The sequence below is a fragment of the Trichocoleus sp. FACHB-90 genome (assembly GCF_014695505.1).
Lineage (GTDB): Bacteria > Cyanobacteriota > Cyanobacteriia > Cyanobacteriales > FACHB-T130 > Funiculus > Funiculus sociatus.
Window position 1 is genome coordinate 1 of the sequence record NZ_JACJOK010000038.1, and the last position, 91,832, is coordinate 91,832.

The 91,832-nt window shown below is 45.9% G+C and carries 77 protein-coding genes; 30 read left to right on the forward strand and 47 right to left on the reverse strand.

The window, feature by feature from the left end:
- Positions 1 to 215: 215 nt before the first annotated feature.
- From H6F74_RS11025 to H6F74_RS11060, 8 genes are all read right to left on the reverse strand, one after another.
- Positions 216 to 1,520: a DUF58 domain-containing protein gene (locus tag H6F74_RS11025; RefSeq protein ID WP_190440624.1), complete on the reverse strand. Its 1,305-nt coding sequence runs from the start codon at positions 1,518 to 1,520 to the stop codon at positions 216 to 218.
- Positions 1,521 to 1,574: 54 nt separating this feature from the next.
- On the reverse strand, positions 1,575 to 2,522 hold the full coding sequence (locus H6F74_RS11030; RefSeq protein ID WP_190440625.1) for a MoxR family ATPase: 948 nt from the start codon (positions 2,520 to 2,522) through the stop codon (positions 1,575 to 1,577).
- A gap of 267 nt (positions 2,523 to 2,789) precedes the next feature.
- The gene (locus H6F74_RS11035; protein WP_199301095.1) at positions 2,790 to 3,902 is read right to left on the reverse strand and encodes a DUF4350 domain-containing protein; all 1,113 of its coding nucleotides are present in this window, start codon (positions 3,900 to 3,902) and stop codon (positions 2,790 to 2,792) included.
- Entirely contained in the window at positions 3,899 to 4,498 is a 600-nt protein-coding gene (locus tag H6F74_RS11040; RefSeq protein ID WP_190440627.1) for a DUF4129 domain-containing protein, read from the reverse strand. Before H6F74_RS11040 ends, H6F74_RS11035 begins: the two co-directional genes overlap by 4 nt.
- A 63-nt stretch (positions 4,499 to 4,561) precedes the next feature.
- Positions 4,562 to 7,066, reverse strand: a complete 2,505-nt coding sequence (locus H6F74_RS11045; RefSeq protein WP_190440629.1) for an EAL domain-containing protein — start codon at positions 7,064 to 7,066, stop codon at positions 4,562 to 4,564.
- Between the two features lie 186 nt (positions 7,067 to 7,252).
- A complete protein-coding gene (locus H6F74_RS11050; protein WP_199301097.1) occupies positions 7,253 to 8,059 on the reverse strand; it encodes a FecR family protein in 807 nt (268 codons plus the stop codon).
- 157 nt (positions 8,060 to 8,216) lie between these two features.
- Positions 8,217 to 8,600 (reverse strand): hypothetical protein, encoded by a 384-nt coding sequence (locus H6F74_RS11055; RefSeq protein WP_190440633.1) that lies wholly within the window; start codon positions 8,598 to 8,600, stop codon positions 8,217 to 8,219.
- A 66-nt stretch (positions 8,601 to 8,666) separates the two neighbouring features.
- Positions 8,667 to 11,096, reverse strand: a complete 2,430-nt coding sequence (locus H6F74_RS11060) for a bifunctional diguanylate cyclase/phosphodiesterase (protein WP_199301099.1) — start codon at positions 11,094 to 11,096, stop codon at positions 8,667 to 8,669.
- A gap of 269 nt (positions 11,097 to 11,365) precedes the next feature.
- Here H6F74_RS11060 and H6F74_RS11065 point away from each other — a divergent pair, with 269 nt between their 5' ends.
- Positions 11,366 to 12,271 carry a sugar ABC transporter permease gene (locus H6F74_RS11065; RefSeq protein WP_190440818.1) on the forward strand — a complete coding sequence of 302 codons (906 nt, stop codon included), beginning with the start codon at positions 11,366 to 11,368 and terminating at the stop codon, positions 12,269 to 12,271.
- On the opposite strand, the gene H6F74_RS11070 is transcribed toward H6F74_RS11065, so the two are convergent.
- Both H6F74_RS11070 and H6F74_RS11075 read right to left on the reverse strand, forming a co-directional pair.
- Positions 12,268 to 12,912, reverse strand: coding sequence for an HAD family hydrolase (locus H6F74_RS11070; protein ID WP_190440638.1), 645 nt, complete (start codon positions 12,910 to 12,912; stop codon positions 12,268 to 12,270). The two genes, H6F74_RS11065 and H6F74_RS11070, sit on opposite strands and share 4 nt — an antisense overlap.
- 60 nt (positions 12,913 to 12,972) lie before the next feature.
- Positions 12,973 to 13,935 carry a glycosyltransferase family 9 protein gene (locus tag H6F74_RS11075; RefSeq protein ID WP_190440641.1) on the reverse strand — a complete coding sequence of 321 codons (963 nt, stop codon included), beginning with the start codon at positions 13,933 to 13,935 and terminating at the stop codon, positions 12,973 to 12,975.
- Between the two features lie 96 nt (positions 13,936 to 14,031).
- Here H6F74_RS11075 and ispD point away from each other — a divergent pair, with 96 nt between their 5' ends.
- Positions 14,032 to 14,718: a 2-C-methyl-D-erythritol 4-phosphate cytidylyltransferase gene (gene ispD, locus H6F74_RS11080; protein WP_190440644.1), complete on the forward strand. Its 687-nt coding sequence runs from the start codon at positions 14,032 to 14,034 to the stop codon at positions 14,716 to 14,718.
- On the opposite strand, the gene H6F74_RS11085 is transcribed toward ispD, so the two are convergent.
- Positions 14,704 to 14,907, reverse strand: coding sequence for a hypothetical protein (locus H6F74_RS11085; protein ID WP_190440647.1), 204 nt, complete (start codon positions 14,905 to 14,907; stop codon positions 14,704 to 14,706). The two genes, ispD and H6F74_RS11085, sit on opposite strands and share 15 nt — an antisense overlap.
- A 339-nt stretch (positions 14,908 to 15,246) precedes the next feature.
- Here H6F74_RS11085 and H6F74_RS11090 point away from each other — a divergent pair, with 339 nt between their 5' ends.
- The 6 genes from H6F74_RS11090 to glgX all read left to right on the forward strand — a co-directional run bounded on the left by H6F74_RS11090 (position 15,247) and on the right by glgX (position 23,911).
- Positions 15,247 to 16,242: a glycosyltransferase gene (locus tag H6F74_RS11090; protein WP_190440650.1), complete on the forward strand. Its 996-nt coding sequence runs from the start codon at positions 15,247 to 15,249 to the stop codon at positions 16,240 to 16,242.
- Entirely contained in the window at positions 16,239 to 16,901 is a 663-nt protein-coding gene (gene nfi / locus H6F74_RS11095) for a deoxyribonuclease V (RefSeq protein ID WP_190440654.1), read from the forward strand. Before H6F74_RS11090 ends, nfi begins: the two co-directional genes overlap by 4 nt.
- Positions 16,902 to 17,900: 999 nt before the next feature.
- Positions 17,901 to 18,455, forward strand: coding sequence for an FHA domain-containing protein (locus H6F74_RS11100; RefSeq protein ID WP_190440657.1), 555 nt, complete (start codon positions 17,901 to 17,903; stop codon positions 18,453 to 18,455).
- A 16-nt stretch (positions 18,456 to 18,471) separates the two neighbouring features.
- The gene (locus H6F74_RS11105) at positions 18,472 to 20,463 is read left to right on the forward strand and encodes an FHA domain-containing protein (RefSeq protein WP_190440660.1); all 1,992 of its coding nucleotides are present in this window, start codon (positions 18,472 to 18,474) and stop codon (positions 20,461 to 20,463) included.
- Positions 20,464 to 20,598: 135 nt separating this feature from the next.
- Complete coding sequence (locus H6F74_RS11110; protein WP_190440663.1) at positions 20,599 to 21,021, forward strand: hypothetical protein; 423 nt, start codon at positions 20,599 to 20,601, stop codon at positions 21,019 to 21,021.
- Between the two features lie 763 nt (positions 21,022 to 21,784).
- Positions 21,785 to 23,911, forward strand: coding sequence for a glycogen debranching protein GlgX (gene glgX, locus H6F74_RS11115; RefSeq protein ID WP_190440666.1), 2,127 nt, complete (start codon positions 21,785 to 21,787; stop codon positions 23,909 to 23,911).
- 75 nt (positions 23,912 to 23,986) lie between these two features.
- Here the strand turns inward: glgX and H6F74_RS11120 are convergent, their stop codons facing one another.
- From H6F74_RS11120 to H6F74_RS11150, 7 genes are all read right to left on the reverse strand, one after another.
- Positions 23,987 to 24,694: an HpsJ family protein gene (locus tag H6F74_RS11120; protein ID WP_190440668.1), complete on the reverse strand. Its 708-nt coding sequence runs from the start codon at positions 24,692 to 24,694 to the stop codon at positions 23,987 to 23,989.
- 43 nt (positions 24,695 to 24,737) lie between these two features.
- Positions 24,738 to 25,424: a cyanoexosortase A system-associated protein gene (locus H6F74_RS11125; RefSeq protein ID WP_190440671.1), complete on the reverse strand. Its 687-nt coding sequence runs from the start codon at positions 25,422 to 25,424 to the stop codon at positions 24,738 to 24,740.
- Positions 25,425 to 25,429: 5 nt separating this feature from the next.
- Complete coding sequence (gene crtA, locus H6F74_RS11130; RefSeq protein ID WP_190440674.1) at positions 25,430 to 26,305, reverse strand: cyanoexosortase A; 876 nt, start codon at positions 26,303 to 26,305, stop codon at positions 25,430 to 25,432.
- Between the two features lie 4 nt (positions 26,306 to 26,309).
- Positions 26,310 to 27,056 carry a DVUA0089 family protein gene (locus H6F74_RS11135; protein ID WP_190440677.1) on the reverse strand — a complete coding sequence of 249 codons (747 nt, stop codon included), beginning with the start codon at positions 27,054 to 27,056 and terminating at the stop codon, positions 26,310 to 26,312.
- A 193-nt stretch (positions 27,057 to 27,249) separates the two neighbouring features.
- Positions 27,250 to 28,113 carry a hypothetical protein gene (locus tag H6F74_RS11140; protein WP_199301101.1) on the reverse strand — a complete coding sequence of 288 codons (864 nt, stop codon included), beginning with the start codon at positions 28,111 to 28,113 and terminating at the stop codon, positions 27,250 to 27,252.
- Positions 28,114 to 28,356: 243 nt separating this feature from the next.
- Positions 28,357 to 28,950, reverse strand: coding sequence for a proprotein convertase P-domain-containing protein (locus H6F74_RS11145; protein ID WP_190440680.1), 594 nt, complete (start codon positions 28,948 to 28,950; stop codon positions 28,357 to 28,359).
- A gap of 351 nt (positions 28,951 to 29,301) precedes the next feature.
- Entirely contained in the window at positions 29,302 to 29,787 is a 486-nt protein-coding gene (locus H6F74_RS11150) for a hypothetical protein (RefSeq protein ID WP_190440683.1), read from the reverse strand.
- 76 nt (positions 29,788 to 29,863) lie between these two features.
- On the opposite strand from H6F74_RS11150, the gene hetZ reads away from it, so the two are divergent.
- The 3 genes from hetZ to H6F74_RS11165 all read left to right on the forward strand — a co-directional run bounded on the left by hetZ (position 29,864) and on the right by H6F74_RS11165 (position 34,522).
- Complete coding sequence (gene hetZ, locus H6F74_RS11155; protein ID WP_190440700.1) at positions 29,864 to 31,027, forward strand: heterocyst differentiation protein HetZ; 1,164 nt, start codon at positions 29,864 to 29,866, stop codon at positions 31,025 to 31,027.
- Positions 31,020 to 32,033 (forward strand): hypothetical protein, encoded by a 1,014-nt coding sequence (locus H6F74_RS11160; RefSeq protein ID WP_190440704.1) that lies wholly within the window; start codon positions 31,020 to 31,022, stop codon positions 32,031 to 32,033. Before hetZ ends, H6F74_RS11160 begins: the two co-directional genes overlap by 8 nt.
- A gap of 173 nt (positions 32,034 to 32,206) precedes the next feature.
- Entirely contained in the window at positions 32,207 to 34,522 is a 2,316-nt protein-coding gene (locus H6F74_RS11165; RefSeq protein WP_190440706.1) for a DUF3488 and DUF4129 domain-containing transglutaminase family protein, read from the forward strand.
- 47 nt (positions 34,523 to 34,569) lie between these two features.
- Here H6F74_RS11165 and H6F74_RS11170 read toward each other — a convergent pair whose 3' ends face one another.
- The 5 genes from H6F74_RS11170 to H6F74_RS11190 form a co-directional block, all read right to left on the reverse strand.
- Positions 34,570 to 36,336, reverse strand: a complete 1,767-nt coding sequence (locus H6F74_RS11170; RefSeq protein WP_190440708.1) for an NAD+ synthase — start codon at positions 36,334 to 36,336, stop codon at positions 34,570 to 34,572.
- 132 nt (positions 36,337 to 36,468) lie between these two features.
- The gene (locus H6F74_RS11175; protein ID WP_190440711.1) at positions 36,469 to 36,762 is read right to left on the reverse strand and encodes an isochorismate lyase; all 294 of its coding nucleotides are present in this window, start codon (positions 36,760 to 36,762) and stop codon (positions 36,469 to 36,471) included.
- Positions 36,763 to 36,806: 44 nt separating this feature from the next.
- Positions 36,807 to 37,544: an NUDIX domain-containing protein gene (locus H6F74_RS11180; RefSeq protein WP_190440713.1), complete on the reverse strand. Its 738-nt coding sequence runs from the start codon at positions 37,542 to 37,544 to the stop codon at positions 36,807 to 36,809.
- On the reverse strand, positions 37,517 to 38,107 hold the full coding sequence (locus H6F74_RS11185) for a nicotinate-nucleotide adenylyltransferase (RefSeq protein ID WP_190440716.1): 591 nt from the start codon (positions 38,105 to 38,107) through the stop codon (positions 37,517 to 37,519). Before H6F74_RS11185 ends, H6F74_RS11180 begins: the two co-directional genes overlap by 28 nt.
- 54 nt (positions 38,108 to 38,161) lie before the next feature.
- Positions 38,162 to 39,574 (reverse strand): nicotinate phosphoribosyltransferase, encoded by a 1,413-nt coding sequence (locus tag H6F74_RS11190; RefSeq protein ID WP_190440718.1) that lies wholly within the window; start codon positions 39,572 to 39,574, stop codon positions 38,162 to 38,164.
- 488 nt (positions 39,575 to 40,062) lie between these two features.
- On the opposite strand from H6F74_RS11190, the gene H6F74_RS11195 reads away from it, so the two are divergent.
- Positions 40,063 to 40,215, forward strand: coding sequence for a hypothetical protein (locus H6F74_RS11195; protein ID WP_190418212.1), 153 nt, complete (start codon positions 40,063 to 40,065; stop codon positions 40,213 to 40,215).
- 95 nt (positions 40,216 to 40,310) lie between these two features.
- Here H6F74_RS11195 and H6F74_RS11200 read toward each other — a convergent pair whose 3' ends face one another.
- Positions 40,311 to 41,003, reverse strand: coding sequence for a hypothetical protein (locus H6F74_RS11200; protein WP_190440720.1), 693 nt, complete (start codon positions 41,001 to 41,003; stop codon positions 40,311 to 40,313).
- A gap of 653 nt (positions 41,004 to 41,656) precedes the next feature.
- Positions 41,657 to 42,349 carry a diacylglycerol/polyprenol kinase family protein gene (locus H6F74_RS11205; RefSeq protein WP_347269504.1) on the reverse strand — a complete coding sequence of 231 codons (693 nt, stop codon included), beginning with the start codon at positions 42,347 to 42,349 and terminating at the stop codon, positions 41,657 to 41,659.
- Positions 42,350 to 42,419: 70 nt separating this feature from the next.
- On the opposite strand from H6F74_RS11205, the gene yidD reads away from it, so the two are divergent.
- The 7 genes from yidD to H6F74_RS11240 all read left to right on the forward strand — a co-directional run bounded on the left by yidD (position 42,420) and on the right by H6F74_RS11240 (position 48,020).
- Complete coding sequence (gene yidD / locus H6F74_RS11210) at positions 42,420 to 42,653, forward strand: membrane protein insertion efficiency factor YidD (protein WP_190440724.1); 234 nt, start codon at positions 42,420 to 42,422, stop codon at positions 42,651 to 42,653.
- A gap of 431 nt (positions 42,654 to 43,084) precedes the next feature.
- Positions 43,085 to 43,636 (forward strand): hypothetical protein, encoded by a 552-nt coding sequence (locus H6F74_RS11215; RefSeq protein WP_190440727.1) that lies wholly within the window; start codon positions 43,085 to 43,087, stop codon positions 43,634 to 43,636.
- Between the two features lie 182 nt (positions 43,637 to 43,818).
- Entirely contained in the window at positions 43,819 to 44,526 is a 708-nt protein-coding gene (locus H6F74_RS11220; RefSeq protein WP_190440730.1) for a M15 family metallopeptidase, read from the forward strand.
- Positions 44,527 to 44,622: 96 nt separating this feature from the next.
- Positions 44,623 to 45,003 (forward strand): DUF3110 domain-containing protein, encoded by a 381-nt coding sequence (locus H6F74_RS11225; protein ID WP_190418200.1) that lies wholly within the window; start codon positions 44,623 to 44,625, stop codon positions 45,001 to 45,003.
- A gap of 12 nt (positions 45,004 to 45,015) precedes the next feature.
- Complete coding sequence (murQ, locus tag H6F74_RS11230) at positions 45,016 to 45,936, forward strand: N-acetylmuramic acid 6-phosphate etherase (RefSeq protein WP_190440733.1); 921 nt, start codon at positions 45,016 to 45,018, stop codon at positions 45,934 to 45,936.
- 154 nt (positions 45,937 to 46,090) lie between these two features.
- A complete protein-coding gene (locus H6F74_RS11235; RefSeq protein WP_190440736.1) occupies positions 46,091 to 47,611 on the forward strand; it encodes a site-2 protease family protein in 1,521 nt (506 codons plus the stop codon).
- Between the two features lie 196 nt (positions 47,612 to 47,807).
- Entirely contained in the window at positions 47,808 to 48,020 is a 213-nt protein-coding gene (locus H6F74_RS11240) for a hypothetical protein (protein ID WP_190440740.1), read from the forward strand.
- A gap of 204 nt (positions 48,021 to 48,224) precedes the next feature.
- Here H6F74_RS11240 and H6F74_RS11245 read toward each other — a convergent pair whose 3' ends face one another.
- A complete protein-coding gene (locus H6F74_RS11245) occupies positions 48,225 to 49,283 on the reverse strand; it encodes an SGNH/GDSL hydrolase family protein (protein ID WP_190440744.1) in 1,059 nt (352 codons plus the stop codon).
- A gap of 93 nt (positions 49,284 to 49,376) precedes the next feature.
- Complete coding sequence (locus H6F74_RS11250; RefSeq protein ID WP_190440747.1) at positions 49,377 to 49,877, reverse strand: hypothetical protein; 501 nt, start codon at positions 49,875 to 49,877, stop codon at positions 49,377 to 49,379.
- A gap of 117 nt (positions 49,878 to 49,994) precedes the next feature.
- Here H6F74_RS11250 and H6F74_RS11255 point away from each other — a divergent pair, with 117 nt between their 5' ends.
- Positions 49,995 to 50,207 carry a helix-turn-helix transcriptional regulator gene (locus H6F74_RS11255; protein ID WP_190419470.1) on the forward strand — a complete coding sequence of 71 codons (213 nt, stop codon included), beginning with the start codon at positions 49,995 to 49,997 and terminating at the stop codon, positions 50,205 to 50,207.
- A gap of 82 nt (positions 50,208 to 50,289) precedes the next feature.
- Here H6F74_RS11255 and H6F74_RS11260 read toward each other — a convergent pair whose 3' ends face one another.
- The 3 genes from H6F74_RS11260 to psaA all read right to left on the reverse strand — a co-directional run bounded on the left by H6F74_RS11260 (position 50,290) and on the right by psaA (position 56,041).
- On the reverse strand, positions 50,290 to 51,084 hold the full coding sequence (locus tag H6F74_RS11260) for a class I SAM-dependent methyltransferase (protein WP_190440749.1): 795 nt from the start codon (positions 51,082 to 51,084) through the stop codon (positions 50,290 to 50,292).
- A gap of 406 nt (positions 51,085 to 51,490) precedes the next feature.
- Complete coding sequence (gene psaB, locus H6F74_RS11265; protein WP_190440755.1) at positions 51,491 to 53,704, reverse strand: photosystem I core protein PsaB; 2,214 nt, start codon at positions 53,702 to 53,704, stop codon at positions 51,491 to 51,493.
- An 81-nt stretch (positions 53,705 to 53,785) separates the two neighbouring features.
- A complete protein-coding gene (gene psaA / locus H6F74_RS11270) occupies positions 53,786 to 56,041 on the reverse strand; it encodes a photosystem I core protein PsaA (RefSeq protein ID WP_190440759.1) in 2,256 nt (751 codons plus the stop codon).
- Between the two features lie 454 nt (positions 56,042 to 56,495).
- Between psaA and H6F74_RS11275 the strand changes: the two genes are divergently transcribed.
- Positions 56,496 to 58,301 (forward strand): hypothetical protein, encoded by a 1,806-nt coding sequence (locus H6F74_RS11275; protein WP_190440761.1) that lies wholly within the window; start codon positions 56,496 to 56,498, stop codon positions 58,299 to 58,301.
- Positions 58,302 to 58,797: 496 nt separating this feature from the next.
- Complete coding sequence (locus H6F74_RS11280; protein ID WP_190440764.1) at positions 58,798 to 60,318, forward strand: thioredoxin-like domain-containing protein; 1,521 nt, start codon at positions 58,798 to 58,800, stop codon at positions 60,316 to 60,318.
- 135 nt (positions 60,319 to 60,453) lie between these two features.
- Here the strand turns inward: H6F74_RS11280 and H6F74_RS11285 are convergent, their stop codons facing one another.
- Complete coding sequence (locus H6F74_RS11285; RefSeq protein WP_190428181.1) at positions 60,454 to 61,188, reverse strand: circadian clock KaiB family protein; 735 nt, start codon at positions 61,186 to 61,188, stop codon at positions 60,454 to 60,456.
- 88 nt (positions 61,189 to 61,276) lie between these two features.
- A complete protein-coding gene (locus H6F74_RS11290; protein ID WP_190428182.1) occupies positions 61,277 to 62,659 on the reverse strand; it encodes a type IV pilus twitching motility protein PilT in 1,383 nt (460 codons plus the stop codon).
- A 646-nt stretch (positions 62,660 to 63,305) separates the two neighbouring features.
- On the opposite strand from H6F74_RS11290, the gene H6F74_RS11295 reads away from it, so the two are divergent.
- Both H6F74_RS11295 and wecB read left to right on the forward strand, forming a co-directional pair.
- Positions 63,306 to 63,680, forward strand: a complete 375-nt coding sequence (locus H6F74_RS11295) for a hypothetical protein (RefSeq protein WP_190440767.1) — start codon at positions 63,306 to 63,308, stop codon at positions 63,678 to 63,680.
- 216 nt (positions 63,681 to 63,896) lie between these two features.
- Positions 63,897 to 65,015, forward strand: coding sequence for a UDP-N-acetylglucosamine 2-epimerase (non-hydrolyzing) (gene wecB / locus H6F74_RS11300; protein WP_190440770.1), 1,119 nt, complete (start codon positions 63,897 to 63,899; stop codon positions 65,013 to 65,015).
- A gap of 14 nt (positions 65,016 to 65,029) precedes the next feature.
- Here wecB and H6F74_RS11305 read toward each other — a convergent pair whose 3' ends face one another.
- From H6F74_RS11305 to ilvN, 3 genes are all read right to left on the reverse strand, one after another.
- Positions 65,030 to 66,130: an ABC transporter ATP-binding protein gene (locus H6F74_RS11305; RefSeq protein WP_190428187.1), complete on the reverse strand. Its 1,101-nt coding sequence runs from the start codon at positions 66,128 to 66,130 to the stop codon at positions 65,030 to 65,032.
- A 144-nt stretch (positions 66,131 to 66,274) separates the two neighbouring features.
- The gene (locus tag H6F74_RS11310) at positions 66,275 to 71,263 is read right to left on the reverse strand and encodes an AAA family ATPase (protein WP_190440773.1); all 4,989 of its coding nucleotides are present in this window, start codon (positions 71,261 to 71,263) and stop codon (positions 66,275 to 66,277) included.
- Between the two features lie 562 nt (positions 71,264 to 71,825).
- The gene (ilvN, locus tag H6F74_RS11315; RefSeq protein WP_190428195.1) at positions 71,826 to 72,344 is read right to left on the reverse strand and encodes an acetolactate synthase small subunit; all 519 of its coding nucleotides are present in this window, start codon (positions 72,342 to 72,344) and stop codon (positions 71,826 to 71,828) included.
- A gap of 264 nt (positions 72,345 to 72,608) precedes the next feature.
- Between ilvN and H6F74_RS11320 the strand changes: the two genes are divergently transcribed.
- On the forward strand, positions 72,609 to 72,977 hold the full coding sequence (locus tag H6F74_RS11320; RefSeq protein ID WP_190440776.1) for a BON domain-containing protein: 369 nt from the start codon (positions 72,609 to 72,611) through the stop codon (positions 72,975 to 72,977).
- A gap of 184 nt (positions 72,978 to 73,161) precedes the next feature.
- On the opposite strand, the gene H6F74_RS11325 is transcribed toward H6F74_RS11320, so the two are convergent.
- Positions 73,162 to 74,109 carry an alpha/beta fold hydrolase gene (locus H6F74_RS11325; RefSeq protein WP_190440779.1) on the reverse strand — a complete coding sequence of 316 codons (948 nt, stop codon included), beginning with the start codon at positions 74,107 to 74,109 and terminating at the stop codon, positions 73,162 to 73,164.
- On the opposite strand from H6F74_RS11325, the gene H6F74_RS11330 reads away from it, so the two are divergent.
- From H6F74_RS11330 to H6F74_RS11345, 4 genes are all read left to right on the forward strand, one after another.
- Entirely contained in the window at positions 74,089 to 74,280 is a 192-nt protein-coding gene (locus H6F74_RS11330; protein WP_190440782.1) for a hypothetical protein, read from the forward strand. The genes H6F74_RS11325 and H6F74_RS11330 overlap by 21 nt on opposite strands.
- Positions 74,281 to 74,595: 315 nt before the next feature.
- Positions 74,596 to 75,129 (forward strand): translation initiation factor IF-3, encoded by a 534-nt coding sequence (gene infC, locus H6F74_RS11335; RefSeq protein WP_190440785.1) that lies wholly within the window; start codon positions 74,596 to 74,598, stop codon positions 75,127 to 75,129.
- Positions 75,130 to 75,409: 280 nt separating this feature from the next.
- A complete protein-coding gene (locus tag H6F74_RS11340; protein WP_190440822.1) occupies positions 75,410 to 78,394 on the forward strand; it encodes a HEAT repeat domain-containing protein in 2,985 nt (994 codons plus the stop codon).
- Between the two features lie 74 nt (positions 78,395 to 78,468).
- Positions 78,469 to 78,948, forward strand: coding sequence for a Crp/Fnr family transcriptional regulator (locus H6F74_RS11345; RefSeq protein WP_190440787.1), 480 nt, complete (start codon positions 78,469 to 78,471; stop codon positions 78,946 to 78,948).
- Positions 78,949 to 79,024: 76 nt separating this feature from the next.
- On the opposite strand, the gene H6F74_RS11350 is transcribed toward H6F74_RS11345, so the two are convergent.
- The 9 genes from H6F74_RS11350 to fbp form a co-directional block, all read right to left on the reverse strand.
- A complete protein-coding gene (locus tag H6F74_RS11350) occupies positions 79,025 to 79,384 on the reverse strand; it encodes a type II toxin-antitoxin system PemK/MazF family toxin (RefSeq protein WP_190440790.1) in 360 nt (119 codons plus the stop codon).
- Positions 79,365 to 79,550: a hypothetical protein gene (locus H6F74_RS11355; protein ID WP_190440793.1), complete on the reverse strand. Its 186-nt coding sequence runs from the start codon at positions 79,548 to 79,550 to the stop codon at positions 79,365 to 79,367. Before H6F74_RS11355 ends, H6F74_RS11350 begins: the two co-directional genes overlap by 20 nt.
- A complete protein-coding gene (locus tag H6F74_RS29620; protein WP_206756305.1) occupies positions 79,498 to 79,689 on the reverse strand; it encodes a hypothetical protein in 192 nt (63 codons plus the stop codon). The genes H6F74_RS11355 and H6F74_RS29620 overlap by 53 nt, the downstream gene beginning before the upstream one ends.
- Before the next feature lies 1 nt (position 79,690).
- Entirely contained in the window at positions 79,691 to 81,976 is a 2,286-nt protein-coding gene (locus H6F74_RS11360; RefSeq protein WP_190440796.1) for a dynamin family protein, read from the reverse strand.
- Positions 81,977 to 82,124: 148 nt separating this feature from the next.
- Positions 82,125 to 83,540, reverse strand: coding sequence for a cobyrinate a,c-diamide synthase (locus H6F74_RS11365; RefSeq protein WP_190440799.1), 1,416 nt, complete (start codon positions 83,538 to 83,540; stop codon positions 82,125 to 82,127).
- A gap of 41 nt (positions 83,541 to 83,581) precedes the next feature.
- Entirely contained in the window at positions 83,582 to 84,964 is a 1,383-nt protein-coding gene (gene opcA, locus H6F74_RS11370; RefSeq protein ID WP_190440802.1) for a glucose-6-phosphate dehydrogenase assembly protein OpcA, read from the reverse strand.
- A gap of 114 nt (positions 84,965 to 85,078) precedes the next feature.
- Complete coding sequence (gene zwf / locus H6F74_RS11375; protein ID WP_190440804.1) at positions 85,079 to 86,608, reverse strand: glucose-6-phosphate dehydrogenase; 1,530 nt, start codon at positions 86,606 to 86,608, stop codon at positions 85,079 to 85,081.
- A gap of 93 nt (positions 86,609 to 86,701) precedes the next feature.
- On the reverse strand, positions 86,702 to 87,847 hold the full coding sequence (gene tal / locus H6F74_RS11380) for a transaldolase (protein ID WP_190440824.1): 1,146 nt from the start codon (positions 87,845 to 87,847) through the stop codon (positions 86,702 to 86,704).
- A 125-nt stretch (positions 87,848 to 87,972) separates the two neighbouring features.
- Positions 87,973 to 89,055, reverse strand: a complete 1,083-nt coding sequence (fbp, locus tag H6F74_RS11385) for a class 1 fructose-bisphosphatase (RefSeq protein WP_190440806.1) — start codon at positions 89,053 to 89,055, stop codon at positions 87,973 to 87,975.
- Between the two features lie 240 nt (positions 89,056 to 89,295).
- On the opposite strand from fbp, the gene H6F74_RS11390 reads away from it, so the two are divergent.
- Positions 89,296 to 90,375: an ATP-dependent 6-phosphofructokinase gene (locus tag H6F74_RS11390; RefSeq protein ID WP_190440808.1), complete on the forward strand. Its 1,080-nt coding sequence runs from the start codon at positions 89,296 to 89,298 to the stop codon at positions 90,373 to 90,375.
- A 188-nt stretch (positions 90,376 to 90,563) separates the two neighbouring features.
- On the opposite strand, the gene H6F74_RS11395 is transcribed toward H6F74_RS11390, so the two are convergent.
- Together H6F74_RS11395 and H6F74_RS11400 are read right to left on the reverse strand one after the other, a co-directional pair.
- Positions 90,564 to 90,842, reverse strand: a complete 279-nt coding sequence (locus H6F74_RS11395; RefSeq protein WP_190440810.1) for an RNA-binding protein — start codon at positions 90,840 to 90,842, stop codon at positions 90,564 to 90,566.
- A gap of 331 nt (positions 90,843 to 91,173) precedes the next feature.
- Positions 91,174 to 91,392: a hypothetical protein gene (locus tag H6F74_RS11400; protein ID WP_190440813.1), complete on the reverse strand. Its 219-nt coding sequence runs from the start codon at positions 91,390 to 91,392 to the stop codon at positions 91,174 to 91,176.
- Positions 91,393 to 91,832: the final 440 nt, after the last annotated feature.

A 91,832-nucleotide genomic window follows, 5' to 3' on the forward strand; every position in this document is an offset into this window, starting at 1 on the left:
TTGGATGCAGTGTCATATCCAGAGGATGTGGCTAACTCTACTGTTAGTATCTTCTTTCTTCTGGATTTCACCCCTGCTGAGGGGTGCTACCCCCTATTCGCCAGCGGTATCCTGTAAGAAGTCGGGGATATGAAGGGCTGGCTCACAACTCAACTACAATTTTTTCTTTAGACGCAAAGGACGCGAACAGAAGAAAGAGAAGGATTGCTATAGTATTACAACTGATTGCGGGCTTTGAGTTGCAGATAGCGGTCTACGAGTTGTTCGCTGATTTGATTGGCGGGTGCATCTAACACCAAAACGCCTTTTTGCTTCAGTTGGGCAAAAGCTACTTGGCGCTGGGCGAGTAAATCTAAGGCGACAGCACGAGTATAAGTAGCTTCAACTTGTTGGGTGGGGGTGTGCGCCAGTCGGTCAACTTGAGGATCGCGCAGAGTGACGCAAAAAGGTAAGTAGCGGGGCGTGAGGCGACTTAGTGCAGCAAGCAGTTCAGCGGAAGCGGTGACATCAACTATGTCTGTAATTAGAACTACTAAGGCGCGACGAGTTTGCTGAGTTACCAATTTTGTTACAGCACCAACATAGTCGGGTTCTAATAACACTGGCTGAATGGGGGTGAGACGTTCAGTTAGTTTGGATAGCTGATGCTGTCCTCGTTCTGGGGAAATCCAGGTGATTATTTCGCGGTCAAAAACGCCGACTCCCACTTTGTCGCCCCGATTTAACCCAGCTAGTGCTAGGGAGAGAGTGCTATTTACTCCCCAATCAAAACGCTTCAAACCCTCTACTCGTGCCGTCATCAAGCGTCCCCGGTCGAGTAAAATAATCAGAGTTTGCTCGCGTTCTGGTTCCAAGACGCGCATCAGTGGACGACTGCGGCGGGCGGTTGCTTTCCAATCAATTAAACGGGTGTCGTCACCGATACCATATTCTCGCAGTTCGACGAATTCAGTACCCATACCGAAGCGTCGGGATTGGCGCATTGTCCCAGTGTTTTCTAGGGTGAGGCGAATTGAAAGCGATCGCAACCCCACTAAGTCTGGATAAACTGACACTTCCTGACTTTCCGGAATCTTCCAGTCGCGCCAAACTAAGCCCCAAGGACTCATCTGGCGGACTTGAATATCTCCCCACACAAACTCACCCCGACTATCTGGACGCACAGTATAAGTTAGTTCCTGAGTGCTGTTGGGGCCGATTGTTGTTTCTAGGGTTGGTTGAGAAACCTGAAACTCTAGCGGATAGTAGTCGCGCAAGCGGATTTTAGCCGACTGTCCCGATTGCACCGATAAAACAACCTGATTATCCCGCCCAATCGAAAGTCGCTGTAAGGGATAGCGGGTCACTTTTACAGCGTTCGACTTCACCCGTTGTCCGTCCCAGACAGCTAGAAGTAATATCAAAATATCGAATAGCAGGGTGACAAGAATGCTGGTTTTTTCGTCCCAAATGATAGCTAGTATGATAGCGATCGCAATTCCTAGCAGCAATAGAAAATAGAGGCGTTGTGAAGGAATCATAAAACCTCGCAAGATGTGTCACCTTCCCAAGCGATCGCCTGGAAAAGTTAATATTTACCTTGGTACTGATACTTGATTTAGTAGCGACGCAATTACAGAGTCAATGTGTATTCCATCCAACTGCGCCTCTGGTTTCAAAATCAGGCGGTGACGCAAAAGCGGCGACGCAACTACCTTCACATCATCAGGAGTGACATAATTTCGCCCTGCTAACCAAGCTTGCGCCTTACTTGTTTGCAACCAAGCTACAGCCGATCTAGGGGAAGCCCCCAAGGTGATATCGGGATGTTTGCGCGATCGCTGCACCAAAGACAACAAGTAATCTAATATATTATCTTCCACTTTGACAGCTTGAACACCTTGACGAGCGCTAATAATTTGCTCTACTGTTGCTATAGGTTTCAGAGGAGCCAATTCTATCGCCTTTGAGCGAAACCCGGATTGAACATTCAGCAACATTTGCTTTTCTGCTGCTGTATCTGGGTAATCTACAACAAGTTTAAATAAAAATCGGTCTAATTGCGCTTCTGGTAGAGGATAAGTTCCTTCAAATTCTAGAGAATTTTGGGTAGCAATCACCCAAAATAAATCAGACAGCCGCAAAGTTTCCCCATCTAGCGTCACCTGCTGTTCTTCCATTGCTTCTAACAGCGCTGCTTGGGTTTTTGGAGGTGTGCGGTTAATTTCATCCGCCAGCAAAACCTGGGTAAAAACCGGGCCTTTTTTTAAGGTAAAACTGCGACTATTTATGTCAAAAATATTCGTTCCTAGAATATCTGATGGCAAAATATCCGGTGTTAGCTGAATCCGCCGAAAATCTGCTTGGATCAACTTTGCCAGCACTTTTACCAGTAGGGTTTTCCCCGTTCCTGGTACTCCCTCGATAATTACGTGTCCCCCGCTTAGCAGCGCTATTAGTAGCTGCTGTACCAGGGAAGATTGACCGACAATTATTTTATCTAAAGTTTGGCCCAAGCGGGTAAATATAGTGGCTTCATTCATAATTTAGTTGATAATAATATCACCCATTTTTTTGAATATTATAGAGTGTAATGCCGCTGACGCAAGCAGAGGAGCAAATATATTTTACAGCGATAAGTTATGTCAAGCTAAAGCTTACTGGATGAGCTTTGAACCCGTTTCAACGGGTTTTAGCTTTTAGCCTAAACTTTAGTTTAAGGCAAAACTTAAGTGCCATTCTATTGTAGAGTGCTTCGTGAGCGTAACTTACTCTACCAAATCAAATTGCATTTTGTTGACTCCACGCTCCTAAGATGGAATGCGACGACGAATTTGCTCCCATTTTTCTAACCAAGCTAACAATTTTAACTCGCTCATTTTAGCTTTTCGCGAATGTGAATTTAGCAATGATTCCAGTTCGGTCGCCGGATGTCCGGTTTGCTGTACCCAAGCATCTATAAGAGATTGATTGTCGAGGGGAACCTGTCCTAATCCTAAAGCTTTTTGTAGTTGTAGCTGTTCTTCTTTGCCTACCACCTCGACAACAAACTCAGTGCTATTGGCTTTTTGCAAGACACCTGCTAAGGCTTGGATGTAAGCAACGCTATTGTCTATTACTGGTGCTGACAAGGTGAGAGGTTGTCCAAAACGACGATTACCAGCCCAGATGGCGACGAGTAGGAGGATGAATCCTGGTACTAAAGCTGGAAATAAAGGCGTTTTAGTGAAATAAATAATTATATTTTCCCCTTGTTCCCGCTTGATTACTTCTGGATCTTTGTAACCGTGAAGATATTCATCTACTAACAGCTGGGTAGGAATTGATAATTTCTTCCTTTCTCCCGATTCCGTAACAATTTGGGCTAGAAATTCATAGTTACTTTTGAAGTCTTGATAAGCGTTAGCGGCTAGATGGGGTGTACTAGCGTAAACGACCTTTCCTTTGCCGATACTTTCTTCCCAGACAATGGCACCAAAGCGATCGCTTAAAAGTCCTTCCACATCTATTTTTCTTCGCCGCGTGTCAATCTTTATGATTCCCTGCGGACTATTATGACGGGTACTAAAAGCGGCTTCTGTAACCGGATGCCGGATTCCTAAAAGCACTAAAGTATTACCTTTGTCAACCCATTCTCGCTCTTTTTTGGAAATTTCTGCTTCCAGCTGGCTGTAGACACGCAACAAAGTAATGGGAGGTTTCGCCTCGCTATCAATTAAATCCTTAAAGGGTTTTTGCCAGCGCTGGATAGGGCTTCCCCGTTCTGACATGAAAGCATACCAAGCGCCATAGCCAGCGGGGTCACGGGCATAAGTAGAACCGCTTTGCTGCTGATTATTGGCAGGCGCAGCTAGGAAAGTTATCAGGATTATTGCGCCAATAGCGATCGCTCCGAATATCCATAATCGCCGCTTTGATGTCATAATGTCTCGATTTCCCGATAAGCTTGCTGGCACTTGTCAAAGACTGAGCGCGAAGCTTCCCCATTTCCAAAACATAGCTGCTGGTGCGTCATAAACAATATTTTATAGGGGTTTTGCTGGGGTAAATTTTGGATTAATTGCAGATATTCCCCATCTGTTCGACTAGGTTGGTGAGGGACAATTCCAGTGTCACTTAATCGTTGCAACATAGCCATATATAAACACAGACAAGCTTCGCGGTAGTTGCCTTGCTGCTGGAATTTTTGCGATCGCTCTAACCAACGAGCAAGAGATAATTCATTTTCTGACCTTTTTGTAGCCAGGGCATCTGACTGTTTCGGTTGGGTTCTAGCAGCATAAAAATAAGAACGCAACATTTGCCCAATCTGCCAAATAGCCCAGATTAAGAATAAAGCCAGGAGCGTCCAAAAGGCGAATTTAGCAATTGTTTGTAAAATAGGAGAGTTCAACCAAGAGGGCAGGGGCATCTTATTTAAGCCGGGAAAATTTATCGTTTCTTGCCACTCCTGAATTCGTTGTTGCAGCTGTTGTATCTGCCAACTAAAACTATTTTTCTCAAAAGAACCTGTAGGCATAAGTTTATTGATATCTGTGTAGCAATCGATATTCTGTAAGTCGGACAATGCCTACCTTACTTATTACTGAAACTGTGACACCAACAATGCTTCAGCAGCCATAGCATCCACAGGTTTAGAAAAAAAGTATCCCTGCCCATAGTCACATTGCAGCTGCTTAAGCTGAAATAACTGATCTGTCGTTTCCACGCCTTCAGCAACGACATCCAGCCCTAAATTACGAGCCAGCATAATAATTGTTCGCACAATCTCCCATTTATCCGTCTCATCGCTTCTGGAATTAACAAAAGAACGGTCAATTTTTAAGATATCAATAGGCAGGCGATGCAGACGATCTAAGGATGAGTAACCAGTGCCAAAGTCATCAATTGCTAGTTTAATTCCCAAAGCTTTCAACTGCTCAAAATGCGCGATCGCTTTCTCGGCATTTTCCAGCAAGCAGGTTTCGGTAATTTCTAGCTTCAAACTGCTACTCTCCAAGCCAGTATCCCGAATAATTTCGTCTATCCGTTCAACCATATCAGATTGGTCAAACTGCCTGCTAGAGAGATTAATCCCAATCGTCAGGGGATTATTACTAGAAAATTGCTTTTGCCAAGCACGCACCTGACGACAAGCTTCGCCCATTACCCACCAATCTAGATGAGCAATTAGTCCAGTTTCTTCTGCTACCGGGATAAAGTCGCCTGGGTAAACTATACCCCGCCTTGGGTGCTGCCACCGCACCAGCGCCTCAAACCCGGTAATTTTGCCTGTAGAGAGAGAGACAATTGGCTGATAATATACTGCAAATTGACTAATTGTTGATGGCGTATTGATTAAAGCGCCTATTGCCAACCGCAAATCTGTTTCTAATTGCAAAAGCGCGATCGCATCTTTTTGCACACTCGCGTCAAACACTACATAACGCCCTCCACCTTGCGCTTTTGCTTGATACAACGCAATATCAGCATCGCGCAAAAGGTCGGATTTACTATTTTCCTCCTGTCCCCTGCTGCTATTTACGGCAATACCAATGCTTGTGGTGACAAATATCTCATATCCGTTGAGGTGAAACGGTGCTGCTAGTGCAGAATTGATATCCTCAGCTACGCGGGTAGCATCGCTTAAGTCGTGGATATCTTCAAGCAGGATGGTGAATTCGTCTCCACCCAGACGCGCCACGGTATCGATTGGGCGCATAATGCTACATAGCCTGTGAGCGATCGCTACTAGCAGTTGATCTCCCACCGTATGACCTAGACTCTCGTTGATTACCTTAAACCGATCCAAATCCAGCAAACAAACGGCAAATAAATCATCCTCCCACTCCTGGGAACGTTCTACAGCCAGCTGCAAACGCTCCTGAAATAAGGCACGATTTGGCAAGCTTGTCAAGGAATCGTAAAGTTGTCTTTGCTGCTGCTGCCCTTCGATACGTTGCAGCTGGGCTTTCATCTTCAGCCGCTCTTGGACGCTCAAACTAATTGCCGTTAAACCAAATAATACCAAAGGGGTTGCTATCGGTATCAAGTAACCAGTGTGCAACACCAGTAAACTCAGCATCACCCAGCCGCTACAAAGACTCGCAACTGCGATTACTTGTTGCTTAGCATTCCAGACGCTGAGAGAGCAGTTCAAGACTATCCCGCCCAACAGCAGGGAAATCAGCAGCGATCGCTCATCTACAATTTGCAGATAGTTTTGTTGCAAAATATTATTAACAACCGTTGCGTGAAGGTGAACACCACTCGCTGGGGGATGACCGTCAAACGGCGTATTTATCGGGTCAAGAGCAAGTGCTGTGGCACCCACCAAAACAATTTTGCCTTTAAAGACACTCGCAGACACTTTGCCCTGAAGTACAGAAGCAAAGGAATATTGCGGCATCTGACTCATCGACCCCGGCCAGTTCACCCACAGGGGTTGATTCATATTTGGTAGTTTCACCAACTCTTTAGTAAGCGAGTAAACCCGAAGGGCCGTAATGCCTAAAATCGGTACGCCTTGGGCTTGCGGTTTGACTTTGCGAGTTATGCCATCAGTGTCTGGACTGTTTAAAACATGACCCGAAGCGATCGCGCTTTCTCTCAGCACTGGCGTGGGAAGCACAGCAGCACCAGTAGCGTCCCACCCCTGCGCCAATACTACCCGGCCTTGCCGCAGCATCGCCGCCGCCAATTCTCCATCATCCGGACTACTTTCCGGCATCAGCACATCCATCACCACCACACTCGCTTCTGCCGAAGACAATTTATTTAGTAACTTGGTGTATTGCTTGCGAGGCCAGGGAAAGCGACCCAGTTCCCTTAAGCTGGCATCATCAATGACAATTAATGCCACCCGTTCATCCCAATTAATCGACCCTCGGAGGTGGAATAAACCACGGTAGGCAATTTGTTCCAATGGTTGCCAAATACCCAGAACAGAACCACCAGCGACAGATAAAGTAGCGATCGCACCCCCAAGCGATCGCCACCACCATTTTTTTACTGAGTCAGGATTTTCGTCACCCAACTCACTTTTGTTTAAAAAATGTGGCTGTCTAGGAGAGGTTTTCTCCCCCATATTGCGATCTTCTGATGCCATTAGTAACAACCCTAAAAATTTATTCTCGTTCCTTGGCTGCGGCCTGGGAATGCAAAATGTGAGGTGGTCGCCTCACATCTTGGGTAACTTCTTATATTGTGAGGGTGGAGACACAACCTTCAAGAATCCTTCTTTCGGACTTACGCCTGAAAACAAGTAAATAACTTACAATCTGATTTCCTTTCTTTAAGGCACTGCCAATTCATACACCTGTCGCTTTCCCAAAGGTGTTGTCACAACAGCCTCTATACGACGATCAAAAGGTATCGGCACCTTCACATCAAACTGCCCGTTCAAGTTTGTAGCTACAGGAGTGTCAGCAATACTCACCAGATTCGTCGCCTCCACCTTACCTGTAATGCGTGCCATCTGGTTAGCCTCAGTCGTCAGCAATTGAAGCTTCAAACTGGCATCCCCAACATCCCCAGTCAGAGCAACCGGAGGTGAAGGCGCTTGACCAGGTATCATCAATATCGAGTACCCAGCGCCTACTAAGACACCTTTTCCTTGAGAAATAGTGAGAACCTTACCCTCGCGGGTTGCTACCCCCGTCTTCCCATCAGGATGAACAATTACACCAAATTCAGTTCCGCGCACCGCACTGACACCAGCCGGAGTCTGAATTTCCAGTTGCGAACCCGGATTAGTAAATGGCACCAATCGCAAGCGGACTTGTCCGCCTGTTACTTGCAGCCGCGTCACTCGCCCTCCGTCCCCTGTACTGTGTAACTCTTGGACACGCACAGTTGTTTTTTCGGAAACATTTATAACACCCATTTCCGTGTCTACAGCGATAACCGCACTGGATTTGGCACCAGTTTCAATAGCATCGCCGACATTCTGAAGTCGCGTACCAACCCTAGCGGCAAAAGATTTACTTCCTTGATAATAAATTACATTACCGATCATTTGTCGGACTTCCAACCAGCGATTAACTCGTATTTCTTGGATGGCAAAACTTGGTTTTTGGACACCTAAAAAATTAGAAGTCAAGCATATTAATGCAAAATAAATAAAACTATTTATTTTCGGCTGCTTGGAATGCGGTTGAAAAATAGAATTTAAAAAAGACAAATTCATAAAATTTTAGCTGTAGGTCTACCCTAATCAGAATGTCTTTTATAAAGTGAAGACGCAATCCCTCCCCCCCCTATAGGTTACAAGGTACTGGTAGATAAGCAACTCGTGCGTCTAGGTTGTACTGTCGCAGTGTAAGACTCAAAATTTCTGCTGGCGCTCTGTCAGAAAAAGAGCCAGCTTGGATATACAATCCCAGCGGCGAATCGGTTAAAAATGCAGAGGGAGCATACTGCTGCACCTTTTCGAGAACTTGGGGATTGGAGGAGGGAATCGCAACGACATAGGGATTTTCACACGGTTGTCCCAGAACAGTCACGCCGTCTTCCGTCTGAGGTTGGAGAATAGGTTCAAGATTAAGATTTTGAGAACGGGAAGGTTTATTTACCAGCCAGCTCACAGATAGAAAAATCAAAGCTTGCAGTAACCCAAGCAGGGTTTGTTTCAACGGCTGCATCGTGGCGCTGACATCGCGGTGCGACTCTTTGGTAATAAACGACTCACAGCAGTTTTACACAGATTCTTAGAAATTAGCAATTAGCTGACAGCTGTTTATTAAAGCTCCAACTGATTCTGCGTCCATCGGCTCAAAGAAATAGTTTCCCTGACCATATTCGCACTTCATCTGCTGGAGTTCAGCCAGCTCTTGGGCTGTTTCTATGCCTTGGGCGATCGCGCTCATCCCCAGATTGTGAGCCAGCATTACAATTGCCTGTACAATTGGCAGCCTATATTCAGTATTCCAATTGCTTTTTTCTCTAAAGGGATTTTCGCGGGTACGCTTGTCTGTTGCCAATAACGAACGGTCAAACTTGAGAGCATCGACGGTAAATTGATGCAACTGACTCAAACAAGAATAACCTTTGCCGAAGTCATCAATGCAGACTATAATGTTACGTTTTTTTAACTGCGCTAAAATTTGTGGTGCAGATTCGCCATTTTCCAGCAAGCAACTTTCAGGAATTTCTAGATGCAAACTACTTCCATCGAGATTCATGTCCTGAAGCGCTTGGTCAATTTGCGATAGCAAGTCTGGTTGCAAAAACTGCTTTTTAAACAGATTCACATGAAGAGTTAATTTTTGCTCATGGCATTGCTGCTGCCATGAAATTAGTTGACGACAGGCTTGGCGGAGCATCCACCAGCCAATCGGGATCATTAATTCTGTTTCTTGGGCAATTGGCATAAACTCGGCAGTGGGTACGAAGCCTTTGAGGGGATGCCAAAGCATTAAAAGCGCCTCGAAGCCTGTAATCTTGCCACTAGAAAGCGATACGATTGGCTGATACTGGATTTGAAATTCTTGATTTTCAATTGCCCGCCGTAGATCGGTTTCTAGCTGCAACATGGGAAGAGTGCTTTGATGCACGGTTTTGTCAAACACCTCATAGCGTCCTTTCCCCAATGCTTTAGCTCGATATAAAGCTTTATCGGCATCGCGCAAAAGGTCATCTTCAGTGCTGGAGATGGGGGATTGGGGATTGGGGATTGGGGATTGGGAATTGGGAATTGGGGATTGGGGATTGGGGATTGGGGATTGGGGATTTGAAGGACTCTTACCTAGTCCCTTGTCCCTAGTACCTAGTTCCTTGTCCCCAGTCCCCAGCCCCCAGTCCCTTGTCCCTTGTCCCCAGTCCCTTACCTCCGCTTCGTCTCTCCGGTTGAGGGCAATACCAATGCTGGCAGCGGTGAAAACTGTGTGTCCGTCTAGATGGAAAGGAGATGTGAGTTCTGCGTTAATTCTCTGGGCGACACTGGTGGCGTGACTAACATCTTCAATGCCTTCTAAGAGGATGGTAAATTCGTCTCCTCCCAGACGAGCTACGGTATCTTGGGTGCGGATGCAGGTTTCTAGACGGCGAGCCAGCGCTACCAATAATTTATCGCCAACCAAGTGTCCCAAACTGTCGTTCACCAGTTTGAAGCGATCTAAATCCAAAAACAACACAGCAAAACAATAGTCTTTAAACTGTTTAGCTTGCTCCACCGCCTGACTCAAGCGTTCCCTGAACAAAGCTCGGTTAGGCAACCCTGTCAAAGCATCGTAAAATGCCCGTTCTCGCAGCTGCTCTTTAACTCGCTTGCGCTCGGTAACGTCTTCCACCGTGCCTTCATAGTAAAGTAACCTGCCTTCGCGATCGCGCACAGCACGGGCATTTTCCGAAATCCAAATTACACTACCGTCTTTTCGATATACAGCCGACTCGAACCCGGAAACAGCATCGTTTTCTTGCAGCAGGCGAACAAAATATGCCCGACGATTCGGATCGAGGTATAGTTGATGCTCAATATCCGTTAGCCGCGCCATCAGTTGAGCTGGTGACTCATATCCATAAATCCGTGCCAGTGCGGGATTAGCGCTGATGTAACACCCTTGTGAGGTGGTTTGGAAAATCCCCTCTATTGCATTTTCAAAAATACTGCGATATTTCGCTTCTGCTTGCCGCAAGGCCTCCTCGGCTTGCTTACGCTCGGTGATGTCGATAATAAAGCCTTCTAAATCTAGCAGTTCTCCCGATCCTGAAACCCCGCAACCCTGCTCCCAAACCCATTTTTCTAACCCGGAGGCTGTGGTGATGCGGTATATCAGCTGATATTGGCTATTATCTTCCAAAGCAGCTTGTACATCGTTCCATACTGAGGAGCGATCGTCGGGATGGATGAGCTGCTCCCAGGAGATTCGCTGATTTCCAATTAGTTCTATGGGATGATATTCGGTAAGCTGATAGCAGCCCTCGCTGACATCCTCTATTGTCCATTTCTGGTCGTTGCGGCGGCGGTACGCTATGCCTGGCAGGTTTCTCATCAGGGTAGAAAAGGCGCGTGCTACGAGCAATACCGCTTCGCGGCTCTCTTTACAGGCATCTTCTCCCTGCAAAGCATTCGTGATATCAAACGGTGTTTCCAGTACCTGTATCTGCTGCTGAAGATCAACTGGTTTTAACCGCTCCACTTCCAACATCTCCCATAAGAATAAAAAATGTAAAGGTGCTAGAATGCTCGTTGGCTAAAATCAGGCTGTAATTTACTATACCTAATTAAACCAACGTTAATGTATATTAAACTACCTTTACCAGCTTTACTAGGCAGACAACAGTAAAATAGACTACACCCTGCTAAACATTAGTTATTGGCTCATCGCTAATGATTAATCGTTCATGGCAATAAACTAATAGCTATTAGCTATTAGCCCATGACTAATGACCAATGACTACTTTTAATATGCTTCATTGGATACCGAAAAATTGGATCGTTAATAAACAACAACTAATTCCATATTTGTTTTTGTTTCCTGCCTTATTAGTCTTGGGCTTGACCGTTTTTTGGCCTGCATTACAGGCATTTTACCTGTCCTTCACCGAGTACACCGATCTAAGTCAACCGCCGCAGTGGGTAGGCTTTAAGAATTTCCGGTTGTTGTGGAAAGACGCGGTATTTTGGCAGACTCTCAGAAATACACTGTTGTATCTTGCTGGTGTAGTGCCAGTTTTAGTTATAGCACCTCTGATGCTGGCGATTTTAGTAAACCAAAAGCTGCGTGGGATCAGCTGGTTTAGGGCTTTTTATTATACGCCCGTAGTAATTTCAATGGTGGTTGCTGGACTTGCCTGGAAGTGGCTTTATGCGGAAAATGGTTTGCTAAATCAGATGATTAACCAGACACGATTCATCCCGTTTATACAATCCGGAATTCCTTGGCTAACCAGTCCTAAGTGGGCAATTTTTAGCGTGATGGCGGTGACGGTGTGGAAGGGATTAGGTTATTACATGGTGATTTATCTAGCTGGGTTGCAATCTATCCCAGGGGATGTTTATGAAGCGGCGGCGATTGATGGTTCTGATGGTATCAGTAAGCACTGGGACATTACGATTCCGTTGATGAAACCGTATTTGGTGCTGGTAGCTGTGATTTCTGCTATCTCGGCTACTAAGGTTTTTGAAGAAGTTTATATTATGACTCAGGGAGGCCCGTTAAACAGTTCCAAAACGATTGTTTATTACCTCTACGAGCAGGCTTTTCAAGAACTAGAAATGAGCTATGCCTGCACGATTGGATTGGTGCTGTTTTTGGTAATCTTAGGCTTGTCGATTTTGAATTTGAAGCTGACAAATAGAATACCAAATTAAAAACTTTCGTTGGTTCCAGCCTCAGATTTTTCTTTTCTTCTCGTTCCCAGACTGAGCCTGGAAGGATTTTTCAGTATGATGTCAACGGCAGCTGCTAAATCTGGGGCGATGTAATCGGGTTTGGTGTGGTGCTGGTAATCACCAGTGAGGACGCGATCGCCAAAGCCTGTTTGCACTAAAATCCCCGTACAACCAGCATTGTGCGCCATGTCAATATCTGTGGCTTTGTCCCCCACCATAAAGCTACTTGTGATGTCAAGGTCGTGTTCCCAAGCAGCTGCCACCAACATTCCAGTATTTGGCTTGCGCCAGGTACTCCAACGGGTAAATTCTGGATTCGTTCCTCCTTCTTCTGGAGACAGATAAGGGCAGTAATACAAAGCATCTAAATGCGCCCCAGCTTCAGCCTGGAGTAGCTGGGCTAGGCGCAGATGCAGGGCATCAACATGACTAGCCGGATAGTACCCTCTGGCTGGGCCAGATTGGTTGGAGACGAGACAGCAAAACATCTGTCGATCGTTGAGTTGTCGCACCGCCTGAGCCACACCAGGTATCAGATGCAAATCCTCTACTCGGTGAATATACCCAGCTTCGACATTGAGAACGCCATCCCGATCCAAAAATACTGCCGATCTAGCCATTTGTTTCCACACTGAACTATAGGAAGAATTAAAAATTTTGCATTTTTAATTTTTAATTCTTTATGTGTTCCAAATTTTATCCAGAACGTCTGCCGGAGCAATGTCAGCAATCCAACGAGTGGGGGATTGCATACCGCGAACGCGATCGCTATCTGGGGGCAGCAATTTCTTCGCTTCCGTAGGGCCAAACAATGCAATCGTGTAAGTCCCAACAGCTACGGCTAGGTGCATCGGCGCACTATCCGTACACAACATTAAATTAGCAGCAGCGATCGTAGCCGCTAACTTCCCGATATCCGGTGGCGAACTCACCTTCAAACCCGGACAGGTTTGCATCAGTTCACTGACCAATTGCTCATCCTCTGGGCCTTTGAGGATGACAATCGGCAAATCAGGTTGTCGCTGTTGAATATCTTGAATAATCTGCTGCCATTTTTTGGCTGGGTAGATTTTATCAATTCCCTTGGACTGAGCCAAGGCGCTAGAACCACCATGAATCAAGATGTAACCAGTTTCATCAATCCCTAGCTGTCGCTGTTGTATTTCTGCCCACTCAATATCTTTTTTAGGCACATTAATCGCTAGTGGCGGACACGGGGAACTTATGCCTACACCTTGCAGCAAGTCGTGGTACATATGGGCGGCATACTGGGATTGCTTCAAGGGTACAGGGTTTGTAAGGAACAAATTGCCTGGGCCGCTGTAGCTAACCCTGGTGGTAATGCCAGTCAGCCATAGCAACAAGCCTACACTCCACCTACTCCCCAAAGAGAGGACGATATCATACTCGCGATCGCGGATGACACCGAGTAAATTTCCCCAGTCTGCGGGGCCGTTGCTACCCTTAAAATCATAGGCTATGACTTCATCAACAGACTTGCAAACACGGTATGCACCCTTTGCTCTGGGTTCCACAACCACATCTATCTGGGCTTCGGGGTAATTCCGTTTTAGATCGTCCAGTGTAGGGAAAAATAGAATTTGGTCGCCAATTCCGCCGGGAACAAGGGCTAGTATTCTCATCTCAAGTTACTGAGGGTACTTCTGAGCCTAATTTTAAGGGAATATATACCCATAACACCCTACACCGAAAGAACTAATGGCTAAAACAGGAGAATTATGCACTTATTAATTCCAGCCGCGGGCATGGGGCGGCGGATGGGAAGCGATCGCAACAAACTGCTGCTAATGTTACTGGGTAAACCTTTGATTACCTGGACTCTCCTAGCGGCGGAAGCCTCACGGCACATTAGCTGGATCGGTTTGATTGCTCACCCTGATGACTTTCCCGACTTTAAGGAGATTTTAGCTGAGCTTTCTCTGACCAAGCCTGTGCAGCTGATTGTCGGTGGTACTACGCGGCAAGAATCTGTCTACAACGGCTTGCAAGCACTACCAGCCGCTCAGTTAGTATTAATTCATGATGGCGCTCGGTGTCTAGCAACTCCCCAACTGCTAGATCGCTGTGCTGAGGCACTTGTGGAGGTTCCCGGCTTAATTGCTGCTGTGCCTGTGAAAGATACGATTAAGGTAGTGGATGCAACTGGATTAATTGAGAGTACGCCCAACAGAGAACAGTTGTGGGCGGCGCAAACGCCTCAAGGTTTTAAGGTTGATTTGTTACAACAGTGCCATGCCGAAGCGCGATCGCAACACTGGGAAGTTACAGACGATGCTGCTTTATTTGAAAAATGCGGTTTAAAAGTACAGATTGTACAGGGGGAAGAGACGAATTTGAAGGTGACGACCCCGATGGATTTGAGTTTAGCTGAATTTATTTTGCGTCAACGCTTAGGGACGATTTGATTTTTCAATGCGATCGCTTTGATTAAATTCCTGCGGGATCGAGTTGAATTTGTCCTCCTGGGGTTCAAACTTGCTTTGAACCTCCTCCAGCTTTTGAGTTATTTTATTAATTCTTTGCTTAACTTTCTGAAAGTCAATATCGCTCCAAACATTTTTTTCTTTGAATTTTTTCATTTTTCTGCTAGGCACCGCTAACCTCCTATCAGTAATTTCAATTTTCTTTTAAAACTTGTAAACTAACGTAACACTGGCTGATCCCAGGAACGCTCCATCTTCCGACAGAAACATAGGTTGGTGTGAGCGGGTATACCAAGATGCCCTAGTTATAAGAACTTTGCTATTTTAGAACAGCAAGCATCATCAGTCAGAAGGCATAGAAAGGAGGTGAGATACGGCGGCAAACGGCTTGAAGATAAACTACTGCACCAAAAAGTAAAATAGGCATTACCGACTCAACTAAAATCAGTATTTCTTTTAGTTAGTAAATTTCGCCGCCTAAATTTATAAGAAACGGTATTAAAAAACGGCATGAACTCCCGCCCCATGACACAGCCTTTTGGGCCCAAAGTTTCAGTAATAGTCCCAATCTACAATGGTGAAAGGGACTTGTCAGGTTTAATCAGCTGCCTCTTGTCGCAAAGTTATCCAGCCGAGAATGTAGAGTATTTGCTGGTAGACAATAATAGTAGCGATCGCACCCTCAGCCTTCTCCAGTCAGCCGCCGAGTCAGCCGCATCCTCTGGCTGGACAATTCGCCCAATTACCGAAAACAAAATCCAAAGCTCTTATGCGGCGCGAAATGCTGGAATTCGGGCAGCAACAACTGAGATTTTTGCCTTCACCGATGCCGATTGTCGTCCGGAACCAGATTGGTTAGCCGCCTTAATCCAACCTTTCGAGAATCCCAATATTGGTATTGTCGTAGGCGAAATTATGGCTTTGCCGGGTAAAACTCTGCTGGAACAACACGCCCAGCAAGAAGATGTTTTATCCCAGAAACATACTTTAGCTAATACCTTCTGCCCATACGGTCAAACTGCTAACCTAGCAATTCGCAAAAAAGCTTTCCAACAGGTGGGTTTATTTCGCCCTCACCTGACAACTGGCGGCGATGCTGACATCTGTTGGCGCATCCAGAGGGAAAGCGACTGGCAGCTACATTTTGCCCCTACAGCTATTGTCCGGCATCGCCACCGCTCCACAGTGCCGGAACTCCAAAGTCAATGGCGGCGCTATGGTCGCTCAAATCGCTACTTGCACGAATTGCATGGTGTCAAATTGATGCACGAACCAACTCCCAAGCAATATGCAGTGCGGCTGGGACGCTGGTTGGTGAAGGAATTGCCGATGAAAGGGGCGATGTGCGTGACTGGCAAAGCGACGCTTGTAGATTTGTTGAGTACCCCGATTGGCTTGATCAATGTCCGCGCTAGAGCAGTTGGGCAAAATCAAGCGAAACTCTCAGAAGAAGCACGAGTAATTGAGTGGCTGGAAAAAAATCAGGATGTCGAAGTTGATCAATGAAAATCCACCAACGTCACGCATGGCCTCTTACAGTTGAAGAAGCGCTCCCTATCCAACAAGAGCTTAGAAAAGAAGTAATCACCTCAGATCAGTTGGCATCGGTGCAGTATGTGGCTGGTGTCGATATGGGCTTTGAGGATTCTTATAGCATCTCACGCGCAGCTGTTGCCGTTCTTAGTTTTCCAGACTTGGAGCTAAAAGAGCAAGCGATCGCAAAGCGTCCCACTACGTTTCCCTATGTTCCCGGATTCCTCTCGTTTCGAGAAATCCCCGCTGTACTGGACGCGCTAGAGAAACTCGCGATCGCCCCTGACTTGATATTATGTGATGGTCAAGGCATCGCCCATCCCCGTCGCTTTGGGATTGCCTGCCATTTGGGAGTGCTGATAGACGTTCCCACCATTGGCGTAGCGAAATCCTTGCTAGTTGGGAAGCATGAGGAATTGCCTTTAGAGCGAGGCAACTGGCAACCTTTAATCCATCGTCGTGAAACAATCGGTGCAGTCTTGCGGACTCGCAAAGGCGTTAAACCAGTTTATGTCTCTAGCGGACATCGAGTAAGCTTGACAACTGCAATAGATTATGTAATGCGTTGTACGCCGAAATATCGTTTGCCAGAGACAACCCGCTGGGCTGATAAATTGGCATCGAATAGGTAGGGATTGGGGATTGGGGATTGGGGATTGGGGATTGGGGATTGGGGATTGGGGAGCCTTCTGCTGAAGTTCGGTAGGGTGCAATGGGACTGATTTAAGAGCCGGGAAATAAATTTCCGGCTGAAAGCTAAAACCTGTTAAAAGTTGAAATTAATCGCATTTGAGTCCGTTTCAACGGACTTGAGCTTTCAGCCCGAACTTTAGTTCAGGGCTTGAGCTTCGGTAGGGTATGTTAGCAGTCTAGCCAAGAGGTTTGCAATTTAAGGAATCCCCGATTAGGTAGGGATTGGGGATTGGGGAGCCTTCTGCTGAAGTTCGGTAGGGTGCAATGGGAGTGATTTAAGAGCCGGGAAATAAATTTCCGGCTTAAAGCTAAAACCTGTTAAAACAGGTTGAAATTAATAGCATTTGAGTCCGTTGAAACGGACTTGAGCTTTCAGCCCGAACTTTAGTTCAGGGCTTGAGCTTCGGTAGGATATGTTAGCAGTCTAGCCAAAGGATTTGCAATTTAAGGAATCCACGAATAGGTAGGGATTGGGGGATTGGGGACTGGGGACTGGGAACCTTCCGCTGAAGTTCGGTAGGGTGCAATGGGACTGATTTAAGAGCCGGGAAATAAATTTCCGGCTGAAAGCTAAAACCTGTTTAACAGGTTGAAATTAATAGCATTTGAGTCCGTTTCAACGGACTTGAGCTTTCAGCCCGAACTTTAGTTCAGGGCTTGAGCTTAGCTAGGGTATGTTAGCAGTCTAGCCAAGGGATTTGCAATTTAAGGAATCCACGATCCTAAATTAACCGGATTTAATCTAAGGTCTTCCCAGTCCCCAATCCCCAGCCCCCAATCCCCAATCCCCAATCCCCAATCCCCAATCCCCAATCCCCAATCCCTCCTTCTTTACACTTCATACACAATTTCGGATTTCTCTTCTAGCTCATGTTAGAAATCAGAACAGGCTAACTTGAAGAACTTTATAGAAGTAGACAATATATAAGGCTAGAGCGATGAACGAACTAACTTTAGAGTGGTACGAAGGAACGCAGGTAAAAAGCCTGACAATTAACGACCACCAAATTGGTAAAAACCCTGGAACAATACGCATCGGTCGCGACCCAGCTCGATGCGATATCGTACTGACAGATCCCACAGTATCGGGGTTGCACGTCGAAATTTTTTTTCTAGCCCAGCAGCAAAGCTTCTACTTGCGTTCCCTGCGAGAAAGTAATCCCCCTCTAGTGGATGGATGCAGCATTGCCCAAGGCGAAGTGGCTCTGAGTCAGGGTAGCATTTTTTACTTAGGGCAGATGGAACTAAAAGTAACTGCTGTTTGCCTGGGCGCGATCGCAGTTCCCGCCACTATAATAATGCCGCCGTCCTCCCCAGCAGCAAAAGCAGTAGCTCCGGGAACCACCCGCCCTAACCCATCTGTAACCTACGGACTGCAATGTTTTGCTTGTAATAAAGTTTCTCCGTATAAGCAGCTAAATTTGGGATGTCCCTGGTGTGGCACTTCCTTAGCAGCAGCACTCAGTGTATTAGTAACTCCCAACGGCAACTAATATTAGGTCATAAAGAATGAATCCCGCATCCTTGCGCCTTCGGCTTAGCTGGGACGACCCAGCAACGGGAGAACGACGCGAACCAATACTCTCCGTCCCAATTGCGCTAGGACGAGAATTTAATCAGATGCCAGCCGAAATAAACGGGCTTCGCGTCTCCCGGATGGTTCTTAATAGTCTTGAGGTTTCCCGCTTCCACGTCCTAATTGAACAGGATGCAGGCGGCGTAGTAGTAATTGACCAAAACAGCAGCAACGGCACCTTTGTCAATGGGCAACGTCAGACGCGGAGCATTTTGGCCAACGGCGACACGCTGCAAATGGGCCCCTACCAAATTATTGTCACCTTCGCTGCCAGTACACCAGCGCCGTCCCCTTCTGGCAATTCCCAGATTTTATTTAACCCAGACACCGATTTACCCGACCCCAACATTAGTCAGCCTGCACCTCAACCAGTGGTGGCGGTTAGTAGTAGCTTTCCCCCGCCTGTGTTTGGGGCAGACCAAGTTGTAGTACAAGACCTCCATGCTACCGGATTGTCGGTGGATGAAGTAGATTATGCGGCAGTTGGGGCGGGGTTGGGCAGCTTTGTCTGGGTAGATTTATTGAGAATTTCCGGGGTAAAAAGCGATCGCATTGCGGCTTTGGGGATGGAGGCGCAGCCCTACGCCCGTTACAAGCGGCTTTGCATGAATTCGCAAATTCCTCTGCACGAACGGTTGCGCTCAAACTCAGATTCTTGTCCGGATAATATTTGGGGTTGGCCCAGCTATGCTTTACGGGAAGCTTGGCGCGACTTGTTTAAGGGCAGTATTGCTACAGCATTAGGATATTTATGGCAAGTGTTTGCTGAGCCAACCTTTGCCCAAACTTACACCCCCCGCGCTGGTAATGTATTTGACTCAATAGATAGAGAAGCCAAACGGATTGGTTGGGAGCAAATATTTCGCTACGGAAGCGTGCGGTCGATTCGGAAAACAGAGGATGGAAGGTATGCGATCGCTTATTCTCGCACCAGCGCCAACCGCCGCGACCATGCTTTTTTAATCGCCCGCAACGTACAACTAGCAACTGGTTATCCAGCAATTCAGTTTCTCCCAGATTTGCAAGAATACCGGGAAAAAACAGGCGATTTTAAATCAGTGGTGAATGCCTACGAAGAACATAACCACGTCTACGAACATTTAGAAAAATATGGCGGGACGGTGATGATCCGGGGACGGGGAATTGTCGCCTCGCGGATTGTACAGCGAATTTATGAAGCTAGAAAGAAAAATCAGAATATTGGGCTGTTGCACTTGATGCGATCGCCCAAACCCCAAGGCAACAAATTCGGCACCTCTCAGCGTACCGTCGAAAATCACTACGAATTTCAACCCTTTAACTGGCCCAAAGCCTGCTGGGGTGGCGAATTGCGGGTAATGCTGGAAAAAGCCGACCCCCAAGCGCGATCGCGCCTCCTGGCAGACTGGGGAGGCACCACCACCGCAGACCGTGGAGATTGGAAGCGCATCGTAGAAGAAGGCATCCGCCAAGGCTGGTATCAAATCGCCTTTGGCGCAGTTGAAAAAGTCGAACGCGACCCGCAATCATCAGCAACAGGACGCACCATCACCTACATTCAAGAAAAAGGCTTAAAAGGGCAAATTCGCCTGGAAGCTGACTTTATCATTGATGCCACCGGACTCGATGCCAAAGTCAAAGCAAGTCCTTTGCTTAACGACCTCGTTAGCCATTACAACCTCCCCTTGCACGAAAATGGGCGCATAGCCGTCGCTAACGACTTTGAAATCGTTGATATGCGCTCCTCACGCGGGCGAATGTATGCGGCTGGTGCCATGACACTAGGTGGCCCCTACGCCGCTGTTGATAGCTTCCTCGGCTTGCAGTATGCCGCACTTTCTACAGTTGATAGCCTCGCAACCGCGCGATCGCCTGGAATGCACCGATTAAACCTTTTTAATTCCTTTGGGCAATGGCTAAAATGGGCAGCAAATCAATCCCCCTAGCATTAATTCCTGTGTCGATGGTTAGGCGATTATCCGGAAATACACGTTCAGTAATTCTGCTAAAAAGCAACAATTTGCAAGTTTCCATCATCCGTCGGAGCAATCCAAAATTAAAAATCCAAAATCTAAAATCCTATGACTCCAACGCTGTTTGGTCGCTGGCAAACTCGGTTATTACTACTTGCAACAGTAGGCGTTTTAGTAACTTTACCCTTTTATTTGGGCATCATCGGCCCAGCCAATCCAGTTTATTTCTGGGTATTGCTAGATGTTGCTATCTTTGGACTGGCTTGGGATGTTCTTTATGACTATCTCCAGAAATTTCGTTGGGATAGAGATTGGCCCGGAGTCTTACAATTACTTGCTGGTATCTGGGAAGCAATATTTATAGTGCTATTAGTAAAAATATTTGGCTTACCAGGTGTAAGACGAGATTTACCTTTGCAATGGTTCGCACTCCACTACAGCGTTGTTTGGCTTGCTGTTTATATGGCATCGCAAACAATTATGCGAATTATATTTCCCCGCTGGCGTTTTCGGGGCGGACAATGGCTGTAGATTATCCCGTTGCTAGTTGTCTATTTCAGATTTAGGAAAGTCTTGGATCAAAAGATAGGCAGCTAAAACAATTAAGCCTTGAAAAGTCTTTGCTGTCCCCTCATTTTTCTGAATTCTGAATTCTTGCTGTTTATGTTTGCGATCGCGCTCAGACTTAACCGAAAATACTACTCATACAAAGCTGCATTCATAGATAGAATGTCATGCTGAGCAAAGTGAAGTGAAGCGACATATTTGAATGCTACTTGGTATCAGCCCTAACTTACATTAAGATAGTTTGTATTTAAAATCACTTTCAAGCTTAACATTAGTTCCATTCTCGGATAGAAGCCGCAGAAAACAGTAACAGCTAAATTTATTTTTAAACAACAAGTGGGTAATCAAGGGTCATGGTGTCTAAGGCTTTCTTCGGTTTACGCACAATAGTGGGCATTTGCTGATGCTGCTTGCGGTTGATGAAGAGAGGCCATTGTTTCAATGGGAACTCCTAACCAAACAATTTATGATAAACTTGATACCCAAATATAAAAACTTGCCATCACGAATATGCAAGAATACTTTTAACTCGATTAGTAAAAGCAAACACATCTAAATTTTGAACATCAATTAAATCAATAAGATACAGCGTTGAATAACAAAATTCTTACAATTAAGTCATTCATTTAGCAAGACTTGAGAGATTAGATGCGTTTGCTTGGAGTGAATTGACGCTGTAAGGAGTTGATTTTAGCTAACTATCAATTTTTCGTGAATTTTTCCATATATGCACCTAGAACTCTGGCCTGGTAACGTTTATCCTTTAGGTTCCTACTGGGATGGCAAAGGTACAAATTTCGCTTTGTTCAGTGAAAACGCAACGGGTGTAGAACTTTGTCTGTTTGACAAAGACGGTAAGGAGAAACGCCTCACCCTGACGGAAGTAGACAACTGGGTTTGGCACGGCTATGTGCCGGGGATAGCACCGGGACAACGCTATGGATATCGTGTATATGGCTCCTACGATCCATCTCAAGGTCATCGCTTCAACCCCAACAAACTCCTGATCGACCCTTATGCGAAAGCGATTGATGGCGATGTCGTCAATGGGCCAGAACTCTTTGGCTACTCTTGGGATGACCCAGAAGAAGACCTCAGCTTCAGCGAAACTGATAGCGCCCATCTGATGCCAAAATCGGTTGTTATTGATGAGTCCTTTGATTGGGAAGGGGATCAACTGCTGCGAATCCCATTCCACGAGACGATCATCTATGAAACCCACGTCAAAGGATTTACCCAGCTGCAACCAAATATCCCGGAAGAACTGCGGGGTACTTATGCGGGGCTGGCGCATCCGGCCGCGATCGCTCATCTCCAGACCCTCGGAATTACAGCAGTAGAAGTGATGCCCGTACATCACTTCTTACGCTTTCCCGGACATCTCGCTGACAAGGGACTGAAGAATTTCTGGGGCTACGATTCCCTCAATTACTTTGCCCCCTACTCTGGCTATAGTGCCGATAAAACTCCGGGGGGTCAGGTACGCGAGTTCAAGGCAATGGTAAAAGCGCTGCACAAGGCAGGAATTGAGGTCATTCTGGATGTGGTCTACAACCACACGGGCGAAGGCAATCACCTAGGCCCTACATTGTCGATGCGAGGGGTAGATAATGCCGCTTACTATCGCCTCGTAGATGAAGATCCCCGCTATTACATGGATTTCACGGGTTGCGGAAATTCCTTGAACGTGCGCCATCCGCAAATCCTGAAGTTAATCATGGATAGTCTGCGCTATTGGGTCTTAGAGATGCACGTCGATGGATTCCGCTTCGACCTTGCCTCGGCACTGGCGCGAGAACTTTATGACGTGAATAATCTGGCAGCATTCTTTACCATTGTCCACCAAGACCCTGTAATCGCCGATGTGAAGCTGATTGCCGAACCTTGGGATGTGGGAGATGGCGGCTACCAAGTCGGCAACTTTCCCCTGCTGTGGTCAGAGTGGAATGGCAGGTATCGCGATGTCATGCGAGATTTCTGGCGCGGTGAGGAGGGTAGCTTAGGGGAATTTGCCTACCGCTTCACGGGTAGCTCTGATTTATACCAGACCAACGGGCGCAGTCCGTATGCCAGTATCAACTTTATAACTGCCCACGATGGTTTCACTCTCTACGATCTGGTCAGCTACAACGAGAAGCACAACGAGGCGAATGGAGAAAACAACTGCGATGGCGATAGCCATAACCGTTCGTGGAATTGCGGGGTAGAAGGGGAAACCAATGACCCCGAAGTTTTGGCGTTGCGGGAACGACAAAAGCGAAACTTCCTGGTGACGTTAATGCTTTCCCAAGGCGTACCGATGCTGGTTTCCGGGGACGAAATGCAGCGAACCCAAAAGGGTAATAATAATGCCTATTGCCAAGACAATGAAATTTCCTGGTTGGATTGGAATTTGCAAAATGAAAAATCTGAGCTGTTAAATTTTACTCGCCAGCTAATCTACTTCCGCCGCAAACATCCGGTATTTCAGCGACGCAAGTGGTTTCAAGGAAGACCGATCCACGGTAGGACGATAAGCGATCTTGCCTGGTTCAATCCTGATGGTAGCGAGATGACTGAGGAACAGTGGCAGATTGGTTTTTCCAAGGCAATTGGGGTTTTCTTGAATGGAGAGGAAATTCCCAGAGTTGGCCCCCAAGGTCAACGCATTATTGATGAGAGCTTTCTGTTGTTCTTTAATGCTCACTGGGAAATGATTGAGTTTACTTTACCAATCGATTTGCAAGCGCGAGGGTGGATGGTTGAGATTGATACTAAGGAGGCTGGTTTCGTAGAAGACGGAGCTATTTACACGGGTGATAAAGCTGTGCCAGTCACGGCGCGATCGCTAGTAGTCTTACGCTGTCTACCATAGAACTCAAGACCAATTAAATAGGCTTCGCCTTTTCTTAGGCGAAGCCTTCCTTTAGGGTTGATAAACCATAAAGTATTAATTACGAATGCTCTTGCTCCGCTTGCGTCGCGCCCAGCGTGTGGCGTGCCAAATCCAAACAAACAAAGTAGCAGAAACCAACGCACCTAAGTTCCACTTTAGAGAACTTTTTATTAGGCTAAGGCGCATATTTTGGCGCGTTGTTTGATTTTGGGTAGTGACAATCTTCTCAGCTTTACCAATTTCTGCAAGTAGTTTCTTTTTGAAGCCTTCAGTATTTTTAATTTCAGGCGATCGCTCTTGGGGATTTAAAGCCGCAAAAAGCTGATTCATATCTTCTTCAGTGGTAGCTTGTGCTAACCTACCTTTAAATCGTTGAATTTGCGATAACTGTTGAGATGATTGGTAATTGATTTGGGCATTGTTTCGATTATAAAGTCGCCAAGTGTTATTAACTCCTAAAGGAATTAGCAGCAAAAATAATACTCCCAAGGCTAGAGAAACCCAGGAAAAAAGTTTTAATATAGTTATTTCTAATTTGCGGCGATAACTTAAATCTCCGTAAAAAACCAACACCATTCCTATCAAAGGTACAGGAACTCGTTCAACGAGAGAACCCATCATCTGAAATTCCCAGGTTGGGTTAGTAAAGCGTGGCGGAACAAGAATCTGAGAAAAATCAAAGAAGGCTAACATCAACAAGCCGTAACCTGCTACCCGCAAAAGAGAAATAGTCTGGATTTCTTTGCTTTCGGATTGATTCATACAAGTAAAACTTTTTTTCTAAATTGTTATTGCTCAAAACTCTCTATTGTTTAGGAAAACGCGGTTTCCACCAGCGAAACCAGGAAACCCAAGCTTGTTCCAAAAGTTGGTAGGAAGACTCAGGATTAGTAGCATTTAAAGGCGTGGATAAATGCGCCCAAAGACAACGGCGATCGCGCAAAGTTTCTTCACCTAATAACCAAGGCCTCAAACGTCTTATTTGTAAGTCGTAAATAACCTGATTTTTCAAAAATTGTTGCATAGTAACTGTACTGTTTCCCCGTGGGTTAATACAGGCATTCAAGTAAGCTTGATGCCGATAAACAAAGAGGCTATAAAAGCCCATTTCATTTTGCTGGCGTAACGCCTGTATCATCTCACCACGAGGTAGCTTGACATCAGTATGTTTTTGCAGCAAGCTATCGATATTTCCCAGAGTACCTACCACATAGCGCATCTCTATATTGATAAAAATGCCATTTTTAATATATCGATATCGCCTTCCAGCAATAACAGAATCGTATTGTCCAGGTAGCTGATTAACTGTATCATTCAGAGGTTTACTTTCTAATAGTTGGGCTTCACTTAATGGAACATTTGGAGGAAAAGCGAACAAGCTAACAGTTTTATTACCTGCTTCTGGATCTAAAATTAACTTTAAAAGCGTCAAAATAATCCCAAAAGAAGTTATAGCTAGTAATATGCCTCGGAGTTCTTTGCTCAATATCATTGCTTTTAAAACTCCATGTTATCTGGATTTTCTGGTTTATTTTCATGTAGCAAGAATTGGCATAAGATACCAAAAATTAAAATGGAAATTGTAGAAAATATTTGGTTGCCTTCAGATCCATGCCAGTATTCAAATGCTTGCTGATTTGAGGATGCTACCAAAACCGCCATTAAAGCAACTCGAATCCCATTGATTAGAAATGCTAATAAAATAGCCCCTATGGGTAATAAGGTTTTTTTATAAATTTCCGTAGGGAATACTAAAATAAAAAGCAGCGACAACCGTAACAGTAGGAACATCGCATTTAATCCAGAACATCCGGCATATATTTCTATAGCGCCGTTGGGTAAAATCACGTTTACGCCTTGGCGAGAAACTGTAAATCCTAAATACCAAAGCATGAAGGTTGAAAACTTAGCGGCTAGTAAACTGGTATTAATTAGATTTTCAAGTTGCTGTAATAGCAATTCTTCAGGAATAACAAGAAGGAACACGATAATAAATTCCAGCGAATATTGCTTTAAGCCCTTAAAACCAGATGCTATCAAACCCAAACCTAAAGCGAAAAATAATATAGCTATTTTAATAAATGAAGACTCAAACCAAAACAGAGATGTGCTTTTGATGAGGCTGATAGCAATCAGTAAGACACCAAATAAAGTAGAAAGGATATCACTTTCTACTTTTAAAGTATTACGTTTTTTCCACAGCAAAGAGAATAAAGCACACCAAGACAAGACAGTTAAGCTTAAGCGATCGCTATCGCGAGTTAGCTTCCAGGTTAAGATTAGTTGAACCGCAGCTATGCCGAAAGCGATCGCAAACAACCATGACTTTGAGTTTCCTAATAACCTACCTACGCTGACAGTACGTTTTTTCATAGATTTAAACTTGCTTTTCTGGCTTTTTAGCAAGTTGTCCGCTTTGGCTGGTATTGCCCTCTATACATGATTTTCTGGCTAATTTTCGTGTTTTTTTAAATCTAGAAACAGCACCCCAAACACCCAACGCTAATACTCCCAGTGCTGAATGCGGTTCGTAGGGAACAGGAGTAGAACCAGTAGTAAACTCAGCCCCGGTTAAATTGATAGTGTAGGTGCCAATATTGTCATCAAAGCTGTCTCTGAACCAGCCGCTAAGTGGCGACGCACCACCAGCACCAGTTGGCCCTTGAACTCCCAACAATGGTGAAGGAAAAATGTCACCTCCAGCGCTTGCTGGCGAGTCTCCAAAGGTAGAAATGGCTAAATAGTAAACCCCAGCAGATAACAAAGTGGAAGGAATAGTTGACTGAGGAGTACCTGCATCGTCATCGTTTCCAAAAACACCTATGCCCGCTGAATTAAACAAGAATAACTGCGTGTCAATCGTAGTCCCCGTACCTACTGTTGTAGCGGAAAATGGATTAACACCATTTACGTAGATTTGGAACAAGTCAATATCTTCACCTGCCGTTATTATTCCTAAGATGCTGGTCAGGGGTGTTCCGGGCGGTTGGGTACTGACAGCCTGACTTGTTGAAAGCAATTCGCCAGCATCCCCAATCTCAGTAAATGTAGCAGCTTGTGCCACTTCTCCAACTAAAAAAGGCACAATACAAAAGATAAAAGGCAAAAAAAGATAATTGTTCATTTTTTATTCTCCCAATTAGCGATTAACCTTTAACAATTAGTAATTGGCTTAACGTGCAACTTTTAGAAATCCGCCTTAAGAAGGGAGTTTTGGGGATCTACAGTAGACAAACTCAGGTAATAATCCCCCTTGCGCCCTTCTTAAAGAGAGTTTTAATCGGGATTATCCATTGCGTTAATTGGCAAACCCCAATTTAAGAACAACCTAGTGCTGAAGCCTGCACCACAGTTCTTAAGTCGCTAGTGAATTGCGCCTTGTATTGCAAGGGCGAGGTACCAATACAAGTCATGGCAGTTTTATTTGGTCGTCGAGGAGCAAAATATGAATCTGCTTGAATGACAAGGTTTGTGCCTGTCCAAGATAAGCCTTTTACATCTAAAGAATTGCTTTCTCCATTACTTAGCAAAGCTGATAAAAATGTGGCATTGAGAACGTTACCAGTTTTGGGATCTATCCGTGCCAGAATTGCCACTTTTCTACCCCCACCTTGTCCATAGCTAGTTAACCAACCATTTGTAGCAAAGCGGCGGAAATCTTGGCTGGATGTTCCCTGTGTGCCGTCGGTACTGAATGCAGCATATAAAATGCTGCTGCCATTCCAAAGTAAACCGTAGCCTCGACCATCAGCACCTGTTGTGTCGTAGTCTGTTTTACACCAAGTTCTTACACCATTGTCGAAACGCACCATTCGCGGGTCTTGGTTAATACTTGATACTTGCTGGTAGCCGATGTATATGATTGACGATCCAAAGGTGACTCTAGGGCCGTTTTTAGCTCGAATTGTTGCTTCAGAATCGTTACAGGAAAAGGTGACATTACTGCCTATTGATGAAACTAAGTTCGTTTGAGAAATCGCACTTTGAGGGGCAGTGCCTCCACTGAGTCCTAATATTGCTGTTAGTCCAAGAAATACTAAACTTTTGTGGAAAGTGAGTGGACGTTTAAGTTGCTGACACTGACGATCTGGAGTAGCTGTTTCACAGTCTAAGATCGGCTGCTCTTTCTTCAAACTGGCTAATTGCAGTTTGCAAACTATGGGCAGCGAACGAATATCCATGTGATAATTTCCCAGTGTAAAGTTCAATCAGGACGTCCTGGTTCATCTTTCCCTTTCTGGTTTAAACTTCCGGACAATCTATCGAGAGATAGAGGTAATTTTTGAAAAATTCAGTATAATTACTGGCTAATAAGCTAATTAAACTTGGGTGGCTTTTAATTTCAGTAGCTATTCGTAAGTGCTGGGTATTTTGGAATTTGATACTGTTAGAAACAACTAGAAAAATTTGCGATCGCGTAAGTATTACTTGCGTTTTTGCAGTCGTTTTTTGAGTTGAGTCGCCGCACCCCAACCGCCCAGCACCAATATGCCCAAGGTTGGTGAAAACTCGTAAGGCACTGGAGTAGAAGAATTAAAACTCAGCTGCGTACCAAGGGCAGTCCCCCACGGTGCTGCGTCGCCTGCTTGGTACAAATAGCCATCCTCGGCGGCAAAGTCGTCAACAATGCTCAATGTCCAGGTTCCGTTGGGGTTCTGCCCATTGAACGCACTCAGGGGGCTACTAGGTCTATAGGCACCGATAAATGGCGCGTCACCAGCAGTAATTGCGATCGCTGCTTGATCGTCGAGCAGGGTATCCTGAAAGTTGTCCTCAAAGCTACCTACCTGCGAAAATAGTTGAATTTGTGTTCCAGTTGGCGATCGCAAGAAAACAGTCAAGTCAGAATCATAAGTATGCTGGGCGGAAAACCTCACGTTCAGGTCGGTGATGGTTCCCTCGCCCGAGACACTGAAAGTAAAAACCGATGTCGAAAAATCGAAAATCTGCCCGCCTGAGGCGATGTTGAAAACTGCTGCGTAAGCACTCGATGGTAAGCATAACAGTGCTGTCGTCAAAACAATATCAAAGAGATTTTGCCTTATGGGAGGCTTTTGGAATATATCCGACCTTCGCAAAATCCAAAATCCAAAATCAATAAGTACCTCTACAGAACTTTTTCTACTTACCAGGAACCTCTGGAAATATTTTTACAAACATTTACAAGGGCAATTAACTTTAGCGGCTAAGGAGGTGGGCATAATTCAACGGAGATTGCAGGAACCCTACAAACCCGGTTTCTTAGTTTCGTTTATTTAGGCTCGGCTTTAAGTAGACGAGTGTAAACGATTAATCCAAATCGGACATTTTATTACATTTCTTAAAGCTTCAAACCATTGATTAAAAAAGCTCACCATAAAAAACCTTGCTCAAGCAATATCTGGAGGCAAGTTTCTGGGGTTAGATTTGGGGGAAGGTCGATGTATTTGCTGATGTTCTTTGATGCGCTCTATTAAATTTACCCGAAAAATTTCATAGCCAGTGGTACGATTACCAGGAGTATCAAAGAAAATTGTGCTGTCTATCACCTCCCTGCCGACCGTCTCAAACAAAATGTGAGTCACAGGCTCTCTTTGGGCAACAATTTGAGGATCTGGCACTAACTGGAAACCCTTAGCGTCCTCAAGAGTTGAGAAAGCGTGTATCACCTTTTTTTGGACATCAGGTTCGGCGCGATTACTAAGGGTTGTCAATAACCAACCGGATTCTGGGCTTTGGAGAATGTAATACTCTAAATGTTGTAACCCCGTGGCATATTCGATGAGAACGGGTGCGATTTGGGTAATCCACTCAGGTGGTACACCATAAAGTTGCGCTTTGTCAATCAGTGCTAGAATCTGTTGGTCTAAATTCATATTGTTAATTTAAGGGCTTGTGCTGTTAACGTATGACGTTTGGGTATGCTAGGGTCTTGGTAACAATTTAGCCAGTGTGGGGAATATCTACCAGCGCGTGGAGGCAATTTTTAAACTACTATTTAACGAACTCCGAGAGTCAACAAAAGCCTCGGAGGATAACTGTCGTGAGGTGGCGGCGCGGATAGCCAGTGAAGTCGCCCGAATTTGTCATGAGAGTAAACGCATCCAAGATTCAGGAGATGTGGAAACTTGGGCGACGACACTGGCTCGTCTTCGCCTAAAGCAATGTCTTCACTATTATCAGATGGGCGCACATCGGGGAAGAGTGGAATTACACGCTACTCTGAGTGCGATTGTCTATCGCTACATTACACCTTCACAGGTGCCAACGAGCTATCAGGCGCGGCTGGTGCTGATTGAAGATTTCTTGCAAGGATTCTATGCGGAATCCTTAAATGCGTTTCGCCGCGAGAATGCGATTGTTACCAAGTATCGTCCCCATACTCTTTTAGAGTTGGCAGAATACATGGCTTTTGCCGAACGCTATGGCAAGCGACGCATTCCCCTTCCGGGTCATCGTACTCAGCAACTAATCATCCTGCGGGCGCAGACATTTTCGCAACAGCAACCTCCGGAAACTTCCGTAGATATGGAGCAGGCGGCTGAGGGAGGCGCTACGGAGTCAGACTCGGTTTGGAATGAAGCAACGGTGCATCAGGTACGGGAGGCAATGGTAGGTCATGAACCGGAACCGTTGGAAAAGAGCCTGCGCCAAACGGTGGTTAAGGAGTTGATGAAATATCTCAAAGACCGCCAGCAGACTGAATGCGTCGATTACTTTACGCTGCGCCTGAAAGATTTATCTGCCGGGGAAATTGAGGCGATTTTGGGTTTGACTCCCCGCCAGAGGGATTATTTGCAACAACGCTTCAAATATCATTTAATTCGGTTTGCCCTTTCCCATCGCTGGGAACTGGTGCATCAGTGGTTAGAAGCGGATTTGGAGCGCAATTTGGGTCTAACACCCCAGCAATGGCAGGTGTTTCAAGGACTTTTGAGCGCTCAACAGGCTGAATTACTACGATTAAAGCAACAGGGAGTGGAAGCAGCAGCGATCGCTCAGACTTTAAATTGTACGGTTTCCCAGGTCGAAAAGCGATGGTTTAAGCTGCTGGAGCTTGCCTGGGAAATTCGCAATCGTTCAGTATCCGGAGCAAGTGCATCTCAAGATGAATAGTGACCTAGATAACAATTCCGAAGCGATAGATAACCGCTTCCTAGCATGGCTGCTAAAGGATTCTAATCCCACAGCAGCAGAACCACCACAAGACCCTAACTTGGAAGGCGATTCTGTGGAGGCAATGGAATTGGATTATTCTGATCCCCTAGACTCGGAAGACCTGAGCCTAGTATTAGACCACCTCGATGAAGCGGCCCAAGGCTGTCAACCACTCAACTTGGGAGGAGAAAAACCGACTGTGCAAAATCGTTTCCATGCCCTTTTGAAGCGCAAACTGCAAGTTGAAATTGAACGTAACCCACCTCTTTTTCCTTGGGAGACGGAAATTTGCAACTACGAACCTGATTATTTAGACCGCGAGGCTGAAAGCTCTGTTCCCCTGTGGATACCCCAGCTTTCTAACTTCAGTCTGCCTGTCACCCTCCCCGAAACGGTTTTAACACAACTGCTAGATTCCTGTCAGGAGGTCGTGCAGTCGCCGCTAGCGCAGGGAGCGAAATTGGTGCGTGCCGCTAGTGCCTTGTTTCCAGAACAACGCCAGACACTAAACCAGTTAGCAGGAATGGTGTTGCTCTATCCAACCCGTTCCCCCCAAGAGCAGCAATTTTTCACGAATCGTTACGAAGAAGCTACAGATAGCCAACAGATGGCGCTGTCCTTATTGGCGGCTAGAGAAATCATCAAGGCACTGACGTTGCCAGTATCGCCCGACTCGAAGCCTGTGGAGCGACATTGGCAAACATCTCTGGGGATCATGAGCGTCCAGGCAGAATACCAGGTAGAGGGTAAGGTTCCCAGGTGCAGGATTGTTAGTCGCTTACCTCGTGGCGGCAGTTTGACGCTGCGAACTGCTGTTGCAGAAGCAACAGCGCAGCGTTCCTATCCAGGCTACCTGAGTGTAGAATCGTTTGATTTAGAACCTAATCAGACTTATCCTCTGGAAATTCGCTTGTCAGAAGTGGATCAACCACCGCTGATTTTTGCGATCGCAATTAGTTCGTAGTCATTAGTTCGTAGTCATTAGTAATTCGTCAGCAGTCAATCGTCACTTAAGGGTTGTCGAGTTGAAACGTTGGGTAGAGATTGTCGTTCTAACAACTTTCCAACCTTCCAACACATACGGACAACTGACAGCGGACAAAGCACAATAGACTAATGACCAATAACTAATGACTAATGACTAATTCAGTTTTGCATCGGGTGCGGCAACGGCTAGAAACAACGTCGAAGCCGGAAACGGAAGAATCAATCCTGCTACGGGTGCTGGTGCAGGCACTCGTAGTTGTGGGGATTATTGCCACGGATGTAGCGGCGGAAACTCAGATTAGTTTATGGGCTGTGCCGCTGAGTCTAGTTGGTGCGACGTGGAGTTGGTATCGACGACGCGATCGCAATGTGCCTGTAAAATTTTTGATAGCGATTGGGATGGTGGTAGCACTAACAGTTTTTCTGAGAAATCTGTTTGGTGCTTTGAATGATACACGCTTGGTGCTTGCAGAATTGTTAATTCATCTGCAAGTGCTGCACAGCTTTGACCTCCCGCGTCGCAAAGATTTAGGCTATTCGATGGTGATTGGGCTGATTTTGTTGGGCGTTGCTGGTACAGTCAGCCAAACCTTAACCTTTGCACCAATTTTGCTGTTGTTTTTGGGCGTAGCGCTGCCTGTTCTGGTGCTAGATTATCGCTCTCGGTTAGGCCTACTTGAAGGCAAAAGTAAAAAGATAAAAGTTAAAAAAAATCCCCAAGAAATTAAAAACACTTTTAAGTTTTACTTTTTACTTTTTACTTTAATTGTCGGGCTGGGGCTAACTATTTTTGCATTAATGCCCCGGTTTCCTGGCTATCAACTACAAACATTTCCAGTTAGCGGGCCTCAAGGTTTAGAACAACAAAATTTTTCTAGTAACGGCCGCGCCATCGTTAACCCTGGTTACGCCAGACAAGGTAAACAAGGTAGAGGTGGAGGCGGCGGACAAAACCAAGAAAGGGGCGCCGGGCAGATGGATGATACCTTCTACTACGGCTTTAGCAGCAAAATTAACCAGAATCTCCGGGGAGAGATGAAGCCCAAAGTGGTGATGCGAGTGCGATCGCAAGCCGAGGGATTTTGGCGAGTGCTGGCGTTAGATCGCTACACTGGTCAGGGTTGGGAAATTTCCCGCGACAAGCAAACACAGACTGTGCAACGTCCGGCCTGGTCGTACCGATTTTTCCTTCCCAGACAGGTCATCTTCAGTGGGAAAACTAAACAGGTGATTCAGAGTTACACAATAGTCTCTGAACTGCCGAATCTGATTCCCGCCTTATCCTATCCTAAAGAACTGTATTTTCCCACACAGGAAGTAGCGGTGGATACGGAGAGCGGTTTGCGATCGCCGACAGGTTTGGGGGAAGGATTTACCTACACCGTAATTTCGGAAGTACCAGTACGCGATCGCGCTCTTTTGGCGAAAACATCAACAAACTATTCCGAAAGAATCCGCAATTACTATCTGCAAGTTCCTCCAGAAATCTCTGACAAAGTGCGGCAGCTAACCGAAGAAATATTAGCCAAATCGAGAAAACCCATCACCTCTCCCTACGAAAAAGCTCTCTACTTAGCTCAGTATCTCAAACAAAACTACACCATCCCACAAGACCCTTTTGGCTTGCCTTTTTTGGATGAAAACGAAGACTTAGTAGAAGCATTTCTCTTCAAACACAAAGGAGGTTATCCTGACCACTTCTCCAGCGTTTTAACAATTATGTTGCGTTCGATTGGCATTCCATCCCGGCTAGTAGCAGGCTTTTCACCAGGGGAGTTCAATCCCTTCACTGGCTTCTATGTCGTCCGCAACACCGATGCTTACGCGATGACAGAAGTGTATTTTCCCAACTACGGCTGGTTTGCCTTCGATCCGATTCCCGGTAATCCCTTAATTCCCCCCTCCGTTGAAGAAGACCAAACCTTTAGCGTGTTGCGCCAGTTCTGGCAGTGGGTTGCCGGGTGGTTGCCTTCGCCTGTAGCAAGTTGGTTAAATAACGTATTCGGTGCCATTACCATCTGGCTGATTGGGGCGATAATCTGGCTCTGGGCGCTGCTTTCCAATGGCTGGGTGGGATTGTTTACTGGTATAATCCTGGCAATTTGCCTGGGGTTTCTCGGTTGGTTGGCTTGGAACAGGTTGCAAGCATTGCGTTACCGTCTCTGGCTGGGTAAGTTGCCGCCGATGGAAAGTATCTACCAGCAAATGCTTAAGGAGTTGAGTGTCCAAGGATACGCCAAGCACCCAGCACATACTCCTCTAGAGTATGCCTATCAAGCACGTCAACACCATTCACCCGACAAAGCCGAAGTCATCAACGAAATTTCCCAGGCATATGTCCAATGGCGTTATGGCAGAGAGACACCGAATTTAAAACAGTTGCGATCGCGTTTGCAAAGTTTGAAAAAATCTCAGATAAAGAAGGTTTGGGAGCAGCGATCGCGTTTAAAACTCGTAAAACAATAAACCGTAGACAGGCAAGATGCCTGTCTACTTTCTTAGCTTTGAAATTTTTAATTATTTACCGCCCAACGACTGGCAATTGGCATTCGCCAACCAGTACCAAAAGCGCGATCTGTAATCTTAATTCCCGGAGGTGCTTGTCGCCGCTTAAATTCCGCACGCGCTACCAGTTGCATCACTCGGTTAACAACAGTTGCATCGTGTCCGGCGGCGATAATTTGGGCTGATGATTGATACTCGTGAATTAAGCGTTGTAAAATGTCGTCCAAAATATCATAAGACGGCAGAGAATCTTGATCGACTTGACCGGGTTTTAATTCCGCACTCGGAGGCTTAAAGATGATATTGGTTGGGATAATTTCTTTTCGGATAGAGGAAAGAGTAGCATTCTTTTCTTCCCCAGTCCCTAGTCCCCAGTCCCCAGTCCCCAGTTTCTCAGCATTCAGCCAATTACAAAGGGAATAGACGCAGGTTTTAGGTACGTCAGCAATTACAGCTAATCCGCCATTCATATCGCCGTAAAGCGTACAGTAACCAACAGCCATTTCTGATTTATTGCCTGTAGATAGTAGCAAATAGCCAAACTTGTTAGCGATCGCCATCAATAAATTACCGCGAATCCGCGATTGAATATTCTCCTCGGCAAGTCCAAAAGATGTGTCAGCAAACACCTTTTCCAGAGTTTTGTCGTAACCTGTCATTAAATCGCCAATCGGCAGAATTTCAGTCGCAATGCCCAGATTTTCGGCTAATTCCAGCGCATCCTTAATAGAATGATCGGAACTGTAGGGAGAAGGCATGAGAATGCCGAATACATTTTCTGATCCTAATGCAGAGGATGCGATCGCTGCCACTAATGCCGAGTCGATCCCACCACTCAAACCAATAACTACTTTAGAAAAGCCGCACTTACGCGCATAGTCTCGCACCCCCAACACTAAAGCGCCCCAAATTTCCTCATCTTCAGTTTCTGGTAAAGGCGATATCCCTCCCTCACCTCTTAACGAGGAGGAGTTGGGGGGGAGCAGATCCCGCTTTTCCTCATCAAATTCTATTAACACCAAATCTGTTTCAAAAGCAAAAGCGCGACTAACTACCTCACCAGTACGATTTAAAGCGAAACTGCAACCATCAAAAATTAAGTCATCATTTCCCCCAACCTGATTAGCATATACGATTGGTTTATTGAAGCGAGACGCGCTATGTCGCAACATCGATTCTCGCAACTTGTGCTTACCAACTCTGTAAGGCGAAGCTGATAAATTTACAATAAAATTTACATCCAATTGAGCTAAATCAACAATTGGATTTATCGCATAGCTGCGCTTACCCCAAAATTCCTCATCGTTCCACAAATCTTCGCAAATTGTTACTCCGATGTGGAGATTGTCGAGGGTGAAAGCATTAGCTTGCAGCCCTGGTTCAAAATATCGATATTCGTCAAAAACATCGTAGGTTGGTAACAGTCGCTTGTGAAAAATTTGCTGTAACTGACCATTTTCTAACCAGGCGATACTGTTAAATAAAGGTTTTCCGCCAGCAACGTGCGCTTTTGAATTTGGTTCAACTGTTCCCACTAAAACAGCTATATTTGGCGGTAAATCTTGCGCTAATTGCTGTAAAACCTTTGCCATTGATTCAACGAAGCTGGGATTTAATAGCAAATCCCGTGGCGGATAACCGCACAAAGAAAGTTCCGGTGTTAGCAATAAACGGACATTATTCTCGGCTGCAATTTTAGCAGCATTGAGAATTTGTTGGGCATTGTTGGCGAGGTCGCCAATTGTGGGGTTAAGTTGAGCGATCGCAATTTTCATATATAGCCATCCTATTTGATGTGTGAAAGCTACTTTTTTAAAACGAACCGCAGAGACGCTTAGAACGCAGAGGAAGAGAGATAAGATTTTATATATAAATAACGTTTGCTGTATTTGAATATATTACATTATTTATTTTCTGGATTTCCAATGGTGCAATTCTTCATTCATAAAATAAGTGACCAAATCTTGATATAACTTTTCAATTACATCAGGATTTAAGCCTTGTTCTTCAGCCCAAACACGTCTTTGCTGCATCATAGCCTTACGCCGTTCTGGGGCTTTTACACTTTCTTCACTGGTTTTGAACTTGGCAGCAGCTTTCACATATTCAAATCGCTTGCCAAGAAGTTCGATAATTTTCCGGTCAATTTTATCAATCTCATTACGGATGTCTTGGATATCTAAAGTCTCGTCGGGTTCCATATTTTTTAACACAGAAGATTAAATGACTTTGCGTACCTTGGCGTTTAAATAAAAACCAAAGGCTTATCCTTAAATGGGGCAAACGCTTCAGCATCAAAGCGATACAAACTAGCCGGACGGCCGGCACCACGCGACACTTTTACTTTAGTATCGTAAAGAAAACCCAGCTTCAGCAACCGGGCGCGAAAGTTGGAATAATCTGCAAAATTGTCCCCTAAAACTGTCGTGTAAAGCTGATATAAGTCACTTAAAGTAAATACCTCTGGCAACACTTCAAATGCAACTGGGCTATACTCCAACTTATTTCGCAAACGCCGATGACCGTACTCTAAAATTTTATTGTGGTCAAAGGCGAGTTGCGGCACTTGTTCTAAGGGATACCAAGCAATACCACTAACGCCATCGGCAATTAATTCAGCTTCTTCAAACCGTACCAAAGCAAAGTAACTAACTGATAGATAACGCACCCCATAACTATCATCACATTCCCTCAGATCGCGTCCCGGCCCGCCAAAGGTGTATAACTGTTCCAAGTACAAGTTTTTGACGCGAATTTTTTCAGCTAAAATTCGATAGGCGGCATCTTCTAAAGATTCTCCTTGACGGACTAAAGTACCGGGTAGGCACCAATGTCCTGAGAAGGGTTCTTCTTGGCGCATTACTAACAAAACTAACAGTCGATTTTGCGCCGTATCGACTGAGAAAATTACGTTATCAACTCCGACTTTAAAATCGGCTAATGTCGGTTGTTGTGCTATTTTTTTCGAGCCGCGTCCTGGCATTCGTATAAACGTTCTCTATTGATATACTCTTTGACGGTGGTCGTCAAGGCTTTGGTGTTTCCATTCTCACGATACGCTGTAGAGGAAACCGCTGGCGCGTTAAGGTGAGCGATCGCTATGTGCGCCCCCATCTGCCGCAGTTCCTCTAAACTAGAGTCTTCTATCGGATATCCTGGTCTAGGTACTACCAGCAGTTGCACTTGGCGCAACCAATCTTCAACTCTATACCAACGCGGCATCTGGCTAACTAAGTCGGAACCAATTACTACTGTAAAGTCTACCGACATTCCCCAAATTGCCCTCGCCTTCTGGACTGTCTCCAGAGTTCTCGGACTGCTAAGTTCCTGAAACAGGCAGATATTGTGCCAAGTCGAATTAATTTCCTCAATTAGCAACCGTAGCATTCTGGATCGATGTTCCAGGGGCGTTTGGTGAGACTTAAACGGATTATCTGATGCCCACACCGCCACCAGATCGTAGTGTTGAGACAGCCAGTTAAGGATCGCCTGATGTCCAGATGTCGGCGGGTCGGCACTTGTACCAAACAAAGCAACTCTCTTCATTTTCTTCCTTTGGGTTTATATAGCGCTAACGCGCATTAGCATAGCCAAGGCGGTTCATTCCTTCGATGAACCAAGACGAGTTTCTTCAGTCAACAACCTCAGCGCCTCAGAAATCTCCACAGATACAGAAATGGGAGAATCAAGCGATCGCGTCAGAGCTGGTAAACTAGCAACTGATGCAGCTGTACGTTCTCGAATTTCCGCTAAATCTGGTAACTGCATCTGTTCGCCCTGTTTAACCACCAGCTGCAACAAAGGTTCTTCTCCATTCGGGCTTTCCGTCAACAATCCCAATCTGTCTGCTTTAACCTGGCTTCCCTGATGGCGGCGAAAAATCTGCTTTCGACCAGGATAAGTTATCTTACCGCTCGATTCTTTCATCACGGGAATGCCATCAATTTCCACCAGTTTATAAACCCCATTTAAAGCTGTTCCCGTAACCAGTCGAGTTCCCAGTCCATAACCGTCGATGCAAGCGCCAGCTGCTTTCAATCTGGCAATTTCGTATTCATCCAAATCACCACTGGCAAAGATGGGAACATCGGGTAAAAGCGATCGCACTTGTTTAGATAAAGTTACTAAATCACCCGAATCTATCCGTACCCCGGCCAATTGCGTTTCCCCTGCTGCTAACATTTGTGCCAAACCTTGGGCAGCGGCGACTGTATCGTATGTATCAATCAACAATGGCGCACCAGGAAAATATCGGTGGAATGCCTTAAAAGCCTCTTGTTCGCTTCCAGATGTGGCTGCGATCGCCATCACTAAAGCATGAGCAATCGTTCCACTAGGCTTTTGACCCAATTTGATCGCTGCCAATACATTAGACGTGGCATCTAACCCAGCTGCCAACGCCGCCCTCGCCGCCCACACAGAGGCTTGGGGACTAAACGCCCGTCGCGTCCCAAATTCTAGCAGTGTTGCTTGCGCCCCAGCCGCATCGCGCATCCGTGCCGCCCGCGTCGCCACCAAACTCTGATAGTTGATGGTGTTCAGCAGGTAGGTTTCTACTAACTGAGCTTGCCACAAGGGAGCTTCCACCCGCAGCAGCGGCTCGTTGGCAAAAACAGCCGTTCCCTCTGGAACTGCCCACACATCGCCTGTGAAGCGGCATTCCTCCAGCAGCGCCCAAAATCGTGCTGGTGCTTGTGCAAAAATCCCTGTCGCCTGCAAAGCCTCCAGCTGACTTGGTGTAAAGCGGAATTTCTCCAGGTAGTCTAGCGCCTGCGCCAGCCCCATCGCAATCAAATAGCCAAAGCCGTTTGGTAGCCGTCGCACAAACAGCTCAAAGCTGGCGCGTCTTTGCTCCAGACCTTCGCCTGTGTAGCAAGCTGCCATCGTCAGCTGGTAGAGGTCGGTCAGGAGGCTATAATCTTCAGGCGCGATCGCCAGTTCCCGATCTTCTGCCCTTTCCTGCTCCTGAAGCGGGTTAGGGTGCTTTGCAAGTCCGTCAAGGGAAATTTTCATAATCTTGCTACCTTGGCAAGAATAGTTTCTATGATTATAGTGCTATTCACCAAAATACTGCCAAGGTATTTTGATAATCTGTTAAAGAAGATAGATGTATCAGGTAGGTTACATGACCTCTTAGGGCTACTTATCTCCTTTGTATACTATTCTTAATAGTATTTTTATCTAAAATTGAGAAATAAAGAGCGATCGCATAAAACTATAACTGCGCCGCCCTGAAGAAAGCCGGATGCTCCCCATCACGGGAGCAATTGCCATCAAAAGTCATAACTTTTAAAGTAAATTGTTGAAAATATAAGTAAGTTCAAAAAACTTGTAAAAGGTTTAATAAAACAGACAGCTTTCATCAACGACAAGCAAAGTATTGCAAACCTAATCAAACAAGTATTGCAAATAAACGTCAATAATCCAAAACTACTCATAATGGTAAGTATAGAAAGCTAATTTACATTTCAAGTCTAAAAACAAACCGGGAGAGTAAGTATATGGGTATTACCCGAATGATGGACAGTATCACCCAGTATTTTTCCGAAGCGATCGCTCGCATCTTTGGCCCAAGTGACGATGCTTATCCTGTGACTGGAGTGCAGCCCTTTTCAGGCGACCCCTTAAAAGAAACTAGAAGGGCTGATTGGTAGTCAAGTAAATGTCTTTTTCTGTCGTCGTGTGGTCAATAATAAACAATTTGGTGGGGAAAAGCGTTTCTTCTCCACCAAATTTTATTGAAATATTTCTAAACAATCATTCGGCGTAGCTGATGTTGCTGTTGATTGAATTGTTTTTGTTCTAGGGTCAACGCATCGTAACTAATAGGCGATCGCATATCCCACTGAAATTCAGCTAAGATTAACAAGCTAATCACCATCACGCCTCCAGCGATCAGAAACTCCCAACCGCAAAAGTAGGGAAGGAGAAATATACATAGCAGGTGGACAATTCCAGCCAGAAGGATAGCACGCGATCGCACCCCTAAACCAGTCAAGAAATAGCCAAAGGCGCTCAACCCCAGCCAAAGCGGACACAGGCGCATCAAAACATTTCCCCAGCCCAAGAAAATACCCAAGTCAGTCAGGACAAGCCCCACTAACATTAAAATTACCCAGCAATACAGCACCCAGCTAACCCGCTCCACCTTCACCCAAAAGCGCGTCCATACTACCATTACAGCAGTACCAATCAGAGTCAGCGCTGACCACAAAGCAGCTTGAATATTCCAACTCAAGGGGAAAAAGTGCGCGGTGAAAAAAATCGCTGCTGATATCAAACCCCAGAAAATGCAAGCTTGATCGATCCGAGTATAAAACGTGGAATAAAGCGTAGTGTTTCCAATCTGCAAATGAATGCGCCAAAGTCCTTGGATATCCTGAAAATCAAGATTTTTTTGTTTGCGGCGCAGAGGCGGAACTGTGGAATTAAAAAAAGTCATTTGATGTGCTGCTAATAATAGATAGATAAGCTGCTGTCTATCTAATTTGCACATAGGAAGATTCGAGCAATTGGTAATGGGGAAGAATCTAGCCCATGACTATTTGCTAATTATTGCTCTTGCAAGCAATTTAATATGCAAGTTAAATTTATGACAGCTTTGTATTGTGTTATTGCTTAATCTTGTACTAATAAGCCTTTATCGGGAATCTGCCAGTGGAAAGGATATTGTCTATTTTTAATCTATCAATGGTAGTAAATACTTTAGAGGGAACGGTAATTAAATATACAAATTGCTTATTAATGGCATCAAAAATAAGTCTATATACATAAGCTTTGAATAATTAAACAGGCAAAAGAAATAAATTTGAGGTTTACTTAAGAAGGTTTTTAGGGAATAGTATGTAGGTTGCTTTGGCGTAGCGGTACGCAAGTGTCACTCAACCAATGCTTATGGGTACTGGCTTCTGCATCCTCTTTCTCTACAAATTCCAGGTTTTGAATTTTGAGTTTTTAAGTGAACCGTATTGAGAAAAACTCGACCATTAAAAAACCCGGTTTCTGCGAGAAACTGGGTTTTTTCAATAAATTTTGAAAGGTTTAGATAGTGATTTGGCGGAGGCGATGTTGCAACTATAAACAAAGACACTATTTTCAGGTTAGCAGCAAACCAGTCAAAAAAAATGCGATCGCTGCACTGCCCACAGGAACCGTCAGATTATCAATACCGTACCAGGAAAATGCTTCTAAGGCAGTAGCAGCTAAGGCAACTGCCAACGGCACCACCCAACTTTGCCAGATATTGCCATGAACGCCGAGTAAAATCAAGCTACTGACCGCATAGCTAACCAAAAACATTGTAAAAGAGCCTTCCCAACTTTTTTTGCTTCCCCCAAATTGATAGGGATGCTTACCAAATTTCTGCCCAATCAGCGCTGCCAGCCCATCCCCCCAAGTCATTACCAAAATTCCCAGCGCCGCATATTCGGGTTGGTTTATAGACCAGAACCAAGCAACTAAAATCCCAATACTAACGGCGTAGCAAAATGTTCCCCAACTCTTGCGCCCAACGCTGTTAATCCCTGGAAGTATTGGGAATTTGTATGATAAAAGCGCAACGCTACTCGCTAGAATCGAAGCCGTAATACCTACCCAAGCGGGAATATTCAGCCACCAGGCAAGCAAAATCACATTGCCAGTACCAATGTGTACCACCTTGCGCACCCGTTCCGGATCTGTGGAGGTGTACCGATGTAGCCCCTCTGCTAGTAGTACAATAACGCCAAGACAGACTCCAATTAAGATAATTTGGAGCCATAGCTGCGGGAATGATTCTAACGAAGACACAGGGTTAAACAAAGACTTTATTCAAAGGGGAAAAAGCTCTATTACCAATCTATTAGATTAAGGTGCCAGAATGAAAATATTACTGATTTGGCTAATTAAAGGATACCGGGTCTTGATTTCTCCGCTGTTTCCTCCAGTTTGTAGGTTTCAGCCGACTTGTTCTAAGTACGCAATGGAGGCGGTAGAGAGATTTGGGGTATGGCGCGGCGGCTGGCTTGCGATTCGCCGCATCTTGCGCTGTCATCCGTTCTACCCCGGCGGTTACGATCCGGTGCCACCTGCGCCCGAAACAACTAAAGATTAAATTACGTCATTGAGATTATGAGTGATGGTGAGCGATCGCGATCGCTCACCCGAATTACTTTATCGCGTAAATTCTCAATGCTGTCCTCAATATCATCATTTATTATTGTTCCTGCAATCTAACTATTGGTATAGTTTTTTAGGCATTTTAATATATTTCATATTCAAATTGCAGTCTATTAAACTGTCGAAAAACTAACTATATAGCTAATCAAAATTATCCTGTTTTCTATAAATACCAACACTTGAAAATGTAAAAAAATGTAGAGCAAACTTGATAATGACAAACCAAACTGTTATAAACATTTATTTGGTTTCACTATCGTTTGACCCTATATAAATTTTTTTGAAAAGAAAACTAAAATCTGGAATTATCTCTTTTAAATTGGTAGATACAGTTAGGCAAAAACCAGAATTACTTAAATATTCGCCATGTCTAACAATAATAAAGTTTTGACTTTCTGCATCAGCTCACTTGCAGTTTCTTGCGTAATGTCGGCTACTCTAGTGCAAGCAGCACTAACAAATCAATCAAAAGTAGTCATTAGAGGGATCGGAGCAGTCCGAATTGGCATGACTGTTTCCCAAGCTTCACAAGCTGCGGGTACTCGGCTAGTTTCAACTGGTGAATACCCTACTAATAACAGTTGCCAGTACGTCAAACCGCAAAAAGGCCCCACTGGTCTTGGTTTCATGGTAACAAACGGTCGCATTTCTAGAGTGGATGTGTGGACAAATAAAACGATTACTACTCTCAGAGGCGCACGTATCGGCGATACTGAAGCGCGAATAAAGTCACTTTATCCAGGGCAAATTAAAGTTACTCCACATCAATACCTTCCTAAAGGACACTATCTGACATTCGTGCCACGAGAGGCCGCTGACAGAAACTATCGCGTACTATTCGAGACTGATGGCAAGCGTGTTACTCAGATCAGATCCGGTAAACTTCCTGAAGTAAATTTTGTAGAAGGATGTAGCTAATTGCTAATCTAAGAGTGAGGAATTAGAAGTTCTTAATTTTTAACTTATAATTCCTTAGTCTTGATAATTATCAAGTGTGCTGTATTGATTTATTAATATTACCCAATCTAAATAAAGAAAGATTATTAAGTGTATTTATTACAGGGCATAATAAGAACGATGTCAGCCTGAGGAAACTGAGCATGAAACCTTATCAGGAGATTGCAATTGTAGAGTGTGGGGAAGCGATCGCTGCAATTCCTTTGGAGCAATTTGCGGTAGAATCTCCTCATCCTTATCAAAAGTTGGGTGCTAGTTATGGAGCGCTTTCGCCATATTATCTCCGCCAAAGCGTTCTAGATAGCTTAGAGGTAGCCCACACTCTCCTGCAACAAGTACATCAGGGTTGGCAAATCAAAATTTTTGACGCTTATCGCCCGGTGGAAGTCCAGCAATTTATGGTAGATTACACCTTTGCTGAAGTTGTTCAGGCGCGGAAGTTAAATTTAACTGAGTTAACAGAAGCACAGCGTCAAGAGATTTGGGAAGAAGTTTATCAATTTTGGGCATTCCCCAACTTGAACCCAGCAACACCGCCGCCTCATAGCACTGGTGCTGCTGTTGATGTGACCTTAGTAGACGGCACTGGGCAGACTGTTAACATGGGAACCCAGATTGATGAAATATCTCCGGCGTCGTATCCAGATTATTATGCCGATAGCACTGATGCCGCCCAACAGCAGTATCATATTTATCGGCAGTTGTTGAATTCTGTGATGTGTCAAGCTGGATTTCGCCGTCATCCTAATGAGTGGTGGCACTTCTCGCTAGGCGATCAGATGTGGGCCTGGGCTTACAATCAAGAAAATCCGGCCCAACCGATGACAGCCCGATATGGAAGATTAGTGTAGAGATGGTGTATACGTCTTTACAGAAGTTAGGAAATTGAATAAGTTGCCAGATATCCTAAATTAAAGAAAGATAGATAAAAGAATTATGGCGGGACTATGCGCGGATACGTATTAATATTTAATACCGGGACAGAAAACGAGGGGATGCACTCGCTGCGAATTGGCGATCGCAACTTGCTCTTACTGTTTGAAGCAGAAGATGATGCTATTCGCTATGCTCTGCTACTAGAAGCTCAAGATTTTGCCACTCCCACTGTGGAGCCAATGGAATCAGAGGAAATTGAGGAAATTTGTCAAGACTTAGATTACGACTGGAAGTTAATTCCGGAAGGATTTGTTCCCGAAGACGATGTAGAACGTCTTTTTTTAGCTCCACCTGAAAATAACCTTTCCAAAACCGATTGGGAACCAGATGCTCCTGAACCGGAGCTTTCGGATTTAGACAAAATTCGTCGTCAACTAGAAGGATTGTTGTAATAAGGATCGAGGATGAAAAATCTGGAGGAGCGGGGGCATCTTTTAACAGAGCAAATTAACCCCAATAGTCAGAACTTAGATCAACTGAGTTCTTTGGAATTGGTAGATTTGTTCAATCGCGAGGATGCTCAAACACTGGTGGCGATCGCATCCGCCAGAACTGAACTAGCCAAAGCAATAGATACTACAGCTAGTGCCTTAAGTCAAGGGGGACGGCTTTTTTATATCGGTGCTGGGACGAGTGGACGTTTAGGCGTGTTGGATGCAGCAGAGTGTCCTCCCACTTTTTGTACGCCGCCAGATTTGGTACAAGGGATTATTGCTGGTGGTGCGGGGGCTTTAATTCGTAGCTCTGAAGATTTAGAAGACAAAGATGAAGATGGAGCGAATGCGATCGCGCAACGCCATATCACCAATCTTGATGTCGTCGTTGGAATTAGCGCCGGGGGAACGACTCCGTTTGTCCACGGTGCAATTCAAGCAGCACGCGGGCGGGGAGCGACGACAATTTTGATCGCCTGTGTCCCAGCTGAACAAGTCAGCATTGAGGCAGATTTAGATATTCGCTTGATAGTGGGGCCAGAAGTGCTGGCAGGTTCGACACGCCTCAAAGCCGGAACCGTGACGAAAATGGCTTTAAACATCATCTCCACAGGCGTGATGGTGCAGTTGGGTAAAGTTTATGGCAATCGCATGGTAGATGTCGCCGTCACCAATAAAAAACTGCGCGATCGCGCCTTAAGAATGTTGCAAGACCTCACCGATTTAAATCGGGAAGATGCTAGTTATTTGTTAGAGCAAAGTGGGCGATCTGTCAAGTTAGCGCTACTGATGCACTGGACAGGGTTAGAAAGGGAACAAAGCGCGAGTTTGCTTGCGGAACATCACGGGAATCTCAGAGCCGCTGTTTCGAGTTACCAAAAGCCAGAGTAGAAGTTGGCTGGTTGCTACACGATTAGTAAAACTAACGTGAATCTTGGCATAAGCAAAACTTGTAGGATCTCACAGCGATCGCATTACCTGCAACGGTATCGCACTCAGTTAGAGTAGACTTATTAGCTCTACTAGCTGCACGGTTTTATAAAAAATGTTTACTGGATCGGAGACTGCTACAACAAGTTTAATTGCGCTGGTGGCTTTCGGCATCCTGGGTTGGGGCTTCTATCGAGCCAAGCCCTTCGGCAAATTGGGAATATATGCCTGGTTGCAGTCAGTCGTGTTGATGGCTCCCTGGCTGTTGTTCTTTGGGTTGTTCGCCGCCGGGATTTATATCAACCTAGTCGGCATCCTATTTATGTTGGTAGCCTCAGCTGGGTTGTACATCTTCATCGGCAAGAAACTGCGTGCCGCTGGTCAGGATGCTATCCTGCGGGAGCAAGTCGTGAAGATGATCCAGGAATCGAACCCTACAGAAAATAAGTCTGAGGAAGACATCGAAACGCCCCAGACACCTACAGATGGACTAAATCGCGTCACTTCTGAGGTAGTTCCCATCCCAGACGACGACTTGAAAAGCATTCAAGGAATTTTTGGGATTGATACATTCTTTGCTACTGAAACCATTTCCTATCAAGAGGGTGCGATTTTCCGGGGTAATCTGCGGGGTGAACCTGATGCAGTGCATACCCGGTTGACTGCCAATTTGGAAGAGAGATTAGGCGATCGCTATCGGCTATTTTTAGTAGAAAATCCAGAAGAGAAGCCAGTTGTCATTGTTCTCCCCAGCAGCAATGATCCCCAAAAGGCAACCTTAACTCAGAAGCTTCTCGCAGGTGTTCTGTTCATAGCCACAATTGCCAGCAGTTTAGAAACAGCAGGGCTTTTCCTTGGTTTCGATTTCTTCAACAACCTGAGCCGATATAAAGAAGTTCTACCCATCAGCTTGGGTATCTGGACAGTTTTAATCGCTCACGAAATCGGTCACTGGTTACTAGCACGTCGTCACAAAATCCGTCTGAGTCTGCCTTTTTTCATCCCATCCGGTCAAATTGGCGCTTTTGGAGCCATTACCCGCTTTGAATCGCTGTTGCCTAATCGTCAGGTGCTATTTGATATCTCCTTAGCTGGCCCTGCTACTGGTGGTATTATTTCCCTGTTAATGCTAATCGCAGGTTTAATCCTTTCCCATGAAGGCAGCCTGTTTCAAGTGCCATCTCAGTTTTTCCAAGGTTCGATTTTGGTGGGAACGCTGGCGCGAGTCGTCCTTGGTTCCGCCCTCCAGCAAACTCTGGTTGATGTCCACCCGCTGACGATTATCGGTTGGTTGGGTTTAGTGGTAAGTGCATTTAACTTGATGCCAGCTGGACAACTCGACGGCGGGCGAATTGTTCAGGCAATCTACGGGCGGCAAATTGCCCGCCGCGCTACGGTAGCAACTTTAATTTTGCTGGGGATTATCTCAATAGTGAATCCGGCGAATCCTTTGCTGCTGTACTGGGGAATTGTGATTCTGTTCTTGCAGCGAAGTTTAGAACGCCCTAGCCTGAATGAGATTTCTGAACCCGATGATGCACGAGCCGCTTTGGGGTTATTGGCTCTGTTCTTGATGGTGGCGACTCTCCTACCCCTGACTCCAGGCTTGGCGGGAAGTTTGGGAATTGGCGGTTAATTGCTAATTGGTGAATTCCCATTAGCTGTTAGCCAGGTTTGTGAGGGATAAAGCAAGGAAGTTTAAACAGTTGGGGCAAATCTTTAACTTTTCTTCATGATTTTCCTGGCAAACGGTTAAACTTCATTGCAAAGTAAGAAGAGAGTAGGAACAGCGTGATAACTTCTTTAAGGTGACAAACGGCTGACAGATCAAGATGGAGAACACAGTCAACGTGCAGTTAAATCAATCCTCAACCCCTTCATTTCGTGAAGACTTTAGTGAGTACGTTGCTCATCTACAACTTCACATGGCTTTGCAAGCCCGTAACTTAGTTCCCACTCTCACCAGAGCTGCTGATAGCCGAGAACAGCTGTTGCAGCAAACCCAAGCTGATATTGAGAAGCTGGTTTCTCGTCAAGTCATCTAGCCAGCTCATCTGTTGATTGGCTCCAAAGCGGTAGCCACGCCATTATTTTTAATATTTTTTGCAAATTCAATTGAATTCAGAGTTGAAATCAGAGCTTTATCGCTCTGATTTTTTTTTCAGAAATTAAACTCGTTCCCTGATGGGGACTGGGAACGAGTTTAAAAGGCTCTATCTTCATTGATAAGGATGCAATATGCGATCGCTCTACCGCCTCACAGAACTATAAGCACGAGTCGGGCGATTCACCGCCACCCAGGAATCTGCCTGCTGTAGCGCCAATTGCCACACCTCATATCCGCGACGATTTAAATGCAGTCCATCTGTCGTCAAGTCTAGCCGTAAGTTCCCGTCAATATCGCTAAAGCGAGAATGGGTATCTAGATAGCCTGCACCCTCTCTTTGAGCAAGGTCAGCAAGTTGTTGGTTAAGGTTACGAATCCGACTATTTGGTATGGAATCCAGCCGGGTAGGAAGAATAGATTGGACGATGACTGAACTGCTCTTGTGATTCTGCCGTAAGCGACGGACAATCTGGCGGAGATTATTCAAAATTGCCTCATCAGTTGCACCTTGGCGTAAATCATTGATACCTGCCAAGACATAAATGGCATCTGGTCGAGTTTGGGAAAAGACAGACAATCTTTTTAAAATGCCACGGGAAGTATCGCCAGATATTCCCTGATTCAGCCACAAACTCCCAGCAGGTAATCGCTCTGTGGGAAACCACAAACTGATAGAATCGCCAACTAATACTGCTAGACGATTTGAACCCTGACCTTCAGCAACTGCCTTGGCTTCCTTTGCCAGTAGGCTTTTCCATTGCTCGTAGGTGGGTTTTGTCCTTGCCTTTAGCCAAGTTGACTGGAAGCTATCAGCAGGTATCCGAGTATAGATTTTGCCTGCTTTGAGGGCTGCTAATCTTTGGTAAAAAAGTTGAGTTCCAGAACTGGGTAAGAGGGTAGCTGGCTTAGGGTTCACTAAAGCTTCGATACTGGGTAATATCTCTGTAGCTGCTGCTGCCAATATTGGGGTTATCGGTGGCGTTTCAGTTTGGGGACTAAACCGCTGCTGACTGAATTCAGGGGAGGTTATTTCAACTGTGGGGATTATTTTCTGAGTGACAAGAGGCTCAAAGGCATTTGACTGGGCTAAATTTAATGCTAACAGGGTGTCTGTCCCCTTTAATGGTAATGCTGGTGGCGGCGGGGTTAACATTTGCCCCCCGGTTAATAAGCTTGCTGCCAACAGATAAGGATCTCCCATTCTCTTCGACTCCTTGACACTCTCCCTTCTTTTGACAGGGATTATTGGTTGGAGTCAGGAATTTTTCGGTAATGCGATCGCATTCTTTATATGCTAGACAAGGCTACTGGCTGAAATTTTCTCCCAGCCAAGTTTTTCTTGGTTATAAACTTGTCGCAGTTGTTGCAGTGCTACCTGCGACAAGGCAGATTTAACTATAGCTACCAACTTGCCCCACTCCAATAATTTCCCCCTTGATGTCGCTTTCTTGAACTGATGCGCGTAAAATTCTGTCCAAAAGGGCGGTGCTTGCTTGATTTTCCACTTTCTTCGCCACCGCTGGCGCCACCGCACCATATCTGCCTCCCTTGGTGCCTCGACTCCGAAAATCGGCGGAAAGTCTGCATAGCTGACAAACCGACTTACGCCTTTGCCATGTACGTGAACGACGTGCCGCCAGCAGGTAATTTTGTAAATCTGTTCTGGCTGGAGATGGAACAGCAGCGCAGCTGTCTCTTCGGTTACAAATCGAGCCAAGGGATGCACAATTCCCGATTTGTGAATAATTTTTGATTCTGTAATTTCTAGCGAAGTCTGCTGATGTGTTGATAACATAGTAGGTGCTTTCCCTAATTGGGAGCATTGCAGCGATCGCACTTTAGTTTGCCAGACCGGGGGCGATCGCTTTTAAGATTTAATTATCATAAGGTGCATCTGCACCTTGCGTCAAGTATGGGTTTAGTTAGATTGAAAATTCGAGAAATGGCGGCGGAGAAAGGCTGGACTCTGAAGGAGGTTTCCGAACGTTCCGGAGTAATCTACAATACAGTGAAAAGCTATGCCCGTCGTTCAGAAATCGCAACAATTGACTTTATTTCTCTGCAAAAGTTGGCGCGGACGTTTGATGTCATGATTGAAGACTTGGTGGAGATTGTGGAGGAGTAAGCGATCGCGTTTCCGCAAACATGACTAAGATGCGATCGCTTCCTTTACTTAGGCGAAAAAACCGTGCCTATATTCTTTCTATTTATAATTGGGATGATTTTGACAAAGGTTTTCTAGCTACAAACAGGTAATTTTGGCACAGCAAAGAAAACGGATATGTCAAAATATCATCCAGAAAATCCCAAATCCACGCTAGGAGGCGGGAATTTCTAATGGCGAGTGGAAATACACCCCACATATTTCTCGGTAAAAAACCATAACGTTGAACTTCTATAACCTCAAATCCGCTTTCTTCACAGAGAGTTTCTATAGATTTGCGCGTATAACGGTATTGATGATGGAATTTGTTTGGAAATAGGGACGCGATCGCTTCAATGAGGCTAAACTTATTTGGAAAATGGTAACAGATAAAAAAGCCGCCAGCCTGCAATACGCGAAATATTTCTTTTAAGCTGGTAATTTCATTTCCTCCCGTCTCTCTAACGTGTTCTAAAACCCCGACAGACACAACTGCACTGAATTTATTATCTGAATATGGGATAGCTGTTGGTTCTTCCCAAATTCCTTTCTGAAAATCATAACCCAAGCTGTTTATGCTTTTTATAAGGCAAAAATCATCAAAAGAAAATCCTGAAGTTTTATAGCCAGATTTCACCAGAAAATAAGAAAAATGTCCGTTTCCACAACCCCAATCTAATACTTGACTTCCTTGGACAACATATTTTAAGAATATGCGATAAAGCCGACGATATTGATTTGCACTGATTAAGCTTCTAAATTGCCATAAACTACAATCAATATTCTGCTCTTGAATTTTGATTAATTCATTAACTATAAAGTTTGAATGACTCTCTTCAGTTTCTACAGTTTTACCCATATTTTTTTTATATCCGTTGGAATTGCATATCATTATTTAATAAGGGCATTTTAGAATACTAGCCTAATTTATAAAATAAATAAATTTCCATAATAAACTCGTTTACCGGATGTGGTGAAGACCTTGCAAGAGAAGGAAGATACCTCAGATAACGTCGTATGCTGTTTCCACAAACGGAACAATTGAAGGCGTAGTGAGTGGTGTCCAACTAATATAAAAAACTAAATACATAAGGAAATCTTAGTAAATCCATACCGTAAATGCTAAAGCGCTTTCTGAAAGAAAAATTTTGACCAATCGGCGAGGAAACTTGCCAAACCCAAACGTAAGCCAATTAAGTAAAAAATCCTCTACCCGAAGGCAGAGGATTTTATTTATTTACCTACAAATGCTAGTTTCAGCTAGATTAACCGAACTTACCAGCAGTTGAGGCAATGAGGAAGGCAGCGTAGGTGAGGACGTAGCCCACAGCGAAGTGAACTAGACCAACCAAACGACCTTGGACGATGGACATAGCAACGGGCTTGTCCTTCCAGCGAACCAAGTTCGCAAGAGGAGTGCGCTCGTGCGCCCAGACAAGGGTTTCGATCAACTCTTGCCAGTAACCACGCCAAGCGATCAGGAACATGAAGCCAGTAGCCCAAACCAGGTGTCCGAAGAGGAACATCCAGTCCCAAACCGCCAGGTTATTCATGCCGTAGGGGTTGTACCCGTTGATCAGCTGAGCGGAATATAGCCAGAGGTAGTCGCGCAGCCAGCCCATGAGGTAAGTAGAAGACTCATTGAACTGAGCTACGTTGCCTTGCCAAATACCCAGATGCTTCCAGTGCCAGTAGAAAGTTACCCAACCAAGGGTATTCAGCATCCAGAACGCGGCGAGGTAGAAGGCATCCCATGCGGCAATTTCGCAGGTGCCGCCCCGACCAGGGCCGTCGCAAGGGAAGGCAAAGCCGAAGTCCTTTTTATCGGGCATCAGCTTGGAGCCACGAGCATCCAACGCACCCTTGACCAAAATCAGGGTGGTGGTGTGCAGACCAAGAGCGAAAGCGTGGTGAACCAAGAAATCGCCAGGGCCAATTGTCAAGAACAGGGAGTTAGTGCCACTGTTGATGGCATCCAACCAGCCTGGTAAGTAAGTAGCACCCGCAGTGGAGGCAACGCTATCAGCGTTAGACAGCAGAGTGTCGAAGCCGTAAAGCACCTTACCGTGGGAAGCCTGGATGAACTGGGCAAATACTGGCTCAATCAAGATTTGCTTTTCGGGAGTACCGAAGGCAACCACAACATCGTTGTGGACGTATAAGCCCAGGGTGTGGAAGCCCAAGAACAAGGATACCCAGCTTAAGTGCGAGATGATCGCTTCTTTGTGCTGTAGTACCCGGTCAAGAACGTTACCACGGTTTTGCTCAGGATCGTAGTCCCGTACCCAGAAGATAGCTCCGTGAGCGAACGCACCGAGCATCAAGAAACCAGCGATGTACTGGTGGTGGGTGTAGAGCGCTGCCTGAGTTGTGAAGTCCTTAGCCATGAAGGCGTAGGGAGGCATCGCATACATATGCTGCGCCACCAGGGAAAGAGCAGTCCCTAGCGCTGCCAGGTGGATTCCCAACTGGAAGTGTAGAGAGTTGTTATAGGTGTCGTACAGACCTTGGTGAGGCAGGTTGAATTGCCCTTCGACCTTGGTGCCAAAGAAGTTTTTGGCGTTCAGCATATCTTTGATGCTGTGACCAATTCCGAAGTTTGTCCGGTACTGGTGACCGGCGATGATGAAGATAACAGCGATCGCTAGGTGGTGATGAGCCATATCCGTCAGCCACAGCGATTGTGTCTGAGGATGGAAGCCACCCAAGAATGTCAGAATCGCTGTTCCAGCACCTTGTGCAGTTCCAAAAATCTGCCCTGGGGTATCTGGGTTCTCAGCGTACACACCCCAATTTCCGGTGAAGAAGGGGCCTAAGCCTGCTGGGTGAGGTAGCGTGGTCAGGAAGTTATCCCAACCTACGTGCTGTCCACGAGATTCGGGGATAGCAACGTGAATCAAGTGACCTGCCCAAGCCAAAGAGCTAACTCCAAACAAACCTGCCAGGTGGTGGTTCAGCCGAGGCTCAGCACTCTTAAACCAGGACAGGCTGGGACGGAACTTAGGCTGTAGGTGCAGCCAGCCTGCGAACAGGAAGATCGCAGACAGCAAAATTAGGAATACTGCACCTTGGAATAGGTCATTATTCGTCCGCATCCCGATGGTGTACCACCAGTGGTAGACACCAGAATAGGCAATGTTTACAGGAAAGTTTGCACCACCTTGGGTGAAAGCTTCTACTGCCGGTTGACCAAAGTGTGGGTCCCAAATCGCGTGAGCGATGGGACGGACATTTAGCGGATCTTTGATCCACTGCTCAAAGTTACCTTGCCAGGCGACGTGGAACAGGAGACTGGAAGCCCACAGGAAAATAATTGCCAGTTGACCGAAGTGGGTAGCAAAAATCTTTTGATAAAGATTTTCCTCCGTCATTCCATCATGGCTTTCAAAGTCGTGAGCCATTGCAATCCCGTACCAGATCCGACGTGTCGTCGGGTCCTGAGCGAGGTCTTGGCTAAATTTGGGAAATTTTGTCGCCATAGTATCCTCAATTATCGGTACAGAGTGCTGAGAACTAAGCAAGTTCTACTCATTACTCAGCACTCATTACTCAGTCCTGACTTATCCTATTGATAGGATTCGCGCCTCAAAGAACGCCCATATCGTGACGATTGCTCCCAGCAGGAAGTGAGCAACCCCCACAGCCCGACCCTGAATGATGCTCAGAGCGCGAGGCTGGATCGATGGGGCAACTTTTAGTTTATTGTGCGCCCAAACGATGGATTCAATCAACTCCTGCCAGTAGCCACGACCACTGAACAAGAACATTAAGCTGAATGCCCAGACAAAGTGAGCGCCCAGGAACAGCAGACCATAAGCGGAGAGAGCTGATCCGTAGGATTGAATCACTTGAGCGGCTTGCGCCCACTGGAAGTCACGCAACCAGCCGTTGATCGTGATGGCACTCATCGCAAAGTTGCCACCAGTTATGTGATCCACCGTACCATCGGCGTTGACTGTTCCCCACACATCCGACTGCATTTTCCAGCTGAAGTGGTAAACCGCGATCGCAATCGTGTTGAACATCCAGAACAGACCCAGGTAAACGTGGTCCCAACCAGAAACCTGGCAGGTACCGCCACGACCAGGACCGTCGCACGGGAACCGGAAGCCGAGATTCATCTTGTCTGGAATCAGACGAGAGCTACGAGCAAACAGGAAGCCCTTCAGCAGAATCAGCACTGTAACGTGAATTTGGAAGGCGTGAATATGGTGGATCATGAAATCCGCCGTACCCAGCGCAAGTGGCATCATCGCTACCTTGCCACCTACAGCCATAATGCCGCCACCGAAGGCATAGCTAACTGGCTCAAGCTGGTTGGGAGCGGTAGCGCCGGGAGCCAGCGTGTGCAAGTTCTGCACCCACTGAGCAAATACCGGTTGCAGCTGAATTGCTGTATCCGAGAACATATCTTGGGGACGGCCCAAGGCACTCATCGTGTCATTGTGAATGTACAAACCGAAGCTGTGTAAGCCCAGGAAAATACATACCCAGTTGAGGTGAGAGATGATTGCATCCCGGTGACGAATCACCCGATCCAGCAAGTTGTTTTGGTTCACAACCGGATCGTAATCCCGCACCATGAAAATGGTAGCGTGAGCTGCTCCACCAACGATACAGAATGCCCCAATCCACATATGGTGGGTGAATATGGACAACTGCGTCGCGTAGTCAGTGGCGAGGTACGGATACGGAGGCATCGCGTACATATGGTGCGCCACAATAATGGTCACAGAACCCAGCATAGCTAGGTTGATACCCAACTGAGCGTGCCAGGAGGTTGTGAGGTTTTCATAGAGACCTTTATGACCATCACCTGTGAAGGGGCCTTTGTGGTTCTCTAGGATTTCCTTAATGCTGTGACCAATTCCCCAGTTGGTGCGGTACATATGACCGGCGATGATGAACAGCACCGCCAAAGCCAAGTGATGGTGGGCTGTATCTGTCAGCCATAAGCCTCCAGTGACTGGGTTTAAGCCACCTTTGAAGGTGAGGAAGTCAGCATACTGACCCCAATTCAAAGTCCAGAACGGCGTTAACCCTTGGTTAAAGCTGGGATACAGCTGCGCCATCAAGTCACGGTTCAAAATGAACTCTTGGGGCAGGGGGATATCTTTGATAGCCACTCCCGCATCCAGCAGCTTGTTGGTGGGTAGGGCCACGTGAATTTGGTGACCTGCCCAAGACAAGCATCCCAGACCTAGCAATCCTGCTAGGTGGTGGTTCAGCATCGACTCCACGTTCTGGAACCATTCCAGTTTAGGAGCACGCTTGTGATAGTGGAACCAGCCAGCAAACAGCATCAGAGCGGCTGCTACCAAGCCACCAATGGCAGTGCAGTAAAGCTGGAATGTGTTTGTAAAGCCAGCCGCCCGCCAAACCTGGAACAAGCCGGATGTAATTTGAATTCCGTGGAAGCCACCGCCCACATCGGCATTCAAAATATCTTGACCTACGATTGGCCAGACAACTTGAGCGCTAGGCCTGATTCCAAGGGGATTGGCTAGCCAAGCTTCGTAGTTAGAAAAGCGAGCGCCATGAAATTCCATACCGCTTAGCCAGATGAAGACAATGGCTAAGTGACCAAAGTGCGCCGCAAAGATTTTCCGAGATACGTCTTCTAAGTCACTTGTATGACTATCGAAATCGTGGGCGAGAGCGTGAAGGTTCCAAATCCAGGTGGTGGTTTTTGGCCCTCTAGCAAGGGTGCGGTCAAAATGACCGGGCTGCGACCACTTCTCAAAAGAAGTTGGTACCGGGTCTTTATCAACTACTACCCTTACCTTTTGCTCCCGCTCCGGAGGACTGATTGTCATGAGGACTCTCCTCTCTTTAGACAAGGAACGAGAACTGTCCCATTCAACAAAGTTGATTTTAATGGGGGCAGGAAAGCTGGCTGGGAAGAACCACTTTCCCCGAATTATGTAATGCCCGTTTTAAAGGGTTCACTACAGAGGGAAGGATTCAAAACCACACCCTCTATCTTGTAGATGATAGGTCTTGAATTACAGCCTATTCCGATGGACTTAACAATAATTCAAATTTGGTCAATCGTTTATGCAACTTAGCTTGCACCTCCATAATCAGGGGTACAAAGTCAAGAGGCGTTAAATTTAGTTTACAAAACTAAATTATCAGCTCATTTAAAGCTGGTATTTTTTTCCTTACCATCTACGGAAATTCCCTAGATTTCGGCGGTCAGATTCATGCTTTTGGGCTATATTTCCCTATGGGCAGCTGTCGCGCAAAGAGTAGGAGTGAGTGTTGGGCATGAATCGCCAGTGGAAACCCGTAAGAGTGCTAGTTTCATTTCTGATGGCAGCAGTATTGGTGGGAAGTTTAGCGGGGTGTGGCAAAGCCTCCCCGAAACCGTCAGATCCTGCCTCCAAAGGCATATCTTCCCTAGCCTCTGGGGCAGTCTCAGAAGTGTCACCGCCAGAAGTCATTCAACAGTTGCGTCCAGCCTTGGAAGCTTATCAGCCGCAAGTAAGTATTCTCAGCCCCCAGGCAGATGAAATTATTCAAGACACCAAAGTTGAGGTAAGGCTCCAGGTTCAGGACTTGCCAATCTTCAAAAACCCTGACTTTGGTCTAGGCCCGCATCTGCACGTAATCCTTGACAACCAACCTTATGAGGCGGTTTACGACTTAAACAAACCCTTAGTTTTTGAAGATTTAGCTCCCGGAACTCATACCCTGCGAGTCTTTGCCTCCCGTCCTTGGCATGAGAGCTTCAAAAATGAAGGCGCTTACGCCCAAACTACCTTTCACCTGTTCACCAAGACAGCAGGCAACAACCCCGATCCTCAACAGCCACTGTTAACCTATAGCCGTCCTAAAGGCAGCTATGGGGCCGAGCCAATCATGCTCGATTTCTATCTGACCAACGCTCCCCTGCACCTAGTTGCGAAGGAAAATCCTGAAGACGACATTGCTGACTGGCGAGTACGGGTCACAGTAAATGGTCAAAGCTTTGTTCTAGACAGATGGCAACCGCTTTATCTCAACGGCTTTAACCAAGGGAAAAACTGGGTACAACTAGAGTTTCTGGATGAGAAGGGAAACCCAGTTAACAATGTGTTTAACAACACAGTCCGGCTGATAACCTACGATCCCAAAGGCAAAGATACCCTTGACAAGATTGTGCGGGGCGAACTCTCAGCAGATCAAGTTCGGGGAATTGTAAACCCCAGCTACACCGCTACGACACCAGTACCAACGCCAACCCCGACACCGGAACCGTTACAAACTCCTAGCGTTGAAGAAACACCTACGCCTCAGATAGAGGAAGAGATACCAACAGAACCGGAAGAAGTACAGCCAACAAGACCAGCCGAACCCTTATCGGCCCAGACAAAACAGGTAGAAAAACCCAAAGGTGGCTTTTTCAATCGCTTCCGTGGTAAATCTGCCCCAGTCCCATCACCTACATTGCCAGAGGTGATGGAGTCGCCGACTCCGGAACCAGCAGAACCAGAAACAATTCCGCTACCAGAGTTTTTACCAGAACCGGAAGTATCGCCGATTCCAACTCCAGAAGTAGAACTGATTCCCCCAGTTGAACCAGTACCGACCCAGACAAAACAGGTAGAAAAGCCTAAAGGCGGCTTCTTCAATCGCTTCCGGCGGCAACCTTCCCAGGAGGTGACACCTGCTCCCAGCTTGCCACCGACAGAGCCAGAAGTTATCGAAACGCCTTCGCCAGAACCCTTGGCACCAGAAACAGCTCCTGAACCAGAGGCAGGTGTTGTTACTCCTTCCCCCAGCTTGCCGCCAACGCTACCGGATATAGTGCCATCACCAGCGCCTGAAGCAGTGACTCCTGATTTGGTTGAGCCTCAGCCAGAGAGTTCACCAGATGCAGTACCTTCGACAACATCATCGGAAGCCAAACCCAAAGTGGATTTTAAGGAAATCTTCCTGCCAAAAACTTCTCCAACCCCAACCCCAAGGATTATCCAAGCCCCAACTGAACCAGATATCCCCAGCAGCTTCTTCAAGAAATCAGCAACACCAGTAACACCAGAACCTTCTCCCGCAGCTGAGGAGATGGAGGAGGCTGAGTCAGGAGGCTGATAACCTTAGAAAAACTGGGTCAAAATCAGAGAGTGCGATCGCATTCTCTGATTCTCTAAACCCTCCCGCGCTAAACTAGCGAAACTGTAACCAAATCAAGCTCAATGCCAAATCTCTCAGTAATGGTATCTATCACCTTGGCTTCTTCTGGTGTTGTCACTCCGTCTAACTGAGCAATTTTCAGGCATTGAACCAGAAGCGATTGATTTGATTCAGCAAAGTCTCTAATTGTGGCGGTAATTTAATATTGGATGCGATCGCTTCCCTTGAAGCCGCTTTGGGATCGCCTTGCGCGAGCAAGTTCCAGAAGATTCGGCTGAGTCACAACCAGCCGGCTTAACGTAAGCTTCTAAACTCAGGGTTCCCGGATTTTAACGATACATTGACATTTTTCAGCATTTTTTGCGCGATCGCACTCCCGGTATAAAGCAGTCAAGCACAGTTTCGCTAACGTAAAGGAGTGTAAAGTTATGCGATCGCGCTCACTAATAAAGCTATGACTCCCCGCGTTAGAGCGCCAGAGTTTCCCAAAAACAAAACCTGGCTAAACACCGACCGCCCTCTCTCTATCCAAGAGTTAAAAGGGCGAGTTGTAATACTTGACTTTTGGACATATTGCTGCATCAACTGCCTGCACGTCCTGCCAGATTTAAAATACCTCGAACAAAAATACAAAGACAGCCTAACAGTCATTGGCGTTCACTCCCCCAAATTTGAAAACGAGAAAGAAGCTGAAAACATCCGTCAGGCAATCCTGCGTTATGACATTGAGCATCCAGTCGTAGTTGACAGCAATTTTGCGATTTGGCGACACTATGCCGTCCGTGCATGGCCTACCTTGATGGTGATTGACCCAGAAAGCTACGTCATTGGCTATATGTCTGGGGAAGGAAATCGGGATGCTTTAGACCAGTTGATTTCGCAGCTAATTGAGCAACACAAAGAGCAGGGAACGATTAATTTTCATGAACTTAGCCCCATTTTGGAAAAACAGCGGCAACCCTTGGCGACACCCCTGGCTTTTCCCGGTAAAGTGTTAGCGGATGGCGATCGCTTATTCATCGCCGACTCCGGTCATCACCGCATCGTTGCCAGTACCATCGCAGGTGAAGTGCTACATATAATTGGCACTGGCAAACAAGGGTTAACCGACGGTTCCTTTACCGAAGCTCAGTTTTTCGCGCCTCAAGGCATGGCACTAGATACCGAGAATCAAATTCTCTATGTCGCCGACACCGAAAACCACGCCATACGTAGAGTTGACCTCAAAAATCAGCAAGTGCAAACCATTGCTGGTACTGGCGAACAAAGCCATCAAATTCGCCCCCACAGTGGTGCTGGACTAGAAACTAAGTTAAATTCCCCTTGGGATTTAGAAAAAGTGGGAAATAGCCTATTTATCGCTATGGCTGGCCCTCACCAAATCTGGGAAATGCAGCTAGAAACTGGCACCGTCAGCACCTATGCAGGCACAGGTGCAGAATCATGCGTGGATGGAAATCTTGACGAATCTGCCTTTTCCCAACCCAGCGGCATCATTACAGATGGCCAAGAATTATACATAGCCGACAGCGAAATTAGTTCAATTCGCGGTGTCGGACTAGGCAAACAAGCTCAAGTGCGAACTGTCTGCGGCAGCGGTGAGCTATTTGGATTTGGAGATGTTGATGGTGAAGGCTACGACGTGCGACTCCAGCACTGTCTAGGTGTTGAATATGCCCAAAATTCCCTTTGGGTAGCTGATACCTACAACCACAAAATTAAGCGAGTTGACCCCAAAAGCGGCATTTGCGAAACTGTTTTGGGAGGCACGGCAGGATTTCAGGATGGTGAAGGCACCAGCGCACGATTTTCTGAGCCATCAGGACTAAGTGCCGTTGGTTCCAATCTATACATTGCGGATACTAATAACCATGCTATCCGTTGTGTCAATCTCGCCACGCTGAGTGTCACAACCATAAAGTTTCCAGGGTTGTGTGCGCCAGATGTCTGTATTCCCGCGGCTTATGAAAATTAAATTTCTCATTCCCTGGCTGGGCCAGGGAATGCTATTCTCGGAGGCAGAGCCTTCCGTAATGTTTGGCAGATGAGGCAGAGCCTCTAGATTTACATTGCCAACCAGAGACTGGCAACGAGATAAACAAGAGAAAATTTATAAATCCACAGCGCCGAGTACCTGTAGCACTCTTTCAATATTATCCAAATCACCAACAATCCTTCGTACAGGCTGAGGCCAGACCCGAACAAGGGTGGGTGTTGCAGAGATATGATTAGACTCTGCCTGCTCTGGGTGTTTGAAGATATCAATAACTTTCAAAGTGTAAGGATGACCAAGAGATTGCTCTAACAGCTGGTGCAAACTTTGGAGAGTCCGTTCAGTGGTTCCATTATGTCCGGAAACAAACAGGCGCAGGACATAGCCACGAGTCGGGACTGTAGGTAATGAAGGTTGGAAACCAGTTCGTTCCAAGCGCACGATCAAGTCGTGGTTTTCCCAAAGCTGGGGAAATTGGTCGCGATAAGTTTCTAGTACAATCGGGTCGCCTAATTCTGGGGGCCAAGGAGCAATTTGCCAATTTTGCCAATCGCCAGTCTGAAAAACCCCATTCAGTAATGCCTGATGCCGTCGCACTGGCGGATAGACTTCAGCCGCAACCTGCAATTCTTGGGTATAAGGAGCAAACCAGCGATCGATTGTGGCAGTGTACGCTGGCACTAAAAAATGAGGAGGCTCCTGTAACCCCAGCATTTCTTGAAGTCCAGCACACAAATGCAGGTGCCAGTGGTTCTGCTTAGTCGAGTCAATACAATAAATTAAATCCCCCCCTGGTGTAAACAGGGCAATGCCTTTGAACAACTGGGGGATGTGTAGTTGGTATTGGGTCAAGGAAATGCGCCAAAAGAATAAAAATTAAAAATTAAAAATGGAAGAAGAAGCTCTTCTTTTTTAATTTTTAATTTTACATTTTTAATTGCTATACCCGTCCTCGGAGGAATTGAGCCATCTCGTTAGGAGTAGGCGACATTTCCAAGGCAGTTTCTTCAGTAATTCTACCTTCTTGATAGAGGTCGAGGAGCGCTCTATTCATGGTAATCATGCCGTCAAAACTGGAGGCAAGCATGATTCCGGTAATCTCTTCATACTTACCTTCCTTGATGTAATCTTTGATCGCCTCAGTATTGATCAGGATGTCGTGGAAAGCAGCACGTTTACCATCGGTGGTTTTGCACAAACCTTGGGAAATGATGGATACAAGGGACTCAGCGATCGCAATCTTCATAGAATGCTGCTCCTCAGCTGAGTAAAGATTGAGAATCCGCTCAATCGTTTTCACAGCGCTGTTGGTGTGTAGCGTTCCCATTACCAAGTGACCAGTTTGAGCCGCTTTGAGGGCAGTGTTAACCGTTTCTTTATCACGCATTTCCCCCACCAAAATCAAGTCGGGGTCTTCCCGCAACGCTGCTTTCAGTGCGTTGTCAAACTTCAAGGTGTTTAAACCGACTTCCCGGTGTTTAATTAGAGACTTGCGACTGGTATGAACAAATTCAATCGGGTCTTCAATGGTGATGATGTGCTTTGCCATTTCTTTATTGATGTAGTCAATCATGGCAGCCATCGTGGTAGATTTACCAGAACCTGTTGGCCCTGTCACCAAAATCAACCCTTTATGGTAATGACAAATATCTTTAAATACTTCTGGCAACCGTAGCTGCTCCATCGTCAAGATATTGTTCGGGATGAGTCGCATTACCATCGCCGGCCCGCGCATGGAACCAAATACGTTGATCCGCGCCCGCGAAAACTCGTACTGCGTTACCCCGTCAAAGTCTAGACGTTCTTCAAATTCCCGAATCTGAGCATCGCTCATCACTTCCCGCAACCAGCTCATAAAAGTTGCTTCATCCGTTAACGGATAATCCGTCGTTTCCATATCGCCCCGCTTGCGGAAGCGCGGAACTTCAGATACACCTACGTGAATGTCGGAAATTCCATTTTCATGAGCCTTGACGACGATTTCCCGTAATGTTGGTTGGCCCGGACTAGGGCCTACAGGTTTTGCCGGTGTGCGAGCTACAACAGTTGGTGCAGCCGAGGAAGGCGGAGGAGCTGGTCGCCCCGAAGGTGGCACCCCAGGCGGCATCCCAGGCGGCATCCCAGGTGGAACTTTGGGGGGAGGCGGAGGAGCTGCGACAGCGGTTCTTTGTGTCGAAGACATTTCCACGGTTTGCATTGGCTGCTGCTGAGTGGAACTGGTGGCAGCTGCATCCCTTGCTGGAGGTCGCATTCCCGGCGGTGGTGCAGGGGGGACGCGGGGTGGAGGGGGCGGTGACATCGGTGGACGCTGGGGTTCTGTCATCTTTCAAATACCGCTGTTAGAAAATTTACATCAATTAATAAAGCGCACTTTCATCCCGCGAAGACGTTTCCTCAAGGCAGTCCTCAGAGGCGATTCGAGGGTTTGGCTGCTGTTGTAGGAGTTTTAAGCACTCCTATTGGTAGTTTTCCCAAAACTAGGGGGTGAGTAACATTCACCGGAAAAAATTCTTTCTTTTCAGGGGATTGTTCAATTTGGGATTTTGGATGGGAGGTTTTCTCCCAGTTACCCCCTCCCCAGTCCCTTTCATAGATGAGCTTAATTATGAGAATATTTATTGAAAATCATAAGATATGTTAAGCAGAATGGTGTTGGATTGGTTGTATAGAAGTTATATGGGCGATCGCGTCTTTTTAGCCTGCCTATAAAATAAGCTGAAATCCTAACACTCTTGAAAACCTATATCTTTAGGGGGATGGTGGTTATAATTTGCGCTTTACAATAAGCCGACGCTGAAAATTTTGCAGCCATAAATAATCTGAACTGAGTGTAAATTTTAGTAAAGATAAGCTCATCTTAAGAAAAGGATTAACTATACTAATTTTCACGCTGGTCGAGTCCGCAAGGATCGATTAAAAGTCATTTTCTACATATAAATTCGTTGTTTGGCTATCAGGAGAAAAAAATCATGCAACTGACTCAGAACCAAAGTTTGGGAAAAGGTTATTCATTATCTACGATCAAAAGCTTTTTGATCTGGACTTTTACTTTAACGGTTTGCTTACTGGTTGTAGGGTTCCCGTTGGTTGTCCTCATGGTTACGGTAGGCGCAATGCTGGCGATCGCTTTACAATCTGTACTGCCTGTGAGCGCTGTATTATTGGTGGCAGGAGCCTTGATTGGAGCAAATATTTTGGCAGTTGTCGCTGGTGCGGCATTGTTAACTCTCAAGGGAGTACATCCTCAAGAAGTGCGTTGGTTGCACTGGCTGCATGGTGAAGCAAATCCTCGTCACACTTCAGTGTATGCAGCTTGCCCACTAACTTGCGATCTAGATTCCTAACAAATGAATAAATTGTGAACGCTCATCTAAAGAAAGTGTGTTGTCTGCAACAGTTCAACGACCCGGCATCTGCCGGGTCTTTTCGTAGGAGAATCTTTATATAGGATTGGGAAAAGCGAACAACTTTGTATGCGTCCGAAGTGCGAAAAACCGCATCAAGTACCATATAAAGGAAGCGATCGCAATTCCTGTTACTCGCAAATGACCTAAATTTCCATGCTCCCATCTCCTTTTTCGATTTGCATCACTCTGGGAACCCGTCCGGAAGCGATTAAACTGGCACCAGTTATCCAGCAGTTCCAGCGATCGCCCAATTTTAAAACTCAGGTAGTTTTGACTGGTCAGCATCGAGAAATGGTTCAACAGGTGATGCAGCTATTTGGACTGAGTGCTGATTGGAATCTAGAAATCATGCAACGTCAGCAAACTCTCACAGATATTACCTTTCGCAGTTTGCGGGGACTAGAAGCCATATTTGGACAGTTGCAGCCACAGATGGTAATAGTTCAAGGTGATACAACCACAGCTTTTGCAGCTACTTTGGCGGCATTTTACCAAAAAATCCCCGTAGGTCACGTAGAAGCGGGATTACGCACAGACGATCTATTTAATCCTTATCCAGAAGAAGCCAATCGAAGGCTGATTTCCCAACTAACCCAACTGCATTTTGCGCCAACATCGCTGGCGGTGGAAAACCTGCAACGTTCTGGAGTGACGGGTGAAATTCACCAAACTGGAAATACAGTAATTGATGCTTTGCTGACGGTGGCGAAAAGTCAGCCAGAGTGCGACATTCCCGGTTTGGACTGGAGTAAATACCGCGTACTTCTAGCAACAGTTCACCGCCGGGAGAACTGGGGGGAACCACTCCAAGGAATTGCAGAGGGATTTCTACATATATTAGATAAGTTTCCCGATGCAGCTTTATTGTTACCCCTGCATCGAAATCCGACAGTGCGAGAACCGTTACAAGCACTTTTAGGAACTCACGAGAGAGTTTTTTTAACAGAACCCTTAGATTACGCGCAGCTTGTAGGCGCAATTCAACGCAGTTACTTGCTGTTAACAGATTCCGGCGGATTACAAGAGGAAGCACCGAGTTTAGGTAAACCAGTGCTAGTTTTACGGGAAACCACAGAAAGACCAGAAGCTGTAACAGCAGGTACAGCAAAATTGGTGGGAACCGACTCAAATCAAATTCTGGCTGCGGCGACCCAATTGTTAAGTAATCCAGATGCCTATCAAAAGATGGCAACAGCGATTAATCCTTTTGGCGATGGACGTGCATCTGAGAAAATTTTGCAAATTGTAGAGAAATATTTCTCTAGCTGTTAAAAATCACTAAATTTCTAAGGATAGAGAGTGTCGCCAGTGGTGGAGTCAAAGACAAACAGCTGATTCAGGTCGAGTTGGATGGTCAAGCGATCGCCCGGACGACCCCGCCAATCTGCACCCGCCTGAAAATTCACCACAACACCAGATTCCGGCAAACGCCCACGAACCAGAATCTCCCTCCCCAAAGGTTCAACAACATGCACCTCAATAACTAACTGTCCATATTCCTTTTCTTCAGGGGGCGTTTGCGGTTCAATCCAAATATGCTCCGGACGAATTCCCAAATCAAAAGTTTTCCCTTCAGGGAGTTTTAACTTATTGCGAAGCGCAAACGGACAAGGTAAAGATTCGTTGCCTATCTGAAAAACTTCACCCGTGTAGGTCGCGGATAAAATATTCATCGGCGGACTACCTAAAAACGTCGCCACCATCCGATTAGCAGGTCTGGCATAAATATTTTGAGGGTCGCCAATTTGCTGAATCCGACCTTGATTTAGCACTATAATTTGATCGGCTAAAGTCATCGCTTCTACCTGATCGTGGGTGACATAAATAGTAGTAATTCCCACTTTTTGATGTAGCTGCTTGAGTTCCGCCCGCGTATCATCTCGCAACTGAGCATCTAAATTAGAAAGTGGTTCATCTAAGAGAAATACTTGGGGTTGACGTGCGATCGCTCTCCCCAACGCTACTCGCTGCTGCTGTCCTCCTGAAAGTTGCTTAGGCTTGCGATCCAGAAGATGGGAAATATCGAGCGATCGCGCTACCGTTTCCACCCGTTCTCGAACCATTTTCTTCTCAAAAGAGCGCATTCTCAGACCAAAAGCCAGATTTTCGGCTACCGTCATGTGCGGGTAAAGCGCATAATTTTGGAATACCATCGCCACATCCCTGGCCCTAGCGGGGACACCATTCATCAAAGTATCCCCGATGTAGAGATTACCGCCAGTGGCAGTTTCCAAACCAGCAATCGTTCGCAAAATCGTCGATTTACCGCAACCGGAAGGCCCCACCATCACCCAGAATTCTCCATCAGGCACCTCGAAGGTAATATTCTCAATGGCAGTGGTATTAGTAAATCTGCGCGTAATGCCTTGTAAGCGAACGTTTGCCATAGTTTTTAGCTATTAGTCATCAGTTATTAGTTTATACGTAGTTATTAGTGAAAATGCCTTACTGTAGGCGCTTCGCCTTCCCCAAGGATAATCGCAGCTTTGGACGTGGAACATCAAAGCTAAAGCGCTGTGAGTATATATTTCCTAATTACTATTGCAAAGAAAGCGATCGCTTGCTCGAACTTTTGGGTTATTCCTCAGATAGTCCTGCACCCAATCACAACTGTGCAACAGGAGATTATCTAAATCCAGATTCCAAATACTCGCTGTTTGATCCTGACTAGCAGAAGCAAGTGCTTTACCATCAGGACTGAAACTGACGCTTGTAACGCGGCCACTATGACCTTGAAGAGTTTTAATCAAAGTATCATCAAGCCGCCACAATTGTACTGTATTTTCCCAAGTAGTCGTCGCCAAAATTTGACCATCTGGGCTAAAACTAAGATGAGAAACGCTATCAGTATGCCCTTCTAAAGTTCGATACAAAGATCCATCGCGCCGCCAAAGTTTGACAGTGTTATCATAACTAGCTGACGCGATTAGCTGACCATTGGGACTAAACGTTACATCCAAGACCCAGCCATTATGCCCAGCCAGAGTTTGGATGTATTTGCCATCAGATGTCCAGAGTTTTATAGTATTATCATCGCTGGTAGTTGCCAGTGTATTACCATTCGGACTAAAGGCAACTGCATTAACGCGATCGCTATGTCCCTTCAAAGTTTTAACCAGCCTACCAGAAACATCCCAAAGTTTCACTGTCTTATCGCGAGAAGCAGACGCAAGGATCTTGCCATTAGGACTAAAAGCCACATCCAAGACCCAATTTTTATGTCCATTCTGCCCATTTAAAGTTAAAAGCAGCTTACCCGATATATTCCAAATTTTCACCGTTTTGTCGCGAGAAGCAGAAGCAATCAACTGACCGTCTGGACTAAAAGTAACACTATGTACCCGGTCTTTATGCCCCACCAAAGTTCCAAGTAACAATCCACTTTTGTCCCACAATTTCACCGTTTTATCTTGACTAGCAGAAGCCAAAGTCTGACCATCTGGGCTGAAACTAATGTCATGGACATGATCCTTATGTCCTTTTAAAATAATGCGCGACATATCGTTAAGTCGCCAGAATTTAACAGTTTTGTCGTAACTACCAGAAGCCAAAGTCTGCCCATTTGGCGACCAAGATACACTGGTGACAGCATCGCTGTGTCCCTTAAGAATTCTGTAGGAACGAGTTTCAAACTTGGCCTTACTGTCACGCCGCCAAACTCTCACCGTATTATCATTACTAGCAGAAGCTAACTTCTGACTATCGGGACTAAAACTAACTGCAAACACCCAGTCAGTATGTCCTGCCAGCGTCTGAACCAGTTCGCCGCTTTTGTTCCAAAGTTTTATCGTTTTGTCATCGCTTGCTGAAGCCAAAAACTGCCCATCCATGCTGAAACTCAGGCAAGTCACTTTGCCTTGATGTCCCCGTAAAATTTTGTCAGGCTGCTCTACCTTTGGCTTGGAAATATCCCAAATGCTGATGATTTTGTCATAACTCGCCGTAGCTAAGAGCCTTCCATCCGGGCTGAAAACAAGGCTAGTAACTTTGCTGTTATGTTTTAAGGTCTTCAGCAACTGGCCAGTGCTGCGGTTCCAAAGCTTTACCGTTTTATCATCGCTTGCTGAAGCCAATATTTTACCGTCAGGGCTGAAGCTAACGTTATTAACCGGGCTACTATGTCCCTTAATTGTTCTAATTAAAGTGCCGTCTGTTTTCCACAGTTTTATCGTCTTGTCTAAACTGCTAGAAGCCAACGTTTTACCGTCTGGGCTGAAACTTACACTGGTGACACTATCAGTGTGTCCAATAAGGTTTCCCAAAGTTTTCAGTAGTTTGCCATCCCGTCGCCAGAGTTTTACCGTCTTATCTGTACTCGCTGAGGCAATTGTTTGTCCGTCTGGGCTGAAACTCACACCCCAAACTATATCCCGATGCCCCTCCAAGCGATTGCGCTCTTGCACGCCATAGACTGCTCGCTGCATTGCTAACAAGACCCGTAGCTGAGTCGCTGGTTCTACACCCGTGGCATTTTTTAGGCGTTTACCTGCCCTCAACGCTTCAATTAAAGCATCAAATTCCTTGTAGGAAACAAAGAGTGTTTCGGAAGAAGCACTTAGGGCGCTAAGCTGAGCATTAGTTTGCGCGATCGCAGCTACTTTTCTTTGGGCTTCCGCTCGCCACGCAAATTGTCCAGCCAAAATTGCCAGAATTGCCATTATAATACCAGCGGCAATAGTCCCCAGTTGTTGTTTCTGAACTCGATTCAGTTTTTCCTCACTTCTGGCTAGCTGTGCTTTCAGGTTCAAATCGGATCTATGGCGAATCCGCTCGACCAAATAATCATGCACCAACTGATAGCGGGCTTCTGATTCATCCCAGACAACAAACACTAAACCAGAGCCGATCAGAATCTCTAAAATTAAATTTAGTTTCTTTTTCTTGACAGATAAAATAGTTGCGAATTCCTCTTGAGTCTTTAGCGGGCGGGTTCCTTTTTTATCTGTTAATAAAAACAAAATATCCCAAGCTGCGGACTCGTTCTCTGGGCCACAATCAGCAATAACTTTTTTTAAAAATCTCTCCACCAGTTCTGCTTTTGGGTTAGCTCCAAGTTGCAGATATTGCTGCAAAGTTGTGATTTTGTCTTCTTCTTCTTGTAGTTGAGCGCCCACTAATTGCAACTCAATAGGCCGAACTTCTCCTAATTCTTCAGCCAAATCTTCTACCAACCGACTAATTAGTTGCTGCTCCAAATTAAAAAATGGAGAACGTTCAGTTAATCTTTTAATCACCAATTTGGCATCTTTCTTAGAAAAGTTGCCCAAGTAATAACGAATTTCTTGATTTAAAATATCATTATTGATAATATCTAAATAATTAAGCCGTTCGCATTCTAATAAATAATGTAGATAGTCCTCTCGCAGCGATAAAATAACTTTGACAAAAGGAATGTTTAAACAGTCACGCAAAAATTCATAAAATTGATGCCTAATAGCTGGGTTAGTACAAACAAAAAATAACTCTTCAAATTGGTCAAAAATCAGAACTGTTAACAGATTGCCGTTAGCATTTTGTCGCAACTGTTCTAGAATTTCAGTGGAAATTGGGAACTCTTGACTAGGTAAAGGAAATAATTCTCTTTCTCTACTGGTGTTTGCCTCTTCGCCTTTCTGATTCCTAAGAGCGAGAGAATGGGCTAAATTTCTTCTCAGCGTCCCCAGCCAATCGCTGTAAGCCTGCACTACGACGGGCAAGACATCGCGAGCGCCAATACTTTTGAGCTGTAGTGCGGGGATTAAACCAGCTGTAATAATTGAGCTTTTGCCAACCCCAGAAGGGCCGTGAATTAAAATCAGCTTGCGATCGTTGCGGCTGATGCGCTCGATAAGGCGACTAACATCTTGTTGGCGACCGGAAGCCGCTATCTCCTGGGCAACAGAGCCTCTAGCTCGCGTTTCTAGTGCATGTGAGATACTTGGGTTAAGAGCTTGTCGGTGGGGCTGTAAGCGTCCAGCACCAGTGAAGGCGCGGAAACCATACTGCTGTTCAATGGAACGCAGTTGTTGCTTAAGTAGAAAAGCTTGCAGATAGTGACCTTCTTCAAAGTAAAGCGATCGCAAAGCTTTGGCAATCCGAATATACAAATGCGGATCGTACTGATGGTTACACTGTTCTAGAGCTTGTTCCAAGTTTTTGACAGCAGTAGCAGTTTGCCACTCACCCAAATGCTGCTGGGACAGAGCTAGAAGAAATAGATATAAACTCTCATACTGGGAGAGTGGCATTGCTAGAGAGGTTGTATCTAAATTCGTTAGCGCCAGCGTTGAGAGTGCAAACCTTGCTTGCAAATTCACCTCTTCCCAGTTGCAGACAGAAAGAGCAACTTCCGCCAAAAAGCCATAATCTTGAGCTTGCTGGAGGGACAATTTATAAGTTTGATGTAACAACAAAGCTTTTTGAGCCAAAACCTGCAAGTCTGTCCAAGCTTCTAAGCGTTGCAGCACTTCACAAAGAGACGAAATAAACTTAGCAACCAGTTCTGGACGCTCAGCCGCTTCAAAGACCTTAATACACTCGTGTAAATAATCTCTGGATCGGTTCCAGTGTTGGCGGCTTTTTTCTGGTCGCAGGTTAGCCAAACGGCTGTAACATCGCCCTAGGTGAAACAGCAGTAACCCCTCTCTTTCTTTCTGGGGGTTCTGAAGGCCTAGCATGGTAAAGCGTCGCAGACGAGAATGGAAAGAAGTGTTTCTCGCTTTTCGGTTTTTGTCAGTTGCCTTTTTGTGACCACTCACTGCTGAGTCGTCACCTCGGAAATAAGCCAGACTTTTTTGATAATGGACTATGCTCGACTCGATCCGATCTCTGTTGTAGTCATCGCATCCCCGGACAAATTCCAGACTTGCTTGTAATTTTGGATCTAATTGTTGTCCGCGATCGCGCAAATCTTCTAAAGCTGACTCCAGTTCTAGAGGATGGTTGGAAACAGAAGGAGCAAGGGCAAAATTTTCTTGCGACTGATCGGTGGTGAAGTTTAGCTCTTTGGCAAACCAGGAGTCTGCCTTATTTTGCAGCAATTCCATTAACTCCGATGTGGACAGTACAAAGCGGATTGATGAAGCCGCCCAGCTTTTGAAATCCGGCGCAAACCGGATTAGCTTTTGCAGCACCGCGTCCGTAATCCACAGCACTATCGGAAAGGGAAAATGAGCGCGAAACTCATCTCGCAGTAAGTTGGTAGATATCAGCACCTGGTCAAGAGCGATCGCTGACTCTAACCCCAAAATCATCAACGCTGGCGGCATTTCCTGTTGTAGCTGCGATCCGCCTTGCTCCCCCACAGCTTCCAGAATCGGGTTGTAGAGGGTTTTGACTGTATCTGCTAAGATCAGCTCCCGCATCAAAAACTGATTTTGTTGGCGTATCTGCTGCACCATCCGATTTTGTAAAGAAGCATAGTTGCAGCGCACCAAGATTAGCGAAAAGTACCCCTGAGAAAGTGCGATCGCTCTTAATAATGTCCTCACTGAGCGATCGTTGTATGCAGATGCCTCTTCTGGTTCCCTCAAATCAGTCATTGCTCTCATTTTCGGCCTGTGCGTTCGATGCAAATAGTCATCAACCAGTGCTGTAGCAGTGGTGGTATCTACAAACCTTATAAGCAATAATACTTAGTCTATTTTTCGGTTTCGCAATTGACTGATTATCAGTATTTGCTAAATAAAGTTTTTTTACTCCCCTGTTGTCTCAGGACATATTTTTAGCACCCAAGTGAACCCTGTTAATTATCAAAAATCGTTTATTAATCTTTCGCCAGCTCACATCTTATATGCCTTTAGCAGAGAATAATCAATATTTCTTTAGACAGAATATAGAAACCATTGTCCGCAAAAAGCATACGAGCGATCGCCCGCTTCATACAGTGCTTTTGATACCGAGTAACTACCAGCCCATCTGGATTCTGTAGATATTAAAGTATGTTTCCGTGGCTATAAACCAATTTAGGAAACACGAAATTAAAGTTGCTCACATGAGAAAAACATAGATAGAAACCCGTTTTCTTAAGAAAACGGGTTTCTCAAACCCTGCATATATTGGCCCCCGTTCCTAGGCAACGAAACAGGTAAAATTGCCAATAGCTTAAAGTTTGGCTTCCAAAGATTTGAGAAACTCTGTATTAACGCCTGACTCGCGAGTGAGGGCAATCTTACCAGTACGAGCAATTTCCCGCAAGCCAAATTTATTCAGCACCTGCACAATTGCTACCAACTTCCCTGGATCTCCTACCACTTCTAAGGTCAGCGAATCCTCAGCGATATCTACTACCCTAGCGCGAAAAATCTGAGCCAATTCCACAACTTCCGAGCGATTTGAGCTGGTAGCATTTACTTTCAGCAGCATCAACTCTCGCTCAACACACGGAGTATCAGTAATATCCTGTACCTTAAGTACATTCACCAACTTGTAGAGCTGCTTAGTAAGCTGCTCAATTATCCGATCGTCTCCTGGTACAACCATTGTGATCCGGGAGATTCCCAAATTTTCGGCAGGCCCAACAGCCAGGCTTTCAATATTAAAGCCGCGACGGGCAAATAAGCCAGCTATTCGGGTTAGAACTCCCGCCTCATCTTCAACTAAAACAGAAAGGGTGTGTTTCATTGTATACAAAAGAAGCTGAAGCGCAAAATCTTGCTTTGCAATACAGGGTTTTCCTAAAGGTTACGCTAAGCAAAAGCAATGCTGACGCAATATGCGGCAACGGGACACCATTTTATGTTACTTCATAGCGCCCCCTGTCCACAAAAACGCCTATATCTGTAGATTTAGCGACAGTAACAGCTTAAATCTTTCCTTGGGAGATGTTATCAATTCGTCATTTTCATAATAATGGTGTAGTAAACTTCGTTTGGAGTAAGAATACTTATGGGTTGGTTAAAAAGACTTTTTGGCATGGAAAAGCCGCAAAATGCTCAAGTCAATGCGACCCCAGCACCGACAGCACAAGCTCCTGCCGCAGCTGGTGCTTCCAGTAGCAGCGAGACAATTCCCCTAGAGCGAGTAGGATTAAATGGGGAATATGACCAAAGCGGTCTTGCCAAGCGGGTTGCTCTGGCTTTTGACCAAGACCCGGCTTTGGATGATATTGCTACCCTCTACGTAGCGCAGACTGGCGGTACAGTGGTTTTGAAAGGACAAGTTCCCAGTCAGGAAATTCTCTCTCAAATGGTATCGGTCGCCCGCAGTGTGGAAGGTGCCACGGGTGTAGAAACCAATCAAGTCACCATTGGTTAGATTGTAGCTAGGGTAATTCCCTTCACAAAAGTAGGTGGGATTGAAGGATACAAACCCAATCTAATATAGGCATTTGTTGGGTTTTGCTTAGTCATTCAACCCAACCTACCCTTATCCTGGGCGCATTTATCATGCGTAGCGCAGGCATTATTCCTGCGCTACCTGGCAGAAGTTACAGCCGCCGTTATTCTCTAGCAGTTAACTGCTTTTGCGGTGTAGCAGAGTCAGTTTTAGATATAGCTAGAGTTTCCAGCCAGTCGAGGATCATCTGGTTAACTTCGTCAGGGCATTCATCGTGGGGACAGTGACCTGCATCTACCTCAACTAACTGGAGCCTTGGGTTGAGGTTGTTGAAGCGATTTACAAGACTGTAGGGAATCATCTTGTCTTTACGCCCCCAAATCAGGAGCATAGGCACATTTAAGGTTGGCAGCAGCTTGGTGACACTAGGGCCAAACTGTGTCCCAGTCATCGCCTTAAAGATGGCGCAGAATGCCGCAGCAGAACCCCGATCCTGGGCAGGGCCTGCGAGAATATCCACCAGCTCGTCGGTGATAGCTTCGGGGTTAGAGTAAGCTAGGCTTGCCCACTTGCGGACAAAAGATGGGCGTTTAACCACAGAAAAAACGTTTTTCAGAACTAGGGGCGATGCCACAACGCCTTTAACACTCGCCACCAAAGGTCGTAAGAACTTGGGAGTCGCCTCCTCTTCCATCGTCGGATCGGGCAAACTCATCATCACAAAGCCCTGCACCATCTCCGGATGCGCCGCCGCCGCCGCTAGAGCAACCAGCGAACCAATCGAGTTTCCCACTAGCACCACTGGCTGCTGAATAAAAGTGCGCCAGAAATCATAAACCTGCTCTACCCAGAGGTCAATTTTATAATCTGCCTGTGCCTTCCGAGAAGCTCCAAATCCCAGCATATCCAGGGCATAAACTGTGTGGGACTGGCTCAAAACCCCTAGATTGTGTCGCCAGTGTCCAATAGAAGCCCCGAATCCATGCAGCAGCAACACGGGGGTTGTTATCTGACTTGGTTGAGATGCACGGATGTAGGTATAGCGAGTCTGCCAACCTCGCCAAACCCAGTCTCTCTGACTGCCAACCCGATGCTGCCAATGCTGGGTCACGATCGCATTTGCCTCAAGTTAAGAAATGTTTACAAATTCGGTGTCTTAACTTCTATTTTAGAGGTTTGCAGCCGGTTGCTGTTTAAAATTCAGATCGAGGATAATTTGATTACGGCGGAAAAAAGGCAAGCTAGGAAAGCGATCGCGCTGGCGGTAATACTTGCAAGTTAGCTATAAAAGCTATGGAGGGTAAAGCTTTCAGCCTTTGTGTGAGGAGGATTTATCCAGATCGCCGTCCCTAGACTTCAGTTATCAGATTGGCGACAAGTGCCTAGCTCAATTGAAAGTTAAATTACAACCCTGGACAGAAACCATATCAGACTAAGTAGAATGGCTAATACAAGGAGCGCAAAGCTTGGGTTCATTCTCATCGAATTGAAAACAGCTCCTGAGCATTTTGTCAGAGGCGATCGCTCTGGCGGCAAGCTTGCTACTTGGACAAACTAACTTACTTACCATTACAATTAACCGAGCAAAAATAACCTAATGCCTGTGATTGAAAAAAGACGCACGCGCGATCTACCCCAAATCAACGAAAGAATTCGCTTTCCCCAAATTCGTGTCATTGATACCGATGGCACGCAGTTGGGTATTATGGCACCGAATGAGGCTCTACGCATTGCCGAAGAAAAAGAGCTGGATCTCGTTTTGCTGAGCGACAAGGCAGAGCCGCCCGTTTGCCGGATTATGAACTACGGCAAGTATAAGTTCGAGCAAGAGAAAAAAGCGCGGGAAGCCAAGAAAAATCAGCATACGGCGGATGTCAAGGAAGTGAAGATGCGCTACAAGATTGAGGAGCATGACTATCAAGTGCGCGTCAATCAAGCCGAGCGCTTTCTGAAGTCGGGAGATAAGGTTAAAGCTACGATTACCTTTCGAGGTCGAGAAATTCAACACAGCGATTTGGCCGAGGAACTGCTGCAACGGATGGCGACAGATTTGCAGGAATTGGCGGAAGTGCAGCAAGCTCCCAAAAAAGAAGGTCGCAACATGATGATGCTACTGTCTCCAAAAAAATAGCCTAAAAGAAGAAGTCAGGAGACTGACAACAGTCACCAAAGGATAGACTAAAAGTCTGGAACTGGTGGCAATAACCTCCATCAAGAATACAGGAGACAAAATACAGGAGGCAGAATCAAGGGGACAAAATCCATAAGAAAAACCTTGCCTCCTGACTCCTCGCTCCTGAATGGGGGTAAGCTTTTATATCCTGCCTGTACGGGTGAAGTATTTGGGTGGGAATAATAAAGCTGTTGCCCAGATCAATCGCCTCCTAAAACTGACTTCTCCCTTGAGCGGCATGAAACTGAACAATCGCACTTGGTCTTGGTCCGACTGGGGACGGGGATTCCTCCAGTGGGTGAATCTCCGCCCAGAAGAAGGAGAGCGAACATTACTGATGTTCGCCTTCTACACCACAACCTCGGTGGGGATAATCTGGGCAGAAGCCAGCACCGTCGCTTTATTTCTCGAAAAGTATGGAGCAGAATCCCTGCCCTTGTTTTATATTCTCTCGGCAGGGATCGGTTCCGGGCTGGGGGTGGTGTATTCTTGGATGCAAAAGATTCTGCCCCTGCGCTCGGTAATTGTCGTAGTTGCTATTCTTGCAGTCGCCCCCCTACTCCTATTTCGCGTGGGGTTGAGTATTGTCTATTTGTCTGGCGTTATCGTCTTTCTGATGCGCCTGTGGGTGGAAGCTATTAACGTCCTTAATGACATCAACACCTCCATCACAGCTAATCAACTATTTAATATTCGGGAAATTAAACGCACTTATCCGCTCATTAGTAGCGGCATTCTAGTTGCAGATGTCGTCAGCGGCTTTTCTCTCCCGTTCATCGTCGCCACAGTTGGGCTGAATAATGTTTCTATAGTCGCCGCCCTGATGATGGGAGTGGGAGCCACAAGCCTTTTTTATCTTACCCAACGCTATAGCCAAGCCTTCCCTGCTGCTCCTTATAGAGGTAGTGCTGCCCAAGAAACAGATTTTACCTCGCGCCGCCTCCGAGGGCCGCTACAGCGATACGCAATTCCGCTATTTGGCTTCTTCGTGGTTGGGCAGATTTTGTACCTGTTAATAGACTTCCAATATCTCAGTCAATTAGAGCTGAAGTTGGACAGTAAGCAAATTGCCAGCTTCCTAGGATTATTTAGCGGGATTGTGGGTTTGTGCGAGCTGGGGACACAGTGGTTTATTTCTAGTCGTGCCATAGAGCGACTGGGGGTATTTGTCGCTGCTATGTTATTACCAGGAGCGATCGCTATCCTTGGCTTAATCTCCCTCACAGGCATAGGCAATTTTTTTATTGGTCTAATCTGCCTGAAATTCATAGACGAATTACTACGCTACACTCTGATTGCTGCTATTGGGCCTGTTCTGTTCCAACCTCTCCCAGACAACATCCGCAGCTCGGTTATGGCTCAGGTGCGGGGTATTGCTGAATCTCTCTCCACCGGATTTACTGGAGTGGCGATTTTAGGTGTCATCAGCCTGTTAGCTTTTGTTTTTCATCACCTGTCGGAGAACACATTACAGTATCTCCAAACTTGGGTTTTTGTCGCCGCCATCTTAATTGTGGCTCTCGTATGGTTACTCATAGTTTGGCTGTTACGGTCAAGCTATGTCGGCTTACTGGTTCAGAGCGCCCAAGGAGAACGCTTGAGTGTCTCGGATGTGGATTTGCGCGTTCTCAAGCGTACCATCATCGAAACCTTAGAGAAACCAGGAACGGAAGCCGATAAACGCTCTTGTATAGAACTGTTGTGCCAAATAGACTTGGAGGACGTTGGGGAAGTCCTCGCTCCCCTACTGACTCACCTCACACCGTCCTTGCAGCGTCAGAGCCTGGAAGCAATGCTGCTAAACCCAAGTCAGATTTATTTAGACCCAGTTCAGGATTTAATTGCCCAAAAACCTAATCCTGAAGTTCTTGCTCTGGCTCTGCGCTATGTTTGGATAACTCAAGACGAGCCGGATATAGGGCAGTTACAGCCTTATCTTCGCCCAGGTGTAGACCCAGTAGTGCGAGGAACTGCTGCTGCCCTGATTTTACGCCGAGGTACGCCTACGGAGAAAGCGGAGGCTACTAATACTGTGCGACGGATGCTAACCCATCAACGGGAACGGGAACGAGTTATGGGTTGTCGGGCGCTATCGGAGGCGGATTATTTGCAGGGGTTGCGACTTTATATTCCCAGTTTGTTGCAAGATGAGTCTTTGCGGGTGCGCTGTGCCTTACTCGAAGCGATCGCATCAACTCACTTAAACGAATATTATCCAGCTTTGGTGCGGGGACTTTACTACAAGTCTACCCGCGAAGCCGCAATTAGCGCCCTCGTGCGTCTAGGTGATGAAGCAATACCGATGCTGGTTGAACTGGCTGAAGATATCCATAAGCCAGATTTGGCGCGGCTACAAGCTTGGGTCGCCCTTGGTCAGATTGGCACGCCAGAAGCGCTCAATCAATTGGTGGCTCACCTGAAAACGGGTTGGGGGACAACGCGACGCAACATTCTCCGCACTCTGCTGAAGATGCCTAATGAAGCCGGAATTGAAGGGGTTCTCGACCGATTAGGACGCAGTGGTGTGGAAACCTTAATTGAACAGGAAATGCTGTTTATCGGGCAACTGTATGCTGCACTTCAAGATTTAAGCCGTTCTGAGGAACGAGTGCTGATTCCTGAATCTAATAGTTTCAAATCGGCTATAGACCAGACTTATTCAGCACTGGATTTGCTGCGGCGGGCGCTTTTAGAGGAGCAGTCAGATGTGGTGGAGCGGTGTTTTTTGTTGATGAAGTTTCTTTATCCATTGAATTCCATTCAAGCTGCGGCTTTCAATCTTCAGTCTGATTCGCCTTCTAATATCGCTTTGGGGTTGGAAATTTTGGATAATACTTTGGATATTGCCAGAAAGCGAAATCTTGTGGTAATTCTCGACCGACGACCAGAAGGCGAAAAACTGCAAAGTTTGACGGAAATGGTGCCATATAAGCCAATGACTAAAAGCGATCGCTTGCGTCGTTTGCTAGAATTACGCCACTTTCTGTCAGACTGGCCTTTGGCTTGTTGTTTTCATGTGGCACGTCAGGCAAAATGGAGTCTCACGCCAGAACAAACGCTGGTGTGTATGCGCCATCCTACAGGTTTTGTGCGAGAGGCGGTTCTGGCTTATCTGAAAGCAGCTTCGCCGCGTGCTTTGGCAGAAATGCTACCCGTGCTGAAAAATGACCCAGACCGCCTTGTAGCCGCCCAAGTTGAGCAGATGATGTCAGAGCTGAAATAATTAGTTCATGCTAATGGAAGTATGGCTAATTGCATTGACAATTAGCAATTAGCTATTGACAAAATATTAAATTTATGTTAACCAGCGTTGAGCGCCTATTATTTGTCCGGGGTGTCCCACTTTTTCAAGAATTGCGGGATGATTTTCTGGTGCGGCTGGCTTCTGTAATGGATGAGCTTTCTTTTCCAGCGCAGCATACCATTTTTACCGAGGGACAAGAAGGGCGATCGCTTTATATTGTTGTCTCAGGTAGAGTAAGGGTACATCTGGGCGATCGCGATCTGGCGCAACTGGATCAGGGTGCTTGCTTTGGGGAAATGTCTCTGTTCGATGCTGAACCGCGTTCGGCTTCGGTTACGACTTTGGAATCCTGCGATTGTCTAGTGTTGACGCAGCTGCAACTTTATGACGCTATCGATGAAACTCCGGGGATTGCGGTGAATATCATTCGTCTACTTTCCCGTCGCATCCGCGAATTAAATAACAAGTTGAGTGTTTATCGGGCGGAAACTCAGGATGGGGATTTGAGTAAGGCCGGTAATTTAGGGGGATAAACCGCGTTAGCGCTATAGACGCGAAGAATAAGAGAGTGCGATCGCGTTTTCGGGTTGTGGTAAATGCGATCGCGCATTATCCAACTGTCTCGGATGAACCATTTTGTGGATCATCCGGCTCCAAATCCAAAGCGAAAAGAATAGCTTGTTTGATTTTAAGCATCACTTCATCTGGCACTTTACCCAGTTTTCGCTCAAGTCTCATTCTTGGGATAGAAGCCAAACCTTGCACATTTGCTACAGATTCCCGCTCAAGGAAGTGGAGCTTAGGCAGTGCAACTTCGTATAAACTTTCCCTATTCTGAGTTGTCAGTGGCACATAAATGACCAAAGCCCGTGGTGGGTTCGGATCGTAGCGAGATACAATCACAACGGGTCGCGTCTTCGCCGTCAATCCCAGATCGGCAAGCCAAACTTCACCGGGTTTCGGGTTCATCTAGTAAATCCAGTACCTCTTGCTCAACAGTTCGCGATCGCAGAATATCCAGAACATCCCAATCGGCCATTTCAATGATTTCTGCTACACATTGCCGTACTTGTTGGGCAACATCAGGCTTCCACTGGCGCAATTTTGCGTCTAGTTCCTCTATCAGAGCATCCATCGATACCTCCATTGTCGGTTGTGGAGTGTCTCAAATTCAATACTAGAATATCTTTCCAAGAGCGATCGCGTTTTCGGGTTGTGGTAAATGCGATCGCGCCTATATCAGAAATAGCGATCGCATTCCCCAGCCTACACAATTTACACAGGCTTCCAGCTATTCAAAGATTCCCGAATAGAATTCAATTCTGACAAATATTCATTTAGTTGCTTTTTTTGACCCTGAAGATTTACTAAAATTTCATTGGTATCTACTTCTGGCTTTTGTTTTTCGCTCACCAAATAGTTAAATTCATCTTTGAATCTTTCAATGTAGTCCTTAACTTGTTTCTCTGCACTTTGGAAATCTGCTGCTATCTGTCTTTCAATAACTTGCTTGAAAATCTCTTGATTTATAGAAGCCTGTGCATCTATCTTTAGCTTAATTTGCGCTGCTATTTGGGTTAAGTCAATTTCCCAGAAGTCGCCCTTATCTTCAAAGGGAATATCGACTTGATATATATTAGTTGAAGTCGTGCGATCGCTCTCTGTTGTAGTTTCTTTTTGTAGCCTCGCATATACCTCTTGCTGAGATTGAATTTCTGTATCAATTCCTAAAAATTCAAAACTCGGAAACTGAATGGGATTAATGTTCAATTCAATTTTCAAAGCTTCTTCTATATAAGTAGTTATTTCATTGGATATTTGTTGGGCTTGCTCTTGTATTTCTTGCACCAACTCCTCTCTAGTGCGCGTTCCCTGTCTGATAAGCTGATCTTGCGTGTCTATCCACCAGCTTTGAATTTGAGAACCGAAAAATTCGTTTATAGCACGTCGAATATTTTGAGCATCTTCCCTGGTAGCAACTCTAAGTTTATAGACTTGCGAAATTTCGGGGTTATCAGTATTACTATTAAATAGATTAATAACTGCTTGCTTTATTGCTTCTACGAAAGTAGCTTTCCTTTCATTTATGGCAAATATTGAAGATTCGCCTAAAAAAGGAATCTCTGTGATTTCCGGGTTAACATTACTCTGAGTAACCTTTAAATTTGTTGTTGAATTTTCAATTTCAGTATTTAGATTAGCAAGCCGTTCAATTTCTTTTTGAATCTCGTTTTTAGCATTCTCAGCAAAAAGGTTTATTTCAGATATAAATATATCAATTAATTTTTGCTTTTTTGCTTCTAAAAATTCTTGAACTAAATCAATGTTTTTAGTTACAGATTCATATTTTTCTCTATACTCTTTTACCTGATTTTTCAAAGCTTCGATTTCCATACCCCAAACTTTTAGTTCGGTATTTAGAGAATCCTCAATTGCCTTGGCAGCTTTATCTAGTTTTGCTAAAACATCACTTATAAGATTCCAACCATAATTTTTAGTGAGGTTTTGAATTATTGTTTCTTGAATAGCTGTTATGCCACTATCTTTTAAGGCTTTGGACGCAATCTCTATGGGTTGGGGAACTCTAATTTCACCGTCCTCATTTTCTTCGAGATATTCACCCAAAAATAATTTAACAAATTCTTTGGTATGACTGTTAGCTGCTGTATCTGCTAGAATCAGTTTCGCCAATAGTCCTTTTTTAGAACTTGCAGGATAAATGATTGGGTTAGAGAATCCCAAGCCAGCTAACTCTATTTTGATTTTTTCTATAATATCATTATTTTCTGTATTTACACTTATCGATTTATCAGCTTTATTCAAAATAAAGTAAATATTTTTCGTTTTTTCAGCTAATATATTTTGTCGGCTTTCCATTACTTCACCAAACCAATCTGAAATCAAAGTTTCTGTAGAAGAGGTGTAATTTAAAATAAACAGAATAGCATGGCATTTCCGCAATGATTCCAAGGTTATTTGCTTTAATTCTGTGGAATAATGATATTCCCAATTCCCATTAGCTACGCCAGGGGTATCAATGAGAGTAAACCCAGCCAGGGATGAGAGGGTGCTAATAGCTTCGATAGGATACTCTATTTCAAAGCGGATGGTATGGTCGGGATTATTATGATTGCGAATATATTGGGTACGTTCCAGAAATTTTTGGTGAATTTCTGCACCGTCACCTTCAGCAATAACAACAGGTTGTCTTTTCCCCTCTCGATATTCTAAAAATCTAGGCACTTGCCCAACGTCAATATGTCGGATATCTGTACGGCAAACGGTACAAGCGGCGGCTTCAGTTGCTAAAATATCCGCACCAATTATGGCATTGAGAAAGGTACTTTTGCCTGTTTTAGTTGGGGCAATGACTGCAAGTTGATAGTTGTGTTCCTTCAAAGCGTATAGCGCTTTGGTGATGTCTTCCTCAACACTTTGTAAGCATTTGGTATCGTTTCCTTTAGCCAGACGCTCCGCTTGAATTTCTTGAAGGTATTGTAAGAGTAGTCTACCAGTGATATAGATGCTGTCGTGTGCTGCTTGGAACTGTTCAGAAGACATACTGGCTGTCCGAAAGAGGGTAGCTTTTGTTAGCTAAAGCTTACAACAGCTGAACGCAATAGGGCAGGGGAGGGTGATACTTACTAGGGTGGCTGACTGGAAAATGGCGAGTGCTGAGTAGAACAAGAGAAACTTCTTTGATGCTTCATTAGTTGGCGATCGCGTCCGTTGCGGCTTGAGAAAACCTCACGCAATGTTCTAAAAATCTGGCGGGAAGATCGGGACACCCAGCAAAATGAAGATGGACATAAGAAGCATGAAGCTGATGCAGCAACCATCCTTCGACTGTGGTTGAACTGTGCGGATCGCAGCCTCGTGCCTGAAATAGAGGTGCAACTGGTTCCTGAGTTAACTGGGAACGGTGAAACTCATGTCCCCAAACTGTTGTACCTGCGGGTAGTAGGGGACTGTCTTGCAAAACTACGGCTTGCCGATATCCCAATGTCAGACGCGATCGCATGACGGCTGTAGTAGGCAAAACTCCCACCATTGGGGAAGAATTTCCCTCAAATACAATCTGCTGACACAAATACATTAAACCGCCGCACTCGGCATAGGTGGGCATTCCCGCTAAGATGGCTTTTCGGACTGCATCCCGGACGAATGTGTTGTCAGCTAACTGCTGGGCAAAAACTTCCGGGAACCCGCCCCCAAAATACATCCCCTGAATGCCTTCTGGTAGGCTGTCGTCGGTCAGCGGACTCCAAAATACCAGTTCTACCCCAAGCGATCGCAAACTCTCTAGATTGTCCTCGTAGTAGAAGCTAAAAGCGCGATCGCGGGCAACTGCCAATCTTACCTTACCTCTTGCTTCTGTCTGAAGTTCGGGTCGGAGTTGGGGAGAGGTTCCCGCTTGCAGCAACGGTAACAAGCGTTCCCAGTCAAAGCAATCTCCCAAGTGGGCAAGTCGATCTATCAAAGCGTCCAGATGGGACAATTCTGCTGTGGGTACTAAACCGAGATGCCGATCGGGAATGCTGATGTTATCTTCACGGCGAAGAATACCTAAAATCGGCAATTGCAAAGGTTCTAGGGCATCTTGGAGAAGTTGCAAGTGGCGATCGCTTCCGACTCGATTTAAAACTACTCCCGCAAATTTGAGCCGGGGATCAAAGGAACGGAAACCGTGGGCGATCGCAGCCACCGAACCCGACAACCTGCTGCAATCTAACACCAACAATATCGGCAAATCCAACAGCCGCGCAACGTGAGCCGTACTTGCAAAAGTGACCGGAGATTGGGAATCTTGCCCAGTTCCCAATTTCCAGTTCCCAGTCCCCTCCACACCATCAAAAAGCCCCATCACCCCTTCAACCAAGGCGTACTCTACCGCCTGAGTATGACGGGCAAAACATTCCTGCACATAAGTTTCCGATGTCAGCACCGGATCTAAATTCCGACAGGCACGATTTGTAACGTACCGATGAAACATCGGATCTATGTAATCTGGCCCAACCTTGAAAGATTGTACCTTTTCACCCCGACGACACAAAGACGACAGTAGGGCAAGCGTGACTGTCGTCTTGCCCACCCCACTGCGATCGCCTGCGATTACTAAAGCCATGCTTGCTAACTGCTAACTGAAGGATAGCTAATAGTTAACCATTAGCTATTAGCTTTATTCATCTTGATAATTTCCGCCGTGACCGCCAGACTTTCTTCGTAAAGCATATCGCGACCCCAACGACGCAGCTGCTGACCTAATAAAGTCTCAGCCTTTTGATCACTCAGAGGCGCTACCTGCTCAAATCGGCAAGCTTGCGCGCCGCCCCCAGCTTCCATCCGCATACAACCGCTAGTTTCCGAACACAGAACCGTACAACAGTCAGCATCCAGGTTAGTCGAACTCATCCGCAAGGCAATCAAATCCCCCGGAATTTCGCCCCAATCAGCGGTGGGAATTCCTGCTAACTCAGCTTCTACCGGGCGTTGGTCAGCAGTCACGAACGAGCAGTATCTCAGATCGTAATCGCCGCCTTCGCGCCTATAGGATACTGGATGCCACTGGAGACGACTTGCCAGCCAACCCAGGAACATCAGCGCCTGATCGGGATTGCCTTTTTCATAATTTATCGTCACTTTATCGACTTCTGTGAGAGCAGCACGGCGTTCTGGGGGATCGAAAGCCTCGGCAGTCAGTTCTTGCCATGCTGCCAACCGTCGCCAGTTAAGGTCAGTAAGCTGGATACCTTGTTCCGCCAAAGTATGCACTCGCAATAAATCGGTTTCTGGTTCGCCAAATTGACAAGAGTCAACGATTACGGAATTGCTAACTGATGCCAGTCGCTTAAACAAGGCATTATGGGGATCGGGTGTGGCTTTCCACCAGAGAAACTTAGGCAAATCGCCGATCAGTAATGCTGTTACTATGCCGCCGATGCGTTCTAGGGCATCGGCGGTGCCGCGTAGAGTGATGTATTCGCAACAAAGCAACGTATTGTTACTTTGCTTGTTCATCGGGCAATATACAGAGACTTGGACGGTTACGCCTTCGTCTATGCCGGAGTGAGGACACAGGGCAATGATGCGACAAGGATTTGAGGCAGCGATCGCATCCGCTACTCCGTAGCCTGTGACATTCAACGTTGCTTGTGTCTCTCCATTCCTTTGTGCTTCTTTTATGGCACCAGAAGAGCGTCTATGAGCCAAGTCTTCCCTCAGTCGGGCTAGGGTTTCAGCATCCGCCTTCCCAGTACGAGGCAGTCCATACGCTTTCTGGGCATCCTTCAAACCTGAATTCATCCGCGGCCCAGCGATGCCATCAATTGGCCCGGTGTAGAATCCCAAAGCAGCTAACAAGTGTTGGGTTTCTTCGGGTTCGTAAACTACAAATGTAAACGTAGTGGCTCTAGCGGCAGCAGGCGAATCGCCATTTTCAGTATTGTCTCTGTAGCTTTCCCAGATTTGATTTAGTTCCGCTTCAATATCACTCAGCGAAATATCTTTAGGTGCTTGTAGCGAAACAACGGGAGGAGATTGTGTTGTCATAGCTCAGTTGCCAGTTGTAATGTTAATTGTTAATTGGGAATTAGGGATTGGAGAATTGGGAATTGGAGAATTGAGAATCTTACCTAGTCCCCAGTCCCCAGCCCCCAGTCCCCTTTATAGTCTTCGCCAGCGGCGACCATCTTGATTGATCAGGTGTTCTGCTTCCTCTGGTTCCCAAGTTCCCGCTTCATACTGGGGAATTGAAGCCGGGCCAGTCAATCCCTCCCACGCCGAGAGGGCTGGTGTCACCACCCGCCAAGCTTCTTCCACTTCATCGGCACGGGTGAACAAAGTCTGGTCGCCCAGCATACAATCGACTAACAAGCGATCGTAAGCATCAGAGCTGGTGACACCAAAAGAAGAACCGTAGCTAAAGTCCATATCTACGGTGCGAGTACGCAAATCTGGCCCCGGCATTTTCGCTTCAAAGCGTAGGGAAATTCCCTCATTCGGGTAAACACGCATAGTCAGCACGTTGGGACTAGCTTGTTGGGCAGCAGATTGAAAGATTAAGAACGGCACCTCGCGGAACTGGATAGAAATCTCGCTTACCTTCTTGGGTAAACGCTTGCCAGTCCGCAGATAAAAGGGTACGCCCTGCCAGCGCCAGTTATCAATCGCAAACTTCATGGCGACATAGGTGGGCGTTGTGGAGTTGGGATCGACTCCTGGTTCCTCCCGGTAGCCTGGGACGGGTTTCCCTTTCATCCAGCCTGCCGAATATTGGCCCCTTACTGCTGATAATTCCAGGTTATGCACATCCGCTAAACGAGTTGCCTGAAGAACTTTTAGCTTTTCCGTGCGGATACTGTCAGCATCTAGCGAGTTTGGGGGTTCCATCGCTGTGAGGCAGAAAATTTGCATCAGGTGGTTTTGCAGCATATCCCGCAAAGCACCAGCCGTTTCATAATACCCAGCTCGGTCTTCTACGCCTACAGTTTCTGCGACTGTGATTTGAACGTGATCGACAAATTGGCGATTCCACAGTGGCTCAAAAATTGCATTGGCAAACCGGAAAACCAAGAGATTCTGAACGGTTTCTTTACCTAGATAGTGGTCGATCCGGTAAACTTGTTTTTCTTTGCAAACCTGCTGCACTATCTGGTTGAGTGACTGGGCAGAACTCAAATCCCGTCCAAAAGGCTTTTCAATTACCAGGCGGGTTTTTTCTGGGTCTTTTAGCATTTCTGCTGCACCCAGTTGACGAATCGCTTCTGGGAAGAATTTTGGAGCCACAGACAGGTAAAATACGCGGTTTCCCCGCGTTCCCCGCTTACCGTCGAGTTCTGCAAGGAAGGATTTTAGTTTTTGGTAGCTTTCTGGCTTATCAATATCACCGGGACAGTAGTATAAACCTTGGGCGAAGTCTTGCCAAAATTCGTCCGACCCGATGCCACCGCCAAATTCTTCGATGCCTTCGCGCATCTCTTCTCGGAAGTAGTCGTGGCTCCATTCTCGACGCGCTACGCCTACAACTGTGATTTCTTGCGGCATACGGCGATCGCGTTTCATCTGATAAATCGCTGGCACCAGCTTGCGTTTTGTTAAGTCGCCTGATGCCCCGAATATTATCAGTATCTGCGGCTCTGGTACCCGTTCCTGCCGCAACCCAACGCGCAAGGGATTTTCTAGCAGTGTGGCCATAGATGTTGCTAATTACTAATTACTAATTGAAGGATTATTAATTGGTAATGAGTTGCCCAACCCATTACCAATTACCTATTATCTATTACCCAGTTACACAGGTTGCAGATGTTTTATCTTCTCTTCCAAGGATGCTGTTAGAGATTCAAAAGGCTTCACAAATTTCTCAATTCCTTCGACAAGCAATTCATCCATCACTTCGTCTAGATTAATGTCGATGTCGGGATCTTTGAGACTTTCTATGAGGTTATAAGCTTCTTCTACTCCTGTTTCAATGCGAGATGCAACATCGCAGTGGTCGGCACAGGCTTCGATGGTGTTCGGTGGTAAGGTGTTTACCGTGTCTGGCCCAACGAGTTCATCAACATACATCACGTCGCTGTAGCTGGGGTCTTTGGTGCTGGTGGAAGCCCACAATAACCGCTGGACATTTGCACCTTTTTGTGACAGAGCTTTCCAGCGATCGCTTGCGATAATTTCTTTGTACTTCTGGTAGGCGATTTTAGCGTTAGCGATCGCTATTTTCCCTTTGATGGCTTGGAGTTCTGCCTTTTTCTCTATTCTATCCACCCCGGCTTTCAGCTTGGCATCAATCCGTGCATCAATGTTGATATCGATACGGCTGAGGAAGAAACTCGCCACTGAGGATATTTTGCTGATGTCTTTGCCTTCAGCCGCCCGCTTTTCTAAGCCGCGAATATAAGCCCAAGCTGTTTCTTCGTAGCTTTGAGTTGAGAATAGCAAGGTTACGTTGACGTTGATTCCATCGGAGATTACTTGCTCAACTGCTGGTAAACCCGCCGTTGTGCCAGGAATCTTGATCATGACGTTATCTTTACCAATTTCTTGATAATAGCGTCGGGCTTCCTCAATCGTCGCTTGGGTGTCGTGGGCGATAGTTGGCGGTACTTCAATGCTAACGTAACCATCCAGCCCATCGGATGCTTCATACACAGGTCGGAGAATATCGCAAGCATTGCGGATATCTTCAAAAACCAGAGTTTCGTAAATTTTCTCAACTGGCAATCCTTCGCGAATTCCAGCTTCAATATCAGCATCGTAGATTGCGTTACCTGCGATCGCTTTTTCAAAGATCGCTGGATTAGAGGTGATCCCGCAGATCCCCTTATTTTCCACCATATCTTTGAGTTCGCCAGTCTCAATCAAGTCGCGAGTCAGATTATCCATCCAGATACTCTGACCGTACTGTTTAATTTCTAGTAGATGATTGTTTGGCATCTCTGTCATCTCTGTCATTTTTTTTGACTCCTAGTAATTGTCGTTGTAGTTTTAGAGAAATAATGTTCTCTCTGAGCAGGTTTGAAGCCTGCTGTGAAAAAGGATTTCTCAAAAAGGAAATACTTTCACTGAGGTATGCGCGATCGCTCTCTAACAGCTCTTTCTTCAGCAGCCCTGGCCCGATCCTGAATGAAAGACTCCACCAAGGCGACATCATCTTTGCTACCAATAATCAAAGGCGATCGCGCGTGTAGTGCTTCTGGCACTACATCCAAAATCTCCTGGGTTCCCGTACTTGCTCGACCACCCGCTTGCTCTATCAAATACGCTAAAGGAGCAGATTCATACAGCAGGCGCAATTTGCCTTCCGGTTTTTTCACCGTCCCAGGATAGAGGAAAACACCCCCTTGGAATAGAATCCGGTGAATATCCCCCACTAACGCCCCACCATAACGGGCGGTGTAACCTTCATGACGATGGACGTAGCGGATGTAGTCTCGCAGTGGTTCCTCCCACTGCCAGAAATTACCCTCATTGACGCTGTAAATCGATCCGTGGTCTGGCAAGCGGATATTTTCACTCGACAGGATAAACTCGCCCAAACTGGGATCTAGTGTGAAAGCGTGAACTCCCGTGCCGATAGAATACACCAGCATTGTGCTGGGGCCGTATAGCACATAACCTGCGGCGATTTGGTTGCGTCCATTATTTTGCAGCAAATCGCTAGCCGTGCCATCTTCGTCCAGACCCTCTTGTTGGCGAATTGCGAAGATAGAACCAACGTTGATATTAATATCAACATTGGACGATCCATCAATCGGGTCATAAAGCAGGGTATAACGACCAATGGGACAGTTTTCGGGGATATAGTATAGGTTTTCCATTTCCTCGGAAGCCAAGCGGCAAACTAAACCGCTTTGCTTAAATACCGAGATGAATACGTCATTGGCATAGACATCCATCTTTTTGACGGATTCTCCCTGCACGTTCATCTCGCCCGTAAATCCCAAGGCTCCTGCGACTAAACCAGCTCGCGTAAGCCGCCGCGCAATCAGCTTTGCCGCCAGGGCAATGCGATTCATAATGGCACTGAGATCCTGTGCTTCTGCACCGAAGCTGTGCAGTTGCTGCAAAACGTGACGAGATAACGTCATGCAGTCGCGATCCAGGGCTTGTTCCGGAATGAAAGGCTGATCCACGTTAGACATGTGTTTCCTCCTCCCTATCGATAACGCTTTATTAACAAAGGCAGTTAATTTCAGGTACTGCCCCAACAGTATCAAGGCCCGGTCGCCTTACCTTCTATCTTAGGGAGCCATTTATCAGGTTGGTGTCTAACTTCAGATCAACTAAAGAAATCAATCTTTAGACAACTTTTTTGTCGAAAAGACAACTCTGCAACCACAATCAGTTTAATATCGCCTCTTGATCGCAATTATCAGAACAAGATGGGACAAAAACGCATTGGAATCCTTACCAGTGGTGGAGACTGTGCTGGACTAAATGCTGTAATTCGGGCAGTAGTCCACCGTGCAGTTGGCACCTATAACTGGGAGGTGCTGGGGATCTGTCGGTCTACCCTAGGGTTGATGAGCAGTCCGCCGGAAGTTATCACTCTAGACATTGACCAGGTAGACCGTTTATTGACGATGGGCGGAACGGTTCTAGGGACTACAAATAAAGGCGATCCTTTTGCGTTTCCCCTAGAGGATGGAAGTTTGCGCGATCGCTCCGAGGAAATTATTTCTGGCTACCATCAACTAGGTTTATCAGCCTTAATTGGCATTGGCGGAGATGGCAGTTTAGCCCTTCTCCGGCGATTGGCAAACCAAGGCGGGATCAACTTAGTAGGCATTCCCAAAACCATTGATAACGATGTTGGCTGCACCGAACGCTCCATCGGATTTGATACCGCAGTTAATATTGCTACCGAAGCACTCGACAGGCTGCATTTTACCGCGGCCAGCCACAGTCGGGTAATGATTTTGGAAGTAATGGGGCGCGATGCTGGTCATATCGCTCTGAATGCTGGGATTGCTGGCGGTGCTGATATTATTTTGATCCCAGAAATCCCTTATAGCCTGGAAAAGGTCTGTGACAAAATACGCGATCGCCAGTCGAAAGGAAAAAACTTCTCCATCGTCATTGTCTCAGAAGCCGTCTGCACACTGGAAGGTAATCCAGTTAAAAATATGGATCGATTTGGGGAATGTCGATTAGGCGGAATTGGTCAGTACCTGGCAGAGCAAATTTCTATCTCTAGCGGTGCCGAAACTCGCGTCACAGTATTAGGACACGTTCAGCGCGGCGGTATCCCCTCGTCGTTGGATCGATTACTGGGGACAGCCTTTGGCGTGGCCGCAGTCGATTTGATTGCCGATGGCAAGTACGATCAAGTTGTCACCTGGCAAAACCGCGAAATTGTCAGCGTACCAATTGCTTCAGCAATTGGACAATACAGGGCAGTAGATCCCAATGATACTCTGGTCAAAACTGCTAGAGGCTTAGGAATTTGCCTTGGAGACTGAAATTCATGTCATTAGTCCTTTGTTTTCCGTCTCCATGACCAATGACTAATAAACCCAACTTTTTGCACCTTTTTCTTAACCCCCCTTAAAAAGGGGGGTTAGGCGATCGCACACTTGCTCTCTACAAATTTAGCTCCCTTTTAAAAAGTTTCTAATCTGTAAAGTTGCACCGAAGCGTTAATCACTAATTAAAATCTGGCTCGCTTCGCGCCGCTGCGATCGTCCTCCCTCGGCCGTGCTTTATTAACTCTTAGCTGACGTCCCATCCACTCAGCGCCATCCAATTCGGAAATGGCGGCTTCTTCCTGGGCATCATCTGTCATTTCAACAAAAGCAAATCCTCGCATACGTCCTGTTTCTCGGTCTGTCGGCAACAAAACTCGCTTGACAGCACCGTAGTCTGCAAAGACTGCTTTTAAATCTTCTTCCGTAGCTTGGTAAGACAGGTTTCCGATGTAAATGGTCATGTCGATGTATAAGGCTGAAAGAGGAACTAAAGTTCAGAACCTTTACATGGTCAGACGCGAACTATAAATCAAGGTCAAGCATTATTTACCAATGATGAAATTTTATGACCCAAGCCTACAAGTGCGGCTACACGAGTCCTAAACCCAACCATTGATAGGGCTGAACTTTTATATTTCGTCCTATCATAGCCTACTAATTTTATTGTGCAAGGTCATGTAGCCTACACAGTTGCGGCTTTTTTAATGTTGATTTTCTATGACATTTAACAAGAAATCTAATAGTGCTGAGTCCAAATAACACTACTTATTCAGGACTCAGCACTACTGAGAGTTAGTCAATAGAAATTGACTGAGGGCCACTGCTTCTGCCGTTATCACTGCTTGTGCTAGAGGAGGGATAGGAGCTAACCCCAGCTTCCGCGTCGAGCCAGCTTTTAACTGGATCGTCATTCAGGTTGACTCGGAGGATACCAGAGACAAAGCCGCCTAAGAAAGCTGCTGGGTGTTTGGTGAATTCTTTGAATACTGGTGTCAGTTCATCGAGAAACATTTAAGAGTCTCCTGGGGTTGTGGGTTAAACAATTGATTTTGCTAGATCGATCCTAGCGTGTTTGAATGGAGGGTTGGCTTGGCAAGAGCAGGAAGCAATACTTGTCCGTGAGGAATGTCGGTTAAATAACTTACAAAATTCGCGCTACATAGGAGCATGGCATTGTTATGCCCCTATGCAGGAAATTGGGGGTTAACAAATCCATGCCCCTTTTTTAAGGGAGGCTAAGGAGTTACCCGCTTCACCCCTAAAATAGGGGATCGCCGCAGGTGGGGGGATGGAAACTTAACCAATCCGTAGTCAACTACCCACCACTGATTTGTTCGACCGAAGGCTCACAAATACAGTGGGGGCTTGTATCTAAGCTCCACCTCAATTCCGAAAACCTTTGCAGGATTTCGGCTTTGGTTTCATCACTCGATACATCAGGGGATGCTGAC

Bases quoted from the DNA above. Each gene is read 5' to 3' on its own strand.
- H6F74_RS11025 (WP_190440624.1), bottom strand. From the start codon at position 1,520: ATGATTCCTTCACAACGCCTCTATTTTCTATTGCTGCTAGGAATTGCG.
- H6F74_RS11030 (WP_190440625.1), bottom strand. From the start codon at position 2,522: ATGAATGAAGCCACTATATTTACCCGCTTGGGCCAAACTTTAGATAAA.
- H6F74_RS11035 (WP_199301095.1), bottom strand. From the start codon at position 3,902: ATGACATCAAAGCGGCGATTATGGATATTCGGAGCGATCGCTATTGGC.
- H6F74_RS11040 (WP_190440627.1), bottom strand. From the start codon at position 4,498: ATGCCTACAGGTTCTTTTGAGAAAAATAGTTTTAGTTGGCAGATACAA.
- H6F74_RS11045 (WP_190440629.1), bottom strand. From the start codon at position 7,066: ATGGCATCAGAAGATCGCAATATGGGGGAGAAAACCTCTCCTAGACAG.
- H6F74_RS11055 (WP_190440633.1), bottom strand. From the start codon at position 8,600: ATGCAGCCGTTGAAACAAACCCTGCTTGGGTTACTGCAAGCTTTGATT.
- H6F74_RS11065 (WP_190440818.1), top strand. From the start codon at position 11,366: ATGCTTCATTGGATACCGAAAAATTGGATCGTTAATAAACAACAACTA.
- H6F74_RS11070 (WP_190440638.1), bottom strand. From the start codon at position 12,912: ATGGCTAGATCGGCAGTATTTTTGGATCGGGATGGCGTTCTCAATGTC.
- H6F74_RS11075 (WP_190440641.1), bottom strand. From the start codon at position 13,935: ATGAGAATACTAGCCCTTGTTCCCGGCGGAATTGGCGACCAAATTCTA.
- ispD (WP_190440644.1), top strand. From the start codon at position 14,032: ATGCACTTATTAATTCCAGCCGCGGGCATGGGGCGGCGGATGGGAAGC.
- H6F74_RS11090 (WP_190440650.1), top strand. From the start codon at position 15,247: ATGAACTCCCGCCCCATGACACAGCCTTTTGGGCCCAAAGTTTCAGTA.
- nfi (WP_190440654.1), top strand. From the start codon at position 16,239: ATGAAAATCCACCAACGTCACGCATGGCCTCTTACAGTTGAAGAAGCG.
- H6F74_RS11100 (WP_190440657.1), top strand. From the start codon at position 17,901: ATGAACGAACTAACTTTAGAGTGGTACGAAGGAACGCAGGTAAAAAGC.
- H6F74_RS11105 (WP_190440660.1), top strand. From the start codon at position 18,472: ATGAATCCCGCATCCTTGCGCCTTCGGCTTAGCTGGGACGACCCAGCA.
- H6F74_RS11110 (WP_190440663.1), top strand. From the start codon at position 20,599: ATGACTCCAACGCTGTTTGGTCGCTGGCAAACTCGGTTATTACTACTT.
- glgX (WP_190440666.1), top strand. From the start codon at position 21,785: ATGCACCTAGAACTCTGGCCTGGTAACGTTTATCCTTTAGGTTCCTAC.
- H6F74_RS11120 (WP_190440668.1), bottom strand. From the start codon at position 24,694: ATGAATCAATCCGAAAGCAAAGAAATCCAGACTATTTCTCTTTTGCGG.
- H6F74_RS11125 (WP_190440671.1), bottom strand. From the start codon at position 25,424: ATGATATTGAGCAAAGAACTCCGAGGCATATTACTAGCTATAACTTCT.
- crtA (WP_190440674.1), bottom strand. From the start codon at position 26,305: ATGAAAAAACGTACTGTCAGCGTAGGTAGGTTATTAGGAAACTCAAAG.
- H6F74_RS11135 (WP_190440677.1), bottom strand. From the start codon at position 27,056: ATGAACAATTATCTTTTTTTGCCTTTTATCTTTTGTATTGTGCCTTTT.
- H6F74_RS11140 (WP_199301101.1), bottom strand. From the start codon at position 28,113: ATGGATATTCGTTCGCTGCCCATAGTTTGCAAACTGCAATTAGCCAGT.
- H6F74_RS11150 (WP_190440683.1), bottom strand. From the start codon at position 29,787: ATGAATTTAGACCAACAGATTCTAGCACTGATTGACAAAGCGCAACTT.
- H6F74_RS11160 (WP_190440704.1), top strand. From the start codon at position 31,020: ATGAATAGTGACCTAGATAACAATTCCGAAGCGATAGATAACCGCTTC.
- H6F74_RS11165 (WP_190440706.1), top strand. From the start codon at position 32,207: ATGACTAATTCAGTTTTGCATCGGGTGCGGCAACGGCTAGAAACAACG.
- H6F74_RS11170 (WP_190440708.1), bottom strand. From the start codon at position 36,336: ATGAAAATTGCGATCGCTCAACTTAACCCCACAATTGGCGACCTCGCC.
- H6F74_RS11175 (WP_190440711.1), bottom strand. From the start codon at position 36,762: ATGGAACCCGACGAGACTTTAGATATCCAAGACATCCGTAATGAGATT.
- H6F74_RS11180 (WP_190440713.1), bottom strand. From the start codon at position 37,544: ATGCCAGGACGCGGCTCGAAAAAAATAGCACAACAACCGACATTAGCC.
- H6F74_RS11185 (WP_190440716.1), bottom strand. From the start codon at position 38,107: ATGAAGAGAGTTGCTTTGTTTGGTACAAGTGCCGACCCGCCGACATCT.
- H6F74_RS11190 (WP_190440718.1), bottom strand. From the start codon at position 39,574: ATGAAAATTTCCCTTGACGGACTTGCAAAGCACCCTAACCCGCTTCAG.
- H6F74_RS11195 (WP_190418212.1), top strand. From the start codon at position 40,063: ATGGGTATTACCCGAATGATGGACAGTATCACCCAGTATTTTTCCGAA.
- H6F74_RS11200 (WP_190440720.1), bottom strand. From the start codon at position 41,003: ATGACTTTTTTTAATTCCACAGTTCCGCCTCTGCGCCGCAAACAAAAA.
- yidD (WP_190440724.1), top strand. From the start codon at position 42,420: ATGAAAATATTACTGATTTGGCTAATTAAAGGATACCGGGTCTTGATT.
- H6F74_RS11215 (WP_190440727.1), top strand. From the start codon at position 43,085: ATGTCTAACAATAATAAAGTTTTGACTTTCTGCATCAGCTCACTTGCA.
- H6F74_RS11220 (WP_190440730.1), top strand. From the start codon at position 43,819: ATGAAACCTTATCAGGAGATTGCAATTGTAGAGTGTGGGGAAGCGATC.
- H6F74_RS11225 (WP_190418200.1), top strand. From the start codon at position 44,623: ATGCGCGGATACGTATTAATATTTAATACCGGGACAGAAAACGAGGGG.
- murQ (WP_190440733.1), top strand. From the start codon at position 45,016: ATGAAAAATCTGGAGGAGCGGGGGCATCTTTTAACAGAGCAAATTAAC.
- H6F74_RS11235 (WP_190440736.1), top strand. From the start codon at position 46,091: ATGTTTACTGGATCGGAGACTGCTACAACAAGTTTAATTGCGCTGGTG.
- H6F74_RS11240 (WP_190440740.1), top strand. From the start codon at position 47,808: ATGGAGAACACAGTCAACGTGCAGTTAAATCAATCCTCAACCCCTTCA.
- H6F74_RS11245 (WP_190440744.1), bottom strand. From the start codon at position 49,283: ATGGGAGATCCTTATCTGTTGGCAGCAAGCTTATTAACCGGGGGGCAA.
- H6F74_RS11250 (WP_190440747.1), bottom strand. From the start codon at position 49,877: ATGTTATCAACACATCAGCAGACTTCGCTAGAAATTACAGAATCAAAA.
- H6F74_RS11255 (WP_190419470.1), top strand. From the start codon at position 49,995: ATGGGTTTAGTTAGATTGAAAATTCGAGAAATGGCGGCGGAGAAAGGC.
- H6F74_RS11260 (WP_190440749.1), bottom strand. From the start codon at position 51,084: ATGGGTAAAACTGTAGAAACTGAAGAGAGTCATTCAAACTTTATAGTT.
- psaB (WP_190440755.1), bottom strand. From the start codon at position 53,704: ATGGCGACAAAATTTCCCAAATTTAGCCAAGACCTCGCTCAGGACCCG.
- psaA (WP_190440759.1), bottom strand. From the start codon at position 56,041: ATGACAATCAGTCCTCCGGAGCGGGAGCAAAAGGTAAGGGTAGTAGTT.
- H6F74_RS11275 (WP_190440761.1), top strand. From the start codon at position 56,496: ATGAATCGCCAGTGGAAACCCGTAAGAGTGCTAGTTTCATTTCTGATG.
- H6F74_RS11280 (WP_190440764.1), top strand. From the start codon at position 58,798: ATGACTCCCCGCGTTAGAGCGCCAGAGTTTCCCAAAAACAAAACCTGG.
- H6F74_RS11290 (WP_190428182.1), bottom strand. From the start codon at position 62,659: ATGACAGAACCCCAGCGTCCACCGATGTCACCGCCCCCTCCACCCCGC.
- H6F74_RS11295 (WP_190440767.1), top strand. From the start codon at position 63,306: ATGCAACTGACTCAGAACCAAAGTTTGGGAAAAGGTTATTCATTATCT.
- wecB (WP_190440770.1), top strand. From the start codon at position 63,897: ATGCTCCCATCTCCTTTTTCGATTTGCATCACTCTGGGAACCCGTCCG.
- H6F74_RS11305 (WP_190428187.1), bottom strand. From the start codon at position 66,130: ATGGCAAACGTTCGCTTACAAGGCATTACGCGCAGATTTACTAATACC.
- H6F74_RS11310 (WP_190440773.1), bottom strand. From the start codon at position 71,263: ATGACTGATTTGAGGGAACCAGAAGAGGCATCTGCATACAACGATCGC.
- ilvN (WP_190428195.1), bottom strand. From the start codon at position 72,344: ATGAAACACACCCTTTCTGTTTTAGTTGAAGATGAGGCGGGAGTTCTA.
- H6F74_RS11320 (WP_190440776.1), top strand. From the start codon at position 72,609: ATGGGTTGGTTAAAAAGACTTTTTGGCATGGAAAAGCCGCAAAATGCT.
- H6F74_RS11330 (WP_190440782.1), top strand. From the start codon at position 74,089: ATGCTGCCAATGCTGGGTCACGATCGCATTTGCCTCAAGTTAAGAAAT.
- infC (WP_190440785.1), top strand. From the start codon at position 74,596: ATGCCTGTGATTGAAAAAAGACGCACGCGCGATCTACCCCAAATCAAC.
- H6F74_RS11340 (WP_190440822.1), top strand. From the start codon at position 75,410: ATGAAACTGAACAATCGCACTTGGTCTTGGTCCGACTGGGGACGGGGA.
- H6F74_RS11345 (WP_190440787.1), top strand. From the start codon at position 78,469: ATGTTAACCAGCGTTGAGCGCCTATTATTTGTCCGGGGTGTCCCACTT.
- H6F74_RS11350 (WP_190440790.1), bottom strand. From the start codon at position 79,384: ATGAACCCGAAACCCGGTGAAGTTTGGCTTGCCGATCTGGGATTGACG.
- H6F74_RS11355 (WP_190440793.1), bottom strand. From the start codon at position 79,550: ATGGATGCTCTGATAGAGGAACTAGACGCAAAATTGCGCCAGTGGAAG.
- H6F74_RS11360 (WP_190440796.1), bottom strand. From the start codon at position 81,976: ATGTCTTCTGAACAGTTCCAAGCAGCACACGACAGCATCTATATCACT.
- H6F74_RS11365 (WP_190440799.1), bottom strand. From the start codon at position 83,540: ATGGCTTTAGTAATCGCAGGCGATCGCAGTGGGGTGGGCAAGACGACA.
- opcA (WP_190440802.1), bottom strand. From the start codon at position 84,964: ATGACAACACAATCTCCTCCCGTTGTTTCGCTACAAGCACCTAAAGAT.
- zwf (WP_190440804.1), bottom strand. From the start codon at position 86,608: ATGGCCACACTGCTAGAAAATCCCTTGCGCGTTGGGTTGCGGCAGGAA.
- tal (WP_190440824.1), bottom strand. From the start codon at position 87,847: ATGCCAAACAATCATCTACTAGAAATTAAACAGTACGGTCAGAGTATC.
- fbp (WP_190440806.1), bottom strand. From the start codon at position 89,055: ATGTCTAACGTGGATCAGCCTTTCATTCCGGAACAAGCCCTGGATCGC.
- H6F74_RS11390 (WP_190440808.1), top strand. From the start codon at position 89,296: ATGGGACAAAAACGCATTGGAATCCTTACCAGTGGTGGAGACTGTGCT.
- H6F74_RS11395 (WP_190440810.1), bottom strand. From the start codon at position 90,842: ATGACCATTTACATCGGAAACCTGTCTTACCAAGCTACGGAAGAAGAT.
- H6F74_RS11400 (WP_190440813.1), bottom strand. From the start codon at position 91,392: ATGTTTCTCGATGAACTGACACCAGTATTCAAAGAATTCACCAAACAC.